Source organism: Nitrospina gracilis Nb-211, from assembly GCF_021845525.1.
GTDB classification, from domain to species: domain Bacteria; phylum Nitrospinota; class Nitrospinia; order Nitrospinales; family Nitrospinaceae; genus Nitrospina; species Nitrospina gracilis_A.
This window is the reverse complement of record NZ_JAKJKD010000001.1, coordinates 633,057-748,399: the sequence shown is the minus strand read 5'-3', so window position 1 is coordinate 748,399 and position 115,343 is coordinate 633,057. Positions and strand designations below refer to the sequence as shown.

The following is a 115,343-nucleotide window of genomic DNA, read 5'->3' as shown; positions in this document are numbered from 1 at the left end:
AAAGCGGAGGAGGCGACGATCAGGTCCTGCCCCTTGCGGATCCAGCGACCCAGCAGCAGGCGTTCTTCATTGGAACCGGGTTCAATACTCATACTTTTCCTAACTTCCTCTATTCTTACGGGTTATCGGACAAAACAAGGGCGTAATGATTTGAAAAGATACGACCGGAGGCCCCTGCGCGGATTTGCGGGGACGGGTGTTGAAAAATGGTTGGGTAATAAGTTAGCATAGGGTCCTCAGAATATCAACGACTTGCAATCCTGCAATCCCGGTCCACCATTAAAGGAATTAGAATGACGACGGAAAGTGAAACTCCGCGATCTGCGGAGCAATGGTTTCAAATAGGCCTCGAGCGCGGCCGCGCTGGAGACAACGACGGCGCTATCGAGGCGTACGATAAATGCACTGATCAGGACCCGAACCACTTCAAAGCCTGGTTCAACAAAGGCATCCGCTACGGCAAGATTCCAAAAAACGTGAAGGCGATGGAATGCTTTCAGAAAGCCGTGGAGCTGAAGCCGGATGACGTGATGGCGCATTACAGCCTGGGCCTCATCCTCAACCTGCTCGGCATGATCGACGAGTCGGTCAAACATTATGAAGCGGCGCTCAAGATCAATCCCAACTTCGCCCGCGCCCACAGCAACCTGGCCACGGTGCATTATTCGGTCAAACGCGGACGCGAGGCCATCCACCACCTGCGCATCGCCAAGGATCTGTTCAAGGAACAGGGCGATGCGTTGATGACGGAAACGGCGGAGGACCTTCTGCGCGAGTGCTACCACGAGTTCAAAATGTCGCCGGAAGACTTCGAGTGACGTCCCTTCCCGCTTCTTCCAACTGATTCGCATCCATCATGGATTATGACGTCATCGTGATCGGCGGCGGCTCCGCGGGTTACGCCGCGGCGAGCGCCGCCGAACGCGCCGGAGCCAGGGTCGCCATCTTCGATCCGGGCCCCTTGGGCGGATTGTGTATCCTGCGCGGGTGCATGCCGACCAAAACCATCCTGCGTTCGTCGGACGTGATGGCGCTGATGCACCGGGCCGGGGAGTTTGGCCTCGCCACCGACAACCCGCGCGCCAACCTCGCCGCCATCCTGGACCGCAAAACGAAACTGATCGACGACTTCACCCGCTACCGCGTCGAGCAGTTGAAAAGCCCCCGGTTCACGTTGATCGAGGAACGCGCGCGGTTCGTTTCCTCCACTGCCGTTGAGGCCGGCGGCAAACGCTACAGCGCCCACGCCTTCATCATCGCCACCGGTTCCGTCATTGCCGAAATCCCCGTGCCGGGTCTCAAAGAAGCCGGGTTCCTGACCAGCGACGACGTGCTGGAGTTGCGCGAACAACCGGATTCAATGATCGTGCTGGGGGCGGGATTCGTCGGCGTGGAACTGGCGCAGTTTTTCCAACGCATCGGCACACAGGTGACCCTGGTGCAACGGAGCGGCCACATCCTGTCGGCGCAGGACGAGGACATGGCGCGCCCGGTGGAAGCCCGCTTCCGCGAAGAGGGCATGGCCGTGCACACCGGCACGCGCGACCTGAAAGTCAGCGTGCAGAACGGCAAACGCTGTGCCCACTTTATGCACGAGGGGCAAGAAACCACCGTATCCGCATCCACCATCTTAAACGCGCTCGGCCGAACGCCGAACGTGGCTGGGCTGAATCTGGATGCGGCGGGGGTGAAGCTGGGCGATTGGGGCATCGCCGTGGACAGCACCATGCGCACCAGCAAACGCAACATCTTCGCCGTGGGCGACGTCAACGGCCTGCACGAGGTGGTGCACATCGCCATTCAGCAGGGCGAGATCGCCGCGCACAACGCGCTGAACCCCGACGGCACGCAACAGCGGTTTGAGGAACGGCTGAAGACCAGCGTGGTGTTCACCGACCCCGCGGTAGCCAGCATCGGGTACTCCGAGAAGGAGTGCCGGGCGAACGACTGGCCGTACCTCGCCGCGTCGTACCCGTTCGACGATCACGGCAAGTCGCTGTGCCTGGGCGAGACGCACGGTCTGGTGAAACTGCTGTGCCATCCGGAAAACGGCGCGCTCATCGGCGGGCACATCACCGGCCCGGAGGCGGGCGAGTTGATCCACCACCTCACTGCCGTCATGTACTACCACGGCACCGTGCACGATATGCTGAAGATGCCGTACTACCACCCCACCCTGTCTGAAATTCTCACCTACCCTGCCGAGGAGTTGGCCGATAAAATCGGTTGACCGCGCGGGCGCATTCATTTTTAGTTGATTTTTTCGCCTGTCCGAACCATCTTAAAGTTATCAGTACCATTCACCCGCCTTGTTCCGGAATCTCCCGGCCGGGAACCGTTTCGGAAAACAATTGAGGAGTCAATCATGAAACGCCGATCGATCATCCTGTTCCTTCTGCTCGCCACCACGGGGTGTGCGCATTTCGTGGACCCGGCGCGCGACCATGAACTCGAAACCAACAAACAGTACTGGCTGGATTACGACGCCAGCCGTCGCGGCACGTTTTTTTTCAAGGACAGTGAGGGCAATTACAAAACCTGCGCCGAACCCTCGCCGGACGTGGCCTACAAACTGGCCGAAAAGCTGGAAGCCATGGGCACCTACGCCGGAGTCGAAGGCAAGGGCAAAGCCGAGTTCAATCAGGATGTGGTCAACCTGGCCGAGCGCACGCAGATGATCATGTTTCTGCGGGAAGCCCTGTTCCGCCTGTGCGAATTGAGCATGAACTCCGACATGAAACCCGAGGACCACGTGAACTTATATAAAGAAGTGCTGAAAGCCGCGTTGAACCTGGCCGAATCTGATGCCGCCAAAAGCAAGGCCCAATTGACGGAAGCGGAAACCAAGCGGTTGGAAACCCTGCAGAAAATCAAAAAGAGCACCGGGTCCCTGCTTGAAGGCATGGAAAACCCCTCCAACCCCTGACGGGCGGCTTTACGTTAAATAAACAAGGAGAGCGTGATGAGTGGGTTCACGGATGTGTTGAAGAAACTGAAAGAACAGGATAAGGAATTCGTCGCCATGCTTGGCGGACGAGAGGTGCCCGTCAAGATCAAAACCATTCAGGACGACTGGGTCGTTTTGATTGACGGCGCCAACCACCAGAGGTACGACCTGCACATCTTCAACGTGATCATCGTCAGCACGGTGCAGTGAAAAGTCAGATGCGGCCGAGTTGGTCGGCGAGGCGGTCGATCTGGTCCTGCGGGGTGAGTTCGGTGGCGCAGATCAGCAGGCAGTTGGCGAGTTCTTCGTAGTGCTGGCCGAGCGGCAAGCCGGCGACGATCTTCTCCTGCAACAGTTGATCGCGCACTTCCTCGGCGGGCTTCGGGCACTCCAGCACGAATTCGTTGTAGGTTTCGCCGGAGAAGCGGATCTTGAAACCTTTCAGCTTCGACAGCTTGTTCTTCATGTAATCGGCGTGGAGCAGGTTGCGTTTCGCCACCTCGTGCATGCCGTCCTTGCCCATCACCGCCATGTACACCGTGGTCGCCAACGCGCACAGGCCTTGGTTGGTGCAGATGTTGGAGGTCGCCTTCTCGCGGCGGATATGCTGTTCGCGCGTCGCCAAGGTCAGCGCATAGGCACGGTGGCCTTCGCGGTCCAGCGTTTCGCCGACGATGCGGCCCGGCAGTTGGCGGAAAAACTCTTCCTTCGTGGCGAAGAAACCGACGTACGGCCCGCCGTACGACACCGGCAGGCCCAGCGCCTGCCCTTCGCCAATGCAGATGTCCGCGCCGCGCTCGCCCGGCGGTTTCAAAATTCCAAGCGACGTCGCCTCCGCCACCGCCACCACCAGGCGCGTGTTCTTTTCTTTTAGAAACTCGCTCAACTCCGCATACTGCTCGACCACGCCGAAAAAATTCGGGCTCTGGATCACCACGCAACCGGTGTTGTCGGTGAGGTTCTGTTTGATGAATTCGAGATCGAAGCGTCCGTCGCCGCCGAACGGGATTTCCTTGTAGGTGATGCCGAGCCCCTGCGTGTAGGTGCGGGACACGTGCCGGTATTCCGGGTGCACGCTCTTCGCAACCAGAACCTCGGTGCCGCCGTTGATGCGGTGCGCCATCAGCACCGCCTCCGCCAGCGCCGATGAGCCGTCGTACATCGACGCGTTGGCGATCTCCATTCCCGTCAACATGCAGATCATGCTCTGGAATTCGAAGATGGCCTGCAGGGTGCCCTGGCTGACTTCCGGCTGGTACGGCGTGTAGCAGGTGGCGAACTCGCCGCGCAGGATCATGTGGTTCACGATCGACGGGGTGAAATGCCGGTACGCGCCCGCGCCCAAAAACACCGAGTACTCGTCCGGGTTCAGGTTGCGCGCCTCCAGCCGCCGCATGGCCTGCACCATGTCCGCCTCGGAAAGCGCGGCGGGCAGGTTCAGCGGTTCCACCAGCCGCAGGCTTTCGGGGATGGAATGGAACAATTCGGTCACGTCGCCAATGCCGATGGCGGCGAGCATTTCCTGGATATCGGTTTCTGTGTGCGGGATGTAGCGCATTTCGGAGCAGAGGGGGGTTAGAAGATTACTGATTCTGTTCTTTCAGGAAGTTTTCGTAGTCGGCGGCAGAGAGCAGGCCGTTTTTCTCGCTGGCGTCCTTCAGCTCCACTTCGACAATCCAGCCCTTGCCATAGGGTTCCTGGTTGATGAGCTCCGGATGCGCTTCGAGTTCCTTGTTGATCTTGGTCACTTTGCCGCTGGCGGGAGCGTAGAGGTCCGACACCGTTTTGACCGACTCCACCACGCCGAACGTGCTCTCCTGTTGCAGGTCGGAACCTTCCTTCGGCAGTTCGACAAACACCACGTCGCCCAACTGGTCCTGTGCGAACTCCGTGATGCCGATCACGCCCTTGTTTCCGTCGATGCGCAGCCACTCGTGCTCGCGCGTGTACATCAGGTCCTTCGGGACTTCCATCATCGCCTCCTGTTATTTATTGCATCGGGGGGCGGCCGGGAATCGGAACCCGACCGGCGCGCCATCCTGTTTCAGTTTTTCCTGACGTTGCTGGGCACCATGGGGAGGGAAATGATTTCCGCCGACACCGCCTGATTGCGGATTTCCACCGAAACCTCGTTGCCCACCTGGGCCATCTCTGTGGGTACATAACACAGAGCCACCCCGGTATTCAAGGACGGGGAAAAGGTGCCGCTGGTGATTTCGCCCACCGCCTGACCGTCCTTCAGTATCCGGTAATGCGAGCGGGGCACGCCGCGCTCCTTCATTTTGATCGCCACGAGCTTCCGTTGCAATCCCATTTCCTTTTGTTTTTTAAGCGCTTCCTTGCCAAGGAAGTCGGCTGACTTGTTCAGTTTGATGACGAATCCGAGCCGCGCTTCGAGCGGATTGTGCTCGGCGTCGATCTCCTGTCCGTAAAGCGGATAGCCCATTTCGATGCGCAGGGTGTCGCGCGCGCCCAGGCCGATGGGTTGCAGGCCGTATTGTTTTCCCGCTTCCAGAATTTTTTCGTACACCGCCGCCGCATCGTCCACGGACAGGTAAATCTCGAATCCGTCCTCGCCGGTGTAACCCGTGCGGGAGATGATGCAATCGGCGCCCTCGATCTTGCCCCGCTGGAACGTGTAGTAGGCGATGTCGCCCACCGGGATGTCCAGCATCGGCTTCAACAGCGCTTCGGCGTGCTTGCCCTGCACCGCCAACTGCGCTGTCTGGTCGCTCGTGTTCTCGACCGTGACGTCGAAGCCCTGCGTCTGCCGCTCGATCCAGTCGAAATCCTTGTCCGTGTTGGCGGCGTTGACGCACAGGAAATAATGATCGTCGTCGAAGCGGTGGATCAGGAGGTCGTCCACCACGCCGCCGTTCTCGTAGCACATCAGGCTGTAGAGGATGCCGCCGTCGGTCATCTTTTCCACATCGTTGGTGACCAGGCGTTGCAGAAAGGCCGTGGCCTGCGGGCCCTTCACCTCCACCTCGCCCATGTGGCTGACGTCAAAGATACCGACGCCGTCGCGCACGGTGCGGTGTTCGTCCATGACCCCCTTATACTGAATGGGCATGTCCCATCCGGCGAACGGCACCATTTTGGCGCCCAGACGGACATGGATGGCATGAAGGGGGGTGGTTTTTAAAGGCGTATTGACAGACATGTCTTTTTACTATGACAAAAATTTCACGGCATGTAAAACCACTTGTATAATGAAAATGAGCCGGGAGATCAACCCACGATTGGATTTACCCTTAATTCATAGTATATTAGGCGCTTTTTTCCGGCGGGAATACATTGACTCCATGTTTTCCGGTTTCATATTTATAATGGTATCACCGATTGCCTGACAAAAACCATGGACGTTCCGTACCAGTACAAACAATTCGATGCGGTCGTGGTGGCAGGGGAAGGCCTGCACAGCTACCAGGTGCTACACCAGCACAAGGCGTTTCTCGAAATCGAGAACCGCTCGGTGGTGAGCTACGTCATCGACGCCCTGCTGAAGGCGCGCTCGGTGCGCCACATCTTTGTGGTCGGTAAGGAAAAAGAACTGCGCGAACACCTGCGGCGCGACGGCATCAACCTGCACCATCCGAAAACCATCACCCTGCTGGAGCAGAAACAGTCGCTTTACGAGAACGTCTGGTTCGCCTACATGGAGAGCCTGCCGGAGCCGGTGCCGGAGTCGCACCTCGAAAACTCCATTCACAAGGACAAGGCGCTGTTGGTGGTGCCGTGCGACTCGCCGTTGATCACGCCGCATGAGATCGACTATTTCATAGCCCATGCGGACACGGACCATTACGATTACGTGCTGGGACTGACGCCGGAGAAGGCGATGCGGCCATTCTACCCGAAAAAGGGCGAGCCCGGCATCAAGATGGCCTACCTGCACCTGAGGGAAGACAAGTACCGCATCAACAACATGCACCTGGTGAAGCCGGCGCGCATCGAAAACCGGCATTACATCCAGACCATGTACCAGTACCGCTACCAGCGCGACATCAAAAACGTGGTCCGTTTCGGCATCGAGCTGTTCAAAAAGGACCGCTACCGCGGCTACCGGTTTTACCTGTGCCTCCTCGTGTGCCTGATGTGCGCCCGCCTGAAACTGGACCGGGTGGCGGACTGGGTTCGACGCTGGGTGCCGAAACGGCATCTGGAGGCATGGGTTTCGCATGGTCTCAAAACCCGCTTCATGAGCCTGGTCACGCCGTTTCCCGGCGCCACACTGGACATCGACAACAACCGCGATTTCGAAGTGATGAAACTCCGTTTCCGGGACTGGAAACAGTACCTGCGCGGGCTGGTTGAGCAGTACCCCCTGCCGGAGGACCTGTCCGCCAAAACGGCCATGACCCAGGCTCCGGTTTCCTCCAAGATGGACGTTCCCGGCCAGGACATCGAGACGGTCCGTTGACCGCAACCGGCCGGACCCGCCCTTTCCGTAAAAAGAAATACGGCGCTTCCAAGAACTTGCTACAATAGCGGGTCTGCTTCAGGCACACCCGAACCGTAATCCCGAAATGAATCAACAGCACGTACGCAATTTTTCAATCATCGCCCACATCGATCACGGCAAGTCCACCCTCGCGGACAAACTGATCCTGAAGACCGGTGCGCTCGAACAGCGCGTGTTCAAGGACCAGTACCTCGACAACATGGACCTGGAGCGCGAGCGCGGCATCACCATCAAGGCCCAGACCGTACGCCTGCCATACCGGACGCAGAAAGGTGACAACTACACCTTCAACATGATCGACACGCCGGGCCACGTGGACTTCTCGTACGAAGTGTCGCGCAGTCTCGCCGCCTGCGAGGGCGTCCTGCTGTTGATCGACGCGTCGCAGGGCATCCAGGCGCAGACCATCGCCAACGTCAACCTGGCCATGGCGGGCAACCTGACCATCATCCCGGTCATCAACAAGGTGGACCTGCCGAGCGCCGACCCCGACATGGTGCGCGAGCAGTTGGAAGACATCCTGCAGATCGACTCCACCGAGGCCATCCTCGCCAGCGCCAAGCAGGGCATCGGCGTGGACGAGATCATGGAGGCCATCGTCGAGCGCATCCCGCCGCCGAAAGGCGACCCGGATAAGCCGCTCAAGGCGCTTCTGTTCGACGCCTGGTACGATTTGTACAAGGGCGTGATGATCCTCGTGCGTGTGGTGGACGGGCACCTGAAAGAGGGCATGACCATCCAGATGATGGCTACCGGACACACTTTTGAAGTCGAAGAACTGGGCGCGTTCACCCCGGTCCCGAAGCGCATCGACAGCCTGAGCGCGGGCGAGGTCGGCTTCGTCATCGCCGGCATCAAGAAACTGGACGAGACCAAGATCGGCGACACCGTCACCGAATTCAAGAACAACTGTGCCCAGCCCCTGCCCGGTTACAAGGACGTCAAACCGATGGTGTTCAGCGGCCTGTACCCGATCGACGGCGACCAGTACGAAAACCTGCGCGACGCGCTCAAGAAACTGCGCCTCAACGACGCGTCGTTCACCTACGAGCCGGAGACCTCCGCCGCGCTGGGCTTCGGCTTCCGCTGTGGCTTCCTGGGGCTGCTGCACATGGAGATCGTGCGCGAGCGCCTCGAGCGCGAATACAACGTGGACCTGCTGACCACCGCGCCGACGGTGGTGTTTCACCTGAAGCCGGAACACGGCGAGACCATCATCATCGACAACCCGTCGAACCTGAAAAAGCAGGACCGCACCGACACCATTCTGGAGCCGTACCTGCTTGGCACCATCATCGTGCCCGACGAGTTTGTCGGGGTTGTCATGGGCCTGACGCGCGACCGCCGCGGCATTCAATTGAAAATGGAGTACCTGACGCCGAAGACCGTCATGCTTCAGTACGCCCTGCCCTTCAGCGAAATCGTGTTCGATTTCTTCGACCATCTGAAATCAGCGACCAAGGGCTATGCGTCGTTCGACTATGAATTTTTGGATTTCCGGGCGTCGGATTTGGTAAAGTTGGACATCCTGTTCAACGGGGAGACGGTCGATGCGCTGTCCATGATCGTCCACCGCGACAAGGCATATTACCGCGGCCGCGAACTGGTCAAAAAACTCAAGGAACAGATTCCCCGGCAAATGTTCGAGGTTGCCATCCAGGCCTCCATTGGCGGCAAGGTCATCGCTCGCGAATCCGTCAAAGCCCTGCGCAAAAACGTGCTGGCCAAGTGTTACGGCGGCGACATCACGCGCAAACGCAAATTGCTGGAAAAACAGAAAGCCGGGAAAAAGCGGATGAAGCAGATCGGAAAGGTGGAAATCCCGCAGGAAGCCTTTCTCGCGGTGCTGAGGACCGATGTCAAATAATACCGAACAGAATACGCAGGACCCGGCCCGCAACACCGCGGCCGCAAACGCCAAGCAGAAGAGCACGCTGAGGGAGTACACCGAGGCGATCGTCATCGCCCTCGTGCTGGCTCTGCTCATCCGCACTTTCATCGTGCAGGCGTTCAAGATTCCGTCCGGCTCGATGGAAGACACGCTCCTGATCGGCGACCACCTGCTGGTCACCAAGTTCAGCTACGGCATCCACATCCCGAACGAAATCCCGTTTGCCGGCATCCGTTTTTTTCCGGACGTTCTGTTGTTTCAGGAAGTACCGGAACGCGGCGACATCATCGTCTTCAAATACCCGATGGATGAGACCAAGGATTTCATCAAGCGCGTCATCGCCTTGCCCGGTGAGAAGCTGGAATTGCGCCACCAGCAGGTGTACATCAACGGCCAGCGGCTGGAAGAACCGTACGTGCACCACACGGAACCGCCCAGCCTGGAGCCGGTGCCGGAACGCGACGACCTGGGCCCCCTGCTGATTCCGGACGGCCACGTGTTCGTGATGGGCGACAACCGCGAGAACAGCCACGACAGCAGGAAATGGGGCTTCCTCGACCTCGACAAGGTGCGCGGTAAAGCGCAGTGGATCTACTGGTCCTGGAACGGGGACCGCGGCAGTGTGCGCTTCGACCGCATCGGCCTGTCCGTGTACGACCATGAACACACCGGGGCCGAACTGCCCCAACCCTAACGATTTTTATCAAGTGACCAACGACCTCAAAACCCGCATCGCCGACTTGACCCGAAAGTGCGAAGGCGTCATCCTCGACTTCGACGGACTGATCGCCGACTCGGAGCCGTTCCACTACAAAGCCTACAACACGGTGTTCGAACGCTACGGGCACAGCATCGACCCGGACGAATACTGGGTGGAATTCACATCAAAAGGCAAAGGCATTAAAGGCGAGATCGAGCGGTACGACCTGAAGCTGGACGTCACGCCGGAATCGATGCGGGAAGAGAAGTTCGAACTCTATTCGCAGTTCTGCAATAACGGCGACATCAAACTGTTTCCCGACGCCATCCGTTTCCTGGAAGCCGTGACCGCACGCTTCAAGGTGGCCATCGCATCAGGTTCCTGGGAGCACGACATCCGCGCCATTCTCGATCATGGCAAGGCGGGGCACATGGTGCAGACGATCCTCGGCAAATCCCCCGGCACCCGGCGGGAAAAACCGGCGCCGGACATCTTCCTGCAGGCGGCGGAGCAATTGGGCCTGAAACCGGAACGCTGTTTTGTGGTGGAGGATGCGCTCAAGGGATTGCAGGCCGCGAAAGACGCGGGCATGCCCTGCGTCATCGTGCTCAATCCGCTCAATCAAAATATCGACTTTTCAGGAGCCGATGTGGTGGTGTCCAGCCTGGCGGAGTTCCTCGACCACCTTTAAGTCAAAATCTGCGCACAAAAAAACGCGGAGGCATTTGCCTCCGCGTTTTATTTTTTGAAACGAACGGGCGCAATCAGTCCCGGTTGGTTTCCTTGATACCCAGCCGTTCGTAATCCTCCGCCGTCAACTGCTTGACATCGGAATACGAAGAAGAGCCTTCCGAAGAACTGTTGGACCCACCCGTGGAGGCGCAGCCAACCAGCATCAGAATGGCCATGATTGCAAAAATCCGTGCGAGAAGTTTCATGATCAGACTCCCAGAATTAACGATTTAATTTTTAAAGCAATTACTGAACAAACACTACAATTGAATCCGTAACCGGCGGGTCATAAGGAACATGATTCCCCTTGGCGAACAACGCCTGAATCCGGTGCATGCCGTCGGACAGCTCAATCGTTTTGCAGGTGGAGCCGTCACCCATGTGAATGTGGTTGCTGTCCTTCGGAATGGGCTGGCCGGCCGGCGGCAGATCGACATCGACGATCAGGTGATGATGGCCTTTGCCCTCGTTGACGCCGTTCTTGGCGGGCTCCACGGTGTAGCCGCTGGTTTCCAGGCAAACTTCCACCTTGTTATCCACGCTTTCAGCAGTTCGCGGTTTTACGATTTTAACGCCTTTTCCGTCGCCGGACACCCTGTCCATGGTGCCCGTATCGCCTCCTCCGGAACCTCCTTGCGCCGCACACCCTACCGAAAAAACCATAGCCGCCAAAATTCCGAAACGAACCGTTTTAATCATGATAGAGCACCCTTTCTTATATGGATAAGATTTATGTTCTGGGAGCCTGCCCGAAAAACGAGGCTCGATCAAATCGATATTTAGAAGTGAATTAGAATTCCAACGAAGTCACGTCATTATAAACAAAAACCATTCAAAATCAACCAACGCATCAAATAAATCCTTGAATTAAATAGATTATCGCTTTATTTAAAAAAGCTCGCGCGGCTTAAAACCCTCTAAAGGGGCCAGTTGAAAGAATCCGGCCCCACGCGAGGAACCCGTTGAAAGTTTGTTATAATTCAACGATCTGTTGGCAACTCCACCCGGCTTGCGCGGTTGGATAGAGGTTGAAACCCTGTGTTGGCGGATTCATGAAGTTCGGCACCCACACCCAGATCATCGGCGCGCTCCTGGTCTCCCTGGCATTGGGAGCCGCCTCCGCAACCCCCTCCGTCGGGAAAAATGGCGACCTCGTTCCCTGGGTGCAACTGGAGCCGGGCCTGCAACTGGGCACCTTCCTCGCTCCCCAAAAATCGATTGCCGGCGACTCGCTCGTGCGTGTGTTGCGCATCGATCCGGCGCGTTTCCGCTTCCGTCTGCTCAACGCCTCGGCGGACCAGAACAAACGCCGCTCCGCCCGTGAATGGTCGCAGGAACACCAGCTCGTCGCCGCCATCAACGCCAGCATGTATCAGGCCGACAACCTGACCAGCGTGTCGCTCATGCAAACCATCGGCCACGTCAACAACACCTGGTACTCGAAGGACCGCGCCCTGCTTGCGTTTCATCCCACAAAGCAAGGCCTGCCGCCGGTGCAGATTCTCGACCGCGACTGCCAGGATGTGGACACCCTGCGCGCGCGCTACCGCACGCTGATCCAGAGCATCCGCATGATATCCTGCGACGGGAGCAATGTGTGGCAACAGCAGGACCGCATCTGGAGCACCGCCGCGATTGGAACGGATGAAAACGGCCACGTCTTGTTCATGCACGTGCGCTCGCCCTACAGCACGCACGATCTCATCAATATCCTGCTGGAGCTGCCGATCCACCTGAAGCGCGCCATGTACGTGGAAGGCGGTCCGGAAGCACAGATGTTCATTCAATCAGGCGATCAGCAGATGGAATTTCTGGGCAGTTATTCCACGGGCTCGAACGAAAATGACGCCAACCTGATCGCCTGGCCGATTCCCAACGTGGTGGGAATCGAACGCGTTGCCACCACCGACTCACCCTGAGGTTGCCATGTCCGGACCGTCATCCAAGCCCGCGCAGTTGAAACCGCGTTTCCGCATCACCCTGCACGGCGAGATCGCGCTCGGCCCGGGCAAGGTGGACCTGCTGGAGGCCATCGGCCGCACGGGATCGATCTCCGCCGCGGCGCGGGAGATCGGCCTCAGCTACCGCCGGGCCTGGGGCATGGTGGACACCATGAATCAGTGTTTCAAAAAACCGCTGGTGGAGCGCAGTAAAGGCGGAGCCGGCGGCGGCGGTGCGGCCCTGACGGAACTCGGGCACAGCGTCGTCGAACACTACCGCGCCATGGAAACCAAAGCTCTCAAAACCGTGCAGGCGGACTGGAAAGCCCTGCACAAAAACCTCAACACAAAGTGAGAGCCGCTTCCGTCCCCGGCAGTCACATCACCTTTTCGGCGACGATCTCGAATCCCAGAAACTGAAGCGACAGGGTGTCTCCGGGATAATAACTGTACGCATCCGTTTCGTCGAAGAACTCGTGGAACTCAAAGTCTTCCACCACGAACCCCGCCTCGCGCACATCCTCGACCAGGTTGTGGCAGAACTTGTCCTCGATGTCCACCAGCGTCTCCAGGTAACCCGGCATCAACTTGTCGCGGTACTCCGGTTTCTGTGCTTCCTTTAAAATCTGGTACTCCAGATCCGTGTCCACGATCATCATCCGCCCGCCCGGCTTCAACTGCCTGAGCGCCCATTTCAGAAACGCACGGCGGTCTTCCCGTTGCAGGTGATGCAGGAACTTGCTGACCTGCATCCAGCCGAACCGGGGCGCTCCGTCCACGCCATCGGGAAACCGCGCGTCCACGATCTCCACGTTCTTCTTGCCGATGCAGTCGCGGTAATGCGTGAGCGCCTCGATGATGAACGGCATCGAATCACTGAGGTAGAGCGGCGCCCGGTCCTCCGGCCAGTCGTGCAGGATGCCGAATCCCGTCAGTCCCGTCGCCACGTCCAGCACCGGTTCGTCGATCGGAGGAATGAGATCGGTCAGGCCCTGGTCCCACGGAAAGTTTTCGGTGAGCACGAGATAGGTGCTGTAGCTCTCCGCCAGAAGCCGCACCACCACCGGGTCTTCCGCCAGATCCCGGTCGTGGCGGATGGCGTGCGCCAACGAACGGAACAGGAACTCCATCTCGTGGTTCATGTCCTCGTCCGAAAGGTTGCGCAGAGGCGCATTACGGTCGGCGCGCCGGTTGCCGTCGATATGATCCAGGTTCAGAAACACCATCGGCCGCTCGTGCTGGACGTAAACGAGGTCGGCGAGGTCGATCATGATTTCCGGATAGGCGTAACGCAGGATCAGGTTGAAGCACTGCTGTTGGTGGCGGCCCGACTCGTTGTCACGAAAACCGATGTGCCGGTTGAGGTATTCGAACAGCTCCACCACGCGACGGTTGAGTTCCGGTGCGGACGAATGTTGCAATCCAAAATACACACGGCCGGTCTCCGTCACCAGCGGCAGGCGGTCCGGGCCGGTTTCAAACACGGGTGTTTCCATGCGGGCGAGTCCTAAAATAAATAACGCGAACCATCAACGTAGTGGACCGGTGACTTTCTCCACCGCGTCCAGAATTTCATCACTGTCGATCAGGCGCGCCACGGTTTCAATGTCCGGATTCAGTTCGCGGTCGGCGTCCATATGTGAAACGTGTTTGCGCAACGCCTGGTAAGCCGCCAGCGTGCCCTGCCCCGGCTTGAGGTTGGTGAACAGGTCCATCGCCTGCGCCCCGCACAACAGTTCGATGGCGGCGACGTACTTCAGGTTTTCCGCCACGTGCCGTGCCTTGCGCGCGCCGATGGTGCCCATGCTGACGTGATCCTCCTTGTTGGCGGAGGTGGGGATGGAGTCCACCGACGCGGGATGCGCCCACGCCTTGTTCTCCGACACCAGCGCCGCCGCGGTGTACTGCGCGATCATGAAGCCGGAGTGCAGTCCCCCGCCCTCGATCAAAAACGACGGCAGTCCGCTCAGGTTTGGATTCACCATGCGCTCGATGCGGCGCTCGGAAATGTTGGCCAGCTCCGCCAGGGCGATGGTGAGGAAATCCATCGCCAGCGCCACCGGCTGGCCGTGGAAGTTGCCACCGCTGAGCACCTGCCCGTTTTCGAATACCAGCGGGTTTTCCGTCGCCGAGTTCATCTCCGTCTCCAGAACACGCCGCACATGCGAAAGCGTGTCGCGCGTCGCGCCGTGCACCTGCGGCACGCACCGCAGGGAATAGGCGTCCTGCACGCGGTCGCAGTCCTTGTGTGAGGAGATGATCTCACTGTCGTCGGTGATCTTGCGCATGTTGGAGGCGGTGTCGATCTGCCCCGGATGCGGCCGGATATGATGAATGCGTTTATGGAACTGCGTGTTGGTGCCGAGCAGGACTTCGAGACTCATGGCGGCGGCGATGTCCATGACCTTCGCCAGCCTCGACCCCATGCACAGGGTGAGTGCGCCCAGCGCCGTCATCACCTGCGTGCCGTTGATGAGGGCGAGGCCTTCCCCTTCGGCGAGCGACACCGGCTCGATACCCGCGCGTTTCAGCGCTTCCGCGCCCTCCATCTCCTCGCCCCGGTACCGCGCACGGCCGCGGCCGATGAGCACCAGCGACAGGTGCGCCATGGGGGCCAGATCGCCGCTCGCACCGACCGACCCCCGTTCCGGCACCACCGGCACGACGCCCTTGTTGAACAGTTCCATCAATGTTTCCAGCGTGGACAGGCGCAGACCGGAATAGCCCTTGGCCTTGCTGTTCGCCATGAAGAGCATCGTCATGCGCACAACTTCGTCGTCGAACGCCGGACCCACCCCGGCGGCGTGGCTCCGCAACACATTATTCTGCAGGGCGCGCGCGTCTTCCGGCGGGATCACCACGTTGCTCAGCGCGCCGAAACCGGTGGTGACGCCATAGACGACCTTGCGCTCGCGCACGGCGGCATCGATCTGTTCGCGGGAATGGGTGACCCGGTTGCGGGCTTCCTTGGTGAGGGATAACGGCGTGCCGTTTGCGACGGCGCGGACGGCCTGCCCCAGCGTCAGGTTGTTGCCGTCCAGTTGCAGAGGTTCCATGGGCGCTCCCGTTCGGGCGTCAACGCCAGTTGAAGAACGCCCGGCACAGCATGTATAAGGCGGCGATGGTGGATGGCAGAACGTAGGGCACCGCCTCGAACGCATCGCCAGTGGTCAGGGTGTAGATGGAACCGGAAACGCGCACGGTATAGACGAAGATGAGGACGCCAACGAGTATCCGCCCACCCTTATATATAAAATACGACAGCGTGCCGAACAAAGCCAGCGCCAACGCCGTATACCCCGCACCCTCCGCAACGCTCAGGTTGAACGGCGGCAGAAACACGTACACCATGCCGACGTAATACAGGTTGAGCAGTAAAAACGCCCAGCCCGCCTGCCGGTATTTTTTCAGGTGCGATTCGGAAATCGGTTTTGCGGTCATACGGGTTGCATCGGTGACGGGGTTGCTTCCGGGCGCCCGGTGGAAGGACGGGCCGTCCAAAGGCGTTGCAGTGAAACCGGGGGTGTGCTAGCTTGCAACATTCCGGTTCCGTCCCGGGCCGGTCCCTTCCCATCCGTTTTACAATAGACCATCATGTTGCCAGTCGAAGAACAGTTGAAAGTCATCAAGCGGGGAGCGGTCGAGATCATCGACGAAAAAGAACTCGCCCGGATTCTGGAACGGTCCATTAAATCAGGCAAGCCCCTGCGCGTCAAGGCCGGGTTCGATCCCACAGCACCCGACCTGCACCTCGGCCACACGGTGCTCCTGCAGAAGATGAAACACTTCCAGGAACTCGGCCACGAGGCGGTGTTTCTGATCGGCGACTTCACCGGCATGATCGGCGACCCGACGGGCAAATCCGAAACGCGCAAGAGCCTGACCGCCGAAGAGGTCGCGGACAACGCCAGGACCTACCTCGAGCAGGTGTACAAGATCCTCGACCGCGAACGCACCACCGTCATGTTCAACAGCGAGTGGATGGGACCGTTCACCGCCACCGACCTGATCAACCTCGCCGCCAAATACACCGTGGCGCGCATGCTGGAGCGGGACGACTTCACCAAACGGCTCAATCAAAACCTGCCGATCTCCCTGCACGAGTTGATGTACCCGCTGGTGCAGGGCTACGACTCCGTCGCCATGAAAGCGGATGTGGAGCTGGGCGGCACCGATCAGAAATTCAATCTGCTGGTGGGGCGCGACCTGCAACGCGCTTACGGGCAGGAGCCGCAGGTAGTGCTGACCATGCCTCTGCTCGAAGGCACCGACGGCGTGCAGAAGATGAGCAAAAGCCTCAACAACGCCATCGGCATCCTGGAACCGCCGGGCGACATCTTCGGCAAGGTCATGTCCATCTCCGACGACCTCATGTGGCGCTACTACGAACTGCTGAGCGACTTGGGTGTGCAGGAGTTGGAGGCGTTGAAGAAAAGAGGCGAGACGGAAAACCCGCGCGACATCAAGATCGAACTGGCGCACGAGCTGGTGGCGAAGTACCACTCAAAAGAAGATGCCGACCGGGCAGTGGAAGAGTTCAGGAATGTGTTCAGCAACAAAAACCTGCCGACGGACATTCCCACCGTGCCCGGCTGGGGCGACGAAGCACGGGAGATCGCCAGCGTGCTCGCCGGTTATGAGTTGTGCAAAAGCACTTCCGAGGCAAGGCGCCTCATCAAGCAGGGTGCCGTCACTGTAGACGGCGAACGCGTCTCCGACGAAAAAATGCAGTTGGCGGGCAACCGCGAAACCCTCATCAAGGTCGGTAAGAAACGCTTTCTGAAAATCGCCGCGCCCTGATTCAGCGCTTCGAGCGGACCTTGTGTCCGGGCAGAAGCGGTTCGGTCTGGTTGACCACCACGGCGGTGGCGCTGTGTTCCTGGGTGGAAAGCACCACCAGTTCGCCGATCACGTGCGGCGGCAGTTCATCCACGAACCATCCCTCACGCTCCGGCACGATGTACACTTCAAAGTGGTCGCCGATGGCCACGTTGTCCACCGCGCCCTTGTCGATGTACACTTCGTCTCCATACGAACTGAACACACTGCTGGTGCGGTCGTTGGCCACGAGAAAACCCTTAATGTCCTTGGCCTGAGGCTGATGACTGATCTTGATCATTTCCGGTTTTTCACGCGGCATCGGCACCAGCCAGTCACCGACCTGCACGGCGTGAAAGCCTTCAATGACTTTCAATTTGGCAACCCGTCCTTCTTCCGCCAGGTCCACCACCTCCACAACGCCATTGATGGTGAACTTCAGGCCCACCGCATCCGGCCGCAACTCAATGGAATAGGCAAACTCACCGTCGTAACCGAAATCCAGCGAATTGACTTCGCTGGTGTCGGTGATGCCGAAGGTGGTCTTGGGATGACGCACCGTTTCATTGTTCACCACCACGCGGAAGCGGTCACCGACCTTCACGTTCACGCCGCCGTCTTCCACCTCTTCAAACTCTGCGAAGATGAACTGGACCGGGCTGAAAGCGATGTGATGCCGCATGCCCTGGATCACCTCACCGACGGGCTCCACTTCCTCCCCGACGTGTCCCATGCGAAAATAGGTGGGGTAGGTGACCCAGGTGTCCGTCTTTTTGCCAGGGACAACCCGGATTTCACGTTTCTTCTTCTTTGACGGCTGCTCGGATCCCGTCTGGCCGATCACCCCCCGCGACAACACCATGGGATAGACCGGATTCATTTTGGCGACCTGCACGCCATCGGCGGTGTGGGTGGATCCCGTATCGGAATCGGCCGCCCACGCGGGCGATCCATTCAGCATCAACCCTGCGGTCAGCAGAGCACTCCACAGAAATCGGGGTTTTGGGCACATGGGCGATCCCTTTCCAGAAAATTGATCCGGTGCAAACGGTTATTTCTAAACCCTTTGATATTGTTTGGGTTCTTCGTATTTTGGGGTGAAAACAGGATAGCAGAAATCCCAAATTTGTAAACAAAATAGTTTCCACAACCATCCTGTTTTCAATTATATATAAGGGGCCTCCGCGTCAGGCCGGGGGTTTCCCGGTCGGGTGGCGGTAAAAACCTTGGTTTCATTTGGATTTCCCTTGACAAAGTCGCCGGGCCAATGGAATAATCATTGCCAACTCCCGAGTGCCTCGCAGAATATCATAATCAATTAAAAAATAAGGGATTACGCAGGCAACACTGTCCTGCCGAACTGCTGTCATGAAACGAACCTATCAACCGAAAAATCTCAGAAGAAAACGCACCCACGGTTTCCGGGCCCGGATGGCCACGGTGGGAGGTCGGCGGGTGCTGGCCAGCCGCCGTCGTAAAGGACGCAAGCGCCTGACCGTGTAAGGGCATGCCGGACCGATCCTTTCGCAAGCACGAAAGACTGCTGCACCGACCCCAGTTCAAAAAAATCATGGCCGAAGGCCGCAAGCAAAGAGTGGAGGATCTCTGCACTCTTTTTTATTTGCCCAACGGTTTGGGCCACAATCGGCTGGGCATCATTGCCTCGAGGAAAATCGGCAATGCGGTGGCCCGCAACCGGGCCAAGCGCAAGATCCGCGAGGTCTTCCGGCATCACAAACAGGCCGGCCCGGCGGGCATGGACATCGTGGTGGTCTCCGGCAGAAACCTGGTCCCCCTGCCCTGCACGAAACTGGAAACCAAACTGGCCAATACCTTGCGCAGGATGAAATAACCCATCGGCAACCCGTCGGTCTCCTTCCCGGCTCAGCGAAAACCATCATGATTCGATACCTGTTCAAACAGTGCATTCGCGGATACCAGATCGGCATCGCTCCGTTTCTGCCGCCGGCCTGCCGGTTTCATCCCACCTGCTCGGAATATGCATGCCAGGCGCTCGACCGCCTGCCGCTGTTCACGGCCGCATGGCGCATTGTCGCCCGTCTTTCAAAATGTCACCCGTTCCACGAGGGCGGGCACGACCCGGTCCGTTAAGCGGAGGTTGAATCTTGGAAAACCGATTGCTTCTCGCTTTTGTTCTGTCGCTGGGGGTGTTCGTTGTCTGGGGATGGGTCATGGCCCAGTTCCAGCCACCACCGGAACAGCAGGCAAAGAAATCCGAGAAAACACAGCAACAGAAAATCCAGCCATCGCAAACCGGAACAAAAACGCCGGACGCCGTGCAACCGCCCGCAGACACGCAGGAAAGCGGCGCGATGGAGATGCCGTTCGGCCAGGACACGGAAGCTTTTCCCGATACCGGCACGACCACGCAAATCTCTTCCCAGCCCGGGGAAACCGTCGAGGTGAAAACGGAGCTGGTGACCTACCGCTTCTCGACCAAAGGCGGGGTGCTGACGCACGCGCTCCTGCATAAAAACAAGAACCCGGAAGGCGAGCCGCTGAACCTGGTACGCCATCCGGAAGGATCGCTCTACCCGCTCACCGTCATCACTGGCGAGCCGCAGTTGGACCCGATCCTGTTAAACGGTCATTTCGAGCCGTCTCAAAAATCGCTGACGCTGACCAAGGACAAACCGCAGGGCGAGATCACTCTGCACCTCAAAGATGAGTCCGGGCTGGAAGTGGTGCGGCACCTCACGTTTGAATACGGCAAGCCCATGTTCAAGGTCCGCACGCAAATGCGCGCGCCGCCTTTTGCCGACAAAAACATCAAGTACGCCGTGATCTGGGGACCCGGCATCGGCGGCGCAGACACCGCGGGTCCCAACTACATCTCCTTTTCCGGCCCCACCACCTTCGTCAACAACAACCGCGTCGAAAACCCCGCCGAAGACATGACCAACACCGTCACCCACAAGGGCGACCTGGTGTGGACTTCGTTCCAGAACAAATATTTTGCCGCCGCGCTCATTCCCGAAAAGGGAGTGCAATCGGCGTTCGTACAAAAAGTCGACGACAGCACGCAGTACGTCGGGTTGAATTTCGAGACGGTGCAGGCCGCCTCCTCCGCCACCTACCAGGTGTACGTCGGCACCAAGGAGCTGGAACTGCTGGAAAGCCTCGGCCACAAGCTGGTGCGGTTGATCGATTACGGCTGGTTCGGCAACAAGTTCGCATTCCTTGTCAAACCGATCCTGAAGTGCCTCAACTTTTTTTATGACTTGCTCGGCAACTACGGCTGGTCGATCATCCTGCTCACGTTCGTCATCAAACTGCTGTTCTTCCCGCTCACGCACAAGAGCTTCAAGTCGATGAAAGGCATGCAGAAGATCCAGCCTTACGTCAAAGTCCTGCAGGAACGCTACAAGGACGACCGGCAGAAAATGAACGAGGAGATGATCGGCCTCTACCGCAAGCACAAGGTGAACCCGCTGGGTGGCTGTCTGCCGATGCTGTTGCAGATTCCGGTGTTCATCGCGCTCTACCACGCGCTGTTTTTCTCCATCGAACTGCGCGGCGCGCCGTTCATCCTGTGGATTCATGACCTGTCGCAAAGCGACCCGTACTTCGTGACGCCGGTGCTCATGGGCGCGACCATGTACCTGCAACAGAAACTGACGCCGACGGTGGCCGATCCCGTTCAGCAGAAAATCTTTCTCATGATGCCCCTACTCTTCACGTTCCTGTTCATCACGTTCCCGGCGGGGCTGGTCGTTTACTGGACCGTGAACAACCTCCTCACCATCTCCCAGCAGTACTACATTTATCACGTCGCCAAAGACTGACCGTTTTTGGAGGGGCCGTCATGGATGACACCATCGCCGCCATCGCCACACCGCTGGGAGAGGGAGGCATCCACATCGTCCGCATCAGCGGCAAAGACGCCTGGCCTCTCGCCCGCAAACTGTTCCGCGCCGCACCGCCTGCGGCGACCGACTCCATCCCCCCGCTCAAAGCCGCGTTCGGCCACATCATCGATCCCGAAACACAACGCGTGCTCGACGAAGTCCTGCTGATCCGCTTCGAGGCACCGCGCAGTTACACCTGCGAGGACGTGGTGGAGATTCACGGACACGGCGGCGCGTTCGTCGCCGCACGCATCCTGCAAAGTGTCTTGGATGCCGGGGCGCGCCTCGCCCAGCCCGGCGAGTTCACCCGCAGGGCGTTTTTGAACGGCCGCCTCGACCTCACCCAGGCCGAAGCGGTGGCCGACCTCATCCATGCCGCATCGGACAAGGCCCTCACCTCCGCCGTCTCCCAACTGCAAGGCAAACTGTCTGAAACATTGAACGGGTTGTACGACCGCCTGCTCGCCGTGCTGGCGCAACTGGAAGCGGCGATCGACTTTCCCGAAGAGGGATTGGAGTTCGAACGCAAGCAGGCGATGGCGGAGCAGGTGCGCGCCGTGCAGAAAGAGATCGATGCCCTCATCGCCACCTTCCGCGCCGGGCGCATCTACCGCGAGGGATGGAACGTCGCGCTGGTGGGCAAACCCAACGCCGGCAAATCGAGCCTGCTCAACGCCCTGCTGAAAGAAGACCGGGCGATTGTCACGCCACATCCCGGCACCACGCGCGACGTGCTGGAAGAACGCGTGCGCATCAAGGACCTGCATCTCAACATCGTGGACACGGCGGGCATCCGGCACCAGCCGGAAGAAATCGAGGAGGAAGGCATCCGCCGGACGCGCCGCGCTTTGCAACGGGCGGATCTCGCACTGGTGGTGCTGGACGCATCCCTGCCGCTCGACGGCAACGACGCCATCCTGCTGGATGAAGTGAAAGACAAGCCGCGCCTCCTTCTGCTCAATAAAAGCGACCGGCCTCAGCAACTCGACACCGGGGCGCTGGCGCAAACGTTTCCCGGCGAGACGCCGCTCAAAATCTCAGCCACCACCGGCGCGGGGCTGGACGCGTTGATCGACTGCCTGCACACACGCATGCTGGAGGGCGTGCCTTCCGGCGAAGGCGCGGTCATCACCCGCGAGCGTCACCGGGCCGCGCTGGCCAACGCCAGGGACGCGCTGGCCAACGTGGTGCAGTCGCTGGACAGCGACCTGTCTGAGGACCTCGTCGCCGTGGACCTCAACACCGCACTCGAACACCTGGGCGGACTGCTCGGCAAAACCTTCGTCGAGGACCTCCTCGACCAGATTTTCGACGACTTCTGCATCGGCAAGTGACCTCCCAAAAATACCCATAAAAATCAATCGGTTATAAAAATTTCGTTAAAAAACCAACATTTTTCGACAAATTTTTGACAAAGCGAAATTTTTATATAAAATATTGGATTTATGGGGCTTGAACTAAAAAACGATTCCTACCACCTGATCGGCAACAGCGGCGCCATTTCCGCGGTTTACGACCTGATCGAGCGCGCCGCCGACTCCAACTCCACCGTCATCATCACCGGCGAAAGCGGCACGGGCAAGGAGCTGATCGCCCGCGCCCTGCACCACAACAGCAACCGCAAGAGCAAGCCCTTCGTGCCTGTCAACTGCGGCGCCATCCCGGGGGAGCTGTTGGAAACGGAACTGTTTGGACACGAGAAGGGCGCGTTCACGGGAGCCGTCAACCACCGCGTCGGGCGCATGGAACTGGCGCAGGACGGCACGGTGTTCCTCGATGAAATCGGCGACATGCCCGCACTGCTCCAGGTGAAGCTGCTGCGCGTGCTGGCGGAAAGCGAGATCGACCGCGTCGGCGGAAGCCGGCCGATCAAGATCGACGTGCGCGTCATCGCCGCCACCCACCGCAACCTGGAAGACGCCATTCAGCAGGGCAAGTTCCGCGAGGACCTGTTCTACCGGCTGAACGTCATTCCCATCTCCCTGCCGCCGCTCCGCGAGCGCAAGGAGGACATTCCCTTACTGGTCAACCATTACCTGAAACGGTTCAACGAGCAGAAGGGGAAAAGCGTCACCGGCATCAGCGATGCGGCGATGGAAATCCTCTGCCGCTACCCGTGGCCGGGCAACATCCGCGAACTTGCCAATTTCATGGAACGCATGGTGGTGCTGAGCACGGCCAGCACGCTGACGCCGCGCGACCTGCCGGAGAAGGTTTTGGGCGATGTGCCGCGCGAGCAGTGGGAACCTTTGGTGCAGGCCGAACCCACCGAAACCCCCGCCGAATTCCTGCGCAACTCCATGAACTCGTCCTACTGCGTCGGCATCCCGGACGAAGGCATCAACCTGAAAAAGATGGTGGAGGAGTTCGAGAAGGAACTGATCGTGGAAGCTCTGGAGAAAACCAACTGGGTGAAGAACAAGGCCGCCACCCTGCTTGGCCTCAACCGCACTACGCTGGTCGAAAAACTCAAGAAGATGAACATCCAGCGCGAAGACTAGCCCGGCCCGGACCTCGTCCGGAGGAAGCTGGGTAATGCGTTGTGAGCGAACGAAGGTCGAAGGGCCCGTTCCGAAGCAAACCCATCCAGCGCGAAGACTAGCCCGGCCGGACCTCGTCCGGAAGAAGCTGGGTAATGCCCGGTGGGCGAACGAGGGTCCGAAGACTCGTTCCATGCCTTATCCATCCCAGAGAAAAGACCCACACCGCCGGACCCGGCGGTCCGCACAGCCTGCCGTCACCCAGAAGGCCGGGGGTTCTCCCTGAACGAAAAATCGAGTGAAGCGAAAAAGGAAGTGGTGCGGCCGTGCGCCCTATGAGGGGGCTCGCCGCAAGAGGGGAAAACCGCGTCAGCCTTCGATGCGGGCGTAAGCCAGGTCCTTGGCGATGCGGATGGCCTCTTCCACAAATTGCTTGAAGGCGCGGTCGGTGTCCTTGTGCTGGGTCTGCTTGACGATCTTCTCGCCGTTGGCGTCGATCACCAGGTCGAGCACATTGACGCCCGGGGTGACGTGGTGTTTGCGGATTTCAATTTTGATGGTGTTGACTTCCATTACTGGTCTCCGGAATTGGGCTGAGTTTCTTTGGAATCAAGGGATTTAAGTACCATTTCAGGAAGCAGGAATCAAGCGCAAATTCCGGTTAGCCCACACGGGAGCGCGGCAGGCCCTTGAATTGAGCCTGCAAAGCAACGGTTGCCTGTGAAGCCCCACCCGTTGCCTGCGGGCGCTGGCCCGGTTGCCCTCGGCTCAGCCGGGCCCATCTTCTCTCTCGGGGGTGTTCATTGGAATGGGCCCTTCGGCCTTCGTTCGCTCACAACGCATTACCCAGCTTCCTCCGGACGAGGTCCGGGCCCACAGACCGTCGTTCGCCCACCGGGCATCACCCGGTTGCCTCCCGGCTCAGCCGGGTCAGGTATTGATATTGAGCAGGCGGCCGACGCGGTTTTCGTTGGACCGGTTCTGGATGCCGAGCGAACGGATGGATGTCTCCAGCCGGGTGAGTTCCTGGGTCAACTGGGAGATCGCCCGCGCAATGTCGGTGCCCGCGATCTCCTCCTCCGCCGCCGCGAGGTTGACGATGGTTTCGCGCGTGACCCCGGCGGTGGCGGCCAGCCGGTTGGACACCGAGCCCACGTTGGCGCGGGTCTGGTTGATGGTGCCCAGCGCGGTGTCGATGCTGCCGATCGCCGTGAGCGCATTGTTCACGGTGGTGACGTCCAGCCCGGCGAGGCCCAGCGTCGCGGTGTCCGTCGCTTCGATCACGTTCAGGTTGATCTGGTTTTCCGGCCCGCTCCCCGAACCCACCTGGATGTTCACCTGGTTGGGGGATCCCGGCGCGAGGTCGCCGTTCAACAGGTTCTGGCCATTGAACTCCAGCGATTGCGAGATGCGGTCGATCTCGCTCAACACCTGCTGGAATTCGGTATTGATGATACCGCGTTCGGTATCGCCCAACGTGCCGTTGCTGGCCTGCACCGCAAGCTCCCGTGCCCGCGCGGCAAGGTCATTGACGGTCGCCAGCCCGCCTTCGGCCACGTTGATGAAGTTGGCCCCCGTCTCGATATTCCTGCTGGACTGAGACAGGGCGCGGATTTCCGCATTCAGCCGGTCGGACAGGGCCAGTCCCGCCGGGTCGATGCCCGGACGGACAATGCGGTTGCCCGAGGCCACCTGCGCCAGCGTGGTGCGGAGGCCCGACTGGTTGCGCTGAATCAGGTTCAGCAAAAGGCGGGTGGTTTCCGGATCGATGGAACTGGCCATGGCTCGTTCTCCCACGAGGATGCTTCACGCCGCTCCCCGCAAAAACTTTTGACATTATTACCAAAGTTAATAATATTGAGGCAGGTTGTCAAATTCGCCGCCCCAAAGCGGCGTCTTCCGCCTCCGGTCACCCATCACCGCCATCTCCGGCGGCGGCGGTCTTCTTCTACCTCAACACTCTCACCAGGTCTCCGCATGAAAATCTATATCAACGGCACCGAAGACAACACCTCCTACACGCAAACCCGGCTGGGCGACCTGCTGGAGCACATCCAGAAAGAAACCCTGCAAGAAGACCAGTTTCTGTTCAAAATCCGCGTCAACGAAAAAAGCGTCGAGTTCGGCTCCAATGAAACCAAGGAAACCCCCCTGACCGAGGTACAGAAGCTGGAAATCGAAACCTCGAGCATGAACGACATGGTCAACGAAAACATCCAGAACGCCATCGGCTACCTGGAACGCCTCATTCCCGGCCTCGAACAGGTAGGGAACATGTTCCGCGACGGCAACCAGCAACAGGCCAACCAGTTGTTCATGGACGTGGTGGACGGCATCGACTGGTTCTCCCAGTTGGTGGAGCTGGTGGTTCAGGCCCGTCAACTCGATGTCAATGCCGTCCAGTACAATGGGAAAACCCTGTCCGACCGCAAACAGCAATTGCTGACCATGACCCAGTCCGTACTGGAGGTGCATAAGAAACAGGACTGGATTCGTCTGGCCGATCTGCTGGAGTACGAGTTTTTACCTTATTACAAGGACTGGCTGGAGGTCCTGCCCCAACTCAAAAACTGACACCACCTTTTCCCGGCCACCCCCTGCCCCAACCTGCAACTCCGCTTTTCCAATCATTTAAAAAATCAAAAAATTTTTATTTTTGCCTAAAGTATTATGCCCGCCTGCCGTTAAGGATATCAGGACGGGTTTGCTCCGGCGTTCTGAGCCGGGCTTCCTTTCCATCAGACCCTTTAAAATCAATCTGTTTTGTGAACATTTCCGGTTCATAAAGGATTTGAAGGGTTGTAGGCCATCCGGCCGGTTTGACATTTGTTTATTTTTTTTCAGGACCGACGGGAATAACAGATTGAAGTCCGCCTGTACTTCTTAACGGCGGATAAAAATGAGACTTTAGGGCAATTTTGGGTTCCGGACCCGCGATCATTCCGGAAGGCAGGGCCTCATGGCAGAAATCGACAGCACTTTTCCATTCAACCGGCTGGGGCTTCCCCTCTTGGGGGAAAACGGCAACGGCGAAGAAACGGGCGCGCTGTCCCGCCTGCGCCGGGCGCAGGAAGAACGGCAGGAACAGCGGGAGGCAGAACGCCTGCGCACCCGGGAATCGGAAAACGAGGCCGACTCCCGCCTGCGTCGTGCGCGCGAACCCGAGCCGCGCCCGGTGGAGGATGTGGTGCGCCGGGAAACGGAGACGGAACCCGCCCGCAGGTTGGACCTCGGCGTGGAACGCCGTTTCGTCGGGGAGCCCAACGAACAAACCGGCCTGCGTTTCGATGAGAACAACCCAGACAACCCGAGACCCTTCACCCCCATAGAGCAGGCCATCGCCGCCGTCATCCGCAGGCCGGGCAACCTGGAGTTGCGGCCGCAGGCAGGGGACGCTTTGGGCACGGAACCAGGCGGGGAAGGTCCGGTGGGCGAACTGGTGCTTCCTCTCGACCCTCCGGTGCTCGACCGGCGCCTGCCGCGTCCTCCGGAACCGGAGCCGGAACTCCAGCAACGGCGGGAGGAGCCCCCTCCGGTCGAGGCCGCCCCTGAGCCGCGGAACCGGGTGCGGGAGGAACCGGACAGCAACATCGAGCGGCTGGTCGAAAATCCCGGGGCCCTACGCTCCAATTTCCTGGAAACGGACCCGGCCCTGCGCGCCAACCGCGAATTGCGGGACTTCCTCGCGGAGAACCGGGACACCGCCAATGAAAACCGCGCACCCGCCGGTGGTGAGCAGGCAAACCGCCTGTTGAACGAAACCCAACCCACCCTGCCTCCGGGAGCCCAGCCGGAAACCGTGGCGGCCCGGCAGGAAGAAGCCCGGCAGGCCCGGGTGGAAGACGCCCAACGCACCGAGAATATCCTCGAAGCCCGGCGCGCCGAACGCGAGCGCCGCGAGGAAGAACAGGAAACCCGTCCCCTCAGGCAGGTCGACCCGGAGTCGCTGGTGACCCGCCGGGGATTCAACATCAACCAGATCATCTAACCGTTTCGGCAATGTGGGAGAACCGGTCATGGCCCTTGCGGGGTTGAGCAGTTCACTGGTCAATACGTTCAATCTTTCCCTGACGGGAAAGCTGAACCTCAACGCGCGCCTGCCGCAGGAAGAAAGCACTCCGCCCGCCACCCCGTTTCCGAACCGGGCCAACATCCTGACCGACTCGTTCACCTTCGTGAACCGGGGCTTTCCGGTGATCGACGATTTGCGCGGGCCGCTGGATGCCCTGCGCGTGGCCTCGACCGGACGTTTCCTCACCGAAAACTTCCAAAACACGGGCCTGCCCGCGCTCGACGACTTCAATAAAAAGGAACGGGTGGTTCAATTGCAGAACGACGCCCTGCGCGATCTGCGCACCCGTCTGCAAACCCTGCGGGAATCGGTGCAGACCCTGCGCGAGAAAGGTGCGCTCAACCTGTTTTCCGGATTTTCCGCCGACCCGGATGTGGTGGAAGTGGCCGCGGGGGGTGAGGCGTCGGCCTCCCGCTTCTCCATATCTGTCCTGCAAACCGCCACCCGCGACAAACTGGTCTCCAATGTGCAGGCAACGGGAGCGCTGGGGCTGAGCGGCAGTTTCTCCGTCAACGGAGTGGAGGTCACGGTGGAGGCGGGAGATTCGCTTTTGGACATCGCGCTCAAAATCAACCGCGGCGAGGATACCAACGGCAACGGTGTGCTCGACGGGCCGGAAGACTTCAACGGCAACGGTTCGATCGACATCATCGAGATCGAACCCAGCGAGTTTTTTGAAGGCCTGTTCGTCATCGAAGACGCCAACAACAACGGCGTGCTCGATCCGACCGAAGACGCCAACGGCAACGGCCGGCTGGACGGCGGCACGGCGGAAACCGGGGTGACTGCCGCCGTGTCCTCCGATAACCGGCTGGTCCTGCTGGCGGAAGAAGGCGGCCGCATCAACCTCGACGATCCGGACGGCATCCTTCTGCAATTGGGCTTCTTCGCGCTCACTCCGGAAGGCGCCTCGGTGCAGAAGGACACCCAGTTGGTGACGATCAACGAAAGGCTGGTGGACCTCAACAGCATCGCGGGCCGGGCGAAGATCCAGGTGGACGGCAAAACCTTTTCCAGCGATACCAACATCTTCACCAACGTTGCGGAAGGGGTGACGCTCACCCTCAACGGCACCTCTACCGATGCGGTACGCGTGCGGGTGTTCCTCGATGCCGCCTCCGCCGCCGGGCAAATCGAAACTTTTGTCGATCGGTTCAACGATGCCCTCACCGCTTTCAACAAAATTCTAGGAGACGACCGCCTGTTCGCGCGCGACCTGGATATTCAGACCCTGCGCAGTGATCTGGTGCAGGGTTCGCAGGACACGCTCCGCGGGGTCAACGAACAGGATGCGGTGACGCAAAGCCGGTCGCCGGGGCAACAGGACATCCGCTCGCTGGGCATCGATGCGGTGAATGCGGAAAAAGCCTCGTTTCAGGAAGTGGGGTTGGGCACCGCCGTGCGCTCCCTGCGCGACAACATCCGGGACCTGTTCCAGCACGTCGGCAGTAAGCTGTTCCGGGAGTTGTCCGCCATCGGCATCCGCACCCAGTCCGACGACACCCTGCAGGTCGACCGGGCGCAGTTGGAACGCGCGTTGACCCGCAACCCGGAAAAAGTTTTCGATATTTTGACGAACGCCGACAATGGTATCCTGACCCGGCTGGACCCGATACTCGAGCAGGCGCTGGATGAAAGCCTGGGCATTCTGGATTTTAAAGAGGAACAAATCCAGCAGTTGGCGCAGGTTCCATCCAAAATCGCAGAGCTGTTTCAGGACAACGCAAGAAACGATTTATTGAGAAACCTCATCGCCGTGGTGTGATCTCATGCAACCCGACCTGTCCGCCAAAATCATGAAAGGCCTCGAAACGCAGAAGGCCGGTTACGCCCACCTGCTGGAACTGGCGGACCAGCAGAAAGCGGCCATCATCGCAGACGACGACGCACGCCTGCGCGAATTGGTGCGGAATAAGGAACAGCGCCTCCAGGATTTGCGCCGGGCGGAAAAGGGATTGCTGGAAACGGTGGACACTCTTTCCCGCGCGGAGCGTGAACACATGCGTGAGCAGGCCGCCGCCTTGCAGGAAGAGGTTGTGACCCTTATGGAAAAACTGATCGAAATCGAAACCGACTGTGCGGAACGGCTGAAATCGAAAAAACTGGAAACCCGGGACGAATTGACGGACCTCAAACACCGCAAGCAACGCATCCAGGGGTACGGCACGTTCCGCCAGAAAGGCACCGGGTTTTCCGGCGACGCCTGATTTCAAGGAGTGAATAGAACCACATGGACCTGAGCGTAAATCAAATTTCGCGTGCGTTCCGGGTTTACGAGAGCCAGACCCGCATCGCCGACCTGAACCGGCAGAGCCACCTGCGCACGGTGCAGGGACAGACCGATGTGGTTTCTCTGTCCTCGGAAGCCCAACGCCTGTTTGCGGAAATGCGGGCCCGGCAGGAAGCCGAGCCTGTACTGCGCAATTTCAGATTCACCACCCTGCCTCCGCCTCCCTTTCTGCCGCAGGCCCAACACGCATCCACGTCGCAGGCCCAAGACGCTTTGCAACCCACCGCCCCACTCCTCTTCCAGGGAACCGGGACCGCGCGCAACGCGGCAAGGAACGAGGAAAAGCCATCGGACCTCGAAATGCTGGATTTCCTCAATATCGCCAACACCCAGGACCTGGAAGAAGAGGAATCCGAAGCCTTGCATTTACGCCGGGGCGGCCGCCGCTTTTGAAAACGGGATGAAATTCCCCATCCATTCGCACATTCCCCTCACTGGATTTTCCCCACCGCATCGGGCATAATCGGGACTCGCCGCGTTCGCGCACCCAATTGTTTTTTCCATCATTCAACGAGGTTTCATGATTTGCGTTCCCATCGTCGGTCCCACCATGGACCGCGCGCTTGAAGACATCGACGCCTGCCGCCGTGTTGCCGACTTCATCGAGTTTCGTCTCGATCTGATTGCCAGTCACGATCTGCCGCGCCTGATTGAGGCCGCGGGCAACACACCGTACATCGTCACCAACCGGGCGAAGATGGACGGCGGCCAGTTCCCCGGCACGGAAGAAGAGCGCGTCGCCGTCATCAAACAAGCCATCGAGCTGGGCGCGATGTACATCGACATCGAAACCTCCACGCCGCCGGAACTCCTGCGCTCGGTGCTGGAGAACAAGGGCAAATCGAAAGCCATTCTGTCGCACCACGATTTCACGCGCACCGACGACAAAATCGATGCGCTCTACGAGTTGATGACGCAGATGCCCGCCGACGTGTTGAAGCTCATCACCTACGCGCAGGATTTGAGCGACAACCTGCGGCTTCTGCAACTGCTCAGCCGCGCGCGCCGGGACGGGGTGAACCTGATCGCGTTCTGCATGGGCGAGAAAGGCGAGATCAGCCGAATCCTCTCTCCCATGTACGGCGGCTGGCTGACGTTCGGCTCGCTCGACCGCGGACGCGAAAGCGCGCCGGGGCAGATCCCCGCGGCCACGCTGAAACACATCTACCGCGTCAACGAACTCACGATAGACAGCAAGATTTTCGGCGTCATCGGCGACCCCGTGAACAAAAGCATGGGCTACCTCATCCACAACCGCGCCTTCCAGGAACTGAACCTGCCGCACGTGTACGTGCCGTTCTGGGTGAAAAGCCTGACGCGTTTCTTCAACACCTACCAGGCGTACTTCACCGGCCTCAGCGTCACCATGCCGTTCAAGGAAGACATCATGAAGCACCTCAACCGCATCGACCCGCTGGCGAAGAAAATCGGCGCGGTCAACACGGTGGTGCGCGAAGGCAACGACTGGGTGGGCTACAATACGGACGTCACCGGCGCCCTGTCTGCACTCAATGCGGTGACGGAGCTGAAAGGCAAACGAGTGCTCATCATCGGCGCGGGCGGCACGGCCAAGGCCATCGGCTACGGCGTCACCGAACAGGGCGCGGCGCTCACCCTCACCTACAACCGCAATAAAGAAAAAGCCGAGGCGCTGGCGCAGGAATTGAACGCGAAGCTCATCAGCATCCGTGACGTCGATGCGCACGAAACCGACATTGTCATCAACTGCTCACCCGCCGGCATGACGCCCAACACGAACGACACACCCTACCCCGCGCGCTTGCTCAAGCCCGGCATGGTGGTGTTCGACTCGGTGTACAACCCGATGGAAACGCGCCTCATCAAAGAAGCCAGGGAAAAGGGATGCACCGTGATCCCCGGCATCGAGTTGTTCGTCAACCAGGCCATCGGACAGTTGAAGCTGTGGACCGGAACAACCCCGCCGCGCGAACCCCTGCACGAAGTCGTGGAATCCCGCCTGCGCGAGCTGGAGGCAAAAGGCGTTTGATTCGCTGACGGATGCGTTATACTTTCTAAAGTGCAGTCGTTTTCCGGAGGCGCCGCCCATGGGCCTGGACATCCCGCATTCCCAGTTTTGCGACGCGGACTTTGAAGAGTTCAAGCGCCGCCTCCACCGGGAGACGGACCACCTCTCCGCCTGGTTTCGGGAAGGCGCGTTCGACGACCAGCCCGGCGCCTGCGGGTTCGAGCTGGAAGCGTGGCTGGTGGATTCGCAATACCAGCCCGCGCCGATGAACGACATCATCCTGCCTACCATCGACCACGGCCTCGTGGTGCCGGAGCTGGCCCGCTTCAATTTCGAAATCAACAGCACGCCGCAGACGCTCTCGCCCACCATGTTCCGCGACATGGACGAAGAACTGGCCGGCATCTGGGAATTGTGCGAGAACCGCGCGCAGGATCACGATTGCGGCGTGATGACCATCGGCATCCTGCCCACCATCACCGACGACGCGCTGACCGTCGCCAACATGTCCTCCAACTGCCGCTACCAGGCGCTCAACGAGCAGGTGCTCCGCCTGCGCAACGGCCGCAACCTGATCCTCGAAATCGACGGCAACGACCGCCTGCACGTGGAACATGACGACGTGATGCTGGAGTCGGTGACGACGTCACTGCAGATCCACATCCAGTCCCCGCCGCAAAACGCGGCGCGGTATTACAACCTGTCGCAGGTGCTGGCGGCGCCGATGGCGGCGGTGACGGCCAACTCGCCGTTCCTGTTCGGCAAGGATTTGTGGGACGAGACGCGCATCCCGGCGTTCGAGCAGTCGATCGCCGTCGCCAGTTTCCGCGCGGCGGACGGACGCACCATCGGCCGCGCCACCTTCGGCACCGGCTACGCGCAAAGCTCGATCCTCGAACCGTTTCTCGAAAACCTGTACGCGTACCCCATCCTGCTCCCCATCCACTTCGACGACCGCGTGGAAGACATGAGCCACCTGCGCCTGCACAACGGCACCATCTGGCGCTGGTCGCGCCCGCTCGTCGGGGTGAACGAACACGGCGTGCCGCACCTGCGCATCGAACACCGCGTGCCCGCCGCCGGACCCAGCCGGCCGGACACCATCGCCCACGTCGCCTTCCTGCTCGGCCTCATGATCCACTTCGTTCACGAGGACACCAAGCTGGAAGACGAGATTCCCTTCATGCAGGCACGCGACAATTTTTACCGCGCGGCGCGGAACGGTCTCTGCGCGGAGATCAAGTGGACGGGCAACCGCAGTGTGCGCGTGCAGGAATTGATTCTGGAACACCTCGTGCCCGCGGCACGGAAAGGACTCGAACGCGCGGGGGTCGATAAGGCAGACATCGACCATTACATCCACGGCATCATCGGCGAGCGGGTGCGGTCGGGGCAGAACGGCGCGCGCTGGCAGAGGGAGTTCGTCGCCAAACACGGACGCGACATGGCGGCGCTGACCGCCGCCTACTACCACAAACAACATTCGCACCAGCCGGTGCACACGTGGAGCGTGTGACGATGGACCTGCACCTGCTCGACGCCGTGCCGCCGGAGTTGTTCACCACCTCCGTCGAAAACCTGGGCGATGTCCTGCCCGGCCCGACGCTGTTGCGTCTCCCCGGCCGGACCGATCCGCCGTTGTTCATCTCGACACTCCTGCACGGCGACGAGCCGACGGGATTTCAGGCCATGCAGAAACTGCTGGCGCATTACCTGAGCACGGATGAAGGACTGCCGCGCAGTGTGTGGCTGTTTCTCGGCAACGTGCACGCGGCGAAGGGCAACCTGCGTCATCTCGACCAGCAACCCGACTTCAACCGCATCTGGAACGGCGGCGACCAGCCGGAGCATCGCCTCGCAGACCGCGTGGTGGAGATGGCACGGGAGAACGGCCTGTTCGCCTGCATCGACATCCACAACACGTCGGGGAAAAATCCGCCCTACTCCGCCATCAACAAGCTCGATCCCGCGTGCGTGTTTTTAGGCAAACTGTTCAGCGACAAGCTGGTGTACTTCACCCGGCCCGACACCGTGCTGAGCAAGGCGTTCGCCGGGATCTGTCCGGCGGTGACGGTGGAGTGCGGACAGGCGGGCGATCCCAAGGGCCTCGAGCGCGTGCACGGGTTCGTCGATCAGTGCCTGAACCTGACGGCGATCGTGCCGACGGGATACCGCACCGCGGATGAGTCCGTGTATCACAGCATCGGGCGCATCGAGTTTCCGGACGGGTGCACGGTCGGGTTCGATCATGCGAGAGGCAACGAGGACTTCGTCTTCGTGGAAGACCTCGACAGTTTGAACTTCCAGGAACTGCCGGAGAACACGCGCATCGGCTGGCGTCATGACGCGAGTAAGCGGTTGCAGGTGATCGACGAGACGGGGAAGGAAGTGGGCGACGAATTTTTCGTGTACAAGGGGAACGAGATACGCCTGAAGCGGGCGGTGGTGCCCTCCATGCTGACCACCAGCCCCTACGCCGCCCTCGACGACTGCCTGGGCTATTTAATGCAACGGTATGTGCTGGAGTGAGGATATGGCAAGTGAATTATGGATGGATCCCGGATTTGTTCACCATAGAAAAATTCAAAGCCTCCTTGGTGATCCAGGAATGCAGTTAATAAATAGCAATATTGCTCAAATTCCTTCCAATACACCCGACTGGCAAAAGGAGGTTCAAATTGATCATATTTACACAAAGATAATGATCGCCTTTTGCCAAACAAACGAATTTAAAACTCTTGAAGAAGTGTTATTAGACCAAAACGGACATATGTTTTGTTCAATTGTCAAAACCGAAAACTGCTCAGATATTTACGAATCAAAACGAGTTAAAGTCAAATGTCTCTCCCCCACACCATCCGATTTAAATGTAGAATTACACATCACAACAAGCCGTATACGAGGTGATACTCTTAAATCAAGATTGTACGAAGGCACAGAAGTTGGGGTTATTGCCCAATTTTTTCAAAGGGAAGGAAATACCCTAATTTTTGAACCATTAATAATTGGCCTTCCAATGATGGTCAATTCTGAAACAAGGGAAGTCCTTTGGGAATTGTACACGGATTATTACCGAATTCACTTAGAAGACTTTGATGAGTTTTCAAAAGTAAAAGAAATCGATCTACCCAAATCTTTCGATGAAATGAAAAAAATCAGAGAAAAAGTATTTAAGCAATGCCTTGGTAAGATTTTATCGGAAACAATTCAAAGTGATTGGGGTGGGGAAACCTCTGATCTCTATACCTCTCATTTACATATAAATGGAACCAGAGTGACCGCGGCATTTGCGTTAAAAGGCCGTTCCAAATTCCGGAGAATGAGACCAAGGGACTTAGGTCAAAATGGGGATCAAATTGCTCGTCTTTCTAAAGAGCCCGCTCAAGTTCTTATCATCCAACATTGCCATGATATAGACCAGTCTGTAGAGGAACAATTGAAGGTCTATGCAACTCAACCTTATAATCCTCGTCGGTACTGCCTTATCGACGGAAGGGAATCATTGAGATTGCTCAATGCTTACAACTTAACTGAGTGGGCAATAAGAGAATCAAAAAATAAGTTATGAGGGCTAACCTTTTTTCCACTCTTGGACCTGGAGCCAAGCTTGATCGAAGACGGCGACTTCGCGGGGTTTCTTAGCGGAGGCTGACCTTGCGGGCACAGCTACCTAGGGCACTTGGTGCAAAGGTATGCGTTGGGGTGAGGGATCAACATTATATTTCATAGCTTTAGTTTTTCCTGCTGACCATGAAAACAAATTTAAAACGTGCTTTGGATTTAGCTAGTGAAATTGAGCAGTTTCCTCTCGGAAACTGTGGTCCGAGTGACGACCCAGACAAGCAGACTGCCTACCTTTATGCATTTCGCGAAATTGCAAAAAGATTTATTTCAATTGTCAAAAGAATCAATGACACAAATCTTACGAAGATGATTTCAGAAATCAATGAGTCCCCGGAGCTTATAACCGAGGCTTATGATCTGCGGTCTGATCTGCTGGCTATAATTGACTACATTAATGACGCCCACCAAAACCCCGAATTTGAAAACGAAACAGGAAACCATGAACCTTTTATAAACGTTGATGTCCTTACACAGTTAAAAGCAATCAATAATCCCCGCCTTGACATTAAGAAATTGCTCAAAATGTGTGAAGAATTGAACGATGCTTACGGTAGGGGCAATTATATATCTGCTATTTTATTATTACGTGCAATCATGAACCACATACCTTCTGTTTTTAATGCAAAAACTTTTTTGGAGGTCGTGGCCAATTCTGGACGAAGTGTGAAGGGAATTTTAAGCAACTTAAATGCAAATTCTCGGCCCATAAGTGATTTTCACAATCATATTCTTATGCGTCCCAAAGAACAACTGCCAACCAAAAACCAAATAGAGCCATACAAAGCAAGCTTAGAAATTCTAATTCAAGAAATAATCACGACGCTTGATAATAGCTCGAAATAAAATTAGTGAAGTAATGGTATTCGCCTGAAAGCGGTCTATTGAGAGACACCGCTTTGTGCTATCCTGCCTGCGTATGAAAAAGACCATCCAACATAAAAGCTCCAGGCAAGCGCGGGAATACAACGCCATCGTGGAGCGTGACGCGGAGGGGTACTTCGTCGCGTCCGTTCTGGAACTCCCCGGCTGTCACACCCAGGCCAAGTCCATGGACGCTCTGGAAAAGCGCTTGCGCGAAGCGATCGAGGTGTACCTGGAAGCGCAGGAAGAACCGCCGGAACCGTCCCGGTTCGTCGGGGTTTACCGCATCAACCTCTGAGCCGTGACCGACCTCCCCCAGCTCACCGGCAAAAAACTCGTCAACCTTCTTAAAAAATCCGGTTTCGCAGTCGTCCGCAGTAAAGGCAGTCACTTTGTCCTGAAATCAGAAGACGGCCGCATGACCGTGGTTCCGGTGCATTCGGGAGAAACCATCGGCCCGGGTCTGTTGAGCAAAATCCTGCAAGACTGCGAACTCACCCGCGAAGACCTTAAAAAACTGCTTAAGTAATAAAAATCATTAAAAGCAGAGGACGCCCCCTCACCCCAGCCCGCCACTCCGTGAGTGCTCCCGTCAAGGGGGCGGGGGCCTTATTGGCGATTACATTGAGGGCACTCACCGGGAACCATCCGGTGGGTGGGATTCAAACAGTTGCGTTGATCTCAGTTTTACTTTGCAGGCGCTACCCCCGCTTCCACTCCTTGAACTGGAGCCAGGCCTGGTCGAAGACGGCGGGGTCGTAGTGTTTTTTGGTGAGGGGGGTGTCGCCTTCCGGCGAGCGGGCGACGACGATCTGCTTGTCGCGCACGTTGCTGTTCTCCATGTACATGGCGACGCCGTCGGCCATCACCGCACCGGTGCCGCGCAACAATTCCTCGCGCACTTCCTTTGGGTTGTCGGTCACTTTCATTCCGTCTTTGTTGATCATCGTCTCCTGCCTGAATATTTAAACCACAGATGAACACAGATAAACACCGATCCGGCTGAGCCGGGAAGCGACCCTCATACCCATTTCAAGTTCGTCGCCTGCGGCTCCGCGTGAACCCACTGGAGGAAAAAGCCCCCCAGCCCCCTTCGGAGAAGGGGGAGCCGGTCCCCTTGCTTCCTGCTCTTCTCCCCTCCTTACCAAGGAGGGGGATTCTAGGGGAGGTATTGAAGCCTCCTTCCTCGAGAACAGCAAAACATAAAGGCAACCCCACCTCAATCCTCCCCTTGGTAAGGGAAGGCATCTTTGAAAGTTCACACAGAGATGCTTCGTGGTCGCTCCGCATGAACCACTGGAGGGAAAAGCCTCTCCTCACCCCAGCTCGTCACTCCGTGAGTGCTCCCGTCGAGGGGAGAGAATACATAATAACGTCTTGAAGCAATGGGATGAAATCGAAATGGGGGAAGATGTGGAATTGGGCCCGCAGACCATCGCCTGGAAGGAGAGAGTTACCCTGTTCCGAGTGGGCGTGGGGTGCCGGCAGGGGCGCCGCCCCTACATCTGCGAGCGGTAGCGGGGGATGGAGGGATCGGCGATCTGCGAATAGGCGTCGATGCCGCCGATGAGGTTGTACACGGTCTCAACCCCGGATTCTTTCAGGATCTTCCCGGCGCGGAGCGACCGCTCGCCGAAATGGCAATAGACCACGATCTCGTCCTCGAACGCCAGTTCCTGAAATCGGTCTATCAGTTGATCCAGCGGAATGTGTACGGAATCCGGAAGCGCGGACAACGAATGCTCCCAGTCCTCGCGCACGTCCAGCAGGCACTCAATTTCTCCCTTGTCCAGCCGCTTTTTCAACTCCGACGGCGACATGGGCAGGATCTCCCGCGGCTCGGCATCCATAAAATAATGCGACTCCCTGAAAAAGAATCCACCTTTTTGCACCCACACCGGTGGCGGTTGCTCCATCTCCTTGATAATGTAGCATTACCAAAAAGGGTAGGTCACGTTCATTCGCTAATTTTAATGACAACTATTCACATTTTGAATATACTGCGCATCCAAACTAGCGGGTGGGCACCCTCTTTTTGTAGTGTGCCGAAACGGTCTTTTCTTGTCCAGTTAAATAGAAATTGAAGTTGAAGGCAGGAAGTGAGGCACTCTGTGTCTTCCAAGGTTGGCCACCCCTCCCGGTCTCCTTGGCCTGCCTTCTTTCTATTTTCCTCACGCAAACCCGATGAGGGGCCAATATCCCCAGAGCAGGACCATGTAGGAGAGCATGCCCAGCACGCTGAGCAGGAGCCCCGCCTTCATCATGTCGGCCAGCGGGATGTAGCGGGAGGAGTACGCCAAGGCCGATGCCGGGGTGGCGATGGGCAGAATGAAGGCGAAGTTGCTGGGCAGGATGACGGTCATCGTCGCCACCACCGGGCTGACGCCGTACGCCGGGCACAGGGTGAGCGCGGGCGGCAGGAGGATGGCGATGACGGCGCTGTTGCTCATGAACGTGGTGAACAGGACGGAGAGCACCGCCAGCGCCAGCAAAAACGCCGTCGGCGAGGCGATCCAGCCCTGAAACACCTTCTCCGCCAGCCACAGGGCGGCCCCCGACTCCGCCATCACCTCACCCAGGCAGATGGCGCCTCCGTACATCAGAATGATCGCCCAGTTGACGTGCGGCTCCACCGCGCGCCAGGTGATGAGGTTCAGCACGAACAGCGCGAACACCGCCATCAGGGCGATGTTGGCGATGCCCAGGGTGTCGCCGAAGCCGAACCACAGCACCAGGGTGACGGCCATCACCGCACCGACGCCCATCTCCTGGTACGAGATTTTGCCGAGGCTCAGGGATTTGCGTTCCAGCGTCTCCAAAGCCGGCGACACGTCCACCGCCTCCGGCTTGAACAGGGTGGTTAAAAGCACCCAGCCGCAGACCAGCAGGATGGGGATCATCGGGAAAGTCAGCACCGAATACTGCAGGATGCCCAGCGTGTGTTCGTTTTCGGTGCCCTTTTCCAGCATCTCGACCGCCAGGGGCACGCGCCCGCCACCCAGCACGGTGGTGGCGCCGCCGATGATGCACCCCCACCCCAGCGCGAAATACAACTGCTTGCCGTACTGCGACCGCCCCGGCGCGAGTTGCAGGGCGGAGACGATTTCCGCCACGATGGGGAACAACATCGCCGCCACGGCGTGCTCGGACATGATGGTGGAGCCCGCGGTGCCGAACAGGTAAATCGAGGCCATCAGCTTGCGCGGGTTGTGACCCCAGTTTTCAATCGCCCACAAAGACAGCCGCACGCTGAGCCCGCAGGAGATCATCGCGCCCGACAGAATGAACGCGCCGAGGATGAAAAACACCGCCTTGTTGCCGAAAAACTCGTACACCCGCGAGTCTTCCATGATGCCCAGCAGGGGCACCGCGCCGATGACGAACAGGCTGGTCGCCGAAAGCGGGATGACGTTGGTGGACCACAGCGCAACGGAGAGCCCGAACAGGCACAATACCTTGTATGCCTGCGGTGTGAGACCGGCGGGAGCGTCCTGGTTGAGAAACACCACGAACAGCGCGAACAGGATCGCCACCACAATGCCGCGGCGCAGGCGGTCGAAGGCCACGATCCACAGCGGGCGGCGGTCGATTATGATTTTGGGCGATTGGTTCACGAAGCGGATAAGGTTTTGAAATTCAACGATAAAAGGCCAATTGATCTAAACTACAAGAAATACGGGGGCGATTCAATAACTATAACGGCCCGTGGGGCCGCCAAAGGCCACCGGAGAACCGGCTGACGGCCGGAGGCGGATGCCCGGCGGGTGCGGGTTTCTGAAATAGGCTCAGAGGTTTTCATTCAAACAACAATTCATTCAAGTTGGTTCCGCGGGACTTTTTTTATTCTTGAAATGCAGGTATAAATGGTAAGGTAGAACACCTGTTCAGGTAACAAATCCATACAATTGAACGCATCAAACGCTCCCGTCGGAGAACGCAATAATGGGAATGACCATCACTGAAAAAATCATCGCCGCTCATTCGGGCAAAACCTCGGTAAAGCCGGGCGACAACGTTTGGGTGGATGTGGATGTCCTGATGACGCACGATGTGTGCGGTCCGGGCACCATCGGCATCTTCAAAAAACAATTCGGCGAAAACGCCAAGGTCTGGGACCGCGAGAAAGTGGTCATCATTCCGGACCACTATATATTCACGTCCGATCCGCACGCCAACCGCAACATCGACATCATCCGCGCGTTCGCGAAGGAGCAGGACCTTCCTTATTACTATGACGTCGGCACCGACAACTACAAGGGCGTCTGCCACGTGGCACTGGCGCAGGAAGGCCACAACCGGCCGGGCGAGGTGCTGTTCGGCACCGATTCGCACACCTGCACCTCCGGCGCGTTCGGCATGTTCTCGACCGGCATCGGCAACACCGACGCCGCGTTCATCCTGGGCACCGGCAAGCTGTGGGTCAAGGTGCCGGAGACCATGCGCTTCGAGTTCCGCGGCCAGTTCCCGCCCTACATCATGGCGAAGGACATTTTGCTCCAGGTGATCGGCGACATCGGTTGCGACGGCGCCACCTACCGCACCATGGAATGGGCGGGCGACGCGGTGATGAGCCTGTCCATGGAAGAGCGCATGACGCTGTGCAACATGGCCATCGAGGCAGGCGGCAAAAATGCCGTCATCGAGGCCGACCAGACCACCTTCGACTACCTGGAGACGCGCAACAAGAAGCCGTACAACGTGGTCCACGGTGACAAGGACGCGAACACCTTCTTCCACAAGGTATACGACGCCGACAAAATGGAACCGGTGGTGGCCAAGCCGCATTCACCGGACAACCGGGCGCTGGCGCGCGAGTGCAGTGACGTCAAACTCGACCGCGCCTACATCGGCTCCTGCACCGGCGGCAAGCTGACCGACTTCATCGCCGCGGCGGAAATCCTGAAAGGCGAGAAGGTCAAGATCGGCACCTACATCGTGCCCGCGACGACCGAGGTCGAGCGCGAGCTGAACACCCACCGGATCGACGGCAAGACGGTCATGGAAATTTTCAGGGAAGCGGGATGCCACATCGGCGAGCCCTCGTGCGCCGCGTGCCTGGGCGGTCCGGCGGACACCTTCGGCCGGACGCAGGGCACGGAAGTGGTGATCTCCACCACCAACCGCAACTTCCCCGGACGCATGGGGTCGAAGCAGTCCTCGGTTTTCCTGGCGTCCCCGTACACGGCGGCGGCTTCCGCGCTGACCGGACGGGTGACCGATCCTCGTGAATTCATGGCCGCGGCGGTTTAACCCGCCGTCCGGCCTTTGGAGTTTCTTAAAGCATGAAAAAGAAAATTTCGGGGCGTGCCTACGTCCTCGGCAACAACATCGACACAGACCAGATCATCCCGGCTCAGCACCTGGTGTACAGCCTGAGCGATCCGGAGGAGCGCAAGAATTACGGCAAGTTCGCCCTCTCCGGTGTGCCCACAGAGGCGGCGGGCCTGCCGCAGGGCAACAAACCGTTCGTCGAAGAGGGGTTCGAGTCGCCGTACACCATCGTCATCGGCGGCAAGAATTTCGGTTGCGGTTCGTCACGCGAACACGCCCCGGCGTGCATGGAGATCGCCGGCGTGCAGGCGGTGATTGCGGAATCGTACGCCCGCATCTTCTACCGCAATTCGGTGGACGGCGGCTTCTTCATTCCGCTGGAGACGAAGGACCCGCTGACCGACAAGATCCAGACCGGCGACGAGTTGGAAATCGATCTGGAGTCGAACACGCTGGCCAACAAAACGCAGAACACGACGTACCCGTTGCAACCGCTGGGCGATGTCATCGACATCATCGAGGCGGGGAACATTTTTGAATACGCCCGCAAATCCGGGCTGATTCAGAGCAACTGACCGGTTACGAACCCCTTATTCGGGAACCGCCCCATGAATCCTGAGGTGCAGGAACCGCACCCGATGGGAGGGTGTTCCGGGCTTGGGCCGCGTGCCTGGGGCCGCATCCTCATTGTGCTTCTGCTCGCCTGCGGGCTGTTTGCCTGCGCCTCCTCAGGTTCACCCAATCCCAGTCCCGGCATGGTGCACGTTCCCGCCGGTCCCTTCACCATGGGCAGTTCCGAGGAAGACATCCAGTGGGCCGCCAAAACGTTTTTCTCCGAGTCGCTGGAGTATTACCGCGACGAAACCCCCGCCTACACGGTGCAGATGGCCGCGTTTGAGATCGACCAGCACGAGGTCACCAACGCCGAGTACCGAAAGTATCTGGAAGCCACGAACCGCCCCGCTCCCAAATACCTGGACAATGAAAAGTTCAACGCACCCAACCAGCCCGTGGCCGGCGTGACCTGGCAGGAAGCGAACGACTACTGTGCATGGACGGGCAAGAGGTTGCCCACGGAAGCGGAATGGGAAAAGGCGGCGCGCGGCGTCGACGGCCGGTTTTATCCTTGGGGCAATGACCCCGACCCCACCCGCGCCAACGCCCGCGGCATGAAGGACGGCCACCGCTATCCCGCACCCGTCGGCACGTTCCCAAAGGGGGCCAGTCCCTACGGCGCGCTCGACATGGCGGGCAACGTGTGGGAATGGACTGCCGACTGGTATCGGCCCTACCCCGGAAATCTCGTCAAAAACGACCTTTACGGCAATACGTTCCGTGTCATGCGCGGCGGTTCCTGGTTTTCGAATATGGATTTGGCTCGCTCCACGGTTCGGGGTAAACTGACCCCGGATCAGCGGCAGAACTATATCGGGTTTCGGTGTGCGCGGTGAGGCATCCGTAGAGGAAGGGACCCCAAACTGGACTCACAACAAGGAAGGACCACAATGAAACGATTCCATACCTATCCGGCATTGATGGCATTGATCACCCTCTTCGTGCTTGCGGGGTGCTCATCCGGCAAATCCCCGCACGGTTACGGTGCCTACGGTTACGGCAAGAAAGGCGCGACGAAAGGCAGTTACCACGGTTACGGAAAGCGCACCGGGCCGCCGGAAGACATCCCCCAGCACATCCTGGAACACACCAACGCCGACGGGAGCGGCATCAACCTCAACAATTCACACATCGGCGTGAAGGGCATACGCATTCTGGCGGAAACCCCCAAGGCCGAGAACGTGCGTACGCTGGCGCTCAAGTCCAACGACCTGGGCGATGAGGGCGTGAAAATCCTGGCCGATTCCCAGACCTTCAAAAACCTGGAAAAACTTTCGTTGTGGGACAACAAGATCACCCCCACCGGGGCGCAAATGCTGGTGGACTCCGCCAATTTTAAAGGTCTGAAGGAACTCAACCTGATGCAAAACAAATTGAGCGATGCGGGCGTGAAAACACTGGTGAACTCGTCCGTGGTGGATTCGTTGACCCTGCTGGACCTCAGCAAAAACGAGATCACCGATGAAGGCGCCATCGCCATCGCCAACTCGCCGAAACTGGTGAACCTGAAGCGGCTGGACCTGTACCGCAACCAGATCGGTCCGGAAGGCGCCAAGGCGCTCCTCAATTCCCCGTATCTCAAGAATCTGGAACACCTGGAATTGACGGCAAACGCCATCGACGTGGATACGTCCAACAGCTTGAAGGAATCCCACGCCCTGCCGAACCTGCGTTACCTGGCGATTTATTGACCGGGCCCTGTCCGGAATAACCGTCCCCATCCCAAAAGCGGGGGACAACCGTATAAGACAAAAGCCCTCTTCTTTTTAAGAAGAGGGCTTTTTTACATCTGCACCGGACGCCTTTCGCGCCCTCAGACCATCGCAATGATCGTAGAGCATCAGCCCATTCGCTCCGTGCCTGGCAAGGCTACGCCTGAGAAAACGTCAACCATAAGAGAGGCGCGCCCATGGACCATCGTCCGCCCGCAACGCATTAGCCATTCGCTCCGCGCCGGGCGCGGTTAGAAGCGCACGTGGAGACCGATGGTGAAGACGGGATAGAACGGCAAGTCGTTGAGGTCGTCCTCCAACTGACGCGCCTCGCGGTTGAGATCCGCCTGGGAAATGGCCGGGCCGCTGAGTTGCCGGAGGTTCACCTCCGAATCGCCGACATAAATCACACCCAAGTCCATCGACAGCCCGACCGCCACCGGCAGGTCCATGAAATTGTCGTCGGCGGCGTTGCCCCAGCCGATGCCGAGGTACGGGCCAAAATCCTGTCCGTGCTGAATGTTCGCGCGCACCGACGCATTGTTATACGTCGTGTTGCCCACCGTCAGGCTCTGTGCGGTGGCCGTCAGGATGGCATCGTGGTCCAGCCAGAACACGCCGCCCGTAATACGAAAGTTTCCATGAAAAGGATGGAGGTCGATAAATAACGGCACGTCCTGAAATTCCAGGTCGGCCTCGTAATCCACGCCGCCCAGATCGTCGATCGACGTGGAAAAGTAGGTGAGGTTGTTGTAACCGAGGCGCAGGTTGACCCAGTTGGTGATGAGCGGCACCGTTAGGTCCGCACCCAGGCCCGTGGTCCCCGCCTTACCCGTAATTCCGACACCCAGCACCGCCGAATGCCCCGGTGACGCCACCGCCAGAAACGCGGCGATAGCCAACACCGCCATCCACGATTTTCTCCAGACCGAATTCCCCCCTGATTGTTTCATGCTCCCCTCCTTATGCGACGGATTTTTTGGAATGAAATAACGGACCGCCCCGGCCATGCGTCCTCATGGCGATAAAACAAACAAAAAATAAGGGGACTTCCAACCGTTGTCAAACCTTTAAAATCGGGCACGTATGCAACCGGGTCAAAATCAAGGCAAGGCGGTCGATATTGGCTTCCCGAAAAGGCTTGCAAAAGTCCCCTCGCCGTTTAAAACTAAACCTGACTCGGTCAATCTATCCCAAATAAGGACGTGGGATTTTATTGGACGACGACCCAGTATTTGAGGAACCCCTTCATGGCCAAGGCTCCATTCTTATCGGACCGGCAACGCGCTGAGAAAGGAAAGCGCAACCTGATTCGCGCCGACCTTTCCTGGCAAAGTTTGGGCGGAGCCAACCTGACCCACGGCAACCTGCGCGGCGCCAACCTCTCTCATGCCAACCTGGCCGCCGCCAACCTGAGCGAGGCCAACCTGGCCGCGGCCAACCTGACCGGAACCAACCTGCAAAACGCGAAACTCGAGCGCGCCGTCCTGACGGGAGCCGACTTCACCAAAACCGACATCTCGGGCACGCACCTGCGGAATGTCGACCTGAGCCATGTCCGCAACCTGACCCGGGCGCAACTGAACACCGCCATCGTGGACAGGGCCACGACCAAACTGCCCGCCTACCTGAGCAAATAGGTTCGCCCCACCGCGGGAATGCACCGGCAAGCAGGGTCGTTGCAGGATTCGCGTTTTCCCCGGCCCAGACACTTTACTGATTTCGGCCAACCGGTGAGATGCAGGGCTCACGGAGTGAGCGCACAGCGGAAGCCGACGTAGTGGTACTGGTAATGCGGCAGGCTGAGGATGCGGTTTGCGGTCTGCAACGATTCCTCGCCGTTGCGCCAGGAGCCGCCACGTTGCACCTTGCCGCCGTTTTCGTGATCGCTCGCCGTCCACTCCCACACGTTGCCCGCCATGTCGTACAGGCCGAACCCATTCGGCGGTTTCTGTCCGACGCGGTGCGTCTGCTTGTCCGCGTTTTCCTTGTACCAGGCGTGGGCGGCGGCGCCCTTGTCGCCCCAGTAATAGAGAGTGGCGGTGCCTGCCTTCGCCGCTTTTTCCCATTCCCATTCCGTCGGCAGGCGGCGTCCGGTTTTTTCGCAGTAATCCCGCGCCTCAAACCAGTCCACTTTTTCCACCGGGCGGTCGGGGTCTTTGAAGAAAGACGGATTGCGCCCCGTCACCCGTTCGTATTCCTTCTGCGTCACCTCGTGAATGTCGATGTAGAAAGCGTCGAGTTCCACCGTGCGTGGTTCGTCCGGAGGACCAGCGGGGAAGGGTCCGGCGGGAATGAGCTTCATGCCATCGACGGCCTGCTCTATTTCCTGCGCGGTGATGGCATCGGCGGCGAAAGCCGGTGCGGGTTGGAAGAGCGAAAACAGCAGAGAGAAAAAAAACAGGAAACGCCCCGTCCGGGGCCCCAGCGTGGCAAGAAACAATGTGCGGGTCCAACCATTCATGCCCCAAAGCTTATCACGGTTGGGCAACGGAATAAAAAAAGAGCGCCCGCACGCGAGTCACCAACCAGATAAGAATCAACAAGTTAACAAAAATTCCAGGGCGGTGCTATTGACTGCCTCAAAAAAGGAACTAACTTATCGGTAGGTCGAAGTAGAGGGCTTTCCCAATGCGTCCTGCCATTTCAGATTATTCGAAAAAATGTCTGCCTGTTCTTTTCCCCGTTCTCCTTTTTCTGTTGGTGGGCTGTCAGGCATTGCCGGGCAAACACGATGGTCCTACCAGAACCTCTCTTTTTTTCGACCACCCCAAGTCCAGCCAGTTAATAGTCTTCATACACGGAATTGGTGGAGACCCGCAGACCACATGGCGGAATGACACCTTCTATTGGCCTCAGGAGTTATTCAATGACAAGGATTTCAGTCAATACGACGTGATGGTTTTTGGATATTTGAGCGAGTGCGGCCCTTCCTTCAATATCCGGGAGATCGCTATCAGCCTTGAAACCCAGCTCAACAAACATTTGCGCAAGAAAGAATACCAATCAATGTCTTTTGTTGCTCACAGCATGGGAGGGCTGGTAACCCGCGAATTCATCCTGAACAGGCACCACCGGATGTCCAGAAAAGTCCCCATCAGGTCGGTAGTGACCCTCAGTACCCCCAACCTGGGGAGTGGCCTGGTTGGAATCGCCAGGTATTTTTGTGATAGCCAGCAGTTGGAAGACTTGAAACCGGGGAGAGGTGGTTTTCTGGATTCCTTAAATGATCATTGGCGTTCGACCTTTCACCATAAGGAACCCTTTCACATGGTTGCGGCGTTTGAATTGGTTTCAACGGCGCCTTTCGGAATCATCGTCGATAAAGACTCCGCCGTTTACTTCGGTCATGACTATAAGCCGTTTATAAAAAACCATTCGAATATCGCCAAGCCGACCAATCAAGATGACGAAATTTATTTATGGACCAAGCAACAAGTGCTGTTGGCGAAAACATCGTCCCCCACCCCCCGCTATACTGACGATGAGGAGAAAATAATCATTGCAGGTACCCAGAAGCTTAAAGACCAGCTTCTCGAGGGCAACGCACCGGAAGAACTAATAGACCTGGTCAGTTCGGGAGACCTGGATGACGCACTGGCAAGCATAGACACGAAAAAGAACCCGAATGCTTCCAACCCCAGGGGCCTCGCTGAACGGGCATATATGAAGGGTTTGATTCATGAAATCAAACTGCAATACCAGGACGCCCTTGCAAGTTATCAGGAGGCCCTGGGGCTTTCTCCAAGCGAGGGAAAGTATCTGGCAAAAGCCGGGGATGCATACACCGCCTTGAAAGACTACGATCAGGCCGAGATTTTTTACAACCGCGCCATCAGGGTAATGAGCCGGCAACTTGGCCCGGATCACACCGATGTTGCAACCGTATACAACAACCTTGGCAACGTCTGGTTGTACCGCAAGGACTATGGAAGGGCCAGCCAGAATTATGAACACGCTCTCACAATCCAGCTAAAAACTTTGGGACAGGATCATCCCAATACGATTATCTTTCAAAAGAACCTGGCCCTCGCGTGGACGAGGAAAGGCGGCTACGATCTGGCCTTGCCCTATTATGAAAAAGCCTTGTCCAGCCAGATCAAGACTTTGGGAATGGAACATCCCTCCGTCGCCTTGACGCTGAGCGAAATCGCCGATCTGCATTTAAAAAACAAAAACTACAACCAGGCCATTCAGAATTATGAATATGCCTCTGAAAACCTGATTAAGAAATTCGGGCCCAATCACACGGAAGTCGCCATCAATTTCAACAACCTGGGGGATGCGTGGCTCCAGAAAGGACATTCCGGACCCGCCATCAAATACTTCGAGAAGGCCCTGGTTATCTTTGATAAAAATGGAATGCACGAGCAAGCGAGCATTGCCCGGAAGAACATTCAGTTTGCGAAACGGCAAATGGAATGATTCCCAACCCTCCACCGCCGATCCCCCGGACAAACCGCGCAGGCTGGGACTCAAGACCCTCCGGGGAAAGGGCGAGGTCCAGCGCCAGCCCCCTCCGCAAGGCTGGTCGTCATGAAGGGCTGCCGTAAAAAGGCATCTCCAGATTAAGCCCGTCCGTGTCACGAGGCAAAGTCAACCCAACCGCCTCCCTGCCGGCGCCGCATGCGTCCTCACCGCCGGCCTTCGCCCATAGTTTTTTTTTGATCCATTAATAGAACTTTTTTGACTCCTATTTCATATTTCTACAAGTCCTTCCGAAGCCCTCGACTCTGGTAATCTGCATCAGTTGATTCTGACCCGTGCCCAGCATTCATGACTCACTCGGATAACGGCCCCTTGCCACTCAGGTTTTATCCTACCGAATTTGTCGACCCATTGGTTGTCGGAGTGAGAAGGCTTCTGTTTCATTTTTCTGAAGAGAATCTCTTCAGGGAGAATTCACATGTTCAAGAAAAACTGTAGACTTTACCAATTGCCCTTCCTCATTTACGTCCTTTGTCTGACGGAAAACTTTATCATCCGGACCGTGCTCACCGTCAAAGAGTTCGACAGCTTTCAGAATCCAGTGATGGACCTGCTCAAGGTCTATTTTTACGGCTGGTACCACGACACGCTGTTCTTCGCGTATTTTCTGGTACCGCTACTGCTGTACTTCCTCGTGCTTCCGAATGCGGCGCTACGCTCTTCATACAGCAAGCGGTTTCTCCATATCGCGACGTTTGTCATCATCGTGATCTTTGCGTTTCAAGCGCATGCAGAATGGTTTTTCTGGATGGAGTTCAATGCGCGGTTCAATTTCATCGCCGTGGACTACCTGGTGTACACGCAGGAAGTGATCGGAAACATTGTGGAGTCGTACCCGATGTACCTGGTTTACACATCCATCCTGGTTTCCGCGTATGTGATTTACCGGCTGTTTCGTTCCCGGATCAACCAAAGCCTGGAAGCACTGCCGGAGCTGTCCCGTCGTGAACGGAGCGTGGGGTTTGCCGTGCTGGCGCTGGCACCCTTTCTGTCGTTCACCCTGGCCGCGACCACGGAGAAACGGATTTCAGAAAACCGCATTGTCGACGAACTGTCCCGCAACGGATTCTACCAGTTCGTGTCCGCCTTCCGTAAAAACGAGCTCGACTACTACTCCTTTTACCAGACTCTCGATGAAAGAGAGATGATCCGTGTTATGAAAAAAGAGATGGCATCCTTCAACAGCCACCTGGCGGACGAAATGTCTCCGGAACCGATCCGTGTGATCGTCAATGAGGGCGAGGAAAAGAAATACAATGTCGTCTTCATCACGGTGGAAAGCCTCAGCGCCTCATTCATGGGGATGTTCGAGCCGCATTACAATGCGACGCCCTATCTGGACGCCCTGGCCAATCAGTCCATGTTTTTCACCCAGATGTATGCGACGGGACTGCGCACCGTTCGCGGGCTGGAGGCCATCACGCTGTCGATCCCACCGACGCCCGGTTACTCGATCGTAAAACGCCCGAAAAACGAGAACCTGTTTTCACTCGGGTCCATTTTCAAATCCAAGGGTTACGATACCAAGTTCCTGTACGGCGGATACGGCTACTTTGACAACATGAATTATTTTTTCGAACAGAACGGATTCAAAGCCATCGACCGCACCGACTTTAACAACAGCGAGATTGAATTCGCCAACATCTGGGGCATCTGCGATGAGAACCTGCTCACCCGGGCGCTGAAGGAAGCGGACACATCCCATGCCCGCGGCCAGCCGTTTTTCGAATTCGTGCTGACGACATCCAACCACCGGCCTTACACCTATCCCGAAGGCAGGATCGACATTCCTTCCAAAACCGGACGCGTGGGCGCGGTGAAATACACGGACTACGCCATCGGCACCTTCATCGAGAAGGCGCGGAAAAAACCCTGGTTTGATGACACCATCTTCGTTGTCATCGCCGATCATTGCGCCGGAGGGAGGGGGCAGACGAACATCCCGCTACAGAACTATCACATCCCGGCCATCATCTACGCGCCCAAGATCATCAAACCCCAGGTGGTCAGTAAAATCGTGAGCCAGATCGATATCGGCCCGACGCTCCTCGGGCTCATGAACTTTTCCTACAACAGCAAATTCTTTGGCAAGGATGCTCTGAAAGAGCCGGAGGAACAAGGCAGGCTGGTGCTGGGAACCTATCAGAACCTGGGGTATTTCCGCGACGGTCAACTCATCACCCTGTCACCCAACCAGCAGGTCGATTTCGAACGGGTGAACGTGCAGGACTACAGCTACAAAACGGAGAAGACGCCACCCAACCCTGAACTCCTGACGGAGGCCATCAGCTACTATCAATACTCCAACTACCTGCTCAAAAACAATCTGTACCGGATCCTCACACCGCCGGGAAGGTCCTGACCCTTCGGGTCAGGCCGCGCCCCGGGCCTGAGGGAAATCGCGGGATTGCAGCAGAATGCGGTAGCACAACAGCGCCACCAGCCAGCAGACCAGCGCGGACCAGAAATTGTGCGACAGGAAATGGGCCCCCTGCACCATCCGGCCTATGCCCATGGCAAAGCCATACACCAGGCCGAAGGCCAAAGCCGCATGCGCCCACCTCGGTCGGCTCCGCCACCATATGAAATAAAAACCCATCAGTGCGAATCCGCCGGAGGCGTGGCCCGCAGGCCAGCAACGGCCGCGCCGCATTCCTTCCGGAGCCCATTCAAACAGGCGAACGTAAGGAAACGTGCCGCCATACATTTGGAGATCGTACGGGCAGTGCATATTGGTAGCCGCTTTCAGACCCGCCACGGCTGCGGGCCCCAGACCGAGGCAGAGCCCGAGAAAAAGAAACACCCGCCAGTGCCTGCGGAACTGTGGAAGCTTCAAGGAAAGCAACAGACACACCCCCACAACGACGCCCACCGCCACGATCACGTATTTCACCCAGCGGTGCATGAATACCTTAAAAAACCAAACGTGACGCAGGGGGAACTGCCCGGTGGCGGAATCGAAAAACCAGTTCTCCACCGTCAGATCGAGATGGGTGAATTCGAACACCACAAACAGGAAAAGCGCCAGAAGGAACGGCACTCCCGCATGCACCCGGTAAAACGAACCCAGGCTGGGGAAACGGTCCTGTTGTTTCATCGCAGAAGGTGCGGCATGAGCTGACCCGCAGGCCGGAATTATTTGTATGCGTCGGATGGGTGTTGCAAGACGAATGGTGCCGAGGGACGGAATCGAACCGCCGACACGAGGATTTTCAGTCCTCTGCTCTACCGACTGAGCTACCTCGGCCCACTGTGACTGCTGGATCAAGAATCAGGGAAAGTAGCACAATCGCCCTACCCTGTCAATTGAATCGCCGCCCATCTTTTCCCGGACCGCTCCGGGTTCATCTGCTATAATCCCCGAAGCGGGTCCCGGTCACCAACTAGAGGAGTCGGCATGCTGGTTTTGACGCGAAAAGTCGGGGAAAGCATCCTGATCAACGACGATATCCGGGTGACGGTGATCGAAATCAAGGGCAAAACCATCCGGATCGGCATCGAGGCCTCCCCCGATACCAAGGTGTACCGCGAGGAAGTGTTCGCCCGCATCAAGGAGGAAAACCAGTCCGCCGCCTCGCCCGAGTTCGACCCCGCCGCCATTCACCAAATCCTGCAGGACAATCTCAAGCCATGAAATACGCGTCCACACGGCTGGGCGAATTCGAGGTTGCGCCCGCATCCGTCCTCACATTCACGCAGGGGCTGTCCGGCTTCGAACTGGAAACGGAATACGCGGTGCTCCCTTTCGATTCCAAAACGGAAAGTCCGCTCCACTGGCTTCATTCGCTGACCAACCCCGGACTCGCGTTTGTGGTGACCAACCCGTTCCTCTTCGTCCCCGATTACAAAGTGGACCTCACCGCCGCCGACAGGAAGGAAATCGCCTTGGGCACCAACGACACGCTGGCGGTGCTCGTCATCGTACGCATTCCGCAGGATTACCGGCAGATGACCGCCAACCTGATGGCGCCGGTGGTCATCAACGAAGCGCGGCGGCTGTGCAAGCAGGTGGTCCTCACCCATCCCGATTACGACACCCGGCATTATCTCCTGCCGGAATCCGTGCGCAAAAGCTAGAAAAGACGTCAGCGAACAGGGGCAGGGGCGCCCTTACCAAATTGCAAAAGGTGAGCTTCGAACTCCGGGTACCCGGCGCGCGCATCGACGTAAATGTAATGCGCCCGCGAACTCGAGTTCAATGCAAAGTTGAGGCGGGACAGCTGGGTGCCGTCCACGAACATGACATCCGTGGCGGTTCCCGCCGGACGGAAGTCCGGGTGCGCACGCACGAAATCGATGAAATACTCAAATCCCCGCACGCACAGGGAGGAAGCGAGGTCCACCAGGTCGCACACCGCGCGCAGGCCGGTGGCGTTGTTCTTGGTGAGCGACTCCAGCTTCTCCGCACGCGTCACGGCCTTTTCGATTTCTTTTTTCGTCGGCTTGGCGGAAAACACCTGCGCGATCTCTTCCGGCGCCAGGTCGTAACGGAACATCACGTTATAATCACTTTGGATGCGCGTATTGTACCGCGTCACGCGCACGCGGCCCCAGGTTTTCGATTGCAGTGCCTCGCTCTCGGCGGCTTTATGGAAATTTTCCGCGCCCTGGATGCACTCCTCAGCCGACAGCGTCACGTCGCAGTAAAACGTCGGCAACTGCAAAGCCTTGAACGTTCCGCCGAACCGCTCCTGAATGGTTTCGTATGCCTTCTTCTGAATCTCCCACTCGTTCCACGTGGTGTCTTCGCGCAATTTCCGGGTCATTTTCTCCACGTCCGCATCGTAACGGAGCGGCAGGATTTCCGGGTTTTCCTTCGCCGTGTCGGAGTCGGTGATCGTCACCTCCGCCCACATCTTGCGGCGTAGCGCGGGGTCGGGTTCCACTTTCGCCAGCGTTTCGTATCCCTGCAGACACTGGTCGTTGGTGATGGTCAACGAGCAGTACAGTTCGCGGATGAACAACTTGCCGTGGATGGTGGATTTCACGGCAGTGATCTTTTCCAGAAACGCCTGCTGTTCCTCCGGCGACAACCGCTCGCGAAGCACGCGCGCCACTTCCCCGGGTTCCGCATCCCACGGGATCAGAATCGTATGGAAGCCGCCGGTGCGCAGAAACCGCGTGCTGATGGCCACGCGCTTGAGATCCGCGTCCGGGACTTCCTTCAATGCGGCGGTGAGGGTGAGGACACCGTGCAGGCAATCACGGATGCGCTGAACTTCTTCTTCCCTGCCGCCGATCTTCTCCAGAAACGGGAAGCATTCCAGGTTCGCAATTCCATAGGTATTCTCCAGAAACCGCTTTTGCAGAACAAGCTGGTTGAAATCATTTTCCTCCGCTTGCACCGCTGGTGTCGCAACGAAAAACAGAAGGCCCAGCAAAGCCATCGCCGTCATGCAGGTTCTTTTGCGCATTGTGCGGGAATGTCGAACTGGCTTCATGCGGATGCCTCCGAAAAAGGAAAAGGGGAAGATACTCCCCGATTGTACCACCCTTGTTCACGGCAAAACCACAACGGGAAGCATTCAGGAGCGCCAGGCAACGGGCCCCATTCAAGGAGTGGACAAGACCACCTCATGCGCGCCATGGCGGCGGCACAATTCCCGCGAGGCGTTGTGGCAGGACAACACGACCACCTGCCGGTCCTGCGCGAACTGGGCCAGCACCTCCACGAAGCGGTCGCGACGCGCGTCGTCGAAGTTCACCCACACGTCGTCCATCAGCACCGGCAGGGGTTCCGACTCCTTTTCATATTCCTGGATGAGCGCGAGGCGGAGCGCCAGGTACAACTGCTCGCGCGTGCCGCGACTCAAGTGCGCCACGGGTTTGAAATCTCCGGACGCGGTCTGCACGTCCACCACGTCCGCTTCCATCTGGTAGCGTACCGCCTCGTACACGCCGCCGGTGATGCGCCGGAACCAGTCGGATGCGGCGCGATAGACGGCGGGCTGGTGTGTTTCCTGATATGTTTTAAGGGATCGGTCCAACATGGAAAGGGCGAGCGTCGCCACCGCCCAGTCGCGCCCGGCGCGCTCCAGCCTCTGCTTCAACATCTCCACCTGCGACTGCGCGTCGAACAGCACATCGCTGTTCGCCAGCCGCTCCTGCTCCTGTTGACAGCGGCCGAGCTTTTGATCGATCTCCTGCATCTGTTTTTGCAGTGTTTCCACCCGCTCCCGCGCGGTGGCGCATTCGGTATCCAGCCGCGTCGGCTCGGTGCTCCGCAATTCCTCTACGACCGCATCGAACGCTTCGCCCACCCCCATGCGCGACTGGATGTCGCGGCGGGCGCGTTCGGACTGTTGCTTCAGATCGCAGGCCCGCTTCCACGACGTCACCTGGTCCTGGAATCCCTCTTCATCCTTCGTCCCCGCTTCCAGGATGATCCGGTCCAGCTTCTGGCGCTGGGCCTCCACCGCCGGTTTCAACTGTTCCAGCCCCTGTGCCTGCTCGGACAGCGCCTTCTCCAGATTCCGGCGTTCCTCCTGCTTTTGGCGCTGGTCTTCATAGCGTTCCGCCACACGTTCCATATTCACCAGCAGGTCGTTGTTCAATTCCAACCCGGGCGCCGCCGACGCCACACGCTCCACCCGCGACCGCGCCGCCCGCAAATCGGCTTCCATTTTTTCGATACGGCCAGACAGATCGTCCCGCTCGCGCAATAAATCCCGGGTGCGCTCCATGCGCCTCATCACCTCGTCGAACTCATCCACGTCGAGGCCGGAATGGAAGCCGCGTTCCGCAAGCCATTTCTGCCAGCTTTCAACAAGATGGTTCCGCGCCGCTTTGGCCTGTTGCGCCTCCTCGCGGTAATGCTGTTCCAAAGGGTCCTCCTGAGTGCCGGATCTCGATCGGGTGCGAACCCACCACGCGGCGGCCCCGGCCAGAACCACACCCAAAACGGCAAACACGATGCCCCCCGCAAACCCCGCCATCCACGCGGCCACGCCGCCCGCCACGCTCAGCCCCGCGAACAACAGCAGGACCATCATCGCCCCCGGAGGCAATACCGACCGCACCGCTTCGCGGGCGCGGTATTCCCGGTGCGAGTCCAGCCGGGCCTGCGCTTTGGAAATGTTCTCCGCGGCGGATTCCAGGTCGGCGCGGTGTTTGCGCACGCGGCCCTTCAATTCGTCGACCTTCTGGAATTCCCGCAAGCGCGATTCGTCCCACCCTTCGCCGATGCGTTGCAGGTTTTGCAGGATCACCCCGCTCTTTTCCCCGTGTTGCCGGCGGAGGGTGTCGATGTCCTTCATAATGTCGCGCACGGACTGGTGGGACTGGTTGATCTGTTTCACTTCCGCTTCCAACTGCAACAGAGCCGTGTTGACCTCGATGCCGTCACGCACTTTTTGCAACCGCTCCACTTCCTGACGCCGGTCGTCAAATTGCTTCTTTAAGGCGGCCCACTCCCGTTTCAGGTTGTGAAACTCCTCCACCACCGATTCACTCAACTCGGGCACGCCGTGCAGGGCCTCCAATGCGTTCCCGGCGTCCACCCAATCCACGAAGCGGGGATACACCTCCGCCAAAGCGGCCAGCCGTTGCACACGGTGGCTGGCCTCGGCAAGCGGTGCCTTGAGCGCCGCGCGTTGCTGGGTGAGCGATTCGATCTCCTCGTGCAGGCGGTCGAACTGCACAAGGTCCTTCTGCATTTCCTGGATTTCTTTTTCCCGGTTTTTGATTTCTGTGGTGAGAGCGTTGAGGGTCTGCGTTTTGCCGCGCACCTTGAACAATTCTTCACGACGGTCACTGAGTGACTTTCGGATCCCGGACAAAGACACCGCGCCCAACCCCAGCCCGGCACCGACGATGCGTTGCTTCACCTCATCGTCCTTCACGAAATCCAGTTGCTGCAATTCCTCGATGGTGAAGGCATACACGTTTTTATACAACGCGGCAGGAATGTATCCCAAAAACGGGTTGAGACTCTGCTGGTTCTCCACCGTGCGCAACGGCGTGGCAACACGGACCTGCGTTTTCTGTTTGCTTTGGACACTGCGCTGAATCGTCACCATCTCGTTGCCTGCCGATTCACACTCCAGCGATCCTTCCTGCTTGCCGCCATCCTCCGGCGCATAGTGATCGGCGAACATCGCGCCCTCGCCGAACAGCACCCAGCGCACGAACTGGAGGAGCGTCGTCTTGCCCGCTTCGTTTTCTCCGTACAGCAGGTTGAGACCGGGACGCAATCCGGCGACGGACTTGTCTTTGAAGACCCCGAATCGTTTGATGTGCAATGCGCGCAGTTGCATGATTTATTCCACGTCTCCGTCAATCTTCATCCACCACCAGGTGATCGAGCGTCAGATCGCGCGCCTGTGCGATCCACTCTTTAAGCATACCGGCATCCGGCGCGGGCAGGCGGCCGCCGTGGCCGCCGAACACCGGCTCCAACACCTGTTGCCATGCGTCGAGATCGTCTCCATCCAGAGCGCTGTCGTAGTGGGAAATAATATCGGCAATGAAATCCTTGCCCTGCCGCAGCGCATCGAGATCGTAATAACCGGTGGTTCGCGACTCCAACTCCATCCACACCTTCTGCGTGCCGCCTTCAAACTCCGTCAACACGGGTTCACGCAGTTCCGCCAGTTTCTTCACCTCCTGCAATTCCCGGTGCATGGCCGTGCGGCCGGTGAGTGTCCATTCCACCACAAGGTCGCGTCCATCCAGCGCGGCCAACCGGTTTCGGCAGGCCTCCTGCACCGCCGCGATCACGGCGTTCCATGTGTCGCAATCGGTCACATCGATTTCCTCGCGCACGTAACGCACCGCATCCACCGCATGAAACACGATGTCCGGCGCCCTGTCCTTTTCCAGCGTCACGAGATAACACCCCTTCTCGCCGCCCTCGCGGAAAAAACGCGCCTGCGGGTTGCCGCTGTACACCACCGCCGGGTGCCGGTCGCGCAGAACCTGCGGCGCGTGAATGTGGCCCAATGCCCAGTAATCGACCGCCACGCCGCACAGGTCCTCAACCTTGCACGGCGCGTAGTTGGCATGATCGCTGTTGCCGCCGACGTTGGCGTGCAGGACGGCAACCGACACCACGGCGGAGTCGATTTCCGAAAACAACGGCGCCAGGTTGTCGCGCACTTCCTTTTTGGGATAACTGATGCCGTAAATTTTGGCCAGAGTGTGTCCGTTTTTCTCAACAGGAACCGCATCCACGCGGGCGCCGGAAAACACGTGCACGCCTTGCGGCCATTCGAGGGTGTGCGACCAGGAGTTCAACGGATCGTGGTTGCCATGCGCAATGAATGCGGGAATGCCCGCCGCGCTCAGCCGTTTCAGTTGATCGCAGAAGCGGAACTGCGCCTGCAAACTCTTGTCCTCGCCGTCGAACACGTCGCCCGCGATGACCACGGCATCGACTTTCTCGTTCAACGCCAGGGTGACGATGTTGGCGAAGGCTTCGGAGGTGGCGTTGCGCAGGCAGGCGCGCATGGCATCATCGACGCCGTCCAGCTTCTTGAACGGGCTGTCGATGTGGAGATCCGAGCAATGAATGAAACGGAAGGCAGACACGGCACCGCCTGTTAGCGTGAGAGGATTTTGATGCACGGCCAGTGGATAAGCCCGATTTATTATAGACCGCAACCGTGGGAGGACCCAACCGGATTCAGAACAGCTCGTCCTGCAGGCCGCGGTAGGCCTCGTTGATGCGTTGCGTCATGCGGGCGGCCTCCTGCTGGGCGTCGTCGTCCTCGGAGATCAGGTCTTTGTGGTACTTCGCCAGCAGTTGTTTCCAGGCACGGCGGCAGATGGCGAGACCGGAGCCTTCCGGCACGCCCAGCGTCGCGTACCATTCCCGGATCAGCGCCTGTTTCGCTTCGGGCGTGAGTTCCGTCGTTTCCGGCGGCGCCTCCTCCGGCGGTTCGTTTTTCTTCATCCAGTCGAACAGCTTGTCGAACATCGGCCTGTTCCCATCACGGGAGGATATCCCCCGCATTCAGTTAATGTAAAGATTCTGCCAAGCCGCGGGCAAAATCCGGCGCAGGATTGACTCCCGGCCCGTTCTTTTTTAGCATGAAACCGGCTGTATGCTGAACCCCCAATCTCCGGAACCCGACCATGCCCGACACCGCCACCACCCAGACCGGCATCATGGACACGACGGCCCTGCCGCCGATGGAGTACCGCCGCTTCGGGCGGACGAACGAGTCGATTTCCGTACTCACGCTGGGCGGCATGCGCTTCGAGCAGGGCTGGGACGCACCGCGCGACTACCTGCCGAAAGCGGCGCTCGACAACTGCATCGACACCACCCGCCGTGCGCTGGCCTGCGGCATCAACCACATTGAAACCGCCCACGGCTACGTGAAAAGCGAACACCTGTACGGCGCGGCCTTAAAAGAGCTCGGCACGCCGCGCTCGGCGTACAAGATGATGACCAAGGGCGCGCCCATGACCGCCGACGACACCCGGCGGCTGGTGGAGGACCAACTCAAAGCGTTGCGGTTGGATTACGTCGATTTCTACGGCTGGCACGGCATCAACAATCAGGAACGGCTGGATGCGGCGGTGCAGTCCGGGGGGCCCGTCGAAACCCTGCACCGCCTGCGCGAGGAAGGGCTGGTGCGGCACATCGGTTTTTCCACGCACGCGCCGCTGGATATCATCCTCGCCGCCATGCGCACCGGCCTGTTCGACTTCGTCAATCTGCACTACTATTATTTCTTCCAGCGCAACCGTGAAGCCATCCGGCTGGCGGGCGAACTCGACATGGGCGTGCTCATCATCTCGCCCAACGACAAGGGCGGGCAGTTGTGGAATCCATCGCCCAAGCTGACGTCCCTGTGCTCGCCGCTGACGCCGGTGCAGTTCAACGGGCGCTTTTGCCTGAGTCATCCGGAAATCACCACGCTGACCATGGGCTTTCACGCACCGGAACACTTTCCGCAGAACCTGGCGATTTTGAACGGCGGCAATTACTTCACGCCGGAAGACGAACCGGTGAGAGAGAAGATGGACGCCCAGACGGCGCGCATTCCCGACTACTGCACGGTGTGCAACGAATGCCTGCCCTGCCCGGAGAACATCAACATCCCGGAGGTCCTGCGGTTCCGCAACATGCTCGAAGGCTACGGCATGCGCTCGTTCGGCAAGTACCGCTACAACATGTTGCAGAGCAAGGGACACTGGTTTCCCGGCGAGTTCGCCAACCGGTGCACGGAGTGCGGCGACTGCCTGCCGCGCTGTCCGGAAGAACTGAATATCCCCAAACTGCTGTTCCAGACTCACGCGCGGCTGTACAGTCCGTTACGCATCTGGAAGGGCCGCATCACCAACTGGCTTGAGGTCGCATGGCTGGGCGTGCGCAACCGCCTGCGCGGTCTTTCCCCGCGTTGAGAAGCACCGCCGCTTCAAATCCGCTGCAAGAAGCCATCACGCGGCGGGAACGGCTTCTCCCTTTTTCTTTTGGCACCGGTCCAGCCACCTCTGCGCGTTCTGGTAGGTGTCGTCCACGGCAAGGATTTTTTCGAGGAAGGGGATGGCCTTTTCACAATTGAGAATTTTGATATACATCTCCGCCATCAGATACATGTACTGCAGATCGTCCGGGTCCACATTTCCGTAACGAAAACCGGTAGCAATGACCTCGCGCGGCTGGCCGAGGCCGCGGTAGCTGAACATCTGGCTTTGCAGGGCTTCGCGGTTGAGACTGTCCTTCGCCAGCACGCGCGACGAGTACTCGAGCGACTTCAGGTGTTCGCCGCGCACGTTGTAAAATTTGGCGGCGGCGTTGAGGAGCAGGAGGTCACCGGGATTCTCCTCCAGCTTCTGCAGAAGATCAATCAGCCCGACCTGTTGCATGACGTTCCGCATCTCGCCGGGGTTCTTCCGCACCGCGTCCTTGAGCACCGCCTCCGCCTGCTTCAGGCGCCCCAGTTCCATCAGGTCATACCCCGTGTACAACGCGGCGAAGGGGTTTTCCGGCTGGCGTTTCTGCACCATGTTCAAAAACTCGAGGCTCTTTTCGTACTGGCCAAGCTGGTAAAACGAATGACCGAGGTTGAGCAGAGCTTCGAGATTTTTCGGATCGGCTTCCACCTGCTCGAGCAGTTCCTGAATCTGCGGCTCACCCGCCTGTAGGTGGTAACGCAGGAGGCTGTCGTCGCTGGCCAAGCGCATGGCTTCCAGCAACATCTCGCGGTTGGCGTACATGACGCCGCGCTGGTAGAGATCCATCACCCGGTACTGACTGCGGAATGCCGCTTCATCGTCGGCGTCCGCGTTCTTCACGCGCTGCCAGAAGGCGCCGGCATCCACGCGGTTGAACACGATGCGCTCCAGTCCCGGCATGCCGACGACGTTGCCGTAGTCGAGGTAGAACTCGATGCGCGGCCGGTTGTCGGTGATGAGCGGCTGGCCTTCGGCCAGCGCGTGCAGTTGCTCTTCCAGAAACCAGATGTTGGCGAGAAAGGAGTGCACGTCCGGAATGTGGATGGCCTCCATCGCCTGTTTGATGCGCGGCTCGGCAAAACGCGTTTTCAGTTTGGCGAGGTCGATGTCGATCGGCTGATCGGATCCGATCAAAAGCATTTCGTTGGCGACGGACATCCACGCCTGTGCATGCGGGAACACGGACAGGAACGTTTTGAAGTGCATGTCCACCTCAAGCGCGCTCTGGCTGTGGAGCGGCACCCACTGGGCGACGATGCCGCCGGGCTTGAGCACGCGCAGTGCCTGCTCGTAAAAATCGCGCGTGTACAGATTCACCGTGAACGCCGTCCGCGGCGGCGGCGGCTCGCCGGTGATCACGTCGTACTTCTTGCCGGTGGTGAGCAGGAAATTGCGTCCGTCCTGGATAACGATGTTCACCTTGTCGTTGTTCACCACGTCGTGGTTTTCCTTGGCGAACGCCGGAGCGGCGTTGATGACGCTGGATGAAAGCTCGATGCTGTCCACCGACTTGACTCTTGGATGAATCCCCGCCGCCCCCGTCGTCTGCCCCGTGCCGAAACAGATGACCAGCACGTTGTCCGGGGTGTCGGACAAAAGAATCGGCACGTGCGCGAACAGTTTCATGTAGCGCGTGGCGATGACGTTCGACGCGGACATGGAGATGCCGTTGGTGATGAGGCGCTTGGCGTCGGGATCGAGGATGCCGTAGCTGTCCTCGAACACGGCGACGGTGTCGGTCAACCCTTCTTCAAAATACAAAAGGCTTTTCACGTCGCGCTGGCCGACGCTGTCACGCATGAAGAAGGGATTGAGCAGGTCGCCAGGCATGGCGAGGGTGAACACGAGGATCACCGCCACGATGGCGGGCGTGCCGGCCTTGCGCACTTTAAGGGGCGCGCTTCCGGTGCGGAACAGCAGGGCCACCACGAACAGGTTCAGCGTCGCCACCGCCACCAGGCTCTGCTCCGTGCCGATGAGCGGCAACAACACGAATCCCGCCACCAGCGAGCCGAAGATCGCACCCACCGTGTTGGCGGCATAGACGCGTCCCGTGCCCCCACCCACGTGCGCGTGGTCGCCGGAGGCGAGCTTGATCAAGATCGGCAGGCTCATGCCGAGGAACGTCGTCGGCACCAGCATCAGCGCCGACGAGTCTTTCAGATACCGCCAGAAGGTGGTGAAGGGCTGGTCGAGGTCGTAGCTGTTCCACGGCGTCGACAACAACGCTTCCATATTGAACAGCGTGAACGTCACGTACCCCGCAATGCCCGCCTGCAGAACCATCAGCACGTTGCGCAAGTCGCGGCATTTGGCGATGACGGGAACGGCGAGCACGCTACCCAGGCAGATGCCGAGCAGGAACACAGCGAGCATGATGCTGAACGAATACACCGTGCTGGCGATGCTGAAGACCAGGAGACGCGTCCACAACACCTCATAAGCGAGCGCCGTGAGGCCGCTGATGAACGCCACCGCCATCCACAGCTTTTGCGACGCATCGGCTTCAAAACGCGGCCAGGTGGGTTTCGGCAGGCGCGGGATGATTTTGGCGCCGGGGTTTTCTTCCTGGTAGATACGGATGCAACCGATGCCGATGATCAGGTTCGCCGCCGCCGCAAGCAGGGCCGTCTGCACGACGCCGAACAGCGAAATGAAAATGAAGCCGGTGAGCAGGCAGCCCGCCGACGCTCCCAGCGTGTTGAGCGCATACAAATACCCGACCTGCGTGCCGAGGCGCGCGTCGTCGGTGACGTAATACTTGCTGATGATGGGGAGCGTCGCGCCCATGAACGTCGTCGGCACGAACATCAACAGGAACGCCAGCAGAGCCTTGATCGCCGCGAACAATGCGGGCGAGTCCGGCACAAACTGGTGGAACCACGCGTAGAACACGTGGAACTTGTAGAAAATGAGGGTGAGGAGCGCCGCCGAGGCGAAGATCAGGATCTCGATGAAGGCATAGACGACCAGAGGCGGGTGCCGGTCCTCTTCCACCGCACGGTCGATGACGTGGCCCCACACGTAACTGCCGAAACCCAGCCCGGCCATGAATGCCGCCAGCACCACCGAAACGGAGTACACCGTGTGGCCGAACACCAGGGTCAGCATCCGGGTCCAGATGATTTCATATACCAGGGCCGTGATCCCCGAAACGAAGAAAAAGCCGTAAACCATTGGGGAACGGTGGATTGAACTCATGCGCGCGGGGCCTTCCTGATCGTTGACATTGTAAAAGGGGTGAAGTAGTGTAAAATCAGTCCGTTTCCGACTGAGACCTTAAATCAAAAATGCGCTTTATTTCAAGCCCGCATTTTGGGAAAATACCGTCATGCAAGAAGATTACACAGCCCACGAAAAAGAAATCGAGGCCTCCGACCGCATCAACCACCCGTACGCCGACGAAAACGGCGTGGAGTGGACGGTTGAAGCCTGGGAGCGGGTCAAGCACGCGCCGGAGTTCGTGCGTCCCGGCATCCGCAAGCTGATGGTCCAGCGGGCCGTCAAGAGAAACTACAAATATATCACGTCCGATTTCCTCACCGAAATCCGCAACGAGTCGATGATGCTGGTCTCCAAGCGCGTCCGGCAGTTCGGCTTCGAGGAATTGTCGATGGGCGCGTTCGACGTCGCCAAACAGAAGATGGCTGAGAGCCCGCGCAAGGTGGAAGTGATCGAGGAGATTCAGGACTTCCTCGCGCTCCGTACCGAAAAGAAAGAAGACATCGTCGACAAGTTCAAGAACTACATGGAGTCCGCGCCGACCAGCGGCATGCCGTGGACGCAGGACGCCATGGAAAAGATGGAAAAGGTGCCTCCGTTCGTGCTGGGCATGGCGAAGCAGACCATCGAGGCGCGCGCCCGCCAGCGCGGCGACAAGATGGTGACGCCGGACATCATCGACGAAGTGTTCACCAACGTCATGCCCGCCTCCGCCAAGGAAGCGATGGGCATGGAAGTGACCGAGGAAGACAAACAGCGCGACGTCGATTACGCCAATCAGCAGGACGACGAGCCGAATTTCGGCATGCAATGGGAGGACGCGGCGAAGGCCAAGGTCATGCGCATCCCCATCCCGTTCATCCGCGAAATGGCGATCCAGCGCATCGAACAGGAAGTCTCCAAGGAAGGCGCGGAGCGCGTCACTATGGAGCTGTTCGAGAAACACCGCTTCTCGTTTTAATCACGAGCCGGCGGCAGACCCCGGAGGGAGCGGCACACGGGAATACGCCCACCCTCCAGTAATTTGAAAGGAGCGCGTCATGACGTTCGCAAACGTGGATGGATTGCTGGTACTGGGAATGATGGTGTTTGGTTTCAGCCTGTGGCTGTTCTCGAAAGGCGCACCCACACCGCAGCGCATCCAGCGCGACGACCGGCGCTCGCGCCGCCGCTGACCGCCGCACTCTTACCGCACACAACAAAACCGGAAGTTCCCTTTGGGGCTTCCGGTTTTTTTATTTTACTGAACGGGATAAATCAGATTCAACGTATCGGCGCCGACACTGAGATCCACGGGCAGGGTGCCCGCCTCGTCGCCGTCCACTTGAACGGGCTCGCCGTCCGGACCCGTCACCCGCAGGCGGTCTGTTTCCACCACGTGGATTCCTGTATCGATCCCGAACCGCCGCCCCAGCATGGCCACCGCCACTTCGGCCAGGCGGCCCCACGGCGTGCGGCTTTGGAACAGCAGCACCTCCAGGCGCGGCACCGCTAAATCCGCTCCCGGCGCCACGCGGTAGGGCCCTCCATAATGCACCGCCTTGCAGGCCAGCACCCAGCGGCAGGTATGACGGGCGCCGTCGATCTCCACCTCCAGCACGGCGGGGTCCCATTTAAAAACTTCTTTCAATGCCGACCAGGCGTAGGCGCCGGGGCCGAACAGTTTCTTTAAATGACGCGACACCCCCGCCACGGCGCGGGCATCGAGTCCACATCCCGCCATCAACAGGAAACTCCGGCCGTTCATCTTCGCCGGATAAATTCTGCGCGCCTCACCGAACGCCAACGTGCGCGCGATGTGTTCGGGGGTGGACTTCAACCCGATTTCCGTGGCCAGCACGTTGACCGTGCCGACGGGCAGGATGCCCAGCGGAACGGTGGTGTTGATCAGACCATTGGCGGCTTCATTGAAGGTGCCGTCGCCGCCCGCGGCCACCACGGCATCGAATCCACCAGCCTCCGCCGCCTTCTGCGCCAGCCCGATGGCGTCGCCGGCCGCCTGCGTCTTCCACACTTCCACCTCAACACCCAGCCTGGCGAGTTCGTCGAGCGTTCCTGAAAAACGCGTTCCCGCGCGCCCGGCCTTGGGATTGCACACCACGGCAAGCCGTTTGCGGGGAGGGGTCGAAGGAGGCCTGCTCATGACAGGGATCCACTCGCAAAAAGAAAATGACGGGATGCGGCGTCGGGGACGGGGATCACAGTCCGGTCGGGTAATCGAGGAAGGTGGTTTCGAGGTCGAACTGTTCTTCGAGGTGACGGCCCACGGCCATCACACCGCCGGTCTCGGTGGCGTAGTGCCCGGCGAATATCAAAACACAGCCGTTCTCCACCGCATCGTGAAACTGGTAGGCATCTCCTTCGCCGGTGATGAAGCAGTCGAGCCCTTCGCGGATGGCCTCGCCCAAAAGTTTCCCGGCGCCGCCGGTGACGAGTCCCACGGAACGGATCACCCCGTCGCCGATGACGCGCACGTTCGTTTGCAGCGCTTCGGACAACATCCCGCCCAGTTCGTGCCCCGTCTTCGGCGCAACGGTGCCACGCAGGCCGATATACTGTCCATCGTTGAGGGCGAACTCCTGCAAATTGTCGAGGCCGATGACATCCGCCAACTGCCGGTTGTTGCCCAGCACCGGATGCACGTCCAACGGGATGTGTGCCGAGTAGAGGCCGAGGTTGGCTTCCACCATGCGCGCGAGTTTTTTGTAATGCGCGCCGCGTACCGGTTGCAGCCCGCCCCAGAACAGGCCGTGGTGCACGAACATCATGTCGCACTCGGCGTCGATGGCCATGTCGATGGTGGCCTGGCAGGCATCGACGGCCAGCCCCACTTTTTTGATGTCGCCTTTGTTTTCGACCTGCAATCCGTTGACCGCGCGGGAGGCATCCTTGATATTATGGATGTCGAGCAGTTGGTCGAGGTAATGGCTGATCTGTATAATGTCCATGCCCCAAAGTATAACAGAAGAGTTAGCCCGGGGAAAAAAGAGGAAATAGAGAGTGAGTTTTCGATTGCCCCTCAACCCATCGCCCATGCCGTCATGACCGCATTCATCATCCGCAATATCGGCCAGCGCATCATCCTGCTGGTGTTCATCTCGCTCATCGCGCACACCATCGTGCACCTGGCGCCCGGCGAGCCGAGCCTGGTCGATCCCGCCAACCCGCGCATGAAGGCGGAAGACATCCAGCGCATCCGCGACGCATTCCACCTGGACGATCCTCTGCACGTGCAATACTTCTACTGGATGCGCGACCTGTTCACCGGGCAGTTGAAATCGTTCAAGGACAACCAGCCGGTGCTGGCGAAAATCTGGGACCGCTTTCTGAACTCCCTGCCGCTGTTCATCGTCGCCACGCTCATCACCTGGAGCGTCGCGTTTCCCATGGGCATCAAGGCGGCGATCCACCGCAACTCGATGTTCGACCGCTCGACCACGTTTCTCTCGTATGCGTTGATCTCGATCCCCGGCTTCTTCCTCGCCTACATCCTCATCATCTTCGTGGCGCAGAATCTGAATGTGTCGGTGATCGGCAGGCAGACTTTCGGCTTCGAGGACGCAGGCGCGCTGTTTCAGTCGATGGACTATGTCTGGCACCTCACCCTGCCCTCGTTGATGACGGCCATCACCGGGCTGGCGGTGCTGTCGCGTTATGTACGCTCGCAGATGCTGGAGGTGATCAACCAGGACTACATCCGCACCGCCCGCGCCAAGGGACTGGACGAGGACACGGTCATTTACCGCCACGGCCTGCGCAACGCGTTACTGCCGTTCATCACCATGTTCGGCCTGTTGATCCCCGGGCTGATCGGCGGGTCGGTGATCTTCGAAACCATTTTCGCCTGGCCCGGCATGGGACGGCTGGGTTACGAAGCCATCCTGGCGCGGGATTTTCCGGTGATCCTGACGCTCAACTTCATCGCCGCGGTGCTGACGCTCATCGGCACGCTGGTGTCGGACATCCTGTACGCGGTGGCCGACCCGCGCATCAAATTCTGAGGACGCCATGAACGAAGCCGCAACGCCAACAGCCGAAACCCTCGCCGCCGAAGGCATGGTGCCGGAGGAAACCCCGTTTCAGGAACGCTGGCGCATTTTCAGCCGGAACAAGATGGCGCTGGCGTCGATGTGGTTCCTCGCCTTCCTGCTCGTCGTCGCCATCGGCGGCAAACTGCTCACCATGCACCACGAGCGGTTCGATCCCACCACCGTGCGCCTGGTGGAAAAATTCAAACCACCGTTGACACCCTACAATACCGAGTTGGTCAAGGAAGCCGAGCGGCCCCTCATGGGCATCTACCTGCTGGGCACGGACGAGTTGGGGCGCGATGTGTTCGCGCGCATGCTGGAGGGCACGTTCGTTTCGCTCACCGTCGGTTTCGTCGCCGTTGGCATTTCCGTCACCGTCGGCATTTTCCTCGGCGGGCTGGCGGGATTTTACGGCCGCGTGCGGCTGGGATTCATCACCGTGGACACGCTCATCATGCGGTTCGTGGATATCATGCTGTGCTTTCCTACGTTCTTCCTCATCCTCACCGTGGTGGCGCTGTTGCCACCCAGCATCTACAACATCATGATCGTCATCGGCCTCACCGGCTGGATGGGCACAGCCCGCCTGGTGCGTGCGGAGTTCCTTGCGTTGCGCGAACAGGACTACGTCCTCGCCGCCAAAAGCCAGGCGATCCCGGAAATGCGCATCATCTTTCAGCACATCGTGCCAAACGCCATCGCCCCGGTGCTGGTATCGGCGACCATCGGCGTGGCCACGGCGATCCTCACCGAGTCGGCTTTGAGCTTCCTTGGCTTCGGCGTACAGCCTCCGGACGCGACGTGGGGCAACATCCTGTCCGACGGCCGGGCGTTCATCTTCGATGCGCCATGGTTGACTTTCATCCCCGGTTTCACCATTCTGTTCGTGGTGCTCGCGTTCAACCTGTTTGGCGAAGGACTGCGCGAAGCCTACAATCCCAAGCTCCGCCAGCGGTGATTTCTTTCAATCCATGATCCAACTTCAAAACCTCAAAAAGCAGTATGGACCGAAGGTGCTGTTCGACGGCGTCGGGTTCCACCTGAAGCCCGGCGAGCGCGTCGGCCTCGTCGGTGAAAACGGCATGGGCAAAACAACCCTGTTTCGCGTCATCGTCGGACACGAGGACGTCGATGCCGGACGCGTGCATATCCGCAAGGGTGCGCGCGTCGCCATGCTGTCGCAGGAGCTGGAGACCGTGCCGCAGACGGTGCTCGAACGCGTGGTGGAAGGCGATGCGCGCTTCGCCGAGGTGCAGAAGGAAATGGAACGCCTGCACAACGACACGGCGTTCCATGACAGCAACCCGGAGGAATGGAGCCGGCGTTACGGCGATCTGCAACACGAGTTCGAACGCCACGGCGGCTACGAACGCGAATCGCGGGCACAGTCGATTTTATCCGGGCTCGGTTTCAGGGCCGATCAGGTTCACAAACCGCTGGAGACGTTTTCAGGCGGCTGGCGCATGCGTGCGGAACTGGCGCGCCTGCTGTTGCAAAGCCCGGACGTGCTTCTGCTGGACGAACCGACCAACCACCTCGACCTGCAATCGGTGGTGTGGCTGGAATCGTTTCTGAAAACGTACGAAGGCAGTCTGCTTCTCATCTCCCACGACCGGCGGTTTCTGAACGCGCTGGCGGGACGCATTGCGGAACTCGACCGCGGCAAACTGACGGTGTACACGGGCAACTACGACGATTACGAGCGGCAGAAGGCCGAGCGCATCGCCCAACTCGAAGCCGAAGCCGCCAACCAGCAGAGGCGCGTCGCCGAGATCGAACGTTTTGTCGAGCGCTTCCGCGCCAAGAACACGAAAGCGACGCAGGTGCAAAGCCGCATCAAGCAACTGGAAAAGATGGAGAAGGTGGAGACGCACCGCGGCACCAAGACCATCCACTTCCGCTTTCCGCAACCGGGAAGGACGGGCCGCATCGTGGCGCGCCTGGAGAACGTGGACAAGGCATATGGACCCGTCACCGTGTACCGCGACTTTTCCATCCAGATCGAGCGCGGCATGAAGATCGCGCTGGTCGGACCCAACGGCGCCGGCAAATCGACCCTGCTCAAACTGCTGGCGGCGCAGGTGGAAGCCGATGCGGGAACCATCGAGCTCGGCCATAACGTGACGCGCGCCTACTACGCCCAACACCACGTCGAGATACTCAATCCGCAACATACCGTTCTTCAGTCTTTGGACGAATCCGCACCGCAGTTGACCCTGACCGCGCAGAGGAACATCCTGGGCGCGTTCCTATTTTCCGGCGACGACGTGGACAAGAAAGTCGGCGTGCTCTCCGGCGGCGAGCGCTCACGCCTGTCGCTGGCGCGCATGCTGGCCGCGCCCGCACCGTTCCTCCTGCTCGACGAGCCGACCAACCACCTTGACATCCGCTCGTGCGAGATCCTGGCGGCGGCGCTGGCCGACTTCGACGGCACGGTGGTGACCATCTCGCACGACCGCTACTTCCTCGACGGGCTCATCAACCGCGTGTGGGAGGTGGACGGCGGCCAGTTGAAGGAATACCTCGGCAACTTCAGCCACTACGAGTGGATGAAAAGGAAAGAGGAAGAACGCGCGGCGGAGGCGGAGTCGAAGTCCGCCGCATCCGAAAAAACCACGCCCGCCCGCCGGGACAAGGAACAGAAACGCAAGGAAGCCGAGGAACGCAACCGGCGCTACCGCCGGTTGAAGCCGCTCAAGGAACGCGCCGAGGCGCTGGAGAAAAAACTCGAACTGGTGATGGGCGAAAAAGCGGAACTGGAGGAACGGCTGGCTGATTCCGACATCTACCAGGAGCGCAACAAGGACACGCTGATGCAGTCCCTCGCCCGGCAGAAGGAATTGACCGCCGAGGAAAACACCCTGCTCACCGAATGGGACCGGGTCCACTACGAGATCGAAGCCCTGTCGGACAACGCCCCCGCCTCCTGAGCGCCGGCGCCGCCCCACCCAACCCCTTTCTCCTGCCGGGCCTACGCTCGGCCCACGTCGCTCCAACCCGCCGCCACGCCGGGCTGGGCGCGGTGACTCATCTTTTCTGTCTGCAAGGCTCGCGTCCGCGCAAAACCGATTGCGAAGGTGCGCTCTTCCTTTATACTGGAACAAAAAAACAGAACATCGACGGCTACCGCTGACTCCGGTAAATTCAATCGTTGTCGAGGCTACAGTTTTTCCGGAAACCGCCGATACGGTTATAGTTTCCAACTCCTTATGCTATACTTCTGGTATCGAATCAGTGCATTTTGCGGCGGGAACCCGGGCTCCTGCGCCCACGATACCCGGAGGTCCGCGGGTTTTTGTTGAATCCTTGGTTCAAAGGTTGCAGACATGAAACTCAAAATCCTCGTCGCCGACGACAGCATCAGCATCCAGAAACTGGTGGCCATGGCCTTCTACAACGAAGACATGGAAGTCGAGGGCATCAGCGACGGCATCAAGGCGTTCAACTACCTCTCCGACTTCAAGCCCGATCTCGTCATGGCCGATATCTATCTGCCCGGCATGAACGGCTTCGAACTGTCCAAAAAAATCAAGAACAGCGACGAGTTCCAGAACATCCACGTTCTGCTTTTGACCAGCGACTTTGAAGAGCTCGACGAGATCATGTACGCCGACTCGGAAGCCGACGGCCACATCTCCAAACCGTTCAAGACCGACGAAATCATCCGTATCGTGAAGCGATTGCTGGGGAGCGAGACCGCGACGGAACCGGCTGTTGCCGAAGCGGATGCAGAGGAGTATGAGATCGAAGGCTTCGATCCCGAAACCGCCGTTGAAGTGGAAGCGGAAGACGAAATCGAAATCGAGGCCGTGGACGACGAGGAAGGCGGAAACGGCCCGAAATGGATTGAGCTTTCACCCGAAGACCTGGCACCGCCGTCCCCTGCCGCCGAAGAAGAACCGGAGACGGCTGCGGAATCCATGGAGCCCGATTCCCAGGCCCCTGCTCTGGCAAAGGAACGGGAGCAACGTCACGCCGTGTTTCAGGAATCGCTGGACGAGTTGGACCAGTTTTTCCGCCAATTGACCGAATCCGCCACGCCCAGCGCGCAGGACGAAGAGCCGGCATCCCCTCAACCGCAGTTGGAAACCCGTTCGCATCCGGACCTGATCCAGGAAGCGCTGGCAATGATGGGCGACGAGCCGCCTTCCTCCAACGGCGGCAATGCCACCACCGCAACGAAAACGGAGCCTGTTCCCGTGCCCAGGCTGAACGGCGACCCCCTGCGGGACATCGTGCACCAGCACATCCGCTCCACCCTGGGGGCGGAGATGGCCGGCCTCTCCGGCACCATTCGCGATACGGTGCGGCAGGTGGTGGAAGAAGTCGCTCCCGCCATCATCCGCGAAGTGATCCAGGAAGAAATCGGGCGCATCCGGAAATCGGAAATCCTCTGATTCAGAACCCTCATGATTGAAAACCCGGTTCCATCCCGCCGTCCGGCGGCCTGGCCGCATCGCTCCTTATAAAAAAATTGCTTTGAGATTTGAGGTCCCGGTGGCACACTTTCATTCCCCGTCATGACTTCGGGACACACCGGACATCCTTTTTTCATTTTATGATTCAGCTCGACAAGAAATACCAGCCTCAGGAGGTGGAGGACAAATGGCTCCGCCACTGGGCGGAACACCGCCTGGCGCATGCCGATGAGACCAGGGACGGCGAGACCTTCTGCATGGTCATCCCGCCGCCCAACATCACCGGCTCCCTGCACATCGGCCACGCCTTCAACAACACCCTGCAGGACATCCTCGCCCGCTGGCGACGCATGCAGGGCAAAAACACCCTGTGGCAACCGGGCACGGACCACGCCGGCATCGCCACGCAAAACGTGGTCGAGCGCCAACTCGCCGCCGAAGGCACGACGCGCCACGACATTGGCCGGAAGGCCTTCATCGAGCGCGTGTGGAAATGGAAAGACGAATCCGGCGGCAGCATCAACAAACAACTGGTGCGGCTGGGTTGTTCGCTGGACTGGGAACGCGACCGCTTCACCATGGACGAGGGCCTGTCCAAAGCCGTGCGCGAGGTGTTCGTCACGCTCTATGAAGACGGATTGATCTATAAGGGCGACTACATCATCAACTGGTGTCCGCGCTGTCAAACCGCATTGTCCGACCTCGAAGTCGAGTACCAGGAAAGACAGGGCCACCTGTACCACATCCGCTATCCATTCCAGGATGGAGACGGGTACGTCACCGTCGCCACCACGCGGCCGGAGACCATGCTGGGCGACACCGCGGTGGCCATCAACCCGGAAGACGAACGCCACACCGGGCGCGGCGGCAAGATCCTCCTGCTCCCCATCCTCAACCGCGAATTGCCGATCATCGAGGACAGCTACGTCGATACCGAGTTCGGCACCGGCGCGCTGAAAGTCACCCCGGCGCACGACCCGAACGACTTCGAACTGGGCCGCCGTCATAACCTGCCGTCCATCAACGTCCTGCATCCCGACGGCACGATGAACGAGGAGGCGGGACCGTTTGAAGGTCAGGACCGGTTCGAGGCGAGGAAGAACGTGGTCGAGGCACTCAAGGACCGCGACCTGCTGGAGAAGATCGAGGACCACACGCACTCGGTCGGCCACTGCTACCGTTGCAAGACGGTGGTTGAGCCGTACCTCTCCAAGCAATGGTTTGTGAAGACCGAACCGCTGGCCAAACCCGCCATCGAAGCGGTGCGCAGTGAACAGATCAAAATCGTTCCCAAGTTCTGGGAAAACACGTACTTCGAATGGATGGAGAGCATCCGCGACTGGTGCATCAGCCGCCAAATCTGGTGGGGGCACCAGATCCCGGCATGGACCTGCGGCGACTGCGGCGAATTCACCGTCGCGCGGGAAACGCCAGGCGCCTGCAAGCACTGCGGCGGCAAGAAACTGACGCAGGAGACGGACGTGCTCGACACGTGGTTCAGCTCCGCCCTGTGGCCGTTTTCGACGCTGGGCTGGCCGGAAAAGACCGAGACGCTGAAAAAGTTTTACCCGACCACGGTGCTCTGCACCGGCTTCGATATCCTGTTCTTCTGGGTGGCGCGCATGATCATGATGGGCCTCAAATTCCAGAAGGACATCCCGTTCGAATACGTGTACATCCACGCCCTCATCCGCGACGCCGAGGGCCAGAAGATGAGCAAGACCAAGGGCAACGTCATCGACCCGCTGGTGATGATGGACAAGTACGGCACCGATGCCCTGCGCTTCACGCTGACGGCCTTCGCCGCACAGGGGCGCGACATCAAACTCGCCGAGGACCGCATCGACGGCTACCGCAATTTCTGCAACAAGCTGTGGAACGCCTCGCGCTTCGTGTTCATGAACCTGGAAGATTACACCGGCACCTGCGATTTGCAGGAGCACACCGACCGCAGTCTCGCCGACCGCTGGGTTTTAAGCCGCCTGCACAAAACCTGCGCCGAGGTGAACGGGGCGCTGGAGGCGTTCCGCTTCAACGACGCGGCCAACGCCATCTACAAATTTTTGTGGAACGAATACTGCGACTGGTACATCGAGCTGTCCAAGTCGCGCCTCAACAGTGCCGGGCCGGAACGCGCCACCACGCAGAACGTCATGCTGTACGTGCTGGAATCGTCGCTGAAACTCCTGCACCCGATCATGCCGTTCATCACCGAAGAAATCTGGCAGAAACTGCCGCGCGAAGGCGTCAGCATCATGGTCGCGCGGTATCCGTTGCCCGACCCCGCGCTGAACGACGAAGACGCGGAGAAACAGTTGCAGGTGGTGATGGACGTCATCACCCGCGTGCGCAACATCCGCGGCGAGATGAACTTCAATCCGGGGCAACAGCTCGACGTGCACATCAAGACCTTCGATACGGAACAGGAACACCTGCTCCAGAACAATCAGGGGTATATCAGGGATTTAGGCCGGGTTTCGGAAATGATTCTGGGTCCCAATATCGAAAAGCCGAAGTCCGCCGCATCCGCAGTGTTAACGGGTCTGGAGCTGTATGTTCCCCTGAAAGGATTGATGGATTTCGATGAAGAGAAAAAGCGGGTCGAAAAAGAGTTGAAAAAAATCGACAAAGACATGGTATTCTTGAAGCAGAAACTATCCAACCCAAACTTCGTTGACAAGGCGCCTCCCGAAGTCATCGCAAAGGATCAGCAAAGGCTTGAAGAGTTGTCCGAAAAGCAGGCCAAATTGCAGGTTCATTTAAAAACGATTGTTGAAGCGACGTCCTGATTCAATCCCCAACATCGTACTGACGTCTTGATTTTGTTTCGTGGCCGGACTCACGCATGGATGCCACCAGTGAACTGTTGACCCGTGATCAAGTTCCCGAAGAAGCGAAGTGGGATCTGAAGGGTCTCTACTCCTCGAATGAAACGTGGGAAGCGGATTTCCTCTCGCTCGAATCCCAACTGGAAACTTACGCTTCCTACCAGGGCACGCTGAGTCAGTCGCCCGCACGGCTCAAGCGTTGTCTCAAGTTCGATATGCAATTTTCACAGACGCTGGATGCGGTGTACACATACGCGCATCTTCGAAGTGACGAGAACAAGACGCATCCCGGCAATCAGGCGAACTACGAGCGGGTATCGCGACTGCTCACGCATTACCAGCAGGCGCGCAGCTTCATCAGCCCGGAGTTGATGGCGATTCCGGAAGAGACGATGAAGGCATTCCTGGACGATCCGGAGCTGGCGTTCTTCCGCTTCCATCTCGAAAAGGAACTGCGCTACCGCCCGCACACACTGCCGAAATCCGAAGAGGCCCTGCTGGCCTCGGCGTCGGAGATGGCGCAGGCGCCGCAAAAGGCGTTCACCATGCTGGACAACGCCGATCTGCAACTGGGCTCGGTGGAAGACGCTGAGGGGCGCAGGATCACGATCACGCACGGCAATCTGCAAAGCCTTCTGCAAAATTACGACCGCCGATTGCGCAAGGACACGTTCGAGACGTTTTACAAGGCTTACGAGGGGCACCAGCACACGTACGCGGCGCTTCTTGCGGGAAGCATCAAGAAGGATATTTTTTTCGCGCAGGCGCGCAAGTTTCCTTCGGTTCGCGAGAAAGCTCTGTTTTCGGAAAACATTCCGGTGGAGGTGTACGACAACCTGATCGGCACCGTCCACAACAACCTGAAGCCGCTGTACAAATACTTCGACCTGCGCAAGCGCGTGCTGGAACTCGACGAACTGCATGTGTACGACGGCAGTGTGCCGCTGGTGCGCGACTTCAAGTGGGAGATGAGTTACGAGGACGCGGTGGAGGACATCGCCCAGGCTCTCGTACCGCTCGGTGAGGATTACGTCAGCACCCTCAAGCGAGGCCTGCTGGACGAGCGCTGGGTGGACCGGTACGAAAGCAAAGGCAAGCGCAGTGGCGCGTATTCATCCGGGTGCTACGACTCGAACCCGTTCATCCTGATGAACTACCAAAGCGACCACATCAACAGCGTTTATACGCTGGCGCACGAGGCCGGTCATTCGATGCACACGTACCTGTCGAAGAAGAACCAGCCGTTTTTGTACGCGGACTACACGATTTTCGTGGCGGAGGTGGCGTCCACCTTCAATGAAGCGCTCCTCACGCGCTACTACCTCGGCCGCGAGTTGAGCCGGGAGATGAAGATCTACCTGCTCTGCCGGGAAATCGACAATTTCCGCGGCACGCTATACCGGCAAACCATGTTTGCCGAATTCGAACACCGCATTTACGCGGCGGCGGAAGCCGGGAAACCGCTCACCGTGGACACCTTCAAGGAGCTGTACCACGAACTGCTGACGGTTTACTTTGGCGACGGGGTCACACTGGACCCGTGCCTCGATCTGGAATGCTTCCGCATCCCGCATTTTTATTTCGGCTTTTATGTGTACAAGTACGCGACGGGCATTTCCGCCGCGTACGCACTGGCCGAACGGGTGACCTCCGGCGGCGACGCCGAACTGGCGGACTACCTGGGCTTTTTGAAGTCCGGCGGTTCCGCGTACCCGATCGATCTGCTCCGCAACGCCGGGGTGGACATGGGTTCACCAAAACCCATTGAAACCGCCCTCGGCAAGTTCGCCGACCTGGTGGATCAGCTTTCCGTCCTGATGGATTGAAGCGCTTCCCCGTGGCGAGACGATGCGGACAGGCATGCAACCCCGGTTCGACAACCCCTAAACAACAGAGACCCGTCGTTCCGATTAAAAACCTTTCGTAAAGGAAATCAGATCTTGCGAAATTCCAATTCCACGAACCAACCCAACCGGCAGAACAAAAACCGTGCCCGTTCTGGCAGGAGTAACGATCAGGGCAATCGGCCGCGTTCTCAAGGCCCTGCCCGCAACCGGCAGGCCACGGAAATGTGGATGGACTCGAAGACCCTGACCTCTCACATACCTCAGGCAAACCGGTCCAACCAGCAATCCAACGGACGCCGTAACGATTCCCAGAACAACGGCAACGGCCGTCATAAAAACCGCACCAATCAAAGCGGCGGTTACAAAAACCGGGGATCGAACCCGCGGCAGGACAATCAGAACCAGAACCGGCCGCGCAATGACCGCAACCAATCCCGTCCGGCACAGCAGGACGAAGTGCGCACGCAGTCCGCACCGCGCAACGGCGATGCCACTGCGGCCGCTCCGTCCGGAAAACTGATTGCGGGCATCGAGCCGTTCGAGCTGTTCTGCGCATACCACTTGGGCATCACCCGCGACAAGGGTTACAAACCGTCCAACATCAACGAAGTCGCGCGGCGCTTCAACACGGAACCGGCCATGATCAAGCAGGCATTGCAGGAATACGATATGGACCCGGGTTCATTGCTCGACCGCGATTTTGACATGGCGCTGGCGCAGTTGGACATTCAGGTGGCTCCGGAAGGGGTGGACCGGAAGGAACTCGCCAAAAACATTTACGAGGATTTTCAGAACGCACCGCGCACCAAGCGGGACTGGAAAAAACTGCTGGAAGAGGACAGGAAGGAAAACCAGAAGGTTTTCAAGGATTGACCGGTAGGGGCTCCAACTTCTCGTTCGACGGCGCTTCTGCGTCCACATCACTCCGTTTAAAACGCAGGGCCAGGTCCAGAATATCGTCTTCCAGCTTCATGGCCTTTCCGTTCGAACAGTTCAAATCGTTCAATAAAATCGAAAACGCGAAGCGTTCGCCGTCCATCGACTGAAAGTATCCGGACAACGCACTGACGTGGTTCAATGTCCCCGTCTTCGCGCGGATTTTCTGCGCATCGCGGATGCCGTTCATGCGATCGATCACGCTGCCGTCGATGCCCATCACGCCCAGGGCGGCGATGAACTCCGGAAAGATGGCGAGGTCGCGGTACGCGTCCTCCAGCACCGCCACGATCTGATCCGGCGAGACCATGTTCTGCCGCGACAGGCCCGATCCGTCCACCACGTTGTAGCGGTCGTCATCGAACCCCAGGCGATGCATGTAGGCCTTCAATAGTTTCACGCCGTTTTCCGTGGTGCCCGGCGCGCCGTACACATCCGCCGCCAGGGTGCGCAAAATCTGCTCGGCGATGAAGTTGTTGCTGAACTTGTTGAGCCCGCGCAGGATGTCGGCCAAAGGCGGCGACTCGTGTTCATGCAGCAGTCGGGCATCGACTGGAACGCGGCCGCGTTCCAAGCCGCCTTCCACCGACACACCCGCCTGCTCAAGATACTTGCGGAACACATGCAGGGTGTACCATTGCGGATCGGTGACGTTCAGGAAATATTTTTTGCGCGCCATGGTTTTGGGCAACGTGCCGGTGACGATGATCTCATCATGCCCGCGGCGCGGAAGACGGTTGACGATCAACCGCTCATGATCGCGCCAGTTCTCCACCGTGCGCGCCGTGTTGTTCACCTCGATGTACGCGGTCGCCGGGTCCACCACCACAACCGGCGGCTCGCCCGCGTTGGGCGCGGGTTCCACGTAAACGGTGACGGTGTTGAAGTTGAACGACAACGCCCCCATCGGCGCGAGGTACGCCTCCGGACCACTGTAGTTCGCCCATGTCGCCACGCGTTCCTGGTCTTCAAAGAAATGGTTGTCGGCAATCAGGTTGCCCTCGATCTTCGTGATCGGCAGGTTGCGCAGTCCGTTCACCAGCACCCACATCTGCTCCGTCACCAGCCACGGATCGCCGAAGCCTTTGATGTACAGATCGCCTTTCAGCGTATCGCCTTCGATCCGGCCGTTGGTGTACAGCCGCGTGAAGAAACGGTAATCCGGCCCGACGCGCTTGAGCGCCATGGCAGAGGTGATCATCTTCATGTTCGAAGCAGGCGTGAACAGCACGGTGCTGTTTTTGGCAAGCAGGGTCGTTTTGCGCTCCAGCGAATAGACTTTCATCCCGATGCGCGTCGTGCCGTTGCAGTCGCGTTGCAGGACGGATTTGACGTCCGACCACAACTGCTCTGCCGCGGGATCGTCATCCAAAGGTTGCGCGACGGCCACCGCCGCCCACGCCAGCGCCGCAAAGATGACCAACAATTGATTGATTTTAATCATTTTATTCAGCATGACCTTCAGATTTTACAAAGGACCCGCGGGCATTGCAATCTTTCATTGGCACCACCGCAATACGGCGCGCCCGGACAACGCGTTTTCCGCCGCCCGGTTGACCTCTGCCGCCGCATGCGGTAGTTTTAAACCCTCACCCGGAATACAATGCATCCCATAACAACGTTAGGAGGAACATGAGCTACGATCTGGTTGGCATCGGCAACGCGCTGGTGGACATTGAAGTGCGCGTCAGGGACGAATTCATCCAACAGCACGCGTTCACCAAGGGCGGCATGACCCTGACCTCGCTGGAGGACCAGAACAAGCTGTTGAAGGAGTTCGACGGGGCGGCGCACAAAATCTCTTCCGGCGGATCGGCCGCCAACACAGTGCACGGCATGCGCGTGCTCGGCGCGAATACGTATTACCTCGGACGCGTCGCCGACGACCGCTACGGCAAACACTACACGGAAGACATGCAGTCCTGCGGTGTGGGATTTCCGGGCCCGGATGCGGCGGACACGGGCACCGGCACCTGCCTCATCCTCGTCACGCCGGACAGCGAACGCACCATGCTCACCCACCTCGGCATCTCCAGCGAACTGCACCCGGATAACGTGGACGAAACCATTGTCAAGTCCGCCAAAACCGTTTACATCGAAGGCTACCTGTGGACCGGCGAGGAAACCCGCGCGGCGGCGATCAAGATGGCCGACATCGCGCGCAGGAACCGCATCCCCGTCGCCTTCACCTTAAGCGATGCGTTCGTCGCCAACGCCTTCAAGGAAGACCTGCTCGATTTCATCCGGTGGAAAACCGACATCCTGTTCTGCAACAACGTCGAAGCCAGGGCCATGGCCGATCTGAACGACGATGAAAAAGCGTTCGACAAGTTGAAACACCTTGCCGGGACCGTCTTCATGACGCGCGGCAAGGAGGGCTCGTGGGTCGGCAAGGACGGCGACGACACTCTTGCCGTCGAGGCGTTCCCGGTGAGGGCGGTGGACACCACCGGCGCGGGCGATCTCTACGCCGCGGGCGCACTGTACGGCCTCAACCAGGGGCTCGGCCTCAAGGAGTCCGCCATCATCGGTTCCTACTGTGCGGCGCAGGTGGTCACGCATTTCGGCGCGCGTATGCCCGCGCACTCGCACACGGACATCGAAAAAATTCTGGATATCTATTCGGAATGACCGGCGGCGGCTCGAGGGTGCGCCGTCAGGGCTGTGCCCCCGCCTCCGGTACGGTACCGGATTCGGGTTTGGCGGGTTCGGGCATGTGTTTATCGACCCAGGCATGGCAGTGGGCGGGTGCGAGTTCGTGGAATCCTTTCAACCGCCCGCCCCAGTGCATGGCCAGCAAACGGTAGCATTCGCGCGCCAGTATGGTCTGCTTTGCGCGGAGCCGCTCCGGCTCGACGCGAAGCGACGTACCCAGCCAGGCGTCTTCGCCAAACACGCGCAGGACGGCGAAACGGAACGCGCGGTAACCGTCCTCATAAAATTTCAACGTCCGTTTCAGGTCCTCCGGCGAACCGGGCCGGTCGCCGTGCCCCGGCACGTAGGCGAGGAAGTCCATCTGGTTCAACCGCTCGAGAACCAGCACCCGGCGCTCAATGTGCTCGCCCTTCTCCAGATGCGGCACCCAGTTCGGGATGGCCCGGTCCGGCAACAACCCCACCTTGCGGTCGGGCACCAGCACCAGCGTGTCGCCGTTGTCCTCGCCGCCGATATGGTGCAATTCCAGCGTGATCGATTCCGTCGTCAGCTTGTAATCGGTGCCGAAACTCATGTGCGGCAGAGGCACCTGTGCGGGGTTGTGTTTTTTCAGGCGGGCGGCGATGATCTCATGCGCGATGACCGTCGCCTTTGTGCCAAAGCGGGCGGCGTCGCCGATGTGCCGCGGGCTGTCGGTGGAATAGACGATCGCCGTCACCGGAAGCGTGGTCACCTCACGCATGGCTTTTTTTATGAGCTCCGCCGAGCCGAACAGTGGATCGATCAGCACCACCCCATCCGACGACACGACAAACAGCGTGCAGTCGGTGCCGTTCGAAAAAAAATAAACGTCCTGCGCCATCGATTTCAGCAGGTAACCTTTTTCCGGAAGCGTGGTCAGCGTTCCTTCTTTTTGCCGGGACGCGACAACCGATTCAATCAAGGCGTGCAGAGGGTGATTTTCTTCAAGGCCGCTTTTTTCAACGGCGGGTTGCGAGGCGCATCCCCACCCGAACCCCATAAAGGCCAGAAACAACAGAAGGATTGCTCGCTTGCGGGAACCCGCGCGGCGGGGATTATACATTTTCGTGGGAATTTGATACACTGCTCGTGACTTTCTCCAAATACGAGGCGACCGTTTACAAAGTATTGCAGGCATTTCGCCGCCTGGCAACCCATTTTGAGGAGGCCCCGATGGATCGACGACGCATTTCTCTTTTAGCTGTACTTGTGATGCTGGTTGGACTGACCGCCTGCGGCACCGTGGGCCGCGACTTCGACACCGCCAACGTTGAAAACATCCACAACAACGTCACCACCAAAGCCATGATCCAGGACTGGTTCGGTGAACCTCATTCCACCGGCCTGCAAAATGGGCTGATGATGTGGACGTATCAATACGACCGGTACAGCGCGTTCGGCAAGGATTGCTCGAAAGAACTGGTTGTGCTGTTCGACAGCGGCGAACGCGTCAAAGCCTACCGCTACAGCAGTAACATCGAAAAAGAAAAGAAAGAATGACGCCCCCTCCCCCCGCCTTTTGGCGGGGTGGAATGCCCCCTCCCTCATGACCCCATTTTCACTTTACGCGTTCGATTTCGACGGCACGCTCGTTGACACCAAACTCGACATCGCGCACTCGGTCAACCTCGTCCTGCAGGAAATGGGACGCGACCCCCTGCCGCAGGAGACCATCTTCGGCTACGTCGGCCGCGGCGTGCGCCACCTCATGACGCAGGCGCTCAACGGCGCGGGCGACGGCGATCTCGAACGCGCCGTCTCGCTGTTCATGAAACATTACGAACAGCACCTGATGGACCACACCGATTTCTTTCCCCACTGCCGCGACATCATAAACCACTACTCCGACAAAAAACTCGCCGTAGTGTCTAACAAACCCGCACGGTTCATCGAGAAGATCCTGGAAGCGCTGAACAGCCGCGAGCGTTTCGAGAGCATTGTCGGGGGGGATTCGTTCGAGAACAAGAAGCCGGACCCGATGGGCCTGCGTCACGTGATGCAGGTGGCGGGATTGAAGCCGGAAGACGTGCTGATGGTGGGTGACAGCGAGGTGGATGTCACCACCGCCCGGTCTGCGGGAGTGAAAGTGTGCGGCGTCACCTACGGCCACGCCACGAGAGAAGAGATGGAAGCCTTAAACCCCGACTGGCTCATCGACGACATCAGCGAGATGAAGGAGTTGTTTGGGTGAAGGGCATCACCGCACAATCGCACAATGGCTAACCCATCTCCGGCCATTCGTTGATAATCTTTCCAATTTCTCCAAATCTTGCCATCTTAGGTTTTAATTTCTTCAAGCTATTAAGGGCTATCCACCTTTGATCAGGAACTTTCTCATTCAAAATTCTGGTGGGCAAAACATAAAAAATCCATTGCTCTAAATTCAAAGGGTCCACAGTCGTTTTGTCCTTATGGGCCAAAAGGCAAAAAACATAAAAATCCGAAGCCCGCTCTTTAATTTTTGAAGTGTCATTCTTTGTTGAATCCCACCCATGAGCCTTTCCTATCCCAAACTTAATGGGAGATAATTTATTTTGATTCCAGCTTTGTAAATACGCCGCGGATTTGACTTCGATTTTAATTCCTTCGCCAGTTATCAAATCATACGCTTCCCATTCCACCCTCACCTTATCCCTGCAATCCAAGTCCATCGCAACAATATACTCTGCAAGAACTCCCCGCATTCTGTTATCCACCAAATTGGAACTCGACCATTGCCAAAAAGATAAAAGATCAGCAGGTAGCATCTTGCCATTTGAATGGAATTTTTCTTTTCCTGTTTTCAGATCAACTTCAAGTTTTGGCAGGTTCATATTTAATCTCATGGGTAACGGAGGGAGGGAACATACACGGCGTAGCCACCTTCTTCTTGAGGCTCCAAGACAATGGTGAGTTTCATGGTTTGATCCATCAAACAGGAAAAAGACATTATTCCCCCTCATCCTAGCCTTCTCCCACCAGGGGAGAAGGAACCTTTAATACTCCCTCTCCCTTGATGGGAGAGGGCGGGGTGAGGGTGCTCCATATCCCTACCTATTCATCATTCGCCCTCTCTCAAAACCAAGAAAGGGCGAGTCATAGGAAGAACCCCCTGGCCCCCCTTACAAGGGGGAATGGTGATTTGCCTGTCAAATTATAGTCCTGTTTTCGCTATAGGAAAATCGGGTTGCCACCATCCGGCTAGCGGCTCACACCTCCCCCCTGTGGCTCCAGCCTTTAACCGTTTGTATTCAAACCCCTTCCAATACAGTCGTTCTTGACTTTACGGTGGGTTGGGCCTAGAATTTCTGCTTCCATGAAATCCGAATCCGACGCCCGCCAATCCATCTACCTCATCGCCGTCTGCGGCACCGGCATGGCTTCGCTCGCGGGCCTGCTCAAAAAAGCGGGCCACCGCGTTTTAGGCTCCGACGCCAACATCTACCCGCCGATGAGCACGCTCCTGCAACAGATGGGCATCGAAATCCGCCCCGGCTACAAGGCGGACAACATCACAAACGATATCGACCTCGTCGTCATAGGCAACGCGGTCTCGAAGGACAACGCGGAAGTGCTCGCCGTGCAGAAGGCGGGCATCCCGTACATCTCCTTCCCGCAGGCCTTGGCGCGGTTTTTCCTGGAAGGGCGCACGTCGCTGGTGGTCACGGGCACGCACGGCAAAACGACGACCACCGCGCTCCTCGCGTGGGTGTTCGAGGCGGCGGGACGCAAGCCCGGCTTCATGGTCGGCGGCTGGCACAAGAATTTCGACAGCAATCACCAGGTGCCGGAGGGCGGCTTCTTCATCACCGAAGGCGACGAATACGACACGGCGTTCTTCGACAAGGGACCGAAGTTCCTGCACTACCGCCCGCACGGCGCAATATTGACCGGCATCGAGTTCGACCACGCGGACATCTACCGCGACCTCGACCACATCAAGGACGCCTTCCGCCGTTTCGTGGAAACCGTTGACCCGGAGGGCTTCCTTCTGGTGGAATGTTCCGACGGCAACATCCCGGACGTGCTGAAGGGCGCGCGGTGCCGGGTGGAGACCTATGGCTTCTGCAAGGACGCGGACTGGCACATCGCCTCGTTCCAATGCAATGACGGCATCAGCGAATTCGACCTGCACCACCGGGGGCGCTACGTCGCGCGTTTCTCCCTGCCGATGATCGGCCGGCACAACGTGCTGAACGGCGCGGCGGTGGTGGCGGTGGCGCACAACTCCGGCATTTCGGTGGAAGAGATCGCCTCCGCCCTGCCCTTCTTCAAAGGCATCAAGCGGCGGCAGGAGGTGGTGGGCGAGGCAAACGGCGTGGTGGTGATCGACGATTTCGCGCACCACCCGACGGCGATCGACCTCACCATCGAGGCGGTGAAAGAGGCGTGGCCGAGGCGCACGCTGTGGGCGGTGTTCGAGCCGCGCTCGGCCACTTCCAAACGCAACGTGTTTCAGTCGCGCTTTCCCGACAGCTTCCTGAAAGCGGACAGGACGGTGATCGCGGCGGTGCCTGCGCCCGAAAAAATAAAAAATGAGGAACGCCTGAACCCCGCCGCCGTTGCCGAGGCCCTGAAAGCACGCGGTAAAGAGGCCTGGCATATTGAAACGGTGGCAGGTATCGTGGACCATATCGCACAACACCACACGTCGAACGACGTGGTGCTGGTGATGTCGTCGGGCGGTTTCGACGGCATCCACCAGAAACTGCTCGACCGGCTGGGAGCATCATGAACACGCTTGGAAAACTGAAACTCGATTTGATGGGGCGCGGCGTCGTTCTGCCCGAAGCGGTGCGCAAGGACGAACTCGTCGCCGCCTCGATGTACAAAGACCGCGGCCGCGACGAGCTGGCGTTCCTGTTGTCGGAGGATTTCTTCGTGCGCGCGGCGGTGCAGGCGGAAGGGGCGGACAGCCCGACACTTCATATCGAGAAGGACCGCTTCGTGCTCAGCCACGGGCCGAACGAAGCCGGCGTGCGTCTCATCCCGCCGCCGCAGTTTCTGCAGGTGGCCGACCCGGCAAAAAAACCGGTGGCGGCGAACATTCAAATGGACGGCTACTGCCTGAACCTGTTCCTGCGCGCCGACCCGCAAACCGAAAAGCTGAACATGCCGGAGCGCGACATCATCGCCCTCATCCGCTCGGCGTTCGAGGAAGGCGTGGCCGACCTCGTGCAGTTGAACCTGGAGTTCTGCGAGAAGGAAGACCGTTGTCTGCACGCCATGACGCCGGTGATGAAAAGCATCAAGAAAAACTTCCGCACCTTCGTCGCCCTGCGCGGGTTTCTGCCGGACGACCTGGCAACCATCGACCACATGTACGCCGCCGGAGTGGACATCATGGTGTTCGCGTTCACCGGCGGCAGTCAATCGCGCGAAAAAGAACAACGCGCGCTGGAATACTCGACGGGCGTGTTCACGCCGGGCTCGGTGTTCATCGAGGTCGGCTTCGGTCATGGCGACCTGTCGGCGGTGCGCGATCAACTCACCCACCTGACCAAAATGGGCGTGATCCCTCTGCTCAAACTGCCGGAAGACGGCGTGCGCGACCAGGCGGAGTTCGAACGCATCCACACGCTGGTGGAACATCTTGCAAAGAATGCGCAACGGCAGAAGCTCAACCTCAAGTGGCTGTACCCGTCCGGCAGAATGGTGACGCCGCTCGACGCGCCGTTTTTCATGGAACCGCCGGAAACCGCCCGGCTGGCGCTCCGCCCCGTGTACAAATCGCGCCTCGGCCGCACCGCGCTGGAAGGCTTCGCCGCACTCCGCCGCAAACTGCGCGTCAAAAACATCAGCGACTCGTACGAGTCCGCCGGTCTGTAAGCCTTTGTAAGGTTTTTCCTACCGCTTCGACTCACCCCATATGCCGTGAACACGGCCCTAATGAGGTTGATCCCAAAATTTCGTTTCTGTTAGGATGGCATTATGGAACTCGCACCGAAAGTCCCCATCCCGGAACAGGCGCCGGTGATCGAAAAGGTCCCGGAAGTGCCGATGACGGGGCTCGAAACCCTGTGGCTCCAGATCGGCGGCACGTTATGCAACCTTGCCTGCACGCACTGTTTCATCAGTTGCCATCCCAAAAACGACACCATCCCGTTCATGACGCTGAAGCAGACGCGCCAGCGGCTGGAGGAATCCAAACAACTCAACGTGCGGGATTACTACATCACCGGCGGCGAGGTGTTTCTGAACCCGGAGATCTTCGAAATCCTGTCAGCGATCCTCGAGTACGGGCCGTGCACCATCCTGACCAACGGCCTGCTATTGACGCCGAAACGCGTCGAACGGCTGGTGGAAATCCGCAACCACGCCGCGCACGAAATGCATTTTCGCGTGAGCCTCGACAGTCTGGACGAAAAGGAAAACGACGCCGTCCGCGGAGAAAACTGTTTCCGTCTCGCGCTCCAGGGCATCGCGAATCTTTCCAAAGCGGGATTCTCGACACACCTGACGATGGTCCGAAGCTGGGACGACGAGGAAGACGCCATCTGGGAAAAAAAGGCGCTCGCCTTCATGAAAGAGCACCACGTGCCCGATCCACACGTTAAGTTTCTGCCCGGTTTCCTGATGGGCGAGCTGGCGCGCACGGAACGCGGTTATCACGAAAACGAACGCGTCACCGAAAAATGTTTCGAGAACTACCCCATCACCAGCCTGCAATGCGCGTCCTCGCGCATGGCGACGGCGCAGGGCGTTTACGTATGCCCCATCCTCGTCGAAGAACCCTCCGCCAAAATGGGCGACACGCTGGAAGAAACCCTGCGTCCGTTTCCCTTAAGCCATCCCGCCTGCTACACCTGCCGAATCTCCGGCATGACCTGCAAAAGCTGATCCCACCTTTTTCGGCCTGTTTCGTATTTCCATTTCCGGTTGAGTCCCCCCGGGCCGCGTGCTAGCATGGGTTCATTCCAGATTGCCACGCCCCAACGGGCGTCCGGCTCGCATTCACACCGGCACACCACCCGTCACAAGGAACGCATCATGGCATTGACTCATTCCACAATGGTTCCACTGGGAACCCGGGCTCCGGCTTTTTCCCTGCCCGGTACCGACGGCAAAGTCTATTCGCTGGACAGCTTCCAGGATACGGAAGTGCTGGTGATCATTTTCATGTGCAACCACTGCCCATACGTGAAGGCGGTTCTGCAACGGCTGATCGACCTGCAAAACAAATTCGCCGACCGGAGTGTGCAGCTCGTCGGCATCAACGCCAACGACGCGGTGAAGTACCCGGACGACTCCATGGAGAGCATGAAGAAGGTCGCGAAGGAAAAAGGCATTCCGTTCCCGTACCTGTTCGACGAAACGCAGGAGATCGCGAAAGCATACGATGCCGTGTGCACGCCGGACATCTATGTGTTCGGCCCGGAGCGGAAACTTTTGTACCGCGGACGCATCGACGACAACTGGGAGCATCCCGAAAAAGTTACGCGCCGCGACCTGGAAGACGCCATCAACGCCATCCTCGATGGCCAGCCCATGCTGGAGGAGCAGATTCCCTCCATGGGTTGCTCCATCAAATGGAAATAAACGGATAACGAAATACGCTTATGAAAATGTCCCGCAAATGGTTCGTGACCCTCGTCGCGGTGGTCCTGTTTCTCCTCCTGTTCACCGAGAAACTGGTCTCATTTTATATTGATCTCGTCTGGTTCGAAAAATACGGCCTGTTGTCCGTCATCTGGACCATCCTCGGCTCGCAGTTCGGCTTCGGTTTCCTGTTCGGCGGACTGTTTCTGGCGGTGACGTTCGGCATCCTGCGCCGTGTGTACCAGAAAACCTCGCACCTGCCGGTGATCCTGGCCGACCAGACCCGGCGCGACATGCCGTTTCTGGAGATGGTCGCCGACAACCTGAAGCCGCTGGTCCTGCTCCTCCCCCTGATCTTCAGCGTGTTCATTGGCCTCATTGCGGCGGAGCGCTGGGATGTGTCGTTGAAGTTTCTCAACCACGTCCGCTTCGGCGAAGCCGATCCCATTTTCAACAAAGATTATTCCTTTTACATTTTCGTTCTGCCGTTTCTGGAAATGCTGAAAGGCTGGTTGTGGGCGGGACTGGCGTTGATCGGTTTCGGCGTCTCGCTCATTTACTTTTTCAAGCAGTACATTTTTCTGTCGCCGAAAGGATTCGCCACGCTTCCCGAAGCGCGGCGCACTTTGTCCTGGCTGGCGGCGTTTGCGTTTCTCAACCTGGCTTTCGACATTTATCTGCGCCGTTACGGACTGCTGATCCAGTCCGACTCGCAGGTGGTGGCGGGCATCAGTTACGCGGACGACTGGGGCCGCCTGCCCGCCTACAGCCTGCTCATCGCGCTGTCCTTCGCGGGCACGGCGCTCAGCATCCTCAACATCAACCGTGAAAACCTGCGCCGCATCTTCATCTGGGCCGTGGCGGTGACGGTGATCTACGCCACCGGCAACGTGTATCCCAACCTGCTCAAGCGATTTGTGGTCGATCCCAACGAACTGGAAAAGGAAACGCCTTACATCGAACACACCATCGCCGGCACGGTGCGCGGCTACAATTTGCAAAACGTCGAGGAAAACGTGCTGGCCGGGGCCAACTCGCTGGACGCCGCCACCATCCAGAAAAACAACCTGACCATCGAGAACATCCGCCTGTGGGATCAGGAACCCCTTCTGGACACGCTGGGGCAGATCCAGGAAATCCGCACCTACTACCAGTTCAGCGCCGTGGACAACGACCGGTACATGCTCAATGGCAAATACCAGCAGACGCTCCTGTCACCGCGTGAGCTGGATTCGTCCAGTCTGCCCAACCGAACGTGGATCAACGAACACCTCACCTTCACCCACGGTTACGGCGTGTCGCTGAGTCCGGTGAACCAGGTGACGCCGGAAGGCCTGCCCGTGCTCCACATCAAGGACATCCCACCGCAGTCGTCCATCGACAAGCAGATCACGCAGCCGGAAATTTATTACGGGGAGCTGACAAAAGGCTACGTGTTCGTGAACACCGGCACCGAGGAGTTTGATTACCCCAAAGGGGAGAAAAACGTTTACAAGAATTACGAGGGCAAGGGCGGCATCGCGGTCAATTCCTTCTTGCGCAAGGTCCTGCTGGCGGCGCGCTTCAAGACGATGAAGATCCTGTTCTCCAACGACATCGTCAATGAAAGCCGCGTTCTGCTGTACCGCAACATCACCGAGCGCGTGGAGAAGGTCGCGCCATTCCTCCGGCTGGACCGCGATCCCTACATGGTGATCACCGATGACGGGCGGCTGGTGTGGATGTACGACGCCTACACCACGAGCGACAAGTTTCCCTATTCGCAGTCGATCCGCGACCCGGAAGTGATCCGCGGCGTCGCCAACTACATCCGCAACTCCGTGAAGATCACCATCGACGCCTACGACGGCACGATGACGTTTTACATCACCGATCCCAAAGACCCGATCATCGCCACCTACCAGAAACTGTTCCCGGCCATGTTCCAGCCGTTCGAGAAAATGCCGGACGATCTGCGCCGCCACATCCGCTATCCGGCGGACCTGTTCGCCATCCAGGCGTTCGTGTACGGCACCTATCACATGGAAACGCCGCAGGTGTTCTACAACAAGGAAGACCAGTGGCAGATCCCGATGATCGACGGTAAGCTGATGCGCCCTTATTACACCATCATGAAACTGCCGGACAAGGAAAGGGAGGAATACATCCTCATGCTTCCCTTCACACCGCGCAACAAGGAAAACCTGTCGGCGTGGATGGTGGCGCGCAGTGACGGAGACGATTACGGCAAGACGGCGGTGTACACCTTTCCGAAACAAAAACTGGTATACGGTCCGTCGCAGATCGTAGCGCGCATCAACCAGGACGCGAACATTTCGCGCCAGATTTCATTGTGGGATCAGCGCGGGTCCAACGTGATCCAGGGCAACCTGCTGGTCATTCCCATCGATGGTTCGCTGATCTACGTGCGGCCGCTGTACCTGAAGGCCGAGGGCGGCAAGATTCCGGAGCTGAAACGCGTGATCGTGAGCTATCTCGACCAGATCGCCATGGAACCGACGCTCGACCAGGCGCTGAGAAAAATCTTCAAAGGACTGGAGGCAACCAGCGACGCACCGACCCCGCCCGGGACCGAACAGCCTGAGGAGACGGACGAGGCGACGGTCCAGGCGAAGGCACCTTCGGGAACGATTGTTCTCAAGCACTCGGACTATCTGAAGATCAAGGAATACTACCAGCGCACCCTGCGCTCGCAGGCTCTGCTCGACAATGCGATTGCGGGTTACAAGGAAGACCTGAAGGACCTGGGGGCTCTGCTTGAAAACGCCGAGGTGGTCGAGCCGCCCGTGGAGAAGAAAAAGAAGGAAGGAACCGAACCGACAGCGCCCTGACGGAAGCTTCAAGTCAGGGACGTCTCACACCACCGGCGTCACACGTCCGGCGTTTCACTCCCGAACAGTTGCAGTTGCACCGGCTGATGGCCGCGGCCGTCGATGTCCACCGGGTACTGCCCGTCGAAGCACGCCGCACAGAATTTGCCCTTGTCCTCGCCCATCACCTCCAGCATGTTTTCCAGATGCAGGTATTCCAGCGAATCGGCGGTGATGAAATTGCGCGTTTCTTCCAGAGTGTGGCGGGAAGCGATCAATTCATCGCGGTTGGGCGTGTCAATGCCGTAGAAACAAGGAAACAGCGTCGGCGGCGAGCTGATGCGCACGTGCACTTCTTTCGCGCCCGCATCGCGTACCATCTTCACAATCTTCCTGCTGGTGGTGCCGCGCACGATGGAGTCATCGATGATGATCACGCGTTTGCCTTCGATGAGGCGCTTGACCGCATTCAATTTCACCTTCACGCCGAAGTGGCGGATGGGCGACTGCGGTTCGATGAACGTACGCCCGACGTAGTGGTTGCGGATGAGCGCCATCTCAAACGGGATGCCGGATTCCTCCGAGTAACCAAGCGCCGACAGATTGCCGGAGTCGGGCACCGGCACAATGATATCCGCGTCCACCGGTGACTGGAGCGCCAGCGCCTTGCCCATGCGCTTGCGCACCGAGTAGGTGTACTCGCCGAAAATCAGGCTGTCCGGCCGCGCAAAATAGATGTGTTCAAAGATGCAACGCCGCGTCTCCTGCCGGTGAAACGGAAAGAACGACTGCAGTCCGTCTTCATTGATGAGGATGACTTCCCCCGGCTCCACTTCGCGCAGGTACTCGGCCTCGATGAGGTCCATCACGCAGGACTCCGACGCCACCACGTATGCGCCATCGAGCCTGCCGAGGCACAGCGGACGGAACCCGTGCGGGTCGCGTGCCACCACGATTTCGTGTTCGGTCATGAGCGCCAGCGAATACGCCCCCTGCACCGCCGCCAGCGCCTCGACCACGCGGTTGACGAAGGTGTCCTGATGGCTGTGGGCGATGAGGTGGACGATCACCTCGCTGTCGTTGGTGGACTGGAAGATCGCGCCTTCTTCAACCAGCGCTTCCCGGATCTGGTCGGCATTCACCAGGTTGCCATTGTGGGCAAGCGCCAGCGAGCCTTTGGCGTAGTTGATGACGCAGGGCTGGGCGTTGACGATCTGGCTCACGCCCGCGGTGGAATAGCGGTTGTGACCGACGGCGATATTGCCGGGCAGCTTCCTGATGCGTTGCGAGGTGAAAATGTCCGCCACCAGGCCCATGCCCAGTTCGACGTACATCTTGCCGCGGTCGCTGGTGGCGATGCCCGCACTCTCCTGCCCCCGGTGTTGAAGCGCGTAGAGGCCGAGGTAAACGAGGTTCGCCGCTTCGGGGTGACCGTACACGGCCACCACGCCGCATTCCTCATGAAATTTATCGTTAGCGGGAAACTCGACTGGCATAACCGCTCAAAGAATGTTTCCAGATATCCGCGAGCGCTTCCACATCTTCATGGATATACGCTTCGCCGTTGATGTTGAACCGGAACGCCGACCCACCGACGGTGCCCAGCGTTTGAAACGCAACACCCGCCTTTTCGGCGTCGGCTCGGAGGCGATTCTCCTGCGACTGCTCAAAGGAGACCACGATGCGCGATTGCGATTCCCCAAACGCCAGCGCGTCCGGCCGCAATGAGGATTCCATTTCCACCACCGCGCCCAGCCGTTCCGGTCCGGAGAAACACGATTCCGCCAATGCCACCGCCAACCCGCCCTCGGAGCAGTCGTGCGCCGAGGCGATCAGGCCGTTTGCAATCCAGTCGCGGCACACCTGCTGGACGTCCATTTCTTCCTTGGGATTCAGTGCAGGTGGTTTGCCCTGGCACCGGTTGAAGATCTGCTTCAGGAATTCACTGCCGCCCAACTCTTCCAACGTCAGGCCCAACAGGGCGATCTTGTGTCCCGGCTTTTTGAACCATTGGGTCATGTGCCGGGACCGGTCCTCCAGCAGACCCACCACCGCCACGGTGGGTGTGGGAAATATCGCTTCGCCTTTAGTTTCATTATAGAGACTGACATTCCCACTGACCACAGGAATGTTGAAAAAGCGGCAGAAATCACCCAGCCCCTGCACCGCCTGCTGAAACTGCCACATGATCTCCGGGTTCTCCGGGTTGCCGAAGTTGAGGCAGTTGGTGACGCCGATGGGCTCCGCGCCGGAGCAGGCCAGGTTGCGGCAACACTCCGCCACGGCGATCTGCGCGCCCTGGAAGGGGTCAAGGTAACAGTAACGGCTGTTGCAGTCCACAGAGATGGCCAGCGCCTTGTCCGAATCCGGCACGCGCAAAACGGCGGCATCCGACCCCGGCAAAACCAGCGTGTTCAAACCCACCATGTGGTCGTACTGGTCGAACACGATTTCCTTCCTGGCAATGGTCGGGCTGGCCAGCAGTTTTTTCAGCGCGTCGCCGCCGGAATCGATCACCTCGATCTCGTTCAGGTTCAGGTGCTGGACGGTGTCCAGGTATTTGGGTTTGCGGGTGGGGCGGTGCGTTTCCGTGGCGCCGTGCACCACCACCTCGATGGGCAAATCCACCACCACCTCGCCGCCGAAGCGGATGCGCATGTGGCGGTCGTCGGTGACGCGCCCGATGACGGCGGCATCGAGATCCCATTTGCGGAAAATCTCCAGCGCTTCCTGTTCATGGCCGCTTTTGATGACGAACACCATGCGCTCCTGCGACTCGGACAGCATGATCTCGTAGGCGTTCATGCCTTCCTCGCGCATCGGCACCGCGTCGAGGTCCAGCTCCACGCCGCTGTCGGCGCGCTCGGCCATCTCGAACGAAGACGACGTGAGCCCGGCCGCGCCCATATCCTGCACGCCCACCACCCAGTCCTTCTGCATGATTTCGAGACACGCTTCGAGCAGGAGTTTTTCCATGAACGGATCGCCCACCTGCACCGTCGGGCGTTTTTCTTCCGTCGAGTCGTCGAACTCCGCCGACGACATCACCGCGCCGTGGATGCCGTCGCGTCCGGTTTTCGATCCGACATACAAAATGGCGTTGCCGACGCCGGAAGCGTTGCCCAGGAAAATCTTGTCGGCCCGCGCCAGTCCCAGGCAGAACACGTTGACCAGGATGTTGCCGTCGTAGCAATCGTCGAAATAAATGTCGCCGCCCACGGTGGGCACGCCGATGCAGTTGCCGTACCCGGCGATGCCCTTGACCACGCCGTGGAACAGGTAGCGCATTTTCGGGTTGTCGGGGTTGCCGAAGCGCAGTGAGTCGAGGAGTGCGATGGGACGTGCGCCCATGGTGAAGATGTCGCGCAGGATGCCGCCAACGCCCGTCGCCGCGCCCTGGTACGGCTCGATGAACGACGGGTGGTTGTGGCTTTCAATCTTGAACACTGCCGCCAGCCCGTCGCCGATGTCCACCACCCCCGCGTTCTCGCCCGGTCCTTGCAGGACGCGCGGGCCTTCGGTGGGCAGGGTTTTCAGATGCGGCTTGGAGCTTTTGTAACTGCAATGCTCGCTCCACATGGCGGAAAAGATGCCGAGCTCGACGAGGTTCGGCTTGCGCCCCAGCAGGTCACAAATGCGGTTGTACTCGACGCGGGTCAGCCCGTGCTGGGCGGCCTGCTCGGCGGTGATGAGCGACGGCGCACTCATGCCCGCACCCCGGTTTTATTGAAGAGGGAGTCGAACAGCTTCTGTCCGTCGATCTGCGCCCATAGCGGATCGGCACAGCGCTCAGGATGCGGCATCATGCCCAACACGTTGCCCGCCTCGCTGACGATGCCCGCCACGTTGGCGAGCGAACCGTTGGGGTTGGCCTCTTCGGTCACGTTGCCCCGGGCGTCGCAGTAGCGGAACACGATGCGGCCGGTGTCTTCGAGCCGTTTCATCGTATCGGCATCGGCGTAATAACTGCCCTGCGCGTGGGCGATGGGGATGTTCAACACCTCGCCCGGCTGGCAGGCGCGGGTGAAGGGGGTGTCCGCATTTTCCACTTTAAGATAAACGTATCTGCACATGTATTTCTGCGTGCGGTTGTCCAAAAGCGCACCGGGAAGCAGTCCCGACTCCACCAGAATCTGGAAACCGTTGCAGATGCCCCACAACAGGCCGCCCTTGTTGGCATGTTCCACCACGGCTTTCATGATGGGCGAGAAACGCGCGATCGATCCGGCGCGCAGGTAGTCGCCATACGAAAACCCGCCGGGCAGGACAACGAGGTCGAAGCCGTCGAGCGAGGTGTCCTTGTGCCAGACCATCCGCGTGTCCGCGCCATAGACGTTTTTCAGAATGTGGAAACAGTCGCGGTCACAGTTGGACCCGGGAAATGTGACGACGCCGCATTTCATGATTCGATCACCGGACGGTCAATTCGCAGGTTCGAGGGTGAAACGGTAGGACTCGATGACGGTATTGGCCAGCAGTTTCTCGCACATGTCGCGCACGCGCGCCTCGGCCTCCGCCGCCTCGACGCCTTCGAGTTCGATTTCCATATAGCGGCCCAGATGCACGTCGCGCACCTCGTTGTAACCGAGGTCGTTGAGCGCGTGGTGCACCGCCTTGCCCTGCGGATCGAGGACGCCTTGCTTCAGGGTGACGTGGATTTTTGCGAGCATGTATGGGTGTTCGGGACTGCACCCTGGGGGAAACTCCCTGGGAGCCGGGTCCGGGTTGTGAGTCGATTCGGGCGAACCGGGAAGGCACCGTCCAACAGGGCAAAAACCAACGCCCCACCGCCTTGGATTCGCCGCAAGAGTAGCACAGAACCCCGCCGAATTCATCTGACTTTTATTGCGCCGGCGCACCCTTGGGTTAATCCTCTGTATTTCATAAATTTTCCGCCTGCTCATTTTGCAACTTTATTTGCCCGGCCGGATTTGCTATTTTGCTTGCCATGAAGAATCGCTGGAACGATAAAGACGCGCAGGCGGCCATCGAGCGCTGGTCGAACGTCAATGAGGACATCGCGCTCCGTGTGTACACCTCACGGCTGATCGGTGCGGACACGGAACTGGTCCTGCACGGCGGCGGCAACACCTCGGTCAAATCGCGCGTCCCGGACCGCTTCGGCGAGGACATTGACGTGCTGTTCGTCAAGGGGAGCGGCTGGGACCTGGACTCGCTGGAACCGCCCGGCCTGCCGGGGGTGAAGCTGGGCCCCATCCAGAAACTGCGGCAGTTGGACGGCCTGTCCGACGAGGCGATGGTCAACGACCAGCGCATCAACCTGCTCGACGCCTCGGCGCCGAACCCCTCGGTTGAAACCCTCCTGCACGCGTTCCTGCCGCACAAATTCGTCGATCATTCCCACGCCGACGCCATCCTCGTCATCGCCAACCAGCCGGATTCCGTCGAGATCTGCAGGGAGATTTATGGTGACGAGCTGGGCGTGGTCGATTACATCATGCCGGGGTTCGACCTGGCCAAGGCGGCGGCGGAAGCCTACGAAAAGAATCCGAACGTGAAGGGGCTGGTGCTCATCAACCACGGCCTGTTCACCTTCGCCGAGACGGCAAAAGAAAGTTACGATTACCACGTCGACGCGGTGACGAAGGCGGAAGAGTACATCGCCAAACACCCGGCCCAAAAGCTCACGCCGCAGACGGTATCGATCGGCTCCAAAAGCCCGGACGAGATTTTCCGCCGCCTCGCCCCCGCCCTGCGCGGCATTTATGAAAAAGAATCGGGCGTGCCGTGGCTGGTGCACCACCGGCAGAGCGAGACGGCTTACCACTTCGCCACCAGCGAGGAATGCCTGACCTGGTCGCAGATCGGCACCGCCACGCCGGACCACGTCATCCGCACCAAGCAAAAGCCGCTGTTGCTGAACCTGAAAAACCTGGACGATGCGGATAAGCTGTGGGACGAACTCACGACAGCGATCCAAAAGTACAAGGACGCCTACCACGCCTACTTCAAGAAGAACTGCGACGCCAAGGGCATCGAGCGAAAAGAACTCGACCGCTTGCCGCGCGTGATTCTGGTGGCGGGGCTGGGGCTCATCACCATCGGCAAGACCGCGAAGGAAACGCGCATCTCAGCCGACATTTACGAACACACCATCGACATCATTCATAAGGCGTTCAACGTCGGGACCTACCAGCCGCTGTCCGACTTCGACCTGTTCGACATGGAATACTGGTCGCTGGAGCAGGCCAAGCTGGGCAAGGCCAAGCCGCCTATGCTGAATGGCAAGGTGGTGTATGTGACGGGAGCCGCTTCCGGTATCGGCCGCGCCACGGCAGAGTTGTTCGCCGAACAGGGTGCGAACGTGTTCATGACCGACATCAACGCCAACCAACTGGCGGAAGCCGCCGACGCCATCAAAAAAGCAACGAAGGCGAACCTGCTGGCGCGGGTGGTGGATGTGACCGATGAAAAAGCCGTGCGCGAATCGTTCGAGCAGGTGGTGCAACATTTCGGCGGGCTGGATATCCTGATCTCCAACGCCGGCAACGCCGTGCAAGGCCCCATCGGCGAGGTGGACAGCGCGACGCTCCGGCAGAGTTTCGAACTCAATTTCTTCGCCCACCAGTCGCTGGCATCGCAGGCGGTGCGCCTGTTCAAGACGCAGCGCACCGGCGGCGTGCTGTTGTTCAACGCGTCGAAGGCGGCGTTCAATCCGGGAAAAAATTTCGGACCCTACGCCCTGCCCAAGGCAGGCGTGGTGGCGCTCACCAAGCAATACGCCCTCGATTACGGCGCCGACGGCATCCGCTCCAACGCGATCAACGCCGACCGCATCCGCACCGGCATCTTCCCGCCGGAATTCGTGAAGGAACGCGCCGCCGCGCGGGGTTTGAGTGCCGACGAATACTTCCAGGACAACCTGCTCAAGCGCGAGGTGACTGGACGCGACGTCGCCCAGGCATTCCTCGACCTCGCCCTCGCGGAGAAGACCACCGGCAGCATCGTCACCGTCGACGGCGGCAACATCGCCGCCAGCCCGCGCTGACGTCTCCCCTCCCCTTCTGTTTTCTTTGAATCAAATCCGCCAGCCGTGGGCGTGGAAGAGTTTCATGAGCGCGGGCAGGAGCGTGATCGACGTGATCAGGCAACTGCCGACGCCGAGGCTCAGCACCTGGCCGACGCTGTACACGCCCTGATGTTCCGCCACCATGAGACTGCCGAAACCGATGATGGTGGTCAAGGACGTCAGCATCACGGACATGCCGGTGCTTTTGGAGATGACGTTGCCGCCCTGATCCGGCGTCTCCCGGTAACGGTGCACGATGTGCACGCCGTCCACCACGCCGATGCCGAGGATGAGCGGCAGGATGACGAGGTTGGCCATGTTGAAGTTGACGTTGTAGAGCACCATCAGCCCCAGGGTCAGCACCGCGCCGGCGAGCGTCGGCACCAAAACAAGCAATGTGGTGTTGAGGTTGCGCAGGGAGAAAAGTAGGTAGAGGAAGATCGCCACCAGCGCGTAGATCCCACCCCTTACGTAGCCGTCGATCATCAACCGGCTCGATTCATACATGTGCACCGCGTTGCCGGTGACGTTGGGATCGATGCGCCGCATCTCGTCGAGAAACGTTTCCATCTCCTCGCGCTCCCAGATGTTGATCGACGGATACACCAGCGTCAGGTAGCGCCCGTCATCACTGATGAAGCGGAGCTTGAGGTCGCGCGGCAGGTCGTCGATCTTCACCTCGGAGGGATGCGCCGCGGCCTTGAGATCGGCGATGCGTCCGCGGTAATCCTCGAACAGCGTTTTTGAAAACGCCGAGAGGCGTTCGGTCGCCGTCGTTGCGTCGGTGTTCTCGAGATCCTTTTGAAACCGCGCCACCCACTCCGACGCCTCCGCGACTTCATCCGTCGTCCCGCTCTTTTCCTTCTTGCGTAGTTTGAACCGGATCTTCTTCATCGTCGCCGAAAGCCGGTCGAGCGAAAACGGCTCGTCCGTGACTGCCACGCGGTAAGAATCGATTTCCGGCGCGTAGTCGGCGATGAGTTCCATTTTCTTTTCCTGTTCCCCAGGCACCGCCTCGAACAGGCTTTCGACCTTGCCGACGCTGGTCATGGTTTTCAGCCGTTCGTACTTGGCCCGCGCTTCCTCGCGGGTTTCGGAGATGATCGCCGCGTTCCACGAGGCGCGCTGGGCGTGTCTGAGGATTTTCATTTCATACCGCACCGCCTCAATGCCCTCCGCCTGCATGTGGAGCAGGTTGTAATCGAACCGCAGGGACTGCGACGCCCACGCCGAAACCAGAAGCGCCGCAAGCGACCCGAAGATGATGAGGTAGTAATGCGAATAAAAGCGTTCCAGAAGATTCTCGCGCAGGTCCACGTAACGGCGTTTGATGTATTTCGGTTTCAGCCAGCGTTCCTCCAGCGAGATGCACGCCGGAAAGGTGAGCACCATGGCAAAGAAGCAGAGCAGGATGCCGCCCGCGGCGATGACCCCCAGTTCCGCGATGCCGATGAAATCGGTGAACGCCATCGCGCCAAACGCGATCGCCGTGGTGATGGCACCGGCAAGGTTGCCGCGTCCCGTCTTATGCAAGGTTTCGCGCATGGCGTTGAACGCATCCAGGCCGTTCCGCCTCTCCTCGCGGTAGCGTCCGAGAATATGAATGCCGAAATCGATGCCGAGCCCGATGAGGATGGTGGTGAACACCACGGACATGATGTTGAGGTGGCCGACCGCAAGGGTGGTGTAGCCCATCGACCACGCCAGCCCCAACACCAGGCTGAACACGGCGAGGATGGGTTTCCGCACTTCTCGGTAGCAGAGGATGAACAGGATGGCGACGCCCGCCAGCGCGATCTCCGAGGCCTCCTGCGCATCGGTCATGGTGGTGTGCATTTCATCCGAGGCGATCACCTCGCCACCGGTAAGCCCCACCTGCACCTGCGGAAAGTCCGGCTTCACTTTCGCGATCAAATTGCGGATGACCTCGATGGAGTTTTTCGATCCGGCAAAATCGCCTTCCGTTTCCACCGGGTTGAGGAGCACGAACAGCAGGCGGCCGTCGTCGCTGACAAGGTAGCCGTCCTTCTTCAGCGGGTTTTCCTCCTCATGCAGAAACGAACTCCACGGCGAGCGGTATTCCGCATCCGGGTCGTTCAAGTGCGCGGTCATCTGTTTGAGCAGGGCGATGAGCATGTTGAGGTCGGCTGTGTCATCCTTTTCCCCGCTGTCGGCGCCGAGGAAATCGGTCATGAGCGATCCCACCATGCCCGCGCTGATTTCCCGGTTGATGCTTTCGAGCAGGGCGTTGAGCCCGGGTGAACGGTTGACGCGGGAGAGAAAATCGTGATGCGACTCCAGCTTGTCACCGAGCTCGCGGATTTCCTCCGGTTCCAGATACAACAGTGCCTTGTCCTGGAAATAGCCGGTGTCGATTCTGTAATAGATTTCCGAGAACAGTTCCTGCCGCGTTTGCAGGCGCGCCACCAGCGCTTCCGCGAAACGGCGCATCGGCTCCGGCCGGTTGCCCTCCACCACCACGATCATGCCGTCAAAATCTTCAAACGACTTGCGGTAATCCTGGAACAACTGGTGGAATTTTTGCGACGGGGAGATGAGATCCTGGCGGCTGGTGTTGAACATGAGGTTCTGCGCCGTGTACCAGAAGCTGAGACAAGCGAGGATCAGCGATGCCGCGAGCACCCAAAGCGGATGGCGGTACGCCAGCACCTCCAGCGCGTCGAACGCGCGGTCAATGAAGCTTCCCCGGGAACGGACGGAAGCCGGGTTGTGGCCGGGGTGGCGGTCGGTCATGGTCACCGAAGGTTGAGGGAAACAGGCGCTCCAGGCGCCCTGCCATGCAACGGCAAGAAGGGAGAATTATAAGCGATCCCGCCCCGCAGGAAAAGGCTTGCGGGACGGGCTCCTCGCTTAAAACGCAAACCCGATGGTAAAAACGTGGGAGTTGAGACCAATATTGGGTGTCTTGATGGCGGAATTGGACAGGTGCCAGAAATGGTAGTTGAAGCTGACGGCACGGCCGTTTTCAAAAAAATATTCGATGCCGCCGCCGGCGTTCAGCACAAACTCGAATGCCGTGCTGATCTCGTCCGCGCTATGCTGGAAGTCGCCGACGGAAACCCCCGTCCCGCCAAAGATAAAGGGAGCCCAGCGGCGGTGGGGATTGAGGAATTTGTATTCCAGTTGAATCGGCACGAACGCCACCACGAAGTTGGGTGCGTCGCCGGTCTTCACGCTTTTGAATTCCGGGTCGGTAACGTTCGCCACCAATCCTCCCTCGATCACCCAGTACAGGGCACCCTGGTAAGGCCCTTTCCCCACCACGCCGGTCAGGTTGTATTTCCATTTCGGAAAGAAATAAAGAAACTCCATGTCCGTGCGGTCGCCCAGGGAGGGAGGCGGAGGCGGTAAATCGAAGGTGAACCCGTACCCGATCTCGAATCCCCACAGGGTCTGCCCCTGCTCGAACTGCTCTATGAATCCGGGTATAACCGGTTCCGGAGACTGCCCCAGAACCACCTTGGAAAAGTATTTGACAGGAGTGCTCTGCGCAAAGGGAGAGACCGTCTCCACCTTGGGAGTAGCAAACTCCGAGGAAAAATAAGGCGTCCCGGCGGAAGCCGAAAAAGGCGCTCCCACCCAATGCAGGAACAAAAACAACCACACGAACTTGAGAACCTTACACATACCGACCAGTCTTAATGAAGTTAAAAAAAGATGTGATTTTACCACAGTGTCGCTCTAACCGATGGTTTTTAAACCTTTTTTTAGTCGCAAAACCAGCCGATCCTTACACGCAAATCGACCGGCACCCCGGCCCTCATGGTTTCCATTCCCCCGTTAATGGTGATAGAATTAGAGATTTGATGCCGCATCAACACCATGCTGGCGGTTTTGGACCGAATCCGTTCCCGGACAGGAATTGAAATCCGGGTTGCAGTGGACTCCGGCGCGGGAAATATTGAACCGTTTTATATTCCCACAGCATCTTAAATTTCAAAGGGCGAGACCCCCTTTGGGATGGACCAGACGCTGTCGCTGAGCCTGTACGGAATCCCCCAACGCACACATCCCAAGGGTGTCACCCCATGCCGACGCAAGAAGAAAAAGAGCAGGACGATCTGCTGGTTCGGGATCTGAAAGCGGGCAGTCACGAGGCGTTTGAAAAGATCGTTGAGTTGTATCAACGCAAAATTTACGCCCTCGCTTTCAACATGACACGCAACCAGATGGACGCACAGGACGTCACGCAGGAAGTTCTGCTCAGCATATACAAAAAAATCGACACGTTTCAGGGCAAATCCGCGTTTTCCAGTTGGGTTTACCGCATCACCCTGAACGCGACGTACATGAAGCTCCGTAACAAGAAGAAAGAGCAGTATGTGCCTCTGGACGACATCCTGCCTGCTTTCAACGGAACGGGGTTTCAGACCGAAAAGTTGATGGACTGGTCGGACTCGACCGAATCCTTGCTGTTCTCCAACGAAACGCGGGAGATCATCGGCAAGGCTGTCGATCAATTGCCGGAAAAGGAAAAGGTGGTGTTCATTCTGCGGGATGTGGAAGGACTGTCCACCGAGAAGGTAAGCGAGATTCTGGATTTGACCATTGCGGCGGTGAAATCGCGACTCCATCGAGCGCGGCTCTTTTTGCGGAAGAAGCTGTCTCACTATTTTGAAGAATACCAAGCGCAGGGGGAAAAGAAGAAATGATCTGCTGTAAGGAATGCATCGATTTGCTGTACGACTACCTGGAAGGGGCGCTGAACGAGGAGACAGCGAGCGCTTTGGAGGAGCACTTTCAGGACTGCCCCCCTTGTATCGCTTTTCTGAACACCTACAAATCCACCCGGGACCTGTGCCGCGAAACCCTGGGAAAGATCGAAATCCCCGAAGTGGTGCAGATCAAACTCCGGGATTTCATCAAGGAAAACACCTCAAAAGCCTGACCCCCCTTCCTCCCTGCCTACAGGCGGTTTTTGGGCATCTGCCTTGATAAAACGGTGATTGAAAATGACCGGGGATTGATTTAGTATTTAATTGTGATCTCCAAAACGACTGCGACAAACGGTTTACATCTTACCAACTGATTGACGAGGCTGTTCTCGATGGTTGAAATGAAAGTAGATGGGCTCACACTCGATCCCTTGACGAACATGCCCATCATCATTCTCAAGGATCTGGAGGGCAACCGCGCCCTGCCGATCTGGGTTGGATTTTTCGAGGCGAACGCCATCGCTCTGGAGATCGAAAAAATCTCCACGCCGCGCCCGATGACCCACGACCTGATGAAGAACCTCATCGGCAACATGAAGGCGGAGATCAACCACATCCTCGTCAGCGAGTTGAAGGACAACACCTTCTATGCCGTCATCTCCATGGTGCACGGCGGCAGTACGCTGAACATCGATTCCAGGCCGAGCGACGCCATCGCCCTGGCGCTTCGCACCAAATCCCCCATCTTCGTCAACGAAGAGGTCATCGAAGCGGCGAAAAGCCTGGACCTGCCGGACACCAGCAAAGCCTCGCCGGAAGACAAGGACCAGTGGAAAAAGTGGCTGGACAACATCAAGCCGCAGGACTTCGGCAACCTCTGAGTTTTCCCTCCCTACCAGATATGCGTTTCCCACGCCCAAGGAAAACTTGCGCCGAAACGGGAAAGTTCTATATGATGCCGTAAGGAAGCATGCCCGCGTTCTCCAGGAGACGCGGCCCCCCGAAAGGAATTTTCGTGGACGCCATCAAATCCATCGGCATTTTCTGCAAACAAAAACCTCTCATCAGTCAGGAAGTTCTCCAGGAACTGGTGGACTGGCTCCGCGAGCGCAACTATAAGGTCTTCATGCCGCAGGACACCGCGGCCATCGTGCAGGAAGACTCTCCCGACAGCAGCGAAGACATCCCGGCGAAAAGCGATCTGCTCATCGTGCTCGGCGGCGACGGCACCCTGCTCAGCGTCGCGCGCCTGACGGAAAACCACGAAGTGCCGATTCTCGCCGTCAACCTGGGCAGTCTCGGCTTTCTCACGGAAGTCGCCCTTCCGGAATTGTACTCCACTCTCGAAAACGTGCTGAAAGGCCAGTCGGCGGTGGAAGACCGTATGCTGTTGCGCACGCGCCTCAAACGAAACGGGAAGGTTCTGCGCACCGACGCCTCCCTGAACGACGTGGTCATCAACAAACGTGACGCGCGCATCGTCAACCTGGAAGTGCACGTCAACGACCAGTACATGACGTCGTACCGCGCCGACGGATTGATCATCGCCACGCCGACGGGCTCCACCGCGTACTCGCTGTCGGCGGGCGGACCCATCATCCACCCCAGCATGAACGCCTTGTTGCTCTGCCCCATCTGCCCGTTCACGCTGACCAACCGGCCCATCGTCATTCCCGACCGGGCGGTGATCCAAGTCAATCTGACCACGCAGGAAACGGTGCAGATCACGCTCGACGGCCAGCTCGGTTACGAAATGACCAGCGAGGAAACGCTGGAAGTGCAACGCGGTCCCACGCCGGTGCACCTCATCCAGGCGCCCGGCAAAAACTATTACCAGATTCTGCGCCAGAAACTGCACTGGGGGCGTCCCGCAGAAGACCGCAAGCAATAAAACCGGCGTCCCCCAACTCCTGCATCGCACATCATGCCCGACACCGCCATCAACCAAACCATCGTCGCCTGCGGCCAGGCCGTGGACATCGGCACGCCCGTGGTGCGGTGGGACGACCCCGGCGGTTTCCGCTGTCCGCATCCGCGCGGCCGCGCGTCGTGTCATCACCATCCGCCGGAATTGAACGACGCCCCGACGCGCCCGTTCGACGCGTACCGGATCGCCGACCCCGGCCGCGCGTTCGAGGAACTCACCCAGGCGGTACATCAACTGGTCCTGCATTACGACGTGTGTTACACCTCGCGCCACTGCCATGAAGTGCTGGAGCAAAGCGAATTCATGGGCAGTCATTTTTATCTCGACCTCGACGGCACGGTTTACCAGACCTGCGACCTGTACTGGAAAACCAACACCGCTCCCGCCGACGACCGCAAAGGCAACGAGCGCGCCATCCACGTGGAGATGGCGAACCTTTCCTGGCAGGCCAGGGCGGAGGAGTCGGATCTCTTCCACGCGGAGAAAGACCTGTACGTTAAAAAAGGGAAGCACTGGCAATTGCAGTTGCCGGAAGCGTACCGGAACACACTCCGCACACCGGGCTTCGTCGCCCGCCCTGCCCGTGCTTATGGCGAGCGCGGTTATTTCAGCCGCAAGGTCAACGGCAGGATGGTGCGCATGTGGGATTTTACGGAAGAACAGTACCGGGCGCTCATTCAATTGTGCCTGGGCGTGCACGCACTGCTTCCGCGCATTGCGTTGAAGGTTCCGTTCGACAAGGACACGGGTCGAACGCCACTCGACCGCCTGCCCGACTTCGCCACCTTTCAGGGCATCCTCGGACACCACCACGTGCAGGGGGGCGCCACGCCCGGCGTCAAATGCAAGTACGACCCTGGCTCCGCCTTCGACTGGGCCCGCCTGCGGCGCGCACTGGAAGCGCATGCCCGCAAAACACGGCGGCGCGCCGCGGACCGGTAAAAAATTTGACCTCTGCCCGTCTTTGAGGTTAGGGTTTTAAGCAAATCCCATTGTCCGATCCTCAACGCGTTTTCGGTCCGGCCCGCCCGTTTCCGTGCGGAACCCGGCGGTGGAAGACCGCCTCACACCATAAGGATTCAATACCCATGAAACTTGGAATTTTCCGGGACGAACTGCCCGGCGAGCGCAAGAGCATCATCAACCTCATCATGGCGGGCTACATGGTGGTGATCGCCATCCTCGGTTACATGGCTTTTTACCTGAACATCCAGATGGCTCAGGTCGAACGTCTGTTGACGGGCATCGACCCGGCCACCCTGAGTGGCGAACAGTTTGGCGTGCTGAAACAATCGCTGGTGCGCACCGCGGACCGGCTGGGCGCCGAGTCGATCTGGATCGCGGTGATCGGCGGGTTGTTTTCGCTGATCGCGGCGGGATACACCTACAACATGGTCATCCGTCCCCTGCGCCAGTTGATCGTGTACACGGAGACGGGTAAGGGCGAGCTTCCGGAAATCAAGAACAACAACGAGATCAAACAACTGATGACGGCCATCCTGGAAAAAGAGGGATCGCGGCCGCAAAACGGAACGGGGTCCAAACAACCGGCGGAACCTTCCGGCAGGGGTTGACGCAACACTGACGGGGCTCAGGTGCCTGCCAGATCCTCCGTCATGCCTTCCAGTTGTTCCGTGAAACTGAACACTTCGCTTTCCTTCATGCCAATCTCTCCCAGCAGTTGCAGGTACTGAAAGTAATCCAGCTTCTCCTTCAACTTCTCAAACGCCCGGGTGATGGCGTGGGGGTTGTCCGCCAGCGGGATGAGGTCGGTGCAGAACAATTCCGGTGTCATGCCATCCAACCGCGTGTCCTGAAACGTTTCCAACAGGCTGGACGGGTATTCGCCCTTGGAGGTGGGGACGCGTTCCGCCTGCTCCTGCTTCAGGTAATGCACGCACTTTTCGCGCAGGATGAGTCCCTTTTCCCACGGACCCGCCTGTCCCCAGCGCAGGCGTTCGGCAAGCAGACCGGACAGGCGGTTGGTGTAGTGGATGTCGGAGACCGCATTGGCATGGCCTTCCAGCCGCGCCTCGCGCGCTTTCTCCATCGTTTCCTGGCGCTCGCGCCGTTGTTCCCGGCGGAACTTCGGGTCCCGCTTGTACTGTTTGTACCAGCGTTCGTAACGTTCCAGGTACAGCTTTTTCATCTCGATGTCTTCCAACTCGGAAAACTGGCGGTACGCTTCCAGGAAATGCAGTTCCTTCATCTCTCCCATCGCCTGCTGGTAACGGAAGGCGTCTTTGTTCTTCAGGCTCTGAAAGTAGGGTTGGAAGTAATAGTAGGCCATCACGCCGCAGACAATGAACACGACGGAAGCGTAAAAGGATCCAATGATGATCTTTTCGAGCAACAACACCGAAAACTCGATCTTCGGCAGTTTGAATTTGAATGCGGATGTGAAGCGGGTCCAGTCCATGACCGCCCTCCGATGCAGGCTTGTTCTCCGTCTCCAGAATAACCGGCCCCGGCGAGCATGGCTGGAAAATCGGGAGAAACGGGTTTTAGGGGAATCTTTTCAATTCTTTACGGAAGAATTACGGAAAAGTTGAGAGGGCAGGAAAAAACCTGTGACGCGCAGAATGGAGAGAGGTGGCCGGAATCAGTGCCGGAAGTGGCGGATGCCGGTGAACACCATGGAGATGCCGTGTTCGTCTGCGGCTTCGATCACTTCCTTGTCGCGGATGGAGCCGCCGGGCTGGATGATGGCGCGGATGCCGCTTTTCGCCGCGGCGTCGATGGAGTCGCGGAACGGGAAGAAGGCGTCGGAGGCCATCACGCATCCGTCCACCGGCTTGTTGGCCTTGTCGATGGCGATGCGGGCAGAGTCCACGCGGCTCATCTGGCCGGCGCCGATGCCGACGGTCTCGGTATCGCGTGCATAGATGATGGCGTTGGATTTGACGTGCTTGGCGACGATCCACGCGAATTCCAGCGTGCGCAGGGTGGCCTCGTCCGGTTGCAGTTTCGTCACTGACTTGAGCGTCGTGCGGTTGAGCGTGATGTCGTCCGCGTTCTGCACCAGCAGGCCGCCGCCGATGCGTTTCAGATCGACGCGCTGTTTGTTGGGATTGGTTTTCGCCGTCGGCATTTCCATCACGCGCACGTTCTTCTTCGCCGCGAACAGCGAAAGCGCTTCCGGCTCGTAACCCGGAGCGATGACCACTTCGACGAAGTTCTTCAGGATCTCTTCCGCCGTTTGCGCCGTGACCACCTGGTTGAATCCGAGCACTCCGCCGAATGCGGAGACGGGGTCGGTTTCCCGCGCCTTGATGAACACGTCCAACTGGTTGCTACCGATGGCGACACCGCAGGGGTTGGTGTGCTTGATGACCACCGCCGCCGTGTCTTCGAACTCAATGGCACATTCCCACGCCGCGTTCATGTCGATGAAGTTGTTGAACGACAGCTCTTTGCCCTGCAGCTGTCGCGCCTGCACCACATCGGTTTCCAGCGTCTGGTATTCGCGGTAAAGGGCCGCCGCCTGATGCGGGTTTTCGCCGTAACGCAGGTCCTGAACCTTGAGGAACGTCTGCTGGTAGGTGGGCGGAAAGCTGTCGGGTCCTTCGATCTGCAGAGACAGGTAACGGTTGATCGCCGCATCGTAACGCGCGGTCAGGGCGAACGCATCGCGGCTCAGCCGCTGGCGCGTGGCTTCCGTCACCTCGCCGTTGTTTGCGTCCATCTCGGCGATGACCACCTTGTAGTCGTCCGGATTCACCACGATGGCGACGTCTTTGTAATTCTTCGCGGAGGAACGCACCATCGTCGGCCCGCCGATGTCGATGTTCTCGATGGCGTCGGCCAGCGTGCAGTCGTCGCGCGCGATGGTCGCTTCAAACGGGTACAGGTTGATGACGACGAGGTCGATGGGCTCGATGCCGTGGTCCTTCATCGCCTGCATGTGTTCGGGATTGTCACGGCGCCCCAGGATGGCTCCGTGCACCTTCGGGTGCAGGGTTTTGATCCGGCCGTCCATCATTTCCGGAAACCCCGTGTAGTCAGAAATCGGGATGACCTTCACGCCGTTTTCTTCAAGCATCCGCGCGGTGCCGCCGGTGGACAGGATTTCCACGCCGCGCTCGCTCAACTGTTTGGCGAATTCAACGACATCCGTCTTGTCAGAGACGCTGATCAGCGCCCGTTTGATGGTTCGCATGGGTTGGTCAGACTCTGTATTTCTTCTTCGTGGGATTTTTCTGCACCAGCGCATCCGGCGTCAGCATCTGGATTCCCTTGAGCATCCAGACCGGGAACGTGCCATACGATTCCATCAAGCCCGGATCTTCCTTGCGCGGGTCCAGCCGGCCGGTTTCCTCTTCCAAAAACTCAGGTTTGGGGAGGATCCTCTGGGGTTTGGGCGGCGGTGTGTCGATGATGATTTTGCTGTCTTTGTTTTCTTTTTCTTCTGCCATAACAACCTCGTGACTCAAGACCCGCCGGAGGGACCTTAATGGGGGACCTTCCGGCTTCAGGGTGGAGAGCGATGGTACACTCTTTTTCCACGTTTGAAAATCAAAAAAACGGCCAATCCGGAGCCGCTTCCCTAACCTTCTGAAACCACACCGCCTTCACTGCAAAAGCAGGCCGCGGGTGTATTTCCAATCGATCTTCTCTTTCAGGTTCAGCCTGCCGAAATGATGTTCCAGGTTGGCGACGACATCCTGCAGCAGTTGCTCGAGGGACGCACGGTCCTCCTCGCTCCACGCCAGCGACGTGCCCAAAAGCGCATCGCGGAAGGCCACCACCTTGTCTTCGTCCACCGTATGCGGATCGTCGGGGTGGATGTTGTGGACGAACACGCTCTGCAAAAACGTTTTCGCCGCCACCTCCGGCAGGGGATCGCACGCCAGGTGACCGAACAGCGTGGACTGCGCCAGCGCCGTGGTGGTCAGCACCACGATGTTGATGTCGTCGATGGACGCGGGGTGCGTGCATTGGCCCTGAAGCGCCTCGACGCGTTTTTCATCGAGTTCAAACCCCTGCTTGGCCAGCCGCACATAAAACCGCGTCTTGATCAGAAAGCCTTCCATCAGGGCGAGGTCTTCGAGCGAACGCGGATCGGTCCATTCCACATTGGTCTCCGCAATCTCATCACCCCCCTGCACCAGCACGCCGATTTTTGGAAAGCGGTCCACCACTGCGGCGAAATGATCGACCAGACCCGAAGGCAGGGTGTATTCGACCAGCCGCCCGTTTTCCTTGAGCAGTTTCTCGCCTTCCCACTTGAGCCGCATGAGCGCCGCGTAGCCCACCTGGAACAGCGACTGCATGTAGGTTTTGGTGAGCAGGGTCTCGCCTTTTTTGATATCGCTCCCCGCGCCGAGTTCCAGGCCGATGTTGATGTAGCCCAGCAGTTTGCGCATCGCCTCGTGGCGCTGGTGGATGTCGGCGAAATCGCGCCGGTCCGCCACCATCACTTTATGAAACAGCCACGCCAACTCCCAACTGATGGCATGGAAGCGTTCGGCGGATTTCACAAACGCCAGGCATTGGCCGAAGAACGTACCCGGATCGAGGTCTTCCAACGGAAACGCCGGCGCCAGGGTGTGGCGGATGTCCTCGGTGCGGAAATCATCGGCGGACGGCAAGGACTCCTTGAGCATCTGCGCGTCGAGCAGGCTGTACACCTGGAACGCTTCCTCGAACGAAAGCACGCCCCTGTCCTCGTTGCGCGACAGGTACCAGCGGTAGGACGTCTCCACCGTCGGCGTCACGCCGTACCAGATGACCCCCTCCATCAGCGAATGAAACAGCTTCTGGTTTTCGCTGTAGAGCATTTTGAAAATGCGCGCGAGGGGTTTTTCCGCTTCGGCGTCCTTGAAGTAAATGTCGTACACCCCGTCCGGCGTGTAGTGCGGCAGGTTCTCCACGTTCTCATACTGGTCCGTCATCTCGTCCCGCTTGTACACCTTGATGAGTGCCTGCAGGACCATCACCTTCTGGTCGAAGTCCTCGGTGTGGAACCAATGCAGGAGTTGCTGGTCGTTGGCCTCGGTGACCAGCGCCAGCCACTCGACGGCGCGCTGGGGGGAAAACTTGTCCGCCTGCCACCATTCCATGTCGAACATGAACTGAAGCTGTTTCTGCGAACACACGGCGATGAGCGGCAGTGCGTCTTCCTGGCCGATCTCCTTCACCGTCTGGTACAGCTCCTCATCCGGCAGGGCGCGCACCACGGACATGGCCTGCTTCGACAGCATGATGAGATCCTGCTGTTGCACGCCGTGCAATTGCAGAACACAGCGGGCCTGGTCCGACACCGACAGTTTGTTGAGCAATTCTTCGACCTTCTGCGGCTGGGTTTTAATCCACTCAAGGGGAAACGGCAGTTTGGGTGCGGGAGTCTGGGACACGGGATTGTTTTCGGACGGCATGGTTGCGTTTGCTGATTATGGGATCCGGCGTCGATCGGTTGGTTCCACGTCCATCGGCGCCGTTTTTTAATTCAAAACCGGATCATCGTGATGGAAATTATTGTAGCACGAACACGCGCACAATCCGGACGGGCAATGCGGTTATTCAGTCTTTCAGCATGGCGAGGGTGATCATGCGACCGGTCTGCCCTTCTTTACGGTAGGAGAACCAGCGGTCGGTGCGGCACGCGGTGCATTCTCCATGCAGGTGAATGCGGTCCGGGCCGATGCCCGCCCGTTCCGCTTCCATGCGGTTGGCCATCCACAGATCCAGCATGAACTTGCCTGGTTTGCCCGGAGTGCTGAACGCCCGCCATCCGCCGCCACGGTTCTGAAACGGGGCGATGCAATCGTCATCCACTTCATAACAACAGGGGCCGATGGATGGGCCGAACCCCAGCACCATCCGTTCCGGGCGGCTTCCGTAGATCACCTTCATCGCATCGAGGGTGCGGCTCAGGATGCCCTGCTGGGTGCCGCGCCGCCCGGCGTGCACCACGCCCACCGCATGCGCCTTCTCGTCGTAGAGGATGATAGGAACGCAGTCGGCGGTCATCACGCCAAGGGGAATGTTTCGCAGGTTGGTCACCAGCGCATCCGCTTCCTGCTGGCCCACCTGTGCGGGCGTCATCGAATCGCGGTCGATCACCACCACGCGGTCGCTGTGCACCTGCTTCGCCAGGAACAGGCGGTCGTGTTCGATGCCCAACGATTGCAAAAACCACCGGCGGTGTTCCGCCGACGCGTTCTCCATATCCTCCCTTCCCAGGCGCAACGGTTCGACGCTCCCATCTTCATGGTCCGCGCAACGCGGACTGATGCCGTGCACCAGCCGCGAACACGCGTCCAAACCGGGTATCGAGTGAATTGGAATACGAACGCTCATAAAAATTTTTTCCTGTTTTTCCGGTTCGGGTTCAGCCAGCGCAACTTGCGTTACCTGAAACACAAAACGTAACCAAAAAACATCATACCCTGTTTCAAGGCCATTTTATGCATATTTCCCGGACGCATGAGTTGAATTGAAAAAAACGCGTTCGGCTTGGAACACGACGGCAAGGGCACGACCACCCTCCCTTCCCAACGCAAGTGCCTCATTTTTTAACAATATTTTCTTGACAAAGTAAGTGTATGGAATAAAATACATTAAAATATTTGGGCGCTGAGACATACCAGATATTTTTAAACGAAAGGAGTTCTTGATGGCAACCAAGAAGAAATCCAAAGCAAAAACCAAGACCAAGGCTAAGGCAAAAACTAAAGCCAAGGCGAAGACCAAAAAGAAAGTAACACGGAAGAAAGCAACAAAGAAAAAAGCCACGAAGAAAAAGGCTACCAAGAAAAAAGCTACTAAGAAGAAAGCCACCAAGAAGAAGGCAACCAAAAAGAAAGCGACCAAGAGGAAAGCTACGAAACGGAAAAAGATGTGAGGTTGCTCCCGCTTACTTGGTATTGATTTGGGATTGTTTCTCTTTTACAAGTTCGAAGGTTGTATCCAGGGAAATCTCAAAGCATTCATTTGCAACTGGTATTGTTTCAGCGCCCAAAATTTTCCCTTCGTTTGAACTCCCAGCCCTCTCGCGCCCCCTTCCCCGCGCCCTTTCGCCAGCCTAACTCCTTATATCAATTGACTTAACCGGAAAATTCCAGAAACACGCCCTTGAGGTACGCCCCCTCCCGGAAGCTCACCGGGTGGTCCAGCGCATGACCGGTTTTGAGCTCGTTTCTGGGCGTGCGGCCCGCGGATTTCAGCCCCTGCGCCACCGCGCGGTAAAATTCCTCCGCTCCCACCGGGGCGGAACACGACGCCGCAAACAGAGTTCCGCGTTTTGAAGTCACCCGCGCCCCCGCCTGCGCCAGCCGTTGATAGGCGCGGAGCGCGTTGGGCTTGTCCTTTTTGCTTTTGGCGAACGCCGGCGGATCGAGAATCACCAGGTCGAATGTTCTGCCCTCCGCGTGCAGGCGTTCCAACACCTCAAACGCGTCTCCCTGCAATTGCGAAAACCGCCCGGAAGCCACCACTTCTTCACCGAAATTCAACACCGCGTTGGCGCGGGCCGCTTCGAGTGCCGGACGGCTGATTTCCAATTCCGTAACCGATTCGCATTTTCCCGCCAGCGCATACACTGAAAACCCTCCGCTGTAGCTGAACACGTTGAGCACCGTTTTGCCTTCGGCACGGCGGCGCACTTCCTGCCGGTTGTCGCGCTGATCGAGAAAGAACCCCGTCTTCTGTCCCGCCACCACATCGGCTGTGAAACGCAACCCGTTTTCCAAAAACTCGACCGGGCCCGTCAACGGCGTGCCCGCCAGCACCTGTCCGTCGGTATACCCGCCCGCATCGACTTTCTGCACGTGGCGGCTGAGACGCAGGATCAACCGCTCCGCGCCGAACTCTTCCGTCAACAACGCAACGAGGATCGGCAGGTGCGGCAACCATGCGGAGGTGTACACCTTCACAATCTGCGTTTCCGCGTAACGGTCCACCACCAGCCCCGGCAAGGCGTCGTTTTCGCCGTTGACGAGACGGTATCCCGTCGTTCCTTCCACTGTCAGCCCTTGGCGCAATGCCGCCGCCGCACGCAGTCTCTGCATGAAGAAGTCGCGGTCTACGATCACCGGCTGGCGGGTTTGCAGAATACGCAGGCGGATGTCGGAGTAGGGATCGAACAGGCCGATGGCGAGGAACTTGTTGGCGGAGTCGTACACCACGCCCAGCTCGCCGGCGGAACCCGATACCTTGCGGTCTTTCATCTGGTAGAACCGCACCCACGGATCGCCGTTCAGGATGCGCTTCTGCACGGTTTTCGAAACCTTGATTTTGATTTTGCCGGAACGCACGGAAACCCGTTTCCTTTCATAAAACAAAAAAAGCCTGCAATTCGCGCAGGGCGAACGGATTCAATTATACAGGTTGGGGGAGCGATTGCGGAAACGCCGTGCGATGGTGCGGGCGAATCAGGAATTGGCTTTCTTTTGCGATTCGGCCTTGACCTGCATGAAGGGCTTTCCTTCCAGTAATGCGTCGTAATGACGAACGCGGGAGCCAAACTCGCCCATCGCCTGCGTGGGGATGCGGCGCACGTGGGTTTTGTGGTGTTTGAACTCGAACGGGTTGTGAATGCGGCCATCCTTGCCCAGGCGGCGCACTTCGTAATGTAGATGCGGCGCGAAACTGCGGCCGGTGTTGCCGGAGGTGCCGATCTGCTGGCCGCGCTTCACGTATTCACCGCGCCGCACCATCACCTGGTCGAGGTGCAGATACAGCGTGCGCACGCCTTCGCGCGGGTGCACGATCTCGATGCAATACCCGTTGTGACTGCGGTTCCAGTTTGTGCGGGTGACACGTCCGTGAAAACTGGCGTAAATGGGTGTTCCCACTTCAGCCTTGAAGTCGGTGCCGTGATGCCCGTCCACCTTGCCCCGGCGGTAATCGCCGGGAAGCGAGGTGATGGCTTCATATTCGCGAATGGGGGCTCTGTGGCTGCGCAGGCGCGGAAACAGTTCGCGCCCCGATGCATCGAAATAACTGCCGTATTTCATGTTGGGCGCGCGGTAGTAATTGGCTTCGATCACCTGCTTCAGAAAGCGGCTGTCGTACACCAGCTTGAGAATGCGAAACCGTTCCTCGCTCTCAATCTCCTCATAGACGAGGGACAGGCGGTCGCCCGGGCGCACCGCGTGGCTGACGTCGAGATACCAGGAAAGGATGCGCGCGGCATAGGCGGACAGGTGCTTGCAGTCGTCGGCGGGCAGGCGCGCGCACAACGAATGCGTGAGCGACTGTTTCACTTCCAGGTCCAGCGTGTGCAGTCTGCGTTGTTCCAGCGCGGAAGGGTCGTACGCTGTCTTCTGCACCTCCGGGAGAACGGACGATTCCAGCTCCGCCATGAAGGTCTCCGCATCACCGGCGATCCAGCCACCTTCCGTCGGCAGGTCTTTGGCCTTTTGCTCGACCCAGTCCACCGCCGGAGCCAGTGGCGTGGCTTCCACCATCTCCTGCACCGGTTTCTGCGGAACCAGACCGAGCAGATCGCGCACCAGGTCGGTGTCTTTATTGAAGAAAAAAAAGGTGCCAACACCCATCAGCGTGTACAGCACCACCCAGAACGGGCTGGGGCCTTTTTTCTTCTGCGGCCAGTCTTGATCTTTTAATAAGGAAGATTCCTGCGGCGGTTCCAAGTCCATTTCAGCCACCCCAACCCCTCCGGCCCGGAGGCGCGGCGGGGAAATTCCGGTAATGCGGGGGCAAACGGGAAAGTGCTTGATTTCGCGTTCCCTCCTCCCCCAAAAACCTGTATATTATCGCAGATAGCCCCCACACAGACAATAGCGAAAAATCAGGTAAAGTTAATTTTTTCAATAAAATAGACTGTGCGCTTCAAACCCGACCTCATCGTGCTGGACGCCCCTGCGGCGAACCATCCCTTCACCCAAAGGGTACTGGAGGCCGTGCCCGGCGTGCCCGTGCGCCGCGACCACACCCCGGAAAGAGCCGTGGAAACCCTGCGCGAGGAAGCCGTGGATGTGTTCGGCGCGGCCAAGCATCAGCTCGCGCTCACCACCTTCAAGGGGTCGTTCCTCAAAAAGTGTCCGGGTCTCAGCCCCGGCATGGTGTGTTGCAATTATTACATCGTCAATTTGATAAAAAACTGCGTGTACGATTGCTCCTACTGCTTTTTGCAGGATTTTCTGGAGAACAATCCCCTGCTCACCGCGTTCGTCAACATCGACGACCTGCTGGGTGAATTGGAAGAGGAATTTCGCCTACACCCGGACCGATCGTTCCGCGTCGGCACCGGCGAGGTGACCGACAGCCTGGCGCTGGACGACCTCCTGC

At 58.7% G+C, this 115,343-nt stretch carries 106 protein-coding genes and 1 tRNA gene (2 of these 107 cut by a window edge); 65 read left to right on the top strand and 42 right to left on the bottom strand.

The genetic code is table 11. The features are described from left to right. A protein-coding gene (locus J2S31_RS03525) for a hypothetical protein (RefSeq protein WP_237097681.1) crosses the window boundary here: on the bottom strand, positions 1-92 show its start. It extends 181 nt beyond the left edge of the window; the window shows 92 of its 273 coding nt (coding positions 1-92); its start codon is at positions 90-92; its stop codon lies off the left edge, out of view. A 201-nt stretch (positions 93-293) separates the two neighbouring features. Here J2S31_RS03525 and J2S31_RS03520 point away from each other — a divergent pair, with 201 nt between their 5' ends. The 4 genes from J2S31_RS03520 (at position 294) to J2S31_RS03505 (ending at position 3,157) form a co-directional block, all read left to right on the top strand. Further along, positions 294-818: a tetratricopeptide repeat protein gene (locus J2S31_RS03520; RefSeq protein WP_237097680.1), complete on the top strand. Its 525-nt coding sequence runs from the start codon at positions 294-296 to the stop codon at positions 816-818. Positions 819-856: 38 nt separating this feature from the next. After that, complete coding sequence (locus J2S31_RS03515; protein ID WP_237097679.1) at positions 857-2,230, top strand: dihydrolipoyl dehydrogenase family protein; 1,374 nt, start codon at positions 857-859, stop codon at positions 2,228-2,230. 135 nt (positions 2,231-2,365) lie between these two features. Then, the gene (locus tag J2S31_RS03510; RefSeq protein WP_237097678.1) at positions 2,366-2,926 is read left to right on the top strand and encodes a hypothetical protein; all 561 of its coding nucleotides are present in this window, start codon (positions 2,366-2,368) and stop codon (positions 2,924-2,926) included. Between the two features lie 36 nt (positions 2,927-2,962). Continuing rightward, complete coding sequence (locus J2S31_RS03505; protein ID WP_237097677.1) at positions 2,963-3,157, top strand: hypothetical protein; 195 nt, start codon at positions 2,963-2,965, stop codon at positions 3,155-3,157. Between the two features lie 4 nt (positions 3,158-3,161). Here J2S31_RS03505 and gcvPA read toward each other — a convergent pair whose 3' ends face one another. From gcvPA to gcvT, 3 genes are all read right to left on the bottom strand, one after another. Then, a complete protein-coding gene (gene gcvPA / locus J2S31_RS03500; RefSeq protein ID WP_237097676.1) occupies positions 3,162-4,505 on the bottom strand; it encodes an aminomethyl-transferring glycine dehydrogenase subunit GcvPA in 1,344 nt (447 codons plus the stop codon). Positions 4,506-4,530: 25 nt separating this feature from the next. Next, positions 4,531-4,920, bottom strand: coding sequence for a glycine cleavage system protein GcvH (gene gcvH / locus J2S31_RS03495; RefSeq protein WP_237099888.1), 390 nt, complete (start codon positions 4,918-4,920; stop codon positions 4,531-4,533). A 71-nt stretch (positions 4,921-4,991) separates the two neighbouring features. After that, positions 4,992-6,110, bottom strand: a complete 1,119-nt coding sequence (gcvT, locus tag J2S31_RS03490) for a glycine cleavage system aminomethyltransferase GcvT (RefSeq protein ID WP_237097675.1) — start codon at positions 6,108-6,110, stop codon at positions 4,992-4,994. A gap of 195 nt (positions 6,111-6,305) precedes the next feature. Between gcvT and J2S31_RS03485 the strand changes: the two genes are divergently transcribed. From J2S31_RS03485 to J2S31_RS03470, 4 genes are all read left to right on the top strand, one after another. Then, a complete protein-coding gene (locus J2S31_RS03485) occupies positions 6,306-7,370 on the top strand; it encodes a nucleotidyltransferase family protein (RefSeq protein WP_237097674.1) in 1,065 nt (354 codons plus the stop codon). 106 nt (positions 7,371-7,476) lie between these two features. Further along, the gene (lepA, locus tag J2S31_RS03480; protein WP_237097673.1) at positions 7,477-9,279 is read left to right on the top strand and encodes a translation elongation factor 4; all 1,803 of its coding nucleotides are present in this window, start codon (positions 7,477-7,479) and stop codon (positions 9,277-9,279) included. Next, a complete protein-coding gene (gene lepB / locus J2S31_RS03475; protein WP_237097672.1) occupies positions 9,269-9,997 on the top strand; it encodes a signal peptidase I in 729 nt (242 codons plus the stop codon). The genes lepA and lepB overlap by 11 nt, the downstream gene beginning before the upstream one ends. A 13-nt stretch (positions 9,998-10,010) precedes the next feature. Beyond that, positions 10,011-10,694, top strand: coding sequence for an HAD family hydrolase (locus tag J2S31_RS03470; RefSeq protein WP_237097671.1), 684 nt, complete (start codon positions 10,011-10,013; stop codon positions 10,692-10,694). Between the two features lie 73 nt (positions 10,695-10,767). Here the strand turns inward: J2S31_RS03470 and J2S31_RS03465 are convergent, their stop codons facing one another. Both J2S31_RS03465 and J2S31_RS03460 read right to left on the bottom strand, forming a co-directional pair. After that, positions 10,768-10,941, bottom strand: coding sequence for a hypothetical protein (locus tag J2S31_RS03465; protein WP_237097670.1), 174 nt, complete (start codon positions 10,939-10,941; stop codon positions 10,768-10,770). Between the two features lie 40 nt (positions 10,942-10,981). Next, positions 10,982-11,434, bottom strand: coding sequence for a DUF4399 domain-containing protein (locus J2S31_RS03460; RefSeq protein ID WP_237097669.1), 453 nt, complete (start codon positions 11,432-11,434; stop codon positions 10,982-10,984). 353 nt (positions 11,435-11,787) lie between these two features. Here J2S31_RS03460 and J2S31_RS03455 point away from each other — a divergent pair, with 353 nt between their 5' ends. Next, positions 11,788-12,654, top strand: a complete 867-nt coding sequence (locus tag J2S31_RS03455) for a phosphodiester glycosidase family protein (RefSeq protein ID WP_237097668.1) — start codon at positions 11,788-11,790, stop codon at positions 12,652-12,654. A gap of 7 nt (positions 12,655-12,661) precedes the next feature. Continuing rightward, positions 12,662-13,030 (top strand): winged helix-turn-helix domain-containing protein, encoded by a 369-nt coding sequence (locus J2S31_RS03450; protein WP_237097667.1) that lies wholly within the window; start codon positions 12,662-12,664, stop codon positions 13,028-13,030. A gap of 22 nt (positions 13,031-13,052) precedes the next feature. On the opposite strand, the gene J2S31_RS03445 is transcribed toward J2S31_RS03450, so the two are convergent. Genes J2S31_RS03445 through J2S31_RS03435 form a run of 3 tightly spaced genes read right to left on the bottom strand, consistent with a single transcriptional unit; the run spans position 13,053 to position 16,116 of the window. Beyond that, complete coding sequence (locus J2S31_RS03445) at positions 13,053-14,171, bottom strand: class I SAM-dependent methyltransferase (protein ID WP_237097666.1); 1,119 nt, start codon at positions 14,169-14,171, stop codon at positions 13,053-13,055. Positions 14,172-14,204: 33 nt separating this feature from the next. Further along, entirely contained in the window at positions 14,205-15,731 is a 1,527-nt protein-coding gene (gene hutH / locus J2S31_RS03440; RefSeq protein ID WP_237097665.1) for a histidine ammonia-lyase, read from the bottom strand. A gap of 19 nt (positions 15,732-15,750) precedes the next feature. After that, positions 15,751-16,116 carry a hypothetical protein gene (locus tag J2S31_RS03435; protein WP_237097664.1) on the bottom strand — a complete coding sequence of 122 codons (366 nt, stop codon included), beginning with the start codon at positions 16,114-16,116 and terminating at the stop codon, positions 15,751-15,753. A gap of 153 nt (positions 16,117-16,269) precedes the next feature. Here J2S31_RS03435 and tyrS point away from each other — a divergent pair, with 153 nt between their 5' ends. Beyond that, on the top strand, positions 16,270-17,475 hold the full coding sequence (gene tyrS, locus J2S31_RS03430) for a tyrosine--tRNA ligase (RefSeq protein ID WP_237097663.1): 1,206 nt from the start codon (positions 16,270-16,272) through the stop codon (positions 17,473-17,475). A 1-nt stretch (position 17,476) separates the two neighbouring features. On the opposite strand, the gene J2S31_RS03425 is transcribed toward tyrS, so the two are convergent. Continuing rightward, entirely contained in the window at positions 17,477-18,505 is a 1,029-nt protein-coding gene (locus J2S31_RS03425; protein ID WP_237097662.1) for a hypothetical protein, read from the bottom strand. Positions 18,506-18,861: 356 nt separating this feature from the next. Here J2S31_RS03425 and rpmH point away from each other — a divergent pair, with 356 nt between their 5' ends. From rpmH to J2S31_RS03395, 6 genes are all read left to right on the top strand, one after another. Then, positions 18,862-18,996, top strand: a complete 135-nt coding sequence (gene rpmH / locus J2S31_RS03420; protein WP_237097661.1) for a 50S ribosomal protein L34 — start codon at positions 18,862-18,864, stop codon at positions 18,994-18,996. 4 nt (positions 18,997-19,000) lie between these two features. Then, positions 19,001-19,345 carry a ribonuclease P protein component gene (gene rnpA / locus J2S31_RS03415; RefSeq protein WP_237097660.1) on the top strand — a complete coding sequence of 115 codons (345 nt, stop codon included), beginning with the start codon at positions 19,001-19,003 and terminating at the stop codon, positions 19,343-19,345. A gap of 47 nt (positions 19,346-19,392) precedes the next feature. Further along, on the top strand, positions 19,393-19,605 hold the full coding sequence (yidD, locus tag J2S31_RS03410) for a membrane protein insertion efficiency factor YidD (RefSeq protein ID WP_237097659.1): 213 nt from the start codon (positions 19,393-19,395) through the stop codon (positions 19,603-19,605). A gap of 14 nt (positions 19,606-19,619) precedes the next feature. After that, a complete protein-coding gene (gene yidC, locus J2S31_RS03405; protein WP_237097658.1) occupies positions 19,620-21,299 on the top strand; it encodes a membrane protein insertase YidC in 1,680 nt (559 codons plus the stop codon). Between the two features lie 20 nt (positions 21,300-21,319). Then, positions 21,320-22,696, top strand: coding sequence for a tRNA uridine-5-carboxymethylaminomethyl(34) synthesis GTPase MnmE (mnmE, locus tag J2S31_RS03400; protein WP_237097657.1), 1,377 nt, complete (start codon positions 21,320-21,322; stop codon positions 22,694-22,696). Positions 22,697-22,807: 111 nt separating this feature from the next. Next, on the top strand, positions 22,808-23,863 hold the full coding sequence (locus J2S31_RS03395) for a sigma-54 interaction domain-containing protein (RefSeq protein WP_237097656.1): 1,056 nt from the start codon (positions 22,808-22,810) through the stop codon (positions 23,861-23,863). 348 nt (positions 23,864-24,211) lie between these two features. On the opposite strand, the gene J2S31_RS03390 is transcribed toward J2S31_RS03395, so the two are convergent. Together J2S31_RS03390 and J2S31_RS03385 are read right to left on the bottom strand one after the other, a co-directional pair. Further along, positions 24,212-24,415: a hypothetical protein gene (locus tag J2S31_RS03390; RefSeq protein ID WP_237097655.1), complete on the bottom strand. Its 204-nt coding sequence runs from the start codon at positions 24,413-24,415 to the stop codon at positions 24,212-24,214. A gap of 357 nt (positions 24,416-24,772) precedes the next feature. Further along, positions 24,773-25,624: a flagellin gene (locus tag J2S31_RS03385; protein ID WP_237097654.1), complete on the bottom strand. Its 852-nt coding sequence runs from the start codon at positions 25,622-25,624 to the stop codon at positions 24,773-24,775. Between the two features lie 195 nt (positions 25,625-25,819). Here J2S31_RS03385 and J2S31_RS03380 point away from each other — a divergent pair, with 195 nt between their 5' ends. The 12 genes from J2S31_RS03380 to J2S31_RS03325 all read left to right on the top strand — a co-directional run bounded on the left by J2S31_RS03380 (position 25,820) and on the right by J2S31_RS03325 (position 37,205). After that, the gene (locus J2S31_RS03380; RefSeq protein WP_237097653.1) at positions 25,820-26,416 is read left to right on the top strand and encodes a hypothetical protein; all 597 of its coding nucleotides are present in this window, start codon (positions 25,820-25,822) and stop codon (positions 26,414-26,416) included. Between the two features lie 385 nt (positions 26,417-26,801). Further along, entirely contained in the window at positions 26,802-27,830 is a 1,029-nt protein-coding gene (locus J2S31_RS03375) for a hypothetical protein (protein WP_237097652.1), read from the top strand. Positions 27,831-27,858: 28 nt separating this feature from the next. Further along, positions 27,859-29,679 carry a flagellar filament capping protein FliD gene (gene fliD / locus J2S31_RS03370; protein WP_237097651.1) on the top strand — a complete coding sequence of 607 codons (1,821 nt, stop codon included), beginning with the start codon at positions 27,859-27,861 and terminating at the stop codon, positions 29,677-29,679. A gap of 4 nt (positions 29,680-29,683) precedes the next feature. Then, positions 29,684-30,121, top strand: a complete 438-nt coding sequence (locus tag J2S31_RS03365; RefSeq protein WP_237097650.1) for a flagellar export chaperone FlgN — start codon at positions 29,684-29,686, stop codon at positions 30,119-30,121. 23 nt (positions 30,122-30,144) lie between these two features. Further along, on the top strand, positions 30,145-30,597 hold the full coding sequence (locus J2S31_RS03360; RefSeq protein ID WP_237097649.1) for a hypothetical protein: 453 nt from the start codon (positions 30,145-30,147) through the stop codon (positions 30,595-30,597). 127 nt (positions 30,598-30,724) lie between these two features. Continuing rightward, positions 30,725-32,212 (top strand): shikimate dehydrogenase, encoded by a 1,488-nt coding sequence (gene aroE, locus J2S31_RS03355; RefSeq protein WP_237097648.1) that lies wholly within the window; start codon positions 30,725-30,727, stop codon positions 32,210-32,212. A gap of 58 nt (positions 32,213-32,270) precedes the next feature. Next, the gene (locus J2S31_RS03350; protein ID WP_237097647.1) at positions 32,271-33,707 is read left to right on the top strand and encodes a glutamate-cysteine ligase family protein; all 1,437 of its coding nucleotides are present in this window, start codon (positions 32,271-32,273) and stop codon (positions 33,705-33,707) included. After that, complete coding sequence (locus tag J2S31_RS03345) at positions 33,695-34,720, top strand: M14 family metallopeptidase (RefSeq protein WP_237097646.1); 1,026 nt, start codon at positions 33,695-33,697, stop codon at positions 34,718-34,720. The genes J2S31_RS03350 and J2S31_RS03345 overlap by 13 nt, the downstream gene beginning before the upstream one ends. 4 nt (positions 34,721-34,724) lie before the next feature. Next, a complete protein-coding gene (locus J2S31_RS03340) occupies positions 34,725-35,759 on the top strand; it encodes a hypothetical protein (protein ID WP_237097645.1) in 1,035 nt (344 codons plus the stop codon). A gap of 182 nt (positions 35,760-35,941) precedes the next feature. Then, positions 35,942-36,658 carry a hypothetical protein gene (locus J2S31_RS03335; RefSeq protein WP_237097644.1) on the top strand — a complete coding sequence of 239 codons (717 nt, stop codon included), beginning with the start codon at positions 35,942-35,944 and terminating at the stop codon, positions 36,656-36,658. Between the two features lie 73 nt (positions 36,659-36,731). Then, positions 36,732-36,974, top strand: coding sequence for a type II toxin-antitoxin system HicB family antitoxin (locus J2S31_RS03330; RefSeq protein WP_237097643.1), 243 nt, complete (start codon positions 36,732-36,734; stop codon positions 36,972-36,974). 3 nt (positions 36,975-36,977) lie between these two features. Then, positions 36,978-37,205: a type II toxin-antitoxin system HicA family toxin gene (locus J2S31_RS03325; protein WP_237097642.1), complete on the top strand. Its 228-nt coding sequence runs from the start codon at positions 36,978-36,980 to the stop codon at positions 37,203-37,205. A gap of 172 nt (positions 37,206-37,377) precedes the next feature. On the opposite strand, the gene J2S31_RS03320 is transcribed toward J2S31_RS03325, so the two are convergent. From J2S31_RS03320 to J2S31_RS03310, 3 genes are all read right to left on the bottom strand, one after another. Then, positions 37,378-37,623, bottom strand: a complete 246-nt coding sequence (locus J2S31_RS03320) for a hypothetical protein (protein WP_237097641.1) — start codon at positions 37,621-37,623, stop codon at positions 37,378-37,380. A 552-nt stretch (positions 37,624-38,175) separates the two neighbouring features. Then, entirely contained in the window at positions 38,176-38,526 is a 351-nt protein-coding gene (locus J2S31_RS03315) for a rhodanese-like domain-containing protein (RefSeq protein WP_237097640.1), read from the bottom strand. A 321-nt stretch (positions 38,527-38,847) separates the two neighbouring features. Next, a complete protein-coding gene (locus J2S31_RS03310) occupies positions 38,848-40,290 on the bottom strand; it encodes an SLC13 family permease (protein WP_237097639.1) in 1,443 nt (480 codons plus the stop codon). A gap of 328 nt (positions 40,291-40,618) precedes the next feature. On the opposite strand from J2S31_RS03310, the gene J2S31_RS03305 reads away from it, so the two are divergent. From J2S31_RS03305 to J2S31_RS03290, 4 genes are read left to right on the top strand one after another with little or no spacing between them, the layout of a single operon-like run. After that, a complete protein-coding gene (locus J2S31_RS03305; RefSeq protein ID WP_371831626.1) occupies positions 40,619-41,926 on the top strand; it encodes a 3-isopropylmalate dehydratase large subunit in 1,308 nt (435 codons plus the stop codon). Between the two features lie 32 nt (positions 41,927-41,958). Next, positions 41,959-42,522, top strand: a complete 564-nt coding sequence (locus J2S31_RS03300; protein WP_237097637.1) for a LeuD/DmdB family oxidoreductase small subunit — start codon at positions 41,959-41,961, stop codon at positions 42,520-42,522. A 33-nt stretch (positions 42,523-42,555) separates the two neighbouring features. Beyond that, entirely contained in the window at positions 42,556-43,398 is an 843-nt protein-coding gene (locus tag J2S31_RS03295; protein ID WP_237097636.1) for a formylglycine-generating enzyme family protein, read from the top strand. Between the two features lie 54 nt (positions 43,399-43,452). Continuing rightward, positions 43,453-44,253: a hypothetical protein gene (locus J2S31_RS03290; RefSeq protein WP_237097635.1), complete on the top strand. Its 801-nt coding sequence runs from the start codon at positions 43,453-43,455 to the stop codon at positions 44,251-44,253. 272 nt (positions 44,254-44,525) lie between these two features. Here J2S31_RS03290 and J2S31_RS03285 read toward each other — a convergent pair whose 3' ends face one another. After that, entirely contained in the window at positions 44,526-45,185 is a 660-nt protein-coding gene (locus J2S31_RS03285; protein ID WP_237097634.1) for a hypothetical protein, read from the bottom strand. Between the two features lie 339 nt (positions 45,186-45,524). Here J2S31_RS03285 and J2S31_RS03280 point away from each other — a divergent pair, with 339 nt between their 5' ends. Further along, positions 45,525-45,914, top strand: a complete 390-nt coding sequence (locus tag J2S31_RS03280; RefSeq protein ID WP_237097633.1) for a pentapeptide repeat-containing protein — start codon at positions 45,525-45,527, stop codon at positions 45,912-45,914. Positions 45,915-46,021: 107 nt separating this feature from the next. Here J2S31_RS03280 and J2S31_RS03275 read toward each other — a convergent pair whose 3' ends face one another. Then, positions 46,022-46,738 (bottom strand): formylglycine-generating enzyme family protein, encoded by a 717-nt coding sequence (locus tag J2S31_RS03275; protein ID WP_237097632.1) that lies wholly within the window; start codon positions 46,736-46,738, stop codon positions 46,022-46,024. A 167-nt stretch (positions 46,739-46,905) separates the two neighbouring features. Here J2S31_RS03275 and J2S31_RS03270 point away from each other — a divergent pair, with 167 nt between their 5' ends. After that, the gene (locus J2S31_RS03270; RefSeq protein ID WP_237097631.1) at positions 46,906-48,699 is read left to right on the top strand and encodes a tetratricopeptide repeat protein; all 1,794 of its coding nucleotides are present in this window, start codon (positions 46,906-46,908) and stop codon (positions 48,697-48,699) included. 481 nt (positions 48,700-49,180) lie between these two features. Next, positions 49,181-51,124 (top strand): LTA synthase family protein, encoded by a 1,944-nt coding sequence (locus tag J2S31_RS03265; RefSeq protein ID WP_237097630.1) that lies wholly within the window; start codon positions 49,181-49,183, stop codon positions 51,122-51,124. 9 nt (positions 51,125-51,133) lie between these two features. On the opposite strand, the gene J2S31_RS03260 is transcribed toward J2S31_RS03265, so the two are convergent. Together J2S31_RS03260 and J2S31_RS03255 are read right to left on the bottom strand one after the other, a co-directional pair. After that, positions 51,134-51,859 (bottom strand): phosphatase PAP2 family protein, encoded by a 726-nt coding sequence (locus J2S31_RS03260; protein WP_237097629.1) that lies wholly within the window; start codon positions 51,857-51,859, stop codon positions 51,134-51,136. Positions 51,860-51,933: 74 nt separating this feature from the next. After that, positions 51,934-52,009, bottom strand: a tRNA-Phe gene (locus J2S31_RS03255). Between the two features lie 150 nt (positions 52,010-52,159). Between J2S31_RS03255 and csrA the strand changes: the two genes are divergently transcribed. Both csrA and fliW read left to right on the top strand, forming a co-directional pair. Next, entirely contained in the window at positions 52,160-52,396 is a 237-nt protein-coding gene (csrA, locus tag J2S31_RS03250) for a carbon storage regulator CsrA (RefSeq protein ID WP_237097628.1), read from the top strand. After that, the gene (gene fliW, locus J2S31_RS03245) at positions 52,393-52,839 is read left to right on the top strand and encodes a flagellar assembly protein FliW (protein WP_237097627.1); all 447 of its coding nucleotides are present in this window, start codon (positions 52,393-52,395) and stop codon (positions 52,837-52,839) included. Before csrA ends, fliW begins: the two co-directional genes overlap by 4 nt. Positions 52,840-52,847: 8 nt before the next feature. Here the strand turns inward: fliW and J2S31_RS03240 are convergent, their stop codons facing one another. The 4 genes from J2S31_RS03240 to J2S31_RS03225 all read right to left on the bottom strand — a co-directional run bounded on the left by J2S31_RS03240 (position 52,848) and on the right by J2S31_RS03225 (position 58,678). Beyond that, positions 52,848-54,203: a hypothetical protein gene (locus J2S31_RS03240; protein WP_237097626.1), complete on the bottom strand. Its 1,356-nt coding sequence runs from the start codon at positions 54,201-54,203 to the stop codon at positions 52,848-52,850. Between the two features lie 111 nt (positions 54,204-54,314). Then, entirely contained in the window at positions 54,315-57,017 is a 2,703-nt protein-coding gene (locus J2S31_RS03235; RefSeq protein WP_237097625.1) for an ATP-binding protein, read from the bottom strand. A gap of 19 nt (positions 57,018-57,036) precedes the next feature. Then, on the bottom strand, positions 57,037-58,290 hold the full coding sequence (locus J2S31_RS03230) for a metallophosphoesterase family protein (protein WP_237097624.1): 1,254 nt from the start codon (positions 58,288-58,290) through the stop codon (positions 57,037-57,039). 94 nt (positions 58,291-58,384) lie between these two features. Next, a complete protein-coding gene (locus J2S31_RS03225; RefSeq protein ID WP_237097623.1) occupies positions 58,385-58,678 on the bottom strand; it encodes a J domain-containing protein in 294 nt (97 codons plus the stop codon). Positions 58,679-58,836: 158 nt separating this feature from the next. Here J2S31_RS03225 and J2S31_RS03220 point away from each other — a divergent pair, with 158 nt between their 5' ends. Then, complete coding sequence (locus J2S31_RS03220; protein WP_237097622.1) at positions 58,837-60,114, top strand: aldo/keto reductase; 1,278 nt, start codon at positions 58,837-58,839, stop codon at positions 60,112-60,114. Between the two features lie 36 nt (positions 60,115-60,150). Here the strand turns inward: J2S31_RS03220 and J2S31_RS03215 are convergent, their stop codons facing one another. Beyond that, positions 60,151-63,369 carry a fused MFS/spermidine synthase gene (locus tag J2S31_RS03215; protein WP_237097621.1) on the bottom strand — a complete coding sequence of 1,073 codons (3,219 nt, stop codon included), beginning with the start codon at positions 63,367-63,369 and terminating at the stop codon, positions 60,151-60,153. A gap of 130 nt (positions 63,370-63,499) precedes the next feature. Between J2S31_RS03215 and J2S31_RS03210 the strand changes: the two genes are divergently transcribed. Both J2S31_RS03210 and J2S31_RS14570 read left to right on the top strand, forming a co-directional pair. Then, the gene (locus J2S31_RS03210) at positions 63,500-64,351 is read left to right on the top strand and encodes a PCP reductase family protein (RefSeq protein ID WP_237097620.1); all 852 of its coding nucleotides are present in this window, start codon (positions 63,500-63,502) and stop codon (positions 64,349-64,351) included. A 79-nt stretch (positions 64,352-64,430) separates the two neighbouring features. After that, positions 64,431-64,565 carry a hypothetical protein gene (locus tag J2S31_RS14570; protein ID WP_272908541.1) on the top strand — a complete coding sequence of 45 codons (135 nt, stop codon included), beginning with the start codon at positions 64,431-64,433 and terminating at the stop codon, positions 64,563-64,565. 65 nt (positions 64,566-64,630) lie between these two features. Here the strand turns inward: J2S31_RS14570 and J2S31_RS03205 are convergent, their stop codons facing one another. Together J2S31_RS03205 and J2S31_RS03200 are read right to left on the bottom strand one after the other, a co-directional pair. Further along, positions 64,631-65,533, bottom strand: coding sequence for a diacylglycerol/lipid kinase family protein (locus J2S31_RS03205; protein ID WP_237097619.1), 903 nt, complete (start codon positions 65,531-65,533; stop codon positions 64,631-64,633). A 55-nt stretch (positions 65,534-65,588) separates the two neighbouring features. After that, a complete protein-coding gene (locus J2S31_RS03200) occupies positions 65,589-66,338 on the bottom strand; it encodes a Nif3-like dinuclear metal center hexameric protein (protein ID WP_237097618.1) in 750 nt (249 codons plus the stop codon). A 93-nt stretch (positions 66,339-66,431) separates the two neighbouring features. On the opposite strand from J2S31_RS03200, the gene J2S31_RS03195 reads away from it, so the two are divergent. From J2S31_RS03195 to J2S31_RS03165, 7 genes are all read left to right on the top strand, one after another. Beyond that, positions 66,432-67,391 carry an ABC transporter permease gene (locus J2S31_RS03195; protein ID WP_237097617.1) on the top strand — a complete coding sequence of 320 codons (960 nt, stop codon included), beginning with the start codon at positions 66,432-66,434 and terminating at the stop codon, positions 67,389-67,391. A 7-nt stretch (positions 67,392-67,398) separates the two neighbouring features. Further along, entirely contained in the window at positions 67,399-68,379 is a 981-nt protein-coding gene (locus J2S31_RS03190) for an ABC transporter permease (protein WP_237097616.1), read from the top strand. Positions 68,380-68,392: 13 nt separating this feature from the next. Then, positions 68,393-70,351: an ABC-F family ATP-binding cassette domain-containing protein gene (locus tag J2S31_RS03185; RefSeq protein ID WP_237097615.1), complete on the top strand. Its 1,959-nt coding sequence runs from the start codon at positions 68,393-68,395 to the stop codon at positions 70,349-70,351. 396 nt (positions 70,352-70,747) lie between these two features. Continuing rightward, a complete protein-coding gene (locus J2S31_RS03180) occupies positions 70,748-71,818 on the top strand; it encodes a response regulator (RefSeq protein ID WP_237097614.1) in 1,071 nt (356 codons plus the stop codon). A 161-nt stretch (positions 71,819-71,979) separates the two neighbouring features. Next, positions 71,980-74,628, top strand: coding sequence for a valine--tRNA ligase (locus J2S31_RS03175; protein ID WP_237097613.1), 2,649 nt, complete (start codon positions 71,980-71,982; stop codon positions 74,626-74,628). Positions 74,629-74,684: 56 nt separating this feature from the next. Beyond that, on the top strand, positions 74,685-76,493 hold the full coding sequence (gene pepF, locus J2S31_RS03170; RefSeq protein WP_237097612.1) for an oligoendopeptidase F: 1,809 nt from the start codon (positions 74,685-74,687) through the stop codon (positions 76,491-76,493). A gap of 249 nt (positions 76,494-76,742) precedes the next feature. Further along, positions 76,743-77,387 carry a hypothetical protein gene (locus J2S31_RS03165; RefSeq protein WP_237097611.1) on the top strand — a complete coding sequence of 215 codons (645 nt, stop codon included), beginning with the start codon at positions 76,743-76,745 and terminating at the stop codon, positions 77,385-77,387. On the opposite strand, the gene dacB is transcribed toward J2S31_RS03165, so the two are convergent. After that, positions 77,377-78,906 (bottom strand): D-alanyl-D-alanine carboxypeptidase/D-alanyl-D-alanine endopeptidase, encoded by a 1,530-nt coding sequence (gene dacB, locus J2S31_RS03160; RefSeq protein ID WP_237097610.1) that lies wholly within the window; start codon positions 78,904-78,906, stop codon positions 77,377-77,379. The two genes, J2S31_RS03165 and dacB, sit on opposite strands and share 11 nt — an antisense overlap. 176 nt (positions 78,907-79,082) lie before the next feature. On the opposite strand from dacB, the gene J2S31_RS03155 reads away from it, so the two are divergent. Continuing rightward, positions 79,083-80,081: an adenosine kinase gene (locus J2S31_RS03155; protein ID WP_237097609.1), complete on the top strand. Its 999-nt coding sequence runs from the start codon at positions 79,083-79,085 to the stop codon at positions 80,079-80,081. Positions 80,082-80,106: 25 nt separating this feature from the next. Here J2S31_RS03155 and J2S31_RS03150 read toward each other — a convergent pair whose 3' ends face one another. After that, entirely contained in the window at positions 80,107-81,141 is a 1,035-nt protein-coding gene (locus tag J2S31_RS03150; protein WP_237097608.1) for a hypothetical protein, read from the bottom strand. A gap of 158 nt (positions 81,142-81,299) precedes the next feature. Between J2S31_RS03150 and J2S31_RS03145 the strand changes: the two genes are divergently transcribed. Beyond that, positions 81,300-81,626 carry a hypothetical protein gene (locus J2S31_RS03145; protein WP_237097607.1) on the top strand — a complete coding sequence of 109 codons (327 nt, stop codon included), beginning with the start codon at positions 81,300-81,302 and terminating at the stop codon, positions 81,624-81,626. A gap of 46 nt (positions 81,627-81,672) precedes the next feature. Then, positions 81,673-82,317, top strand: coding sequence for an HAD-IA family hydrolase (locus J2S31_RS03140; protein ID WP_237097606.1), 645 nt, complete (start codon positions 81,673-81,675; stop codon positions 82,315-82,317). A gap of 28 nt (positions 82,318-82,345) precedes the next feature. Here J2S31_RS03140 and J2S31_RS03135 read toward each other — a convergent pair whose 3' ends face one another. After that, positions 82,346-82,939 (bottom strand): hypothetical protein, encoded by a 594-nt coding sequence (locus J2S31_RS03135; protein ID WP_237097605.1) that lies wholly within the window; start codon positions 82,937-82,939, stop codon positions 82,346-82,348. 482 nt (positions 82,940-83,421) lie between these two features. Here J2S31_RS03135 and mpl point away from each other — a divergent pair, with 482 nt between their 5' ends. The 5 genes from mpl (at position 83,422) to J2S31_RS03110 (ending at position 90,475) form a co-directional block, all read left to right on the top strand. Further along, positions 83,422-84,840 carry a UDP-N-acetylmuramate:L-alanyl-gamma-D-glutamyl-meso-diaminopimelate ligase gene (gene mpl, locus J2S31_RS03130; protein WP_237097604.1) on the top strand — a complete coding sequence of 473 codons (1,419 nt, stop codon included), beginning with the start codon at positions 83,422-83,424 and terminating at the stop codon, positions 84,838-84,840. Then, positions 84,837-85,934: a hypothetical protein gene (locus J2S31_RS03125; RefSeq protein WP_237097603.1), complete on the top strand. Its 1,098-nt coding sequence runs from the start codon at positions 84,837-84,839 to the stop codon at positions 85,932-85,934. Before mpl ends, J2S31_RS03125 begins: the two co-directional genes overlap by 4 nt. A gap of 102 nt (positions 85,935-86,036) precedes the next feature. Beyond that, the gene (locus J2S31_RS03120; protein WP_237097602.1) at positions 86,037-86,945 is read left to right on the top strand and encodes a radical SAM protein; all 909 of its coding nucleotides are present in this window, start codon (positions 86,037-86,039) and stop codon (positions 86,943-86,945) included. 150 nt (positions 86,946-87,095) lie between these two features. Further along, entirely contained in the window at positions 87,096-87,644 is a 549-nt protein-coding gene (locus tag J2S31_RS03115) for a thioredoxin family protein (RefSeq protein WP_371831640.1), read from the top strand. A 20-nt stretch (positions 87,645-87,664) separates the two neighbouring features. After that, entirely contained in the window at positions 87,665-90,475 is a 2,811-nt protein-coding gene (locus J2S31_RS03110; protein WP_237097599.1) for a UPF0182 family membrane protein, read from the top strand. A 38-nt stretch (positions 90,476-90,513) separates the two neighbouring features. Here J2S31_RS03110 and purF read toward each other — a convergent pair whose 3' ends face one another. Genes purF through purS form a run of 4 tightly spaced genes read right to left on the bottom strand, consistent with a single transcriptional unit; the run spans position 90,514 to position 95,124 of the window. Then, positions 90,514-91,950: an amidophosphoribosyltransferase gene (gene purF / locus J2S31_RS03105; RefSeq protein ID WP_237097598.1), complete on the bottom strand. Its 1,437-nt coding sequence runs from the start codon at positions 91,948-91,950 to the stop codon at positions 90,514-90,516. After that, positions 91,928-94,162 (bottom strand): phosphoribosylformylglycinamidine synthase subunit PurL, encoded by a 2,235-nt coding sequence (purL, locus tag J2S31_RS03100; protein WP_237097597.1) that lies wholly within the window; start codon positions 94,160-94,162, stop codon positions 91,928-91,930. The genes purF and purL overlap by 23 nt, the downstream gene beginning before the upstream one ends. After that, complete coding sequence (gene purQ / locus J2S31_RS03095; RefSeq protein WP_237097596.1) at positions 94,159-94,857, bottom strand: phosphoribosylformylglycinamidine synthase subunit PurQ; 699 nt, start codon at positions 94,855-94,857, stop codon at positions 94,159-94,161. The genes purL and purQ overlap by 4 nt, the downstream gene beginning before the upstream one ends. Before the next feature lie 18 nt (positions 94,858-94,875). Then, a complete protein-coding gene (gene purS, locus J2S31_RS03090; RefSeq protein ID WP_237097595.1) occupies positions 94,876-95,124 on the bottom strand; it encodes a phosphoribosylformylglycinamidine synthase subunit PurS in 249 nt (82 codons plus the stop codon). Between the two features lie 278 nt (positions 95,125-95,402). Between purS and J2S31_RS03085 the strand changes: the two genes are divergently transcribed. Then, positions 95,403-97,463 (top strand): bifunctional aldolase/short-chain dehydrogenase, encoded by a 2,061-nt coding sequence (locus J2S31_RS03085; RefSeq protein WP_237099887.1) that lies wholly within the window; start codon positions 95,403-95,405, stop codon positions 97,461-97,463. A 30-nt stretch (positions 97,464-97,493) separates the two neighbouring features. Here J2S31_RS03085 and J2S31_RS03080 read toward each other — a convergent pair whose 3' ends face one another. Beyond that, complete coding sequence (locus tag J2S31_RS03080; RefSeq protein ID WP_237097594.1) at positions 97,494-100,238, bottom strand: MMPL family transporter; 2,745 nt, start codon at positions 100,236-100,238, stop codon at positions 97,494-97,496. Positions 100,239-100,355: 117 nt separating this feature from the next. After that, the gene (locus J2S31_RS03075) at positions 100,356-101,132 is read right to left on the bottom strand and encodes an acyloxyacyl hydrolase (RefSeq protein ID WP_237097593.1); all 777 of its coding nucleotides are present in this window, start codon (positions 101,130-101,132) and stop codon (positions 100,356-100,358) included. A 401-nt stretch (positions 101,133-101,533) separates the two neighbouring features. Between J2S31_RS03075 and J2S31_RS03070 the strand changes: the two genes are divergently transcribed. The 6 genes from J2S31_RS03070 (at position 101,534) to J2S31_RS03045 (ending at position 105,661) form a co-directional block, all read left to right on the top strand. Further along, positions 101,534-102,157: an RNA polymerase sigma factor gene (locus tag J2S31_RS03070; RefSeq protein WP_237097592.1), complete on the top strand. Its 624-nt coding sequence runs from the start codon at positions 101,534-101,536 to the stop codon at positions 102,155-102,157. Further along, positions 102,154-102,393 carry an anti-sigma factor family protein gene (locus tag J2S31_RS03065; RefSeq protein WP_237097591.1) on the top strand — a complete coding sequence of 80 codons (240 nt, stop codon included), beginning with the start codon at positions 102,154-102,156 and terminating at the stop codon, positions 102,391-102,393. The genes J2S31_RS03070 and J2S31_RS03065 overlap by 4 nt, the downstream gene beginning before the upstream one ends. Before the next feature lie 159 nt (positions 102,394-102,552). After that, complete coding sequence (locus J2S31_RS03060) at positions 102,553-103,041, top strand: bifunctional nuclease family protein (protein ID WP_005011229.1); 489 nt, start codon at positions 102,553-102,555, stop codon at positions 103,039-103,041. A gap of 134 nt (positions 103,042-103,175) precedes the next feature. Next, entirely contained in the window at positions 103,176-104,051 is an 876-nt protein-coding gene (locus tag J2S31_RS03055; RefSeq protein WP_237097589.1) for an NAD(+)/NADH kinase, read from the top strand. A 33-nt stretch (positions 104,052-104,084) separates the two neighbouring features. Next, positions 104,085-105,029, top strand: a complete 945-nt coding sequence (locus J2S31_RS03050) for a peptidoglycan recognition protein family protein (protein ID WP_237097588.1) — start codon at positions 104,085-104,087, stop codon at positions 105,027-105,029. Between the two features lie 146 nt (positions 105,030-105,175). Continuing rightward, positions 105,176-105,661, top strand: a complete 486-nt coding sequence (locus J2S31_RS03045; RefSeq protein WP_237097587.1) for a hypothetical protein — start codon at positions 105,176-105,178, stop codon at positions 105,659-105,661. Positions 105,662-105,678: 17 nt separating this feature from the next. Here the strand turns inward: J2S31_RS03045 and J2S31_RS03040 are convergent, their stop codons facing one another. From J2S31_RS03040 to pgeF, 5 genes are all read right to left on the bottom strand, one after another. Then, a complete protein-coding gene (locus tag J2S31_RS03040) occupies positions 105,679-106,506 on the bottom strand; it encodes a hypothetical protein (RefSeq protein WP_237097585.1) in 828 nt (275 codons plus the stop codon). Between the two features lie 183 nt (positions 106,507-106,689). Further along, a complete protein-coding gene (purH, locus tag J2S31_RS03035) occupies positions 106,690-108,246 on the bottom strand; it encodes a bifunctional phosphoribosylaminoimidazolecarboxamide formyltransferase/IMP cyclohydrolase (RefSeq protein ID WP_237097584.1) in 1,557 nt (518 codons plus the stop codon). Positions 108,247-108,253: 7 nt separating this feature from the next. Next, entirely contained in the window at positions 108,254-108,502 is a 249-nt protein-coding gene (locus J2S31_RS03030; RefSeq protein ID WP_237097583.1) for a hypothetical protein, read from the bottom strand. A 156-nt stretch (positions 108,503-108,658) separates the two neighbouring features. Then, a complete protein-coding gene (locus tag J2S31_RS03025; protein ID WP_237097582.1) occupies positions 108,659-110,464 on the bottom strand; it encodes a DUF6178 family protein in 1,806 nt (601 codons plus the stop codon). A gap of 145 nt (positions 110,465-110,609) precedes the next feature. Then, entirely contained in the window at positions 110,610-111,389 is a 780-nt protein-coding gene (pgeF, locus tag J2S31_RS03020) for a peptidoglycan editing factor PgeF (RefSeq protein WP_237097581.1), read from the bottom strand. 316 nt (positions 111,390-111,705) lie between these two features. Here pgeF and J2S31_RS03015 point away from each other — a divergent pair, with 316 nt between their 5' ends. Next, complete coding sequence (locus J2S31_RS03015) at positions 111,706-111,933, top strand: hypothetical protein (RefSeq protein WP_237097580.1); 228 nt, start codon at positions 111,706-111,708, stop codon at positions 111,931-111,933. A gap of 202 nt (positions 111,934-112,135) precedes the next feature. Here the strand turns inward: J2S31_RS03015 and J2S31_RS03010 are convergent, their stop codons facing one another. Both J2S31_RS03010 and J2S31_RS03005 read right to left on the bottom strand, forming a co-directional pair. Then, positions 112,136-113,344 carry a class I SAM-dependent rRNA methyltransferase gene (locus J2S31_RS03010; RefSeq protein ID WP_237097579.1) on the bottom strand — a complete coding sequence of 403 codons (1,209 nt, stop codon included), beginning with the start codon at positions 113,342-113,344 and terminating at the stop codon, positions 112,136-112,138. Positions 113,345-113,461: 117 nt separating this feature from the next. Next, positions 113,462-114,691, bottom strand: a complete 1,230-nt coding sequence (locus tag J2S31_RS03005; RefSeq protein WP_237099886.1) for a M23 family metallopeptidase — start codon at positions 114,689-114,691, stop codon at positions 113,462-113,464. Positions 114,692-114,877: 186 nt separating this feature from the next. Between J2S31_RS03005 and J2S31_RS03000 the strand changes: the two genes are divergently transcribed. Continuing rightward, positions 114,878-115,343, top strand: the start of a protein-coding gene (locus J2S31_RS03000) for an SPL family radical SAM protein (protein WP_237097578.1). Its footprint extends 626 nt past the window's final position; 466 of the gene's 1,092 nt are visible here — the first part of the coding sequence; its start codon is at positions 114,878-114,880; its stop codon lies off the right edge, out of view.

Coding starts and splice junctions, on each gene's coding strand:
- J2S31_RS03520 (WP_237097680.1), top strand. CDS start 294: ATGACGACGGAAAGTGAAACTCCGCGATCTGCGGAGCAATGGTTTCAA.
- J2S31_RS03515 (WP_237097679.1), top strand. CDS start 857: ATGGATTATGACGTCATCGTGATCGGCGGCGGCTCCGCGGGTTACGCC.
- J2S31_RS03510 (WP_237097678.1), top strand. CDS start 2,366: ATGAAACGCCGATCGATCATCCTGTTCCTTCTGCTCGCCACCACGGGG.
- J2S31_RS03505 (WP_237097677.1), top strand. CDS start 2,963: ATGAGTGGGTTCACGGATGTGTTGAAGAAACTGAAAGAACAGGATAAG.
- gcvPA (WP_237097676.1), bottom strand. CDS start 4,505: ATGCGCTACATCCCGCACACAGAAACCGATATCCAGGAAATGCTCGCC.
- gcvH (WP_237099888.1), bottom strand. CDS start 4,920: ATGGAAGTCCCGAAGGACCTGATGTACACGCGCGAGCACGAGTGGCTG.
- gcvT (WP_237097675.1), bottom strand. CDS start 6,110: ATGTCTGTCAATACGCCTTTAAAAACCACCCCCCTTCATGCCATCCAT.
- J2S31_RS03485 (WP_237097674.1), top strand. CDS start 6,306: ATGGACGTTCCGTACCAGTACAAACAATTCGATGCGGTCGTGGTGGCA.
- lepA (WP_237097673.1), top strand. CDS start 7,477: ATGAATCAACAGCACGTACGCAATTTTTCAATCATCGCCCACATCGAT.
- lepB (WP_237097672.1), top strand. CDS start 9,269: ATGTCAAATAATACCGAACAGAATACGCAGGACCCGGCCCGCAACACC.
- J2S31_RS03465 (WP_237097670.1), bottom strand. CDS start 10,941: ATGAAACTTCTCGCACGGATTTTTGCAATCATGGCCATTCTGATGCTG.
- J2S31_RS03460 (WP_237097669.1), bottom strand. CDS start 11,434: ATGATTAAAACGGTTCGTTTCGGAATTTTGGCGGCTATGGTTTTTTCG.
- J2S31_RS03455 (WP_237097668.1), top strand. CDS start 11,788: ATGAAGTTCGGCACCCACACCCAGATCATCGGCGCGCTCCTGGTCTCC.
- J2S31_RS03450 (WP_237097667.1), top strand. CDS start 12,662: ATGTCCGGACCGTCATCCAAGCCCGCGCAGTTGAAACCGCGTTTCCGC.
- J2S31_RS03445 (WP_237097666.1), bottom strand. CDS start 14,171: ATGGAAACACCCGTGTTTGAAACCGGCCCGGACCGCCTGCCGCTGGTG.
- hutH (WP_237097665.1), bottom strand. CDS start 15,731: ATGGAACCTCTGCAACTGGACGGCAACAACCTGACGCTGGGGCAGGCC.
- J2S31_RS03435 (WP_237097664.1), bottom strand. CDS start 16,116: ATGACCGCAAAACCGATTTCCGAATCGCACCTGAAAAAATACCGGCAG.
- tyrS (WP_237097663.1), top strand. CDS start 16,270: ATGTTGCCAGTCGAAGAACAGTTGAAAGTCATCAAGCGGGGAGCGGTC.
- J2S31_RS03425 (WP_237097662.1), bottom strand. CDS start 18,505: ATGTGCCCAAAACCCCGATTTCTGTGGAGTGCTCTGCTGACCGCAGGG.
- rpmH (WP_237097661.1), top strand. CDS start 18,862: ATGAAACGAACCTATCAACCGAAAAATCTCAGAAGAAAACGCACCCAC.
- rnpA (WP_237097660.1), top strand. CDS start 19,001: ATGCCGGACCGATCCTTTCGCAAGCACGAAAGACTGCTGCACCGACCC.
- yidD (WP_237097659.1), top strand. CDS start 19,393: ATGATTCGATACCTGTTCAAACAGTGCATTCGCGGATACCAGATCGGC.
- mnmE (WP_237097657.1), top strand. CDS start 21,320: ATGGATGACACCATCGCCGCCATCGCCACACCGCTGGGAGAGGGAGGC.
- J2S31_RS03395 (WP_237097656.1), top strand. CDS start 22,808: ATGGGGCTTGAACTAAAAAACGATTCCTACCACCTGATCGGCAACAGC.
- J2S31_RS03390 (WP_237097655.1), bottom strand. CDS start 24,415: ATGGAAGTCAACACCATCAAAATTGAAATCCGCAAACACCACGTCACC.
- J2S31_RS03385 (WP_237097654.1), bottom strand. CDS start 25,624: ATGGCCAGTTCCATCGATCCGGAAACCACCCGCCTTTTGCTGAACCTG.
- J2S31_RS03380 (WP_237097653.1), top strand. CDS start 25,820: ATGAAAATCTATATCAACGGCACCGAAGACAACACCTCCTACACGCAA.
- J2S31_RS03375 (WP_237097652.1), top strand. CDS start 26,802: ATGGCAGAAATCGACAGCACTTTTCCATTCAACCGGCTGGGGCTTCCC.
- fliD (WP_237097651.1), top strand. CDS start 27,859: ATGGCCCTTGCGGGGTTGAGCAGTTCACTGGTCAATACGTTCAATCTT.
- J2S31_RS03365 (WP_237097650.1), top strand. CDS start 29,684: ATGCAACCCGACCTGTCCGCCAAAATCATGAAAGGCCTCGAAACGCAG.
- J2S31_RS03360 (WP_237097649.1), top strand. CDS start 30,145: ATGGACCTGAGCGTAAATCAAATTTCGCGTGCGTTCCGGGTTTACGAG.
- aroE (WP_237097648.1), top strand. CDS start 30,725: ATGATTTGCGTTCCCATCGTCGGTCCCACCATGGACCGCGCGCTTGAA.
- J2S31_RS03350 (WP_237097647.1), top strand. CDS start 32,271: ATGGGCCTGGACATCCCGCATTCCCAGTTTTGCGACGCGGACTTTGAA.
- J2S31_RS03340 (WP_237097645.1), top strand. CDS start 34,725: ATGGCAAGTGAATTATGGATGGATCCCGGATTTGTTCACCATAGAAAA.
- J2S31_RS03335 (WP_237097644.1), top strand. CDS start 35,942: ATGAAAACAAATTTAAAACGTGCTTTGGATTTAGCTAGTGAAATTGAG.
- J2S31_RS03330 (WP_237097643.1), top strand. CDS start 36,732: ATGAAAAAGACCATCCAACATAAAAGCTCCAGGCAAGCGCGGGAATAC.
- J2S31_RS03320 (WP_237097641.1), bottom strand. CDS start 37,623: ATGATCAACAAAGACGGAATGAAAGTGACCGACAACCCAAAGGAAGTG.
- J2S31_RS03315 (WP_237097640.1), bottom strand. CDS start 38,526: ATGGATGCCGAGCCGCGGGAGATCCTGCCCATGTCGCCGTCGGAGTTG.
- J2S31_RS03305 (WP_371831626.1), top strand. CDS start 40,619: ATGGGAATGACCATCACTGAAAAAATCATCGCCGCTCATTCGGGCAAA.
- J2S31_RS03300 (WP_237097637.1), top strand. CDS start 41,959: ATGAAAAAGAAAATTTCGGGGCGTGCCTACGTCCTCGGCAACAACATC.
- J2S31_RS03295 (WP_237097636.1), top strand. CDS start 42,556: ATGAATCCTGAGGTGCAGGAACCGCACCCGATGGGAGGGTGTTCCGGG.
- J2S31_RS03290 (WP_237097635.1), top strand. CDS start 43,453: ATGAAACGATTCCATACCTATCCGGCATTGATGGCATTGATCACCCTC.
- J2S31_RS03285 (WP_237097634.1), bottom strand. CDS start 45,185: ATGGCGGTGTTGGCTATCGCCGCGTTTCTGGCGGTGGCGTCACCGGGG.
- J2S31_RS03280 (WP_237097633.1), top strand. CDS start 45,525: ATGGCCAAGGCTCCATTCTTATCGGACCGGCAACGCGCTGAGAAAGGA.
- J2S31_RS03275 (WP_237097632.1), bottom strand. CDS start 46,738: ATGAATGGTTGGACCCGCACATTGTTTCTTGCCACGCTGGGGCCCCGG.
- J2S31_RS03270 (WP_237097631.1), top strand. CDS start 46,906: ATGCGTCCTGCCATTTCAGATTATTCGAAAAAATGTCTGCCTGTTCTT.
- J2S31_RS03265 (WP_237097630.1), top strand. CDS start 49,181: ATGTTCAAGAAAAACTGTAGACTTTACCAATTGCCCTTCCTCATTTAC.
- J2S31_RS03260 (WP_237097629.1), bottom strand. CDS start 51,859: ATGAAACAACAGGACCGTTTCCCCAGCCTGGGTTCGTTTTACCGGGTG.
- csrA (WP_237097628.1), top strand. CDS start 52,160: ATGCTGGTTTTGACGCGAAAAGTCGGGGAAAGCATCCTGATCAACGAC.
- fliW (WP_237097627.1), top strand. CDS start 52,393: ATGAAATACGCGTCCACACGGCTGGGCGAATTCGAGGTTGCGCCCGCA.
- J2S31_RS03240 (WP_237097626.1), bottom strand. CDS start 54,203: ATGAAGCCAGTTCGACATTCCCGCACAATGCGCAAAAGAACCTGCATG.
- J2S31_RS03235 (WP_237097625.1), bottom strand. CDS start 57,017: ATGCAACTGCGCGCATTGCACATCAAACGATTCGGGGTCTTCAAAGAC.
- J2S31_RS03225 (WP_237097623.1), bottom strand. CDS start 58,678: ATGTTCGACAAGCTGTTCGACTGGATGAAGAAAAACGAACCGCCGGAG.
- J2S31_RS03220 (WP_237097622.1), top strand. CDS start 58,837: ATGCCCGACACCGCCACCACCCAGACCGGCATCATGGACACGACGGCC.
- J2S31_RS03215 (WP_237097621.1), bottom strand. CDS start 63,369: ATGAGTTCAATCCACCGTTCCCCAATGGTTTACGGCTTTTTCTTCGTT.
- J2S31_RS03210 (WP_237097620.1), top strand. CDS start 63,500: ATGCAAGAAGATTACACAGCCCACGAAAAAGAAATCGAGGCCTCCGAC.
- J2S31_RS14570 (WP_272908541.1), top strand. CDS start 64,431: ATGACGTTCGCAAACGTGGATGGATTGCTGGTACTGGGAATGATGGTG.
- J2S31_RS03205 (WP_237097619.1), bottom strand. CDS start 65,533: ATGAGCAGGCCTCCTTCGACCCCTCCCCGCAAACGGCTTGCCGTGGTG.
- J2S31_RS03200 (WP_237097618.1), bottom strand. CDS start 66,338: ATGGACATTATACAGATCAGCCATTACCTCGACCAACTGCTCGACATC.
- J2S31_RS03195 (WP_237097617.1), top strand. CDS start 66,432: ATGACCGCATTCATCATCCGCAATATCGGCCAGCGCATCATCCTGCTG.
- J2S31_RS03190 (WP_237097616.1), top strand. CDS start 67,399: ATGAACGAAGCCGCAACGCCAACAGCCGAAACCCTCGCCGCCGAAGGC.
- J2S31_RS03185 (WP_237097615.1), top strand. CDS start 68,393: ATGATCCAACTTCAAAACCTCAAAAAGCAGTATGGACCGAAGGTGCTG.
- J2S31_RS03180 (WP_237097614.1), top strand. CDS start 70,748: ATGAAACTCAAAATCCTCGTCGCCGACGACAGCATCAGCATCCAGAAA.
- J2S31_RS03175 (WP_237097613.1), top strand. CDS start 71,980: ATGATTCAGCTCGACAAGAAATACCAGCCTCAGGAGGTGGAGGACAAA.
- pepF (WP_237097612.1), top strand. CDS start 74,685: ATGGATGCCACCAGTGAACTGTTGACCCGTGATCAAGTTCCCGAAGAA.
- J2S31_RS03165 (WP_237097611.1), top strand. CDS start 76,743: ATGGACTCGAAGACCCTGACCTCTCACATACCTCAGGCAAACCGGTCC.
- dacB (WP_237097610.1), bottom strand. CDS start 78,906: ATGCTGAATAAAATGATTAAAATCAATCAATTGTTGGTCATCTTTGCG.
- J2S31_RS03155 (WP_237097609.1), top strand. CDS start 79,083: ATGAGCTACGATCTGGTTGGCATCGGCAACGCGCTGGTGGACATTGAA.
- J2S31_RS03145 (WP_237097607.1), top strand. CDS start 81,300: ATGGATCGACGACGCATTTCTCTTTTAGCTGTACTTGTGATGCTGGTT.
- J2S31_RS03140 (WP_237097606.1), top strand. CDS start 81,673: ATGACCCCATTTTCACTTTACGCGTTCGATTTCGACGGCACGCTCGTT.
- J2S31_RS03135 (WP_237097605.1), bottom strand. CDS start 82,939: ATGAACCTGCCAAAACTTGAAGTTGATCTGAAAACAGGAAAAGAAAAA.
- mpl (WP_237097604.1), top strand. CDS start 83,422: ATGAAATCCGAATCCGACGCCCGCCAATCCATCTACCTCATCGCCGTC.
- J2S31_RS03125 (WP_237097603.1), top strand. CDS start 84,837: ATGAACACGCTTGGAAAACTGAAACTCGATTTGATGGGGCGCGGCGTC.
- J2S31_RS03120 (WP_237097602.1), top strand. CDS start 86,037: ATGGAACTCGCACCGAAAGTCCCCATCCCGGAACAGGCGCCGGTGATC.
- J2S31_RS03115 (WP_371831640.1), top strand. CDS start 87,096: ATGGCATTGACTCATTCCACAATGGTTCCACTGGGAACCCGGGCTCCG.
- J2S31_RS03110 (WP_237097599.1), top strand. CDS start 87,665: ATGAAAATGTCCCGCAAATGGTTCGTGACCCTCGTCGCGGTGGTCCTG.
- purF (WP_237097598.1), bottom strand. CDS start 91,950: ATGCCAGTCGAGTTTCCCGCTAACGATAAATTTCATGAGGAATGCGGC.
- purL (WP_237097597.1), bottom strand. CDS start 94,162: ATGAGTGCGCCGTCGCTCATCACCGCCGAGCAGGCCGCCCAGCACGGG.
- purQ (WP_237097596.1), bottom strand. CDS start 94,857: ATGAAATGCGGCGTCGTCACATTTCCCGGGTCCAACTGTGACCGCGAC.
- purS (WP_237097595.1), bottom strand. CDS start 95,124: ATGCTCGCAAAAATCCACGTCACCCTGAAGCAAGGCGTCCTCGATCCG.
- J2S31_RS03085 (WP_237099887.1), top strand. CDS start 95,403: ATGAAGAATCGCTGGAACGATAAAGACGCGCAGGCGGCCATCGAGCGC.
- J2S31_RS03080 (WP_237097594.1), bottom strand. CDS start 100,238: ATGACCGACCGCCACCCCGGCCACAACCCGGCTTCCGTCCGTTCCCGG.
- J2S31_RS03075 (WP_237097593.1), bottom strand. CDS start 101,132: ATGTGTAAGGTTCTCAAGTTCGTGTGGTTGTTTTTGTTCCTGCATTGG.
- J2S31_RS03070 (WP_237097592.1), top strand. CDS start 101,534: ATGCCGACGCAAGAAGAAAAAGAGCAGGACGATCTGCTGGTTCGGGAT.
- J2S31_RS03065 (WP_237097591.1), top strand. CDS start 102,154: ATGATCTGCTGTAAGGAATGCATCGATTTGCTGTACGACTACCTGGAA.
- J2S31_RS03060 (WP_005011229.1), top strand. CDS start 102,553: ATGGTTGAAATGAAAGTAGATGGGCTCACACTCGATCCCTTGACGAAC.
- J2S31_RS03050 (WP_237097588.1), top strand. CDS start 104,085: ATGCCCGACACCGCCATCAACCAAACCATCGTCGCCTGCGGCCAGGCC.
- J2S31_RS03045 (WP_237097587.1), top strand. CDS start 105,176: ATGAAACTTGGAATTTTCCGGGACGAACTGCCCGGCGAGCGCAAGAGC.
- J2S31_RS03040 (WP_237097585.1), bottom strand. CDS start 106,506: ATGGACTGGACCCGCTTCACATCCGCATTCAAATTCAAACTGCCGAAG.
- purH (WP_237097584.1), bottom strand. CDS start 108,246: ATGCGAACCATCAAACGGGCGCTGATCAGCGTCTCTGACAAGACGGAT.
- J2S31_RS03030 (WP_237097583.1), bottom strand. CDS start 108,502: ATGGCAGAAGAAAAAGAAAACAAAGACAGCAAAATCATCATCGACACA.
- J2S31_RS03025 (WP_237097582.1), bottom strand. CDS start 110,464: ATGCCGTCCGAAAACAATCCCGTGTCCCAGACTCCCGCACCCAAACTG.
- pgeF (WP_237097581.1), bottom strand. CDS start 111,389: ATGAGCGTTCGTATTCCAATTCACTCGATACCCGGTTTGGACGCGTGT.
- J2S31_RS03015 (WP_237097580.1), top strand. CDS start 111,706: ATGGCAACCAAGAAGAAATCCAAAGCAAAAACCAAGACCAAGGCTAAG.
- J2S31_RS03005 (WP_237099886.1), bottom strand. CDS start 114,691: ATGGACTTGGAACCGCCGCAGGAATCTTCCTTATTAAAAGATCAAGAC.